This is a genomic window from Bacillus sp. DTU_2020_1000418_1_SI_GHA_SEK_038, assembly GCF_032341175.1.
In the GTDB taxonomy this organism is placed as follows: Bacteria; Bacillota; Bacilli; order Bacillales; family Cytobacillaceae; genus Cytobacillus.
Genome location: NZ_CP135435.1, coordinates 3,114,266 through 3,229,608 on the forward strand (window position 1 = coordinate 3,114,266; position 115,343 = coordinate 3,229,608).

Annotated in this window: 115 protein-coding genes, 1 other RNA gene, 1 pseudogene and 1 other annotated feature (2 of these 118 running past the window's edge); of the genes and pseudogenes, 19 read left to right on the top strand and 98 right to left on the bottom strand. The window is 38.4% G+C overall.

All coding sequences use genetic code 11. The features are described from left to right. From era to rpsU, 13 genes are all read right to left on the bottom strand, one after another. On the bottom strand, positions 1–714 hold the 5' portion of the coding sequence (gene era, locus RRV45_RS15625) for a GTPase Era (protein WP_315665619.1). Its footprint begins 201 nt before the window's first position; the window shows 714 of its 915 coding nt (coding positions 1–714); it begins with the start codon at positions 712–714; the stop codon falls past the left edge of the window. After that, a complete protein-coding gene (locus tag RRV45_RS15630) occupies positions 707–1,105 on the bottom strand; it encodes a cytidine deaminase (RefSeq protein WP_315665620.1) in 399 nt (132 codons plus the stop codon). The genes era and RRV45_RS15630 overlap by 8 nt, the downstream gene beginning before the upstream one ends. Before the next feature lie 288 nt (positions 1,106–1,393). Next, positions 1,394–1,774, bottom strand: coding sequence for a diacylglycerol kinase family protein (locus tag RRV45_RS15635; RefSeq protein ID WP_315665621.1), 381 nt, complete (start codon positions 1,772–1,774; stop codon positions 1,394–1,396). Then, complete coding sequence (ybeY, locus tag RRV45_RS15640) at positions 1,752–2,222, bottom strand: rRNA maturation RNase YbeY (RefSeq protein ID WP_315665622.1); 471 nt, start codon at positions 2,220–2,222, stop codon at positions 1,752–1,754. Before ybeY ends, RRV45_RS15635 begins: the two co-directional genes overlap by 23 nt. Further along, positions 2,219–4,411 carry an HD family phosphohydrolase gene (locus tag RRV45_RS15645; protein WP_315665623.1) on the bottom strand — a complete coding sequence of 731 codons (2,193 nt, stop codon included), beginning with the start codon at positions 4,409–4,411 and terminating at the stop codon, positions 2,219–2,221. The genes ybeY and RRV45_RS15645 overlap by 4 nt, the downstream gene beginning before the upstream one ends. Positions 4,412–4,604: 193 nt before the next feature. After that, positions 4,605–5,567, bottom strand: a complete 963-nt coding sequence (locus tag RRV45_RS15650; protein WP_315665624.1) for a PhoH family protein — start codon at positions 5,565–5,567, stop codon at positions 4,605–4,607. Then, positions 5,564–6,760, bottom strand: coding sequence for a sporulation protein YqfD (yqfD, locus tag RRV45_RS15655; protein WP_315665625.1), 1,197 nt, complete (start codon positions 6,758–6,760; stop codon positions 5,564–5,566). The genes RRV45_RS15650 and yqfD overlap by 4 nt, the downstream gene beginning before the upstream one ends. A gap of 113 nt (positions 6,761–6,873) precedes the next feature. Next, entirely contained in the window at positions 6,874–7,158 is a 285-nt protein-coding gene (yqfC, locus tag RRV45_RS15660) for a sporulation protein YqfC (protein WP_315665626.1), read from the bottom strand. Positions 7,159–7,231: 73 nt separating this feature from the next. Continuing rightward, a complete protein-coding gene (locus RRV45_RS15665; protein ID WP_315665627.1) occupies positions 7,232–7,735 on the bottom strand; it encodes a hypothetical protein in 504 nt (167 codons plus the stop codon). Between the two features lie 43 nt (positions 7,736–7,778). Beyond that, positions 7,779–8,774, bottom strand: a complete 996-nt coding sequence (gene floA / locus RRV45_RS15670) for a flotillin-like protein FloA (RefSeq protein ID WP_315665628.1) — start codon at positions 8,772–8,774, stop codon at positions 7,779–7,781. A gap of 2 nt (positions 8,775–8,776) precedes the next feature. Continuing rightward, positions 8,777–10,066 carry an NfeD family protein gene (locus RRV45_RS15675; RefSeq protein WP_315669053.1) on the bottom strand — a complete coding sequence of 430 codons (1,290 nt, stop codon included), beginning with the start codon at positions 10,064–10,066 and terminating at the stop codon, positions 8,777–8,779. Between the two features lie 216 nt (positions 10,067–10,282). Further along, positions 10,283–10,726, bottom strand: coding sequence for a GatB/YqeY domain-containing protein (locus RRV45_RS15680; protein ID WP_066293309.1), 444 nt, complete (start codon positions 10,724–10,726; stop codon positions 10,283–10,285). Positions 10,727–10,741: 15 nt separating this feature from the next. Then, positions 10,742–10,915 carry a 30S ribosomal protein S21 gene (rpsU, locus tag RRV45_RS15685; protein ID WP_066293305.1) on the bottom strand — a complete coding sequence of 58 codons (174 nt, stop codon included), beginning with the start codon at positions 10,913–10,915 and terminating at the stop codon, positions 10,742–10,744. A 312-nt stretch (positions 10,916–11,227) separates the two neighbouring features. Between rpsU and RRV45_RS15690 the strand changes: the two genes are divergently transcribed. Then, positions 11,228–12,148 carry a Na/Pi symporter gene (locus RRV45_RS15690; protein ID WP_315665629.1) on the top strand — a complete coding sequence of 307 codons (921 nt, stop codon included), beginning with the start codon at positions 11,228–11,230 and terminating at the stop codon, positions 12,146–12,148. 70 nt (positions 12,149–12,218) lie between these two features. Here RRV45_RS15690 and deoC read toward each other — a convergent pair whose 3' ends face one another. From deoC to gpr, 14 genes are all read right to left on the bottom strand, one after another. Further along, a complete protein-coding gene (deoC, locus tag RRV45_RS15695; RefSeq protein WP_315665630.1) occupies positions 12,219–12,890 on the bottom strand; it encodes a deoxyribose-phosphate aldolase in 672 nt (223 codons plus the stop codon). A gap of 176 nt (positions 12,891–13,066) precedes the next feature. Next, positions 13,067–14,413 carry a tRNA (N(6)-L-threonylcarbamoyladenosine(37)-C(2))-methylthiotransferase MtaB gene (gene mtaB, locus RRV45_RS15700; protein ID WP_315665631.1) on the bottom strand — a complete coding sequence of 449 codons (1,347 nt, stop codon included), beginning with the start codon at positions 14,411–14,413 and terminating at the stop codon, positions 13,067–13,069. 7 nt (positions 14,414–14,420) lie between these two features. After that, positions 14,421–15,176 (bottom strand): 16S rRNA (uracil(1498)-N(3))-methyltransferase, encoded by a 756-nt coding sequence (locus RRV45_RS15705; RefSeq protein WP_315669054.1) that lies wholly within the window; start codon positions 15,174–15,176, stop codon positions 14,421–14,423. A gap of 101 nt (positions 15,177–15,277) precedes the next feature. Further along, positions 15,278–16,216, bottom strand: a complete 939-nt coding sequence (gene prmA, locus RRV45_RS15710) for a 50S ribosomal protein L11 methyltransferase (RefSeq protein ID WP_315665632.1) — start codon at positions 16,214–16,216, stop codon at positions 15,278–15,280. A 17-nt stretch (positions 16,217–16,233) separates the two neighbouring features. After that, entirely contained in the window at positions 16,234–16,383 is a 150-nt protein-coding gene (locus RRV45_RS15715) for a hypothetical protein (protein WP_315665633.1), read from the bottom strand. 42 nt (positions 16,384–16,425) lie between these two features. Beyond that, positions 16,426–17,547 (bottom strand): molecular chaperone DnaJ, encoded by a 1,122-nt coding sequence (gene dnaJ, locus RRV45_RS15720; RefSeq protein WP_315665634.1) that lies wholly within the window; start codon positions 17,545–17,547, stop codon positions 16,426–16,428. A gap of 303 nt (positions 17,548–17,850) precedes the next feature. After that, a complete protein-coding gene (gene dnaK, locus RRV45_RS15725) occupies positions 17,851–19,683 on the bottom strand; it encodes a molecular chaperone DnaK (protein ID WP_315665635.1) in 1,833 nt (610 codons plus the stop codon). 27 nt (positions 19,684–19,710) lie between these two features. Continuing rightward, on the bottom strand, positions 19,711–20,313 hold the full coding sequence (gene grpE / locus RRV45_RS15730) for a nucleotide exchange factor GrpE (RefSeq protein WP_315665636.1): 603 nt from the start codon (positions 20,311–20,313) through the stop codon (positions 19,711–19,713). Positions 20,314–20,409: 96 nt separating this feature from the next. Then, positions 20,410–21,441, bottom strand: coding sequence for a heat-inducible transcriptional repressor HrcA (gene hrcA / locus RRV45_RS15735; protein ID WP_315665637.1), 1,032 nt, complete (start codon positions 21,439–21,441; stop codon positions 20,410–20,412). Between the two features lie 100 nt (positions 21,442–21,541). Beyond that, the gene (hemW, locus tag RRV45_RS15740; protein ID WP_315665638.1) at positions 21,542–22,675 is read right to left on the bottom strand and encodes a radical SAM family heme chaperone HemW; all 1,134 of its coding nucleotides are present in this window, start codon (positions 22,673–22,675) and stop codon (positions 21,542–21,544) included. A gap of 99 nt (positions 22,676–22,774) precedes the next feature. Beyond that, the gene (lepA, locus tag RRV45_RS15745; protein WP_410489301.1) at positions 22,775–24,610 is read right to left on the bottom strand and encodes a translation elongation factor 4; all 1,836 of its coding nucleotides are present in this window, start codon (positions 24,608–24,610) and stop codon (positions 22,775–22,777) included. A 229-nt stretch (positions 24,611–24,839) separates the two neighbouring features. Next, positions 24,840–25,184: a DUF3679 domain-containing protein gene (locus tag RRV45_RS15750; RefSeq protein WP_315665639.1), complete on the bottom strand. Its 345-nt coding sequence runs from the start codon at positions 25,182–25,184 to the stop codon at positions 24,840–24,842. A gap of 19 nt (positions 25,185–25,203) precedes the next feature. Beyond that, positions 25,204–26,409 (bottom strand): stage II sporulation protein P, encoded by a 1,206-nt coding sequence (gene spoIIP, locus RRV45_RS15755; RefSeq protein WP_315665640.1) that lies wholly within the window; start codon positions 26,407–26,409, stop codon positions 25,204–25,206. A 68-nt stretch (positions 26,410–26,477) separates the two neighbouring features. Continuing rightward, positions 26,478–27,602: a GPR endopeptidase gene (gene gpr, locus RRV45_RS15760; RefSeq protein ID WP_315665641.1), complete on the bottom strand. Its 1,125-nt coding sequence runs from the start codon at positions 27,600–27,602 to the stop codon at positions 26,478–26,480. Positions 27,603–27,843: 241 nt separating this feature from the next. On the opposite strand from gpr, the gene rpsT reads away from it, so the two are divergent. Further along, positions 27,844–28,110, top strand: a complete 267-nt coding sequence (gene rpsT, locus RRV45_RS15765) for a 30S ribosomal protein S20 (RefSeq protein WP_315665642.1) — start codon at positions 27,844–27,846, stop codon at positions 28,108–28,110. A 68-nt stretch (positions 28,111–28,178) separates the two neighbouring features. Here rpsT and holA read toward each other — a convergent pair whose 3' ends face one another. Further along, entirely contained in the window at positions 28,179–29,204 is a 1,026-nt protein-coding gene (holA, locus tag RRV45_RS15770; RefSeq protein ID WP_315665643.1) for a DNA polymerase III subunit delta, read from the bottom strand. 344 nt (positions 29,205–29,548) lie between these two features. Here holA and RRV45_RS15775 point away from each other — a divergent pair, with 344 nt between their 5' ends. Continuing rightward, positions 29,549–29,683: a YqzM family protein gene (locus RRV45_RS15775; RefSeq protein ID WP_315665644.1), complete on the top strand. Its 135-nt coding sequence runs from the start codon at positions 29,549–29,551 to the stop codon at positions 29,681–29,683. A 75-nt stretch (positions 29,684–29,758) separates the two neighbouring features. Here RRV45_RS15775 and RRV45_RS15780 read toward each other — a convergent pair whose 3' ends face one another. The 3 genes from RRV45_RS15780 to RRV45_RS15790 all read right to left on the bottom strand — a co-directional run bounded on the left by RRV45_RS15780 (position 29,759) and on the right by RRV45_RS15790 (position 33,408). Then, entirely contained in the window at positions 29,759–32,086 is a 2,328-nt protein-coding gene (locus tag RRV45_RS15780; RefSeq protein ID WP_315665645.1) for a DNA internalization-related competence protein ComEC/Rec2, read from the bottom strand. A gap of 173 nt (positions 32,087–32,259) precedes the next feature. Beyond that, the gene (locus RRV45_RS15785; RefSeq protein WP_315665646.1) at positions 32,260–32,688 is read right to left on the bottom strand and encodes a deoxycytidylate deaminase; all 429 of its coding nucleotides are present in this window, start codon (positions 32,686–32,688) and stop codon (positions 32,260–32,262) included. A 96-nt stretch (positions 32,689–32,784) separates the two neighbouring features. Then, entirely contained in the window at positions 32,785–33,408 is a 624-nt protein-coding gene (locus RRV45_RS15790; protein ID WP_315669057.1) for a helix-hairpin-helix domain-containing protein, read from the bottom strand. Between the two features lie 96 nt (positions 33,409–33,504). On the opposite strand from RRV45_RS15790, the gene comER reads away from it, so the two are divergent. Further along, positions 33,505–34,332, top strand: a complete 828-nt coding sequence (comER, locus tag RRV45_RS15795; RefSeq protein ID WP_315665647.1) for a late competence protein ComER — start codon at positions 33,505–33,507, stop codon at positions 34,330–34,332. An 84-nt stretch (positions 34,333–34,416) separates the two neighbouring features. Here comER and RRV45_RS15800 read toward each other — a convergent pair whose 3' ends face one another. The 8 genes from RRV45_RS15800 to RRV45_RS15835 are packed head-to-tail and all read right to left on the bottom strand — an operon-like array spanning position 34,417 to position 39,485. Beyond that, a complete protein-coding gene (locus tag RRV45_RS15800) occupies positions 34,417–35,172 on the bottom strand; it encodes a class I SAM-dependent DNA methyltransferase (protein ID WP_315665648.1) in 756 nt (251 codons plus the stop codon). Next, positions 35,169–35,525 carry a ribosome silencing factor gene (gene rsfS, locus RRV45_RS15805; RefSeq protein ID WP_315665649.1) on the bottom strand — a complete coding sequence of 119 codons (357 nt, stop codon included), beginning with the start codon at positions 35,523–35,525 and terminating at the stop codon, positions 35,169–35,171. The genes RRV45_RS15800 and rsfS overlap by 4 nt, the downstream gene beginning before the upstream one ends. Then, positions 35,526–36,098 (bottom strand): bis(5'-nucleosyl)-tetraphosphatase (symmetrical) YqeK, encoded by a 573-nt coding sequence (gene yqeK, locus RRV45_RS15810; protein WP_315665650.1) that lies wholly within the window; start codon positions 36,096–36,098, stop codon positions 35,526–35,528. It abuts the gene before it with no gap. Then, positions 36,088–36,657, bottom strand: a complete 570-nt coding sequence (locus RRV45_RS15815) for a nicotinate-nucleotide adenylyltransferase (RefSeq protein WP_315665651.1) — start codon at positions 36,655–36,657, stop codon at positions 36,088–36,090. Before RRV45_RS15815 ends, yqeK begins: the two co-directional genes overlap by 11 nt. Before the next feature lie 45 nt (positions 36,658–36,702). Further along, positions 36,703–36,993, bottom strand: coding sequence for a ribosome assembly RNA-binding protein YhbY (gene yhbY / locus RRV45_RS15820; RefSeq protein ID WP_315665652.1), 291 nt, complete (start codon positions 36,991–36,993; stop codon positions 36,703–36,705). A 4-nt stretch (positions 36,994–36,997) separates the two neighbouring features. After that, positions 36,998–37,828 (bottom strand): shikimate dehydrogenase, encoded by an 831-nt coding sequence (gene aroE / locus RRV45_RS15825; protein WP_315665653.1) that lies wholly within the window; start codon positions 37,826–37,828, stop codon positions 36,998–37,000. Positions 37,829–37,862: 34 nt separating this feature from the next. Then, entirely contained in the window at positions 37,863–38,966 is a 1,104-nt protein-coding gene (gene yqeH / locus RRV45_RS15830) for a ribosome biogenesis GTPase YqeH (protein WP_315665654.1), read from the bottom strand. A gap of 3 nt (positions 38,967–38,969) precedes the next feature. Next, the gene (locus RRV45_RS15835) at positions 38,970–39,485 is read right to left on the bottom strand and encodes a YqeG family HAD IIIA-type phosphatase (protein ID WP_315665655.1); all 516 of its coding nucleotides are present in this window, start codon (positions 39,483–39,485) and stop codon (positions 38,970–38,972) included. Between the two features lie 374 nt (positions 39,486–39,859). Between RRV45_RS15835 and RRV45_RS15840 the strand changes: the two genes are divergently transcribed. Continuing rightward, positions 39,860–40,000 carry a sporulation histidine kinase inhibitor Sda gene (locus RRV45_RS15840; protein WP_082677165.1) on the top strand — a complete coding sequence of 47 codons (141 nt, stop codon included), beginning with the start codon at positions 39,860–39,862 and terminating at the stop codon, positions 39,998–40,000. A gap of 98 nt (positions 40,001–40,098) precedes the next feature. On the opposite strand, the gene RRV45_RS15845 is transcribed toward RRV45_RS15840, so the two are convergent. Then, entirely contained in the window at positions 40,099–40,899 is an 801-nt protein-coding gene (locus RRV45_RS15845; RefSeq protein ID WP_315665656.1) for a phosphatidylserine decarboxylase, read from the bottom strand. Between the two features lie 154 nt (positions 40,900–41,053). Here RRV45_RS15845 and pssA point away from each other — a divergent pair, with 154 nt between their 5' ends. Continuing rightward, entirely contained in the window at positions 41,054–41,593 is a 540-nt protein-coding gene (pssA, locus tag RRV45_RS15850) for a CDP-diacylglycerol--serine O-phosphatidyltransferase (protein ID WP_315665657.1), read from the top strand. A 125-nt stretch (positions 41,594–41,718) separates the two neighbouring features. On the opposite strand, the gene RRV45_RS15855 is transcribed toward pssA, so the two are convergent. The 4 genes from RRV45_RS15855 to RRV45_RS15870 form a co-directional block, all read right to left on the bottom strand. Beyond that, on the bottom strand, positions 41,719–43,275 hold the full coding sequence (locus RRV45_RS15855; RefSeq protein ID WP_315665658.1) for a glutathione ABC transporter substrate-binding protein: 1,557 nt from the start codon (positions 43,273–43,275) through the stop codon (positions 41,719–41,721). Positions 43,276–43,296: 21 nt separating this feature from the next. Then, complete coding sequence (locus RRV45_RS15860) at positions 43,297–44,781, bottom strand: chlorohydrolase family protein (RefSeq protein ID WP_315665659.1); 1,485 nt, start codon at positions 44,779–44,781, stop codon at positions 43,297–43,299. Further along, positions 44,778–46,250, bottom strand: a complete 1,473-nt coding sequence (locus RRV45_RS15865; protein ID WP_315669058.1) for an amidohydrolase family protein — start codon at positions 46,248–46,250, stop codon at positions 44,778–44,780. The genes RRV45_RS15860 and RRV45_RS15865 overlap by 4 nt, the downstream gene beginning before the upstream one ends. 1,208 nt (positions 46,251–47,458) lie before the next feature. Next, positions 47,459–49,258, bottom strand: a complete 1,800-nt coding sequence (locus RRV45_RS15870) for a M3 family oligoendopeptidase (RefSeq protein ID WP_315665660.1) — start codon at positions 49,256–49,258, stop codon at positions 47,459–47,461. A gap of 249 nt (positions 49,259–49,507) precedes the next feature. Here RRV45_RS15870 and RRV45_RS15875 point away from each other — a divergent pair, with 249 nt between their 5' ends. After that, positions 49,508–50,479: a F510_1955 family glycosylhydrolase gene (locus tag RRV45_RS15875; protein ID WP_315665661.1), complete on the top strand. Its 972-nt coding sequence runs from the start codon at positions 49,508–49,510 to the stop codon at positions 50,477–50,479. A gap of 63 nt (positions 50,480–50,542) precedes the next feature. Here RRV45_RS15875 and sigK read toward each other — a convergent pair whose 3' ends face one another. After that, on the bottom strand, positions 50,543–51,268 hold the full coding sequence (gene sigK / locus RRV45_RS15880) for an RNA polymerase sporulation sigma factor SigK (protein WP_066293162.1): 726 nt from the start codon (positions 51,266–51,268) through the stop codon (positions 50,543–50,545). A gap of 281 nt (positions 51,269–51,549) precedes the next feature. On the opposite strand from sigK, the gene RRV45_RS15885 reads away from it, so the two are divergent. From RRV45_RS15885 to RRV45_RS15895, 3 genes are all read left to right on the top strand, one after another. Continuing rightward, positions 51,550–52,023, top strand: a complete 474-nt coding sequence (locus RRV45_RS15885; protein WP_315665662.1) for a hypothetical protein — start codon at positions 51,550–51,552, stop codon at positions 52,021–52,023. Positions 52,024–52,090: 67 nt separating this feature from the next. Next, positions 52,091–52,648 (top strand): hypothetical protein, encoded by a 558-nt coding sequence (locus RRV45_RS15890; RefSeq protein WP_315665663.1) that lies wholly within the window; start codon positions 52,091–52,093, stop codon positions 52,646–52,648. A gap of 45 nt (positions 52,649–52,693) precedes the next feature. Further along, positions 52,694–53,368 carry a DUF2642 domain-containing protein gene (locus RRV45_RS15895; protein WP_315665664.1) on the top strand — a complete coding sequence of 225 codons (675 nt, stop codon included), beginning with the start codon at positions 52,694–52,696 and terminating at the stop codon, positions 53,366–53,368. A 484-nt stretch (positions 53,369–53,852) separates the two neighbouring features. Here RRV45_RS15895 and RRV45_RS15900 read toward each other — a convergent pair whose 3' ends face one another. Beyond that, complete coding sequence (locus RRV45_RS15900; RefSeq protein ID WP_315665665.1) at positions 53,853–53,993, bottom strand: YrzI family small protein; 141 nt, start codon at positions 53,991–53,993, stop codon at positions 53,853–53,855. A 332-nt stretch (positions 53,994–54,325) separates the two neighbouring features. Beyond that, the gene (gene mtnN / locus RRV45_RS15905) at positions 54,326–55,021 is read right to left on the bottom strand and encodes a 5'-methylthioadenosine/S-adenosylhomocysteine nucleosidase (protein ID WP_315665666.1); all 696 of its coding nucleotides are present in this window, start codon (positions 55,019–55,021) and stop codon (positions 54,326–54,328) included. Between the two features lie 160 nt (positions 55,022–55,181). Here mtnN and RRV45_RS15910 point away from each other — a divergent pair, with 160 nt between their 5' ends. Then, positions 55,182–55,388 carry a YrzA family protein gene (locus RRV45_RS15910; RefSeq protein ID WP_410489302.1) on the top strand — a complete coding sequence of 69 codons (207 nt, stop codon included), beginning with the start codon at positions 55,182–55,184 and terminating at the stop codon, positions 55,386–55,388. 35 nt (positions 55,389–55,423) lie between these two features. Here the strand turns inward: RRV45_RS15910 and RRV45_RS15915 are convergent, their stop codons facing one another. The 24 genes from RRV45_RS15915 to RRV45_RS16030 all read right to left on the bottom strand — a co-directional run bounded on the left by RRV45_RS15915 (position 55,424) and on the right by RRV45_RS16030 (position 78,580). Continuing rightward, on the bottom strand, positions 55,424–56,149 hold the full coding sequence (locus RRV45_RS15915; RefSeq protein ID WP_315665668.1) for a YrrS family protein: 726 nt from the start codon (positions 56,147–56,149) through the stop codon (positions 55,424–55,426). Between the two features lie 98 nt (positions 56,150–56,247). After that, complete coding sequence (locus tag RRV45_RS15920) at positions 56,248–58,023, bottom strand: peptidoglycan D,D-transpeptidase FtsI family protein (protein ID WP_315665669.1); 1,776 nt, start codon at positions 58,021–58,023, stop codon at positions 56,248–56,250. Positions 58,024–58,080: 57 nt separating this feature from the next. Beyond that, on the bottom strand, positions 58,081–58,557 hold the full coding sequence (greA, locus tag RRV45_RS15925; protein WP_315665670.1) for a transcription elongation factor GreA: 477 nt from the start codon (positions 58,555–58,557) through the stop codon (positions 58,081–58,083). Positions 58,558–58,798: 241 nt separating this feature from the next. Next, complete coding sequence (gene udk, locus RRV45_RS15930; RefSeq protein ID WP_315665671.1) at positions 58,799–59,434, bottom strand: uridine kinase; 636 nt, start codon at positions 59,432–59,434, stop codon at positions 58,799–58,801. A 5-nt stretch (positions 59,435–59,439) separates the two neighbouring features. After that, entirely contained in the window at positions 59,440–60,708 is a 1,269-nt protein-coding gene (locus tag RRV45_RS15935; RefSeq protein ID WP_315669059.1) for a peptidase U32 family protein, read from the bottom strand. A 20-nt stretch (positions 60,709–60,728) separates the two neighbouring features. Next, the gene (locus RRV45_RS15940; protein ID WP_315669060.1) at positions 60,729–61,658 is read right to left on the bottom strand and encodes a peptidase U32 family protein; all 930 of its coding nucleotides are present in this window, start codon (positions 61,656–61,658) and stop codon (positions 60,729–60,731) included. Positions 61,659–61,664: 6 nt separating this feature from the next. Further along, positions 61,665–62,303: an O-methyltransferase gene (locus RRV45_RS15945; RefSeq protein WP_315665672.1), complete on the bottom strand. Its 639-nt coding sequence runs from the start codon at positions 62,301–62,303 to the stop codon at positions 61,665–61,667. 228 nt (positions 62,304–62,531) lie between these two features. Further along, complete coding sequence (gene mltG, locus RRV45_RS15950; RefSeq protein WP_410489303.1) at positions 62,532–63,671, bottom strand: endolytic transglycosylase MltG; 1,140 nt, start codon at positions 63,669–63,671, stop codon at positions 62,532–62,534. A 96-nt stretch (positions 63,672–63,767) separates the two neighbouring features. After that, complete coding sequence (locus RRV45_RS15955; protein WP_315665674.1) at positions 63,768–64,064, bottom strand: DUF1292 domain-containing protein; 297 nt, start codon at positions 64,062–64,064, stop codon at positions 63,768–63,770. Between the two features lie 5 nt (positions 64,065–64,069). Next, positions 64,070–64,495, bottom strand: coding sequence for a Holliday junction resolvase RuvX (gene ruvX / locus RRV45_RS15960; protein ID WP_315665675.1), 426 nt, complete (start codon positions 64,493–64,495; stop codon positions 64,070–64,072). 3 nt (positions 64,496–64,498) lie between these two features. Next, positions 64,499–64,765, bottom strand: coding sequence for an IreB family regulatory phosphoprotein (locus RRV45_RS15965; RefSeq protein ID WP_066293092.1), 267 nt, complete (start codon positions 64,763–64,765; stop codon positions 64,499–64,501). Positions 64,766–64,950: 185 nt separating this feature from the next. Next, positions 64,951–67,584 carry an alanine--tRNA ligase gene (alaS, locus tag RRV45_RS15970; protein ID WP_315665676.1) on the bottom strand — a complete coding sequence of 878 codons (2,634 nt, stop codon included), beginning with the start codon at positions 67,582–67,584 and terminating at the stop codon, positions 64,951–64,953. A 571-nt stretch (positions 67,585–68,155) separates the two neighbouring features. Beyond that, on the bottom strand, positions 68,156–69,238 hold the full coding sequence (locus tag RRV45_RS15975; RefSeq protein WP_315665677.1) for an AI-2E family transporter: 1,083 nt from the start codon (positions 69,236–69,238) through the stop codon (positions 68,156–68,158). 104 nt (positions 69,239–69,342) lie between these two features. Continuing rightward, positions 69,343–70,284, bottom strand: coding sequence for a c-type cytochrome (locus tag RRV45_RS15980; RefSeq protein ID WP_315665678.1), 942 nt, complete (start codon positions 70,282–70,284; stop codon positions 69,343–69,345). Between the two features lie 104 nt (positions 70,285–70,388). Beyond that, positions 70,389–70,514, bottom strand: a complete 126-nt coding sequence (locus RRV45_RS15985) for a YrzQ family protein (protein ID WP_315669061.1) — start codon at positions 70,512–70,514, stop codon at positions 70,389–70,391. A gap of 89 nt (positions 70,515–70,603) precedes the next feature. After that, the gene (locus RRV45_RS15990; RefSeq protein WP_315665679.1) at positions 70,604–70,795 is read right to left on the bottom strand and encodes a hypothetical protein; all 192 of its coding nucleotides are present in this window, start codon (positions 70,793–70,795) and stop codon (positions 70,604–70,606) included. 12 nt (positions 70,796–70,807) lie between these two features. Beyond that, entirely contained in the window at positions 70,808–71,281 is a 474-nt protein-coding gene (locus tag RRV45_RS15995) for a PRC-barrel domain-containing protein (RefSeq protein ID WP_315665680.1), read from the bottom strand. Positions 71,282–71,387: 106 nt separating this feature from the next. Next, on the bottom strand, positions 71,388–71,552 hold the full coding sequence (locus tag RRV45_RS16000; protein ID WP_315665681.1) for a hypothetical protein: 165 nt from the start codon (positions 71,550–71,552) through the stop codon (positions 71,388–71,390). A 67-nt stretch (positions 71,553–71,619) separates the two neighbouring features. Beyond that, positions 71,620–74,043, bottom strand: a complete 2,424-nt coding sequence (locus RRV45_RS16005) for an SF1B family DNA helicase RecD2 (RefSeq protein WP_315665682.1) — start codon at positions 74,041–74,043, stop codon at positions 71,620–71,622. Positions 74,044–74,076: 33 nt separating this feature from the next. Further along, positions 74,077–74,736: a tetratricopeptide repeat protein gene (locus RRV45_RS16010; protein ID WP_315665683.1), complete on the bottom strand. Its 660-nt coding sequence runs from the start codon at positions 74,734–74,736 to the stop codon at positions 74,077–74,079. A gap of 127 nt (positions 74,737–74,863) precedes the next feature. Continuing rightward, positions 74,864–75,979: a tRNA 2-thiouridine(34) synthase MnmA gene (gene mnmA / locus RRV45_RS16015; RefSeq protein ID WP_315665684.1), complete on the bottom strand. Its 1,116-nt coding sequence runs from the start codon at positions 75,977–75,979 to the stop codon at positions 74,864–74,866. Between the two features lie 31 nt (positions 75,980–76,010). After that, positions 76,011–77,153, bottom strand: a complete 1,143-nt coding sequence (locus tag RRV45_RS16020; protein ID WP_315665685.1) for a cysteine desulfurase family protein — start codon at positions 77,151–77,153, stop codon at positions 76,011–76,013. 333 nt (positions 77,154–77,486) lie between these two features. Next, the gene (gene cymR, locus RRV45_RS16025) at positions 77,487–77,906 is read right to left on the bottom strand and encodes a cysteine metabolism transcriptional regulator CymR (protein ID WP_315665686.1); all 420 of its coding nucleotides are present in this window, start codon (positions 77,904–77,906) and stop codon (positions 77,487–77,489) included. Further along, positions 77,906–78,580, bottom strand: coding sequence for a YczE/YyaS/YitT family protein (locus tag RRV45_RS16030; protein WP_315669063.1), 675 nt, complete (start codon positions 78,578–78,580; stop codon positions 77,906–77,908). Before RRV45_RS16030 ends, cymR begins: the two co-directional genes overlap by 1 nt. Before the next feature lie 301 nt (positions 78,581–78,881). Here RRV45_RS16030 and RRV45_RS16035 point away from each other — a divergent pair, with 301 nt between their 5' ends. Next, a complete protein-coding gene (locus RRV45_RS16035) occupies positions 78,882–80,141 on the top strand; it encodes a replication-associated recombination protein A (protein WP_315669064.1) in 1,260 nt (419 codons plus the stop codon). Between the two features lie 48 nt (positions 80,142–80,189). Here RRV45_RS16035 and RRV45_RS16040 read toward each other — a convergent pair whose 3' ends face one another. From RRV45_RS16040 to RRV45_RS16060, 5 genes are read right to left on the bottom strand one after another with little or no spacing between them, the layout of a single operon-like run. After that, positions 80,190–81,149, bottom strand: coding sequence for an ABC transporter permease (locus RRV45_RS16040; RefSeq protein ID WP_315665687.1), 960 nt, complete (start codon positions 81,147–81,149; stop codon positions 80,190–80,192). A gap of 2 nt (positions 81,150–81,151) precedes the next feature. After that, a complete protein-coding gene (locus RRV45_RS16045; RefSeq protein WP_315665688.1) occupies positions 81,152–82,066 on the bottom strand; it encodes an ABC transporter ATP-binding protein in 915 nt (304 codons plus the stop codon). Beyond that, positions 82,067–82,771 (bottom strand): ABC transporter ATP-binding protein, encoded by a 705-nt coding sequence (locus RRV45_RS16050; protein WP_315665689.1) that lies wholly within the window; start codon positions 82,769–82,771, stop codon positions 82,067–82,069. Positions 82,772–82,773: 2 nt separating this feature from the next. Then, the gene (locus tag RRV45_RS16055; protein ID WP_315665690.1) at positions 82,774–83,148 is read right to left on the bottom strand and encodes a GntR family transcriptional regulator; all 375 of its coding nucleotides are present in this window, start codon (positions 83,146–83,148) and stop codon (positions 82,774–82,776) included. Between the two features lie 4 nt (positions 83,149–83,152). Then, the gene (locus RRV45_RS16060; protein WP_315665691.1) at positions 83,153–83,941 is read right to left on the bottom strand and encodes a hypothetical protein; all 789 of its coding nucleotides are present in this window, start codon (positions 83,939–83,941) and stop codon (positions 83,153–83,155) included. Positions 83,942–84,136: 195 nt separating this feature from the next. On the opposite strand from RRV45_RS16060, the gene RRV45_RS16065 reads away from it, so the two are divergent. Continuing rightward, on the top strand, positions 84,137–84,661 hold the full coding sequence (locus RRV45_RS16065) for a Myb-like DNA-binding domain-containing protein (RefSeq protein WP_315665692.1): 525 nt from the start codon (positions 84,137–84,139) through the stop codon (positions 84,659–84,661). Between the two features lie 39 nt (positions 84,662–84,700). Here RRV45_RS16065 and RRV45_RS16070 read toward each other — a convergent pair whose 3' ends face one another. Continuing rightward, positions 84,701–85,471 (bottom strand): tRNA threonylcarbamoyladenosine dehydratase, encoded by a 771-nt coding sequence (locus tag RRV45_RS16070; RefSeq protein WP_315665693.1) that lies wholly within the window; start codon positions 85,469–85,471, stop codon positions 84,701–84,703. A gap of 232 nt (positions 85,472–85,703) precedes the next feature. On the opposite strand from RRV45_RS16070, the gene RRV45_RS16075 reads away from it, so the two are divergent. Next, the gene (locus RRV45_RS16075; RefSeq protein ID WP_315665694.1) at positions 85,704–86,699 is read left to right on the top strand and encodes an NAD(P)H-dependent flavin oxidoreductase; all 996 of its coding nucleotides are present in this window, start codon (positions 85,704–85,706) and stop codon (positions 86,697–86,699) included. Between the two features lie 277 nt (positions 86,700–86,976). On the opposite strand, the gene ssrS is transcribed toward RRV45_RS16075, so the two are convergent. From ssrS to RRV45_RS16095, 4 genes are all read right to left on the bottom strand, one after another. Next, positions 86,977–87,166, bottom strand: a non-coding RNA gene (ssrS, locus tag RRV45_RS16080) — 6S RNA. A gap of 66 nt (positions 87,167–87,232) precedes the next feature. Then, positions 87,233–89,002 (bottom strand): aspartate--tRNA ligase, encoded by a 1,770-nt coding sequence (gene aspS / locus RRV45_RS16085; RefSeq protein WP_315665695.1) that lies wholly within the window; start codon positions 89,000–89,002, stop codon positions 87,233–87,235. Between the two features lie 12 nt (positions 89,003–89,014). Beyond that, the gene (gene hisS / locus RRV45_RS16090) at positions 89,015–90,292 is read right to left on the bottom strand and encodes a histidine--tRNA ligase (RefSeq protein ID WP_315665696.1); all 1,278 of its coding nucleotides are present in this window, start codon (positions 90,290–90,292) and stop codon (positions 89,015–89,017) included. 78 nt (positions 90,293–90,370) lie between these two features. Then, positions 90,371–90,616: a binding site (T-box leader), on the bottom strand. A gap of 62 nt (positions 90,617–90,678) precedes the next feature. Continuing rightward, positions 90,679–90,855 (bottom strand): hypothetical protein, encoded by a 177-nt coding sequence (locus tag RRV45_RS16095; protein WP_315665697.1) that lies wholly within the window; start codon positions 90,853–90,855, stop codon positions 90,679–90,681. Positions 90,856–91,166: 311 nt separating this feature from the next. On the opposite strand from RRV45_RS16095, the gene RRV45_RS16100 reads away from it, so the two are divergent. Next, the gene (locus RRV45_RS16100; RefSeq protein ID WP_315665698.1) at positions 91,167–92,942 is read left to right on the top strand and encodes an SH3 domain-containing protein; all 1,776 of its coding nucleotides are present in this window, start codon (positions 91,167–91,169) and stop codon (positions 92,940–92,942) included. Positions 92,943–93,094: 152 nt separating this feature from the next. Here RRV45_RS16100 and dtd read toward each other — a convergent pair whose 3' ends face one another. The 7 genes from dtd to RRV45_RS16135 form a co-directional block, all read right to left on the bottom strand. Then, entirely contained in the window at positions 93,095–93,535 is a 441-nt protein-coding gene (gene dtd / locus RRV45_RS16105) for a D-aminoacyl-tRNA deacylase (RefSeq protein ID WP_315665699.1), read from the bottom strand. Positions 93,536–93,547: 12 nt separating this feature from the next. Next, a complete protein-coding gene (locus tag RRV45_RS16110; RefSeq protein ID WP_315665700.1) occupies positions 93,548–95,743 on the bottom strand; it encodes a RelA/SpoT family protein in 2,196 nt (731 codons plus the stop codon). Positions 95,744–95,999: 256 nt separating this feature from the next. Then, the gene (locus RRV45_RS16115) at positions 96,000–96,512 is read right to left on the bottom strand and encodes an adenine phosphoribosyltransferase (RefSeq protein WP_315665701.1); all 513 of its coding nucleotides are present in this window, start codon (positions 96,510–96,512) and stop codon (positions 96,000–96,002) included. Further along, positions 96,503–98,869, bottom strand: coding sequence for a single-stranded-DNA-specific exonuclease RecJ (gene recJ / locus RRV45_RS16120; protein WP_315665702.1), 2,367 nt, complete (start codon positions 98,867–98,869; stop codon positions 96,503–96,505). Before recJ ends, RRV45_RS16115 begins: the two co-directional genes overlap by 10 nt. Before the next feature lie 92 nt (positions 98,870–98,961). Further along, on the bottom strand, positions 98,962–99,864 hold the full coding sequence (locus RRV45_RS16125; protein ID WP_315665703.1) for a cation diffusion facilitator family transporter: 903 nt from the start codon (positions 99,862–99,864) through the stop codon (positions 98,962–98,964). Positions 99,865–99,978: 114 nt separating this feature from the next. Next, complete coding sequence (gene secDF, locus RRV45_RS16130; RefSeq protein ID WP_315665704.1) at positions 99,979–102,246, bottom strand: protein translocase subunit SecDF; 2,268 nt, start codon at positions 102,244–102,246, stop codon at positions 99,979–99,981. A 337-nt stretch (positions 102,247–102,583) separates the two neighbouring features. Continuing rightward, positions 102,584–102,880, bottom strand: a complete 297-nt coding sequence (locus tag RRV45_RS16135) for a post-transcriptional regulator (protein WP_315665705.1) — start codon at positions 102,878–102,880, stop codon at positions 102,584–102,586. Positions 102,881–103,000: 120 nt separating this feature from the next. Here RRV45_RS16135 and spoVB point away from each other — a divergent pair, with 120 nt between their 5' ends. Continuing rightward, positions 103,001–104,563 carry a stage V sporulation protein B gene (gene spoVB / locus RRV45_RS16140; protein WP_315665706.1) on the top strand — a complete coding sequence of 521 codons (1,563 nt, stop codon included), beginning with the start codon at positions 103,001–103,003 and terminating at the stop codon, positions 104,561–104,563. A 25-nt stretch (positions 104,564–104,588) separates the two neighbouring features. Here spoVB and RRV45_RS16145 read toward each other — a convergent pair whose 3' ends face one another. Further along, positions 104,589–105,239 (bottom strand): DUF421 domain-containing protein, encoded by a 651-nt coding sequence (locus tag RRV45_RS16145; RefSeq protein ID WP_315665707.1) that lies wholly within the window; start codon positions 105,237–105,239, stop codon positions 104,589–104,591. Positions 105,240–105,470: 231 nt separating this feature from the next. Between RRV45_RS16145 and RRV45_RS16150 the strand changes: the two genes are divergently transcribed. Next, on the top strand, positions 105,471–105,833 hold the full coding sequence (locus tag RRV45_RS16150; RefSeq protein ID WP_315669065.1) for a TIGR04086 family membrane protein: 363 nt from the start codon (positions 105,471–105,473) through the stop codon (positions 105,831–105,833). Between the two features lie 41 nt (positions 105,834–105,874). On the opposite strand, the gene yajC is transcribed toward RRV45_RS16150, so the two are convergent. The 6 genes from yajC to RRV45_RS16180 form a co-directional block, all read right to left on the bottom strand. Next, complete coding sequence (yajC, locus tag RRV45_RS16155; RefSeq protein WP_315665708.1) at positions 105,875–106,162, bottom strand: preprotein translocase subunit YajC; 288 nt, start codon at positions 106,160–106,162, stop codon at positions 105,875–105,877. 75 nt (positions 106,163–106,237) lie between these two features. Then, complete coding sequence (tgt, locus tag RRV45_RS16160) at positions 106,238–107,377, bottom strand: tRNA guanosine(34) transglycosylase Tgt (RefSeq protein WP_315665709.1); 1,140 nt, start codon at positions 107,375–107,377, stop codon at positions 106,238–106,240. A gap of 48 nt (positions 107,378–107,425) precedes the next feature. Further along, the gene (queA, locus tag RRV45_RS16165; RefSeq protein WP_315665710.1) at positions 107,426–108,454 is read right to left on the bottom strand and encodes a tRNA preQ1(34) S-adenosylmethionine ribosyltransferase-isomerase QueA; all 1,029 of its coding nucleotides are present in this window, start codon (positions 108,452–108,454) and stop codon (positions 107,426–107,428) included. Between the two features lie 99 nt (positions 108,455–108,553). After that, the gene (gene ruvB, locus RRV45_RS16170) at positions 108,554–109,555 is read right to left on the bottom strand and encodes a Holliday junction branch migration DNA helicase RuvB (RefSeq protein WP_315665711.1); all 1,002 of its coding nucleotides are present in this window, start codon (positions 109,553–109,555) and stop codon (positions 108,554–108,556) included. Between the two features lie 38 nt (positions 109,556–109,593). Continuing rightward, positions 109,594–110,205 carry a Holliday junction branch migration protein RuvA gene (gene ruvA / locus RRV45_RS16175; RefSeq protein WP_315665712.1) on the bottom strand — a complete coding sequence of 204 codons (612 nt, stop codon included), beginning with the start codon at positions 110,203–110,205 and terminating at the stop codon, positions 109,594–109,596. Between the two features lie 153 nt (positions 110,206–110,358). Then, complete coding sequence (locus RRV45_RS16180) at positions 110,359–110,895, bottom strand: intercompartmental signaling factor BofC (protein WP_315665713.1); 537 nt, start codon at positions 110,893–110,895, stop codon at positions 110,359–110,361. A 283-nt stretch (positions 110,896–111,178) separates the two neighbouring features. Here RRV45_RS16180 and RRV45_RS16185 point away from each other — a divergent pair. Both RRV45_RS16185 and aroD read left to right on the top strand, forming a co-directional pair. Further along, positions 111,179–111,634 (top strand): annotated as a pseudogene (locus RRV45_RS16185) (shikimate kinase); the annotation flags it as partial. Next, on the top strand, positions 111,632–112,414 hold the full coding sequence (gene aroD, locus RRV45_RS16190) for a type I 3-dehydroquinate dehydratase (RefSeq protein ID WP_315669066.1): 783 nt from the start codon (positions 111,632–111,634) through the stop codon (positions 112,412–112,414). The pseudogene RRV45_RS16185 and the gene aroD, both read left to right, overlap by 3 nt. Positions 112,415–112,565: 151 nt before the next feature. Here aroD and RRV45_RS16195 read toward each other — a convergent pair whose 3' ends face one another. From RRV45_RS16195 to safA, 3 genes are all read right to left on the bottom strand, one after another. Beyond that, the gene (locus RRV45_RS16195) at positions 112,566–113,228 is read right to left on the bottom strand and encodes a YhcN/YlaJ family sporulation lipoprotein (RefSeq protein ID WP_315665714.1); all 663 of its coding nucleotides are present in this window, start codon (positions 113,226–113,228) and stop codon (positions 112,566–112,568) included. 102 nt (positions 113,229–113,330) lie between these two features. Then, complete coding sequence (locus tag RRV45_RS16200; RefSeq protein ID WP_315665715.1) at positions 113,331–114,305, bottom strand: phosphotransferase; 975 nt, start codon at positions 114,303–114,305, stop codon at positions 113,331–113,333. Then, positions 114,295–115,343, bottom strand: the 3' portion of a protein-coding gene (gene safA, locus RRV45_RS16205; protein ID WP_315665716.1) for a SafA/ExsA family spore coat assembly protein. 850 nt of this gene lie beyond the right edge of the window; only the last 1,049 of its 1,899 coding nucleotides appear in the window; the start codon falls outside the window, past its right edge — the gene reads right to left on this strand; its stop codon occupies positions 114,295–114,297. Before safA ends, RRV45_RS16200 begins: the two co-directional genes overlap by 11 nt.

The following is a 115,343-nucleotide window of genomic DNA, read 5'->3' on the forward strand; positions in this document are numbered from 1 at the left end:
AATAATCGTGGCCATTACATGAACAATGTCCTTTTCATCGCGGCGCTCCATCTTATCAATCAACACGGCAAGTGAATGCGGTATTTCTTCTCTTGTTAAATGAAGAGCTTTCTCTCGAATGAGCTCGGAGACGATAAAGCGTTCAGGATGATCTGTTACTTGATCAGCTGGATAGTATTGTGGTCCTTCTGGAATATACTTTTTAATTTGCCCTAATAAATTTTCAACATTATTTCCTTCAAGTGCTGAAATTGGAATAATTTCACTAAAGGAATATTTTTCTTTATAAGAATCAATAATCGTAATTAATTCATCTGGGTGCACTTGATCAATTTTGTTAATGACTAGGAAAATGGGTGTGCGGATGGATTGAAACTTTTCCAGAATAAATTCTTCGCCACGGCCATAACCCTCAACTGCATTGACCATAAATAAAATAACATCGACTTCTTTTAAAGTATTTTGTGCAACCTTCATCATGAAATCGCCTAATTTATGCTTTGGCTTATGAATACCTGGAGTATCAATAAAAATAAATTGAGCATCATTGGTTGTTAATACTCCTTGAACCTTATTCCTGGTTGTTTGTGGTTTATCACTCATGATGGCAATTTTTTGGCCGATCACTCGATTTAAAAAAGTTGATTTTCCGACATTTGGTCTTCCAATAATAGAAATAAATCCCGATTTATGTCCCTGTTCAGTATTATTCATTCAAATCCTCCGGTGAAAAAGCTCCTGGTAGTAGTTGTTCGATCGTTATCTCAAGAATATCTCCTTTTAGGTTCGTTAAATACACTTGCATATCTTTTGGGCATAATTCTGCAATTACTTGCCGGCATGCACCGCAAGGAGAACATGGACGGTCTGTGTCAGCTATAACAGCCAATGCTTTGAAATTTCTATCTCCTTCAGAGTAGGCTTTGAAAATAGCCGTTCTTTCCGCACAATTACACATGCTATATGCTGCATTTTCAATATTGCAGCCATGGTATACTTTTCCTTCTGACGTTAAGAGCGCCGCACCGACTTTAAACTTTGAATATGGGACATATGCTCTTTCCCTTGCAACTTTTGCTTCTTCAATTAATTTTTCAACTTGCACTAAATAGTCTTCCTTTCGTTTTGAAAGATGTTACTTCTTTTATTTTACCTCAAATTGTAATCAAAATCACTGTTTGTAGCAAAAACGTAATATAAAAAATTGAATTTTCTAAAAATAGGCGGGTAAATAGTTTGTACCGCACTGTCATTTTATCAAAACGAATAGAGTATTTTCAAATATCGCTTGGTTAATTGTTACAATTGCTTGTTTTTTACCCTAGAAAAACCTAACTAAACCTCAACGTTTTCATTATTTTAACGAAAAAACTGCCCTCCTGAAAGGACAGTTCTATATAAGATTGGCTAATTTCGGGAGAAAAATAATCAATCCGATTATGACTGAGATAACAGCAAAAATTAATACAGCCCCTGCTGCTATATCCTTTGCTGCCTTTGCCAGCGGATGGTAGTCTTCAGTCACAAGATCCACTACTCTTTCAATCGAGGAATTCAACAATTCCAGTGACAGCATACCCCCAATAGCTAAGAGGATGAAAAGCCACTCAATATAGGAAATAGATAACACTAATCCCATTAAGATAACGATAATCGATACAAGCAGGTGGATTTTCAAATTTCTTTCCTGCTTGAAAGCCTCATTAATACCTGATATTGCATAGCGAAATGAATATATTAACCGATTCTTTTTATCTCTGGAGGCCGAATTCATCTAAAATATCCTTCTGCCTTGAAAACATTACTTTTTCATCTTCGGGCGTTTCATGGTCATACCCGAGTAAATGAAGGAAGCCGTGAACAGCCAAAAAACCGATTTCTCTCATAAAAGAATGCCCGTATTCTTCGGCCTGCTCATGTGCTCTTGAAACGGAAATAATGATGTCTCCTAACACCCTTGGCATATCAAGACCTATAAGCTCCATTTCTCCCTCTCCCATTTCCTCCATGGCAAAAGATATGACATCTGTGACACTGTCTTTCTGACGATATTCCTTATTAATTTCCCTTATCTTGTCATTACTAACAAACGTAAGAGATACTTCGCTTTCTTCTTCAATTTTTTCAAACTTTGCTGCATAATTTAGCAGCTTTTCAATATAGGAGATTTGCTCTTCTGTAAGCTCATTTGTTTCATCTAAAAAGTCGATAATTAAACTCATGCCTGTTTCACCTTCTGCTTTGTCATTTCTGGATATTCAATTCGAGAGTGGAAAATACCGTTTAATGTTTCACAAAAAGAGTTTGCAACGATTTCCAATTCTTTTAACGTTAAATCACACTCATTAAGCTGGCCATCCTGAAGACGGTCGGCAATAATATTTCTAACGAGGCCTTCTATTTGTTCAGGGGTAGGGTGGGACATAGAACGGACAGCAGCCTCAACACTGTCTGCAATTCCAATAATAGCAGCCTCTTTCGTTTGGGCTTTTGGACCTGGATATCGATAGTCTTCCTCTCTCACCTCAAGCCCATTTTGATTCGCCTTATGATAAAAATATTTTAAGAGTGTCGTCCCATGATGCTGTTCTGCAATATCAACAATTTCCTTTGGCATTTTGTGCTTTCTAAGCATTTCCGCCCCGTCAGTTGCATGGGCTATGATAATATTTTTACTTGTTTGCGGCGGAAGCCGATCATGCGGATTTTCAATATTCATTTGATTTTCAATAAAGAACTGCGGCCTTTTTGTTTTGCCAATGTCATGATAATAACAGCCAACCCGTGCAAGCAGCCCATTTGCCCCAATGGCTTCACAAGCAGATTCCGACAAATTAGCTACCATGACGCTATGGTGATAGGTGCCTGGTGCCTCAGTTAAGATTTTTCTAAGAAGAGGATGATTCGGGCTTGTCAGTTCAATTAATCTCATTGTAGAGAGAATGCCAAATCCAGCTTCAAAAAAAGGAAGTAAGCCAATGGCCAACACGGAAGACAAAATACCTGAAAGCGCCCCAATAATCAGATAAAAGCCATATTCCAGCCCATCATATTGCCCGTTCCTAAGAAAGATAAGGGAAAAAATCACAGCCACATTCACACCTGCCACAAACATGCCCGCTTGTAAAATTCGTGACCGATTTTTTTGTTTCGTTAAAAATATAATTCCAGCAAGTCCGCTGCATGTAATATAGATACTAGATGATACATGGAAGGTCCCTGTTACGCCTTCATTAAAAATAATACTTCCGCAAATGGCCATAATGATCGTAAATAATACAGCCATTCGTTCATTAATTAAGTTTCGGATTAAAATAGCACCCATGGCAGCCGGAAAAATAAAGCTGATTTCTGAATACTTGAGTTCTGGAAAAAAACTGATTCCCTTCATCATTAGTATAGATAATGCAAAAATTAAGCTAAATAATAGTAGGTAACTTTGCTTTAACTCTGATTGGAGCTTTAATTCATTAAAATAAAAATACAGAGCAGCAAGAGTAATAAAAATAATTAAGCCAAGGCCAACAAAAGGCTGAATGGAATTATTGTTATCAAGCAAGCCGATCAGATCTAGCTGCCTATAAATATCGCGGCTGATTAAATGCTGTTCTTCTACAATAATTTGTCCTTGAAGAATTTTTACAGGCTCAACAGTCTCTACAGCCTGCTGACGCATTTCATCCGTTGCAGTAGGATCGTAAAATTCATTCTGGTAAACAGCATATCTTCCCAATTCAATTGCTGCTGCTTTTAAACCAGAATTTAAGCTTGTAAACTTTAGCTCCTCCTCCAAACGCTTCTTTGCATTTTCCACTTCATCCGCCGGGATTCTCTTACTCATTACATTATTTATAGCGGTTACCGTGACATCTCTGGCAATTGAAAGCTCGCCTCTAGTTACCTGCAATAAAGAAAGGAGGGTCTGATCAGATATTTCCTTTGTTATATCTTCAGTCAGCTTCTCCTTCATAATGGCTAATTTATCAGATGGTGTTGGTTCAGGAAAAACGATTGGCTCACCTTCAGATTCACTAGAGCTATCAGCTGCCTTTTGTTTCTTTTCCCGGTCATCTTCTATCTCATCATTAACCTCAGTAGCAGAATCAAATATAGATGTGATTAAATCCATGCGATTTTGGGCAATTTCCTTCTTTACTACATATACGTCCGGAACTTTATCAGCTTCTTCTTTTTTCCTTTTTTCTGTTAAGACTTTATCTTCAATCGTGATAGGAGATCTGATTGTTTGCTCAGCAACAGAAAATAGTCCTAGGTCCAATTTTTCTGGTTTTACATTACTGAACATGGCAAGGAACATCACAATTCCAAGAAAAACAAATAGAAGAACTCTAAAAAATGTCATTTCTAACAAATTTTTTATTTTCGTCAAATATTGCTGCAGTTTTTCCAAGTTCAACCCCTCCTATCTTGGTATTTTAACTGACCAGATAAGTGATTCTGCTATGCGTTTCAATTATGTATTTATGTAAAATGATAACAGTTTTTCAAACAAGTTTCACCTTTCTTAAAAAACTTCTGAAAAAGTCATGATGCTTCACTTAACAAATACAGCAAAAGAAAACCGCAGGGTAATCCCAACGGTTTCAATTCTCGTGCTGACCATATGCATGAATAATTTTTGCTACTAGAGGATGACGGACTACATCACTTTCTTCAAGATGTACAAACGCAATCCCCTTCACACCTTTTAGAATGTCTTCCCCTACAATTAATCCTGATTTCGCTCCTTTTGGAAGATCTACCTGTGTTTTATCACCAGTGATCACCATCTTCGAGCCAAAGCCAAGGCGGGTTAAAAACATTTTCATCTGAGCATGGGTTGTATTTTGGGCTTCATCAAGGATGACGAAAGCATCGTCTAGCGTACGGCCCCTCATATAGGCTAAGGGTGCAATTTCAATCGTCCCTCTTTCAATTAATCTTTCTGTATGTTCAGCACCAAAAATATCATGAAGGGCATCATATAATGGTCTAAGGTACGGATCAACTTTTTCCTTTAAGTCGCCAGGCAGAAATCCAAGACTTTCCCCTGCTTCAACAGCTGGACGGGTTAAAATAATTTTTTTGACCCGCCCGTTCTTCAATGCATTTACTGCCATAACAACCGCTAAATATGTTTTTCCTGTTCCTGCTGGCCCTATTCCAAAAACAAGATCATTCGTGCGAATGGATCGAATGTACTGGCTTTGACCAATCGTTTTTACTCGAATAGACTTCCCCTTCGCATTTCTAATAATTTCTTCATCATATAAATCGCTAAAATAATCTAAAGTGCCTTTTTTCGCCATTTGAATGCCATACATAACATCTCTCTGGCTAATATTGATTCCTTTTCTAATAACCTGCAGCAGTTCAGAAAGTAATTTTCCAACCATTTCAACTTGTTCCATTTCACCGGAAACAAAAACATTTTCTCCCCGTGTAACGATGGATACAGTCAATTCTTGCTCAATCATTTTAATGTTAGCGTCCGAATTCCCAAGCAAGCTTATTGCTTCATTCGGATTTTCAAGTTGGACATTCATGGTCTTCAAGTCTTCAGTCATTCCGTATCTCCTTGAATAATTGGTTGCGCTTCTGCTATATTCTCAATAATTTGGAAATGTATTGATATAGTTACTTTACCATTCTCTACCGACTTGTGTAAAACTTTTTCCCCTTTAATTTTAGCATTATCAGATAGATGATTTTTTATATCATTTCTCGCTTGAATTTTTGCAACTTCAAAAGCTTCTTCATTTGAGAATATTTGTGTTACTTGTTCACTTTCCCTTATTGTTTTATTAATATAGGATATCGGAAGTTCCCATTTTAAAAAGTTGATTTTCTTTTCATTTAACTCTATTTTGGATTTTTTATATTCTACCTTACCAAAGCCCCATATTGGAATTTCATATTTTCCAACCTTTATTATATGCTTTTGTATTTCATTTCCGTTTAATACTTGCAGAGTATTTTTCAATGGAATTGTAGCCTTTGTTGTGTACCAAGTTTCCCCAAGGATCTCTCCTTTTGCTGGAACAGTCTCGGTTTTTTGCCCATCCTCTCCAATAATTCCTGAAACAAGGAGCTGGCCTGGGTTTACATGATCATTGACACTTACTTTTGGCTGACCTTCTTCAACGAACATGTCAACAATGATTGCCTTCTTTTTTGCCACTAAATGTCTTGGACTTAAATATTCCGGTTTATTTGGCTCAGTTTTTTCCACAACCTGCAGATGGTAGGTTGTCCCTTTTAATTCCACACCAACCCAAGTAATTTCCTCAATACTATCTGTCAGTTTCCTCTGAATGGCTTCAACATTTTCTAAGAAAAACTGCACTTTCCCGCGTTTTACACCTATTTGATTTAACTCTTTTCGTATTTTGTATTCAGTTGCAGGGTCAGCTCCCTTTATCTCTATTCCCCAAACCATATTTGATAAAATCATAATGACTAATAAAAATACTGGGGCTCCAATGACAAATCCAATATTTTTTAACATACGCTTAAAGATAAATGGGAAGCCTGTCCGTTGTAAAAACTCAATTTTGCAATCACTATTCCGAACTAAACTTCTTAATTTCTTCACATCATTCAGCTTCATTTTAAAGGTTACTGCTTCTGTTCCATGCCTTCTCACCTGCCAGACAAGAATACCACTCCGTGTAAGAGTATTAATAAAACGCTCGATGCCCTTACCTTTAGTTTTTACAGTAATAATCCCTCCAAAAAATTCGATCCACAGATTTTTCATTGCCTTCCCCCTGATTTCTGTTTATCACGATAATATTTGCCGTACTTTATGCCCTTTTCGTATTAAGTTCTTACAGAAGGCTGCCAGAGATCCTTCTGTAAGGACATTCTTGATTACTCACTTATATATGTGACCTGATCAATTTTTCCCTCCAGCAGAATTTCCTCTGGAAGAATCGTTTTTATGACAAAGGCTTTCCCTTTTATTAACAGCTGACCTTGCTTAAGAAGAAGCCTTAATTCCTTATCTGAAAAGGCAAGCAATCCACGGTGGTTCTCAATATATATATGGATTTGTCCGATCATCGTAATGCGGGGTAAATCCATCATGACATCTTGAGGAAGCTCCATATTTTTTGTCATCCATTTTCGGACGAATTGTCCCCACTTTTTTGCCATAAAAAAAGAACCCCCCTTCATCTCATATGTATGAGATGGAGAGGGGTTCTAGCACATATTTTTCAACTATGAATTAAGATAATTTATTGTTTTTGACTGATTTATGAGGATTTAAAGCCCTCGGAGGCCCAAGAATTTCTGACCAAATAACGCCATCGATAAGTTGTTTTTTGCTAGGAGATAAGGACGGCTTGTTTTCTTTTATTGTATTTGCATTTTGGCGGGATGCCGGTGTTTGAGAAACTGTCTTTATAAGCTCCGCTTGTTTCTTAGCTATTTCCTGCTGTTCCTTAAGTGCAGTTAGCCTTTCTTCAGCAAGCATCTGCCTTTCTAAAGCTTCCATTTCCTGCTTTCGTGCTTGTTCAGCCTGCTGTCTTTGCTGCTCTTCAATTGTTCTTGGATCCAATTGAGGAATACGTTCCTGCATTTGTTTAAACACTTCTGCTGGCGATGGCTTCACTTGTTGTCCGCTGCCTTTTTTCTGCTGTTGCTGATTCCCTCTGTTTTTCATAAAAAAGGAAATAATATAGCCAATTATCACGATAATAAAAATTGGGTTTTCAAAAATAAATTCCAAGAGGGGGCCCCCTCCCTTCTATTTATTGAAAGTGAGCTTCTATTTATCTTTGACCGCCGTCTTTGTGATCATCATTAATCCGTCCAATTGAATCTCTCATATCTGTATCAGCAGAGATATTCTTGATATTCATATAGTCCATAACACCGATATTTCCTGAACGAAGCGCTTCAGCCATGGCAAGCGGAACTTGGGCTTCAGCTTCTACAACCTTCGCCTTCATTTCTTCAACCTTTGCCTTCATTTCCTGCTCTGAAGCGACAGCCATTGCACGACGTTCTTCTGCTTTAGCTTGGGCAATCTTTTTATCTGCTTCAGCCTGCTCAGTTTGTAAATGGGCTCCAATGTTTTTACCGATATCGACATCAGCAATATCAATCGACAGGATTTCAAAGGCTGTACCCGAATCCAAACCTTTGGCAAGGACTGTTCTAGAAATCATATCTGGATTTTCAAGAACTTTCTTATGATTTTCTGATGAACCGATAGTTGATACGATCCCCTCACCAACACGGGCAACAATTGTTTCTTCACCTGCACCCCCGACAAGACGGTCAATATTCGCTCTAACGGTAATTCTCGCTTTTGCCTTTACCTCAATTCCATCCATAGCAACACCTGCAATGAAAGGTGTTTCAATTACATTCGGATTAACGCTCATTTGTACAGCTTCAAGCACGTCGCGGCCAGCTAGATCAATTGCTGCACTACGCTCAAACTGCAATTCAATATTTGCTCGATGTGCGGCAATTAGTGCATTCACAACACGATCGACATTTCCGCCAGCTAAATAATGGCTTTCCAGCTGATTTGTCGTTACACCTAGACCTGCTTTGTGTGCTTTAATTAAGGGGTTGATGACCCTGCTTGGAATAACCCTGCGGAGCCTCATCCCAACTAATGTAAAGATGCTGACTCTTACTCCTGCTGCCAAAGCTGAAATCCACAGCATAACAGGAACAAATGTGAATAAAATACCTAATAGAATAATGGCAAGAACGGCTGCCAATAAGATAAAAATCGTACCAGTTCCCAGCATTCCTATTCCTCCTCTTTTTCTTTCTTATTCTGATCAGTTACCTCTCTTACTACTATACGAGAACCCTCGGCTTTTACAACCCTGACTCTCGCATCTTTAAGAATAAACGCTCCTTCACTGACGACATCGATTCTTTCATCATCAATCACAACAGTGCCTGATGGTCGAAGTGCTGTCAGTGCGTAGCCTTCTAATCCAATTAGCTCTAACCGGCTTTTATTGGAAACATAGCCCTCTTCCGTTTTTGTTGCATCGGTTAAGATGATTTTTTTGAAAAATTTCATTTTTTTACCAAGCACCTTTACCATTATAATAGACGCTAAAATAGATATGCTTATAGCAATTAATAAGGAAATCCCCATGTGAACGACATTATCCGAAGCTAAAAATAGACTTCCAAGAATCGCTGCCAGGCCGAGAATTCCTGCCACTCCGCCTGGGAGAAAGAACTCCGCGATGATTAGCCCAATTCCGACAACAAAGAGGATAAGTGTTTCATATCCGGCAAGCCCTGCAACTAAATGTCCATAGAAAAACATTAGTAATGCAGACAATCCCATAAATCCGGGAAGCCCGAAGCCGGGGGAATACAATTCTAGGATTAGTCCCAAACTTCCAATAGATAATAATATCGGTATTACAACAGGATGGGTAATAAATCTCGCTATTTTTTCTGCAAAGCTTTCTTCTACTGTTTTGACCTCCGCATCAGAAAGACCAAGATAATCGAGAAGTTCATTCAAATTATTGAAAGTCCCTTCAGAATACTTTACTTCCAATGCCTTTTCAGCACCTAATGTGAGTAACTTTCCTTTTGGAGCCCCTACTTCGGGAAGATTGATAGACTCATCTGCCATTGCTAACGCATAAATTGGGTTTCTGTTACTCTGCTTTGCAGCCTCCTCCATTGCAGCAAACCAATAGGATTCAGCCTTCTTCCCAGCAGCATTTCCCTGTTGATCAATAATGGCCGCTGATCCCATTGTAGAACCTGGCACCATATAGATCTCATCTGTATTTAGCGCAATATAAGCACCTGCCGATAAAGCCTGTTTGTTCACAAATGAAATCGTCTTCACTTCTGTTGATGTTAATAACTTCCCAATTTTCCCAGCAGCATCCACTGCCCCTCCAGGAGTATCCATTTCAAAAATAATCGCAGATGCCTTGTCTTCTTCAGCTAAATGAACAGCTCTGTTCAAATAAGCAAATAAACCTTTTTCTACTGTTTCTTGAATCGGAACGACATAGACAATTTCATTATCAGCATTTCCTTTAAATGGGATAATCATTAGGATAAAAGCAAAAAGGAATGAAAAAATGATGAATATCCTTCTTAATTTCAAAGTTCTTCCCTCCCTCCAATCAATGCATCTAGTTCTTTTACGTATTCAACTAAAAAAAGTTTCATACTAGACTGATTTTTTATGTATATTTCGTCACTTTACTGACTATTAAAAAAGACCGAAAGCGAATGCTCACGGTCTTTTATACAAAGGTTTTGTTTTTTATGAAAGGTGTTGTTGTACAAGTTTATTTACAAGTGCTCCATCTGCTTTGCCTTTTACTTTCGGCATAATGGCAGCCATTACCTTACCCATCTCAGCTTTAGATTTTGCACCTATTTCAGCAACCGTTTCTTGTACGATCTTTGAAACCTCATCTTCAGAGAGCTGTTTAGGCATATATAGTTCGACATACTGAAGTTCAGTATGAATTTTTTCAACAAGATCTTCACGACCTGCTTTTTCAAATTCATGGAGGGAATCCTTGCGTTGTTTAACTTCGCGAGAAAGGACAGTAAGCTCTTGATCTTCGGATAAGTCTTGTCCATGCTTAATTGCTTCATTCTGCAAGGATGCTTTAATCATCCGAATAACAGTTAGCTTATCTTTTTCTTTGTTCCTCATCGCTTGTTTCATATCCTCATTTAAACGTTCGAGAAGACTCATAATGGACACCCTCTCTTAATACTTACGTTTTCTTGCAGCCTCAGACTTTTTCTTACGTTTAATACTAGGCTTTTCGTAGAATTCGCGCTTTCTTGCTTCTTGTATAGTACCAGACTTAGATACAGTACGTTTAAAGCGACGAAGAGCATCTTCAAGCGATTCGTTTTTACGAACGACGGTTTTAGACATTCTCTTTCCCTCCCTCCGAGCACAACACACTTACACCAACATGGATTTTTTCCATGTACTTTGCAATTATAATATATCAGTGAATCAAGGTCAACAGTTAATAGCCCCTTCAGAAGTGTTTTTCACAACGGAAATCAACAACTGCATCGCTGTGATGGATAAACCATAAATTTTCTTGCTATTTTCGACATGAACCTACATAGGAGCTGTTGACGAACCTAGTTATTTTAAGAGAGTTCGGATATAAAAAAATGATTAAAAGGCATGTCCTAGGCCTAGTTGCCATACATATAGGGATAGGGGGTGGGAGACTTGACGCAAGCTTTTCTTTTTATTTTATTCATTGGAGTTTTTATATACGGAATGACATTGCTGCGATCAGGTCTTTATAATTTATCTGGAGATTCTTTAAAAAATGTATTGACTAAATTGACGGCTTCTCCTTGGAAGGGGCTATTAGCTGGTATAGGAATAACTTGTATATTGCAGAGCAGTTCAGCAGTGATGATTATTACAATCGGACTCATTTCTGCAAGGCTTCTTTCATTTCCTCAGTCGATCGGAATTATTTTAGGAACGAATATCGGAACAACGGTTACGACTGAATTAATTACATTTGATATTGAATCTTTCCTTATTCCTTTTGCTTTTTTAGGTGCTGTATTATTTTTGTTTGGAAAAAGAAATGTAAGGAATATTGGATTAATCTTACTTGGTATATCTGCAGTTTTTTCAGCGATGGGGGGCTTTGAATACTTAGCAGGCCCATTAAGATCCATTGATTTTGTTAATCAGCTATTGCTTCAATTAAAAGAAAGCTACCTTTTAAGTATTCTAGCGGGAACAATAATCACAGCCATAATCCAGTCAAGTACTGCAACGACTGGAATTATAATGGGTTTTCTTTCTGGCGGAGCTTTTGGCCTAGATACAGGAATCGCAATCATGCTGGGTTCTAATATCGGAACATGTGTTGATGCATTTTTAGCATCCATTGGCGGGGGCAGAGAGGCAAGACTTTGTGCATATGCACATATTTGGCTAAATGTAATTGGCGTCATTGTTTTTTATCCATTTATCGGTTGGCTTACTTCCTTCGGTGTTCAGCTAGCATCAGCTCCCGATGTTCAACTTGCGCATATCGGAGTTCTATTTAACGTCATCTCGTCACTAATGGTACTTCCATTCGCTACTCAATTTGGGAAATTAATCATAAAAATACATGATCGATAGCACGAGCGGGAAGACTGCTCAATCGTGCGAATGAAATTTAATTAAAAAAATGCCGGTAATCCCGGCATTTTTAATAGTCTGAATCGCTCGTTAACCCGTTAACGATGGCTGCACCAGAGCTTGCTCCGATTCTTGTTGCTCCTGCTTCAATCATCTTTTTCGCATCCTCTGCACTTCTTACACCGCCAGAAGCTTTTACTCCAATGTTTGGACCGACTGTTTTTCTCATAAGAGCAATGTCTTCAGCAGTTGCACCGCCGGTTGAGAAGCCAGTTGATGTTTTTACAAAGTCTGCCCCAGCTTTAACTGACAATTCACATGCTCTAATCTTTTCTTCTTCTGAAAGTAAGCAAGTTTCAATTATCACCTTTGTTAGAGCACTTCCCTTTGCTGCATCCACGACAGCACGGATATCTCTTTCTACTAATTCGATATCTCCGCCTTTTAATGCTCCGATATTGATTACCATATCTACTTCAGTTGCACCATTCTCAATTGCGTTTTTCGTTTCAAATGACTTTGTTTCAGACGTTGAAGCACCTAAAGGAAAGCCTATAACGGTGCAAACCTTTACTTCTGTACCTGATAATAACTCGCTCGCAAGCTTCACCCATCCTGGATTTACGCAAACCGAAGCGAAATTATATTCCTTTGCCTCTGTACAAAGCTTTACAATTTGCTCCTTTGTTGCATCTGCTTTCAATAATGTATGGTCAATCATTTTTGCGACATTATACTCCATCTCGATAACTTCCTTTCTCACAATAGAGTTGTACGTACCTCTCACATCATAACATGCTTAATTGAAAATATCGAGTTTATTACAAGTATTTTGTAAACGCCTTGATAATTCCTCATTTACGTATTGTGTCCAAAGAAAAAGGAACCACCAACTTTGGTAATTCCTTTTTTTGTATATTACACTGCCGCTTCTTCGCAATCTTCCTCTAGAACACGGACAAACTGACCTTCATTATATGGATAGCCAGCTTTTGTTATTTTTACTTTTACAATTTGGCCGACCATATCTTCAGTTGCTTTGAACACTATTTTTAGATAATTATCTGTATAGCCAACATATAGACCGTGATCTTCCTGATCCTTGAACTCTTCCTCAGGAATTACTTCGAGGACCTCCCCCTCAAATTGAGAAGCATATTCCTTTGCAAGCTGATCAGATAAGGAAATTAATCGGTGGACACGTTCGTTTTTTACTTCTTCGTCTATTTGATCTTCCATTCTAGCTGCAGGTGTTCCGGTTCGTTTTGAATAAGGGAAAACATGAAGCTCAGAAAATTTATGTTCCTTAATAAAATTATAGGTTTCCATAAATTCCTCTTCTGTTTCACCTGGGAAGCCGACAATAACATCTGAAGTAACCGCTAAACCTGGTAAAGCTTCCTTTAAGCGATCTAAACGCTCACCGAAAAACTCCATCGTATACTTTCTGCGCATTCTCTTTAGAACAGTATTTGACCCTGACTGCAGAGGAATATGAAGATGCCTTACAATCATACTTGACCCATTGATCACTTCAATAACCTCATCTGTGATTTGGCTTGCTTCAATGGAAGAAATCCTAATACGCTTTAGGCCCTTTACTTGAGCTTCTAAATCTCGCAGAAGCATGGCCAAATTGTAATCCTTCATATCCTCGCCATAGCCGCCAGTATGAATGCCTGTAAGGACAATCTCCTTATAACCAGCATCCACTAATTGCTGTGCTTGGCGAATAACCTCCTGTGGATCTCTTGATCTCATCAATCCGCGTGCCCATGGAATGATACAGAATGTACAGAAGTTATTGCAGCCTTCTTGAATTTTAAGGGAAGCACGTGTACGATCCGTAAAAGCAGGTACATCTAACTCTTCATAAACACGGCTCTTCATGATATTGCCTACTCCATTGATCGGCTGGCGCTCCTCTTTATATTGGTTAATATAATCTAGCATTTTCACACGATCCTGGGTTCCGACAACAATATCCACGCCAGGAATCGCCATAATTTCCGCAGGAGAGGTCTGTGCATAACAGCCAGTGACACAAATAACAGCATCCGGATTTTTCCGGATCGCTCTGCGGATGACTTGACGGCTCTTCTTATCGCCCGTATTCGTTACCGTACAAGTATTGATTACGTAAACGTCAGAAATGGATTCAAAATCAACACGTTCGTATCCAGTATCTTTAAATAATTGCCAAATGGCCTCTGTTTCATAATGGTTCACTTTACAGCCAAGTGTATGAAATGCAACTGTAGGCATATTTTTTTCACTCCATTAATTCAAAATGATAAGAAACGGCCGATAATGTGTAAAGCGGCGCTGTTTCCGTCCTTAAGATTCGTGGGCCTAATCCGCATGATTGGAAAGCGTTATCCTTTAACAATGTGACTTCCTGTTCGGTTAAACCGCCTTCAGGTCCAAATACAATCATGAGAGACTGACCTTGTTTCATTTTTGCCAAGGTATTAGATAATACGGATGACTCTCCTTGCCTTGCCACTTCCTCATAAGCGATCAATTTATAGTCATAATTCTCACTATTTTTTATAATGGATTTAATATTTTGAGGACTTAATACTTCAGGAAGACTAGTCCGATGGGACTGTTCGGCTGCCTCTTTCGCAATCTTTTGCCACCGTTCAACCTTCTTTATACCCTTTTTCTCATCCCATTTTACTACTGAGCGTGCTGAAATAAAAGGGATAAACCGATTAGCACCTAGCTCTGTTCCCTTTTGGATAATCCATTCCAGCTTATCCCCTTTAGGCAGTCCGCTCACAATTGTTACATCAATTGGCAGTTCGGAGGCAGAGAACCCCTCATCCCATTTTACAACTTCTGCAACCACTTTTTCATCGGTAATTTCTACAATTAAGCAAACAGCACTTTTTTTTAGGGGATCTACACAAATTAAATGATCGCCTTCCTTCATTCTCATTACGCGGACAATATGATGATAATCGTCCTCTTGGATAGTAAAACGGTTTTCAACTGCAGATTGATTGACAAAATAACGCTGCAAAATGGACACCCTCTTTTCCGCCTATTCTACGATCTAACGTATAAAAAGAGGGAACATATAGAAGGTCCCCCCTTTTCTAAAATGAATTCTAATTTTATGTGCTAGCTTCTTCTCCCGATAATAGCAACCCAATCTTCCATTTGAATCGTTTCTTCGATTTGGAATCCTGCTGAAAGCATTGCATCCTTCACTTCTTGTTTTTTCTGCAGAATAATCCCAGATGCAATAAAGAAGCCGTCTTTTTTAACGACAGATGCAACATCATCAGTAAATCTGAGGATGATTTCTGCCAATATATTAGCTACTACTATATCTACCTTACCGGTGATTCCATCAAGTAGATTATTTTGTGCAACATTTACGATGTTATGAACTTTATTCAGTTCAATATTTTCCCGGGCAGAGTTCACGGCAACCTCATCGAGATCAAGTGCTGTTACTTTTTCAGCACCAAGCATGGCAGCAGCAATGCTTAGTACACCTGAACCAGTACCAACATCGATTATGTTGTCTCCCGTATTTACCGTTCTTTCTAACGCTTGAATACACATGACAGTTGTTGGGTGAGTACCTGTACCAAATGCCATCCCTGGATCAAGCTCAATGATTAATTCATCACTGGAAACAGGGGTGTATTTTTCCCAGCTCGGAACAATGGTAAACCTTTCAGAAATCTTCACTGGATGGTAATATTTCTTCCAGGCTGTTGCCCATTCCTCTTCATTAACCTCGCTGATGCTAATATCATTTTTGCCAATATCAATATTATATAAAAGAAGATTATTAATTTCTTCTTTAATTCCATCAATCGTTTCTGCAAGAAAACTATTTACAGGCAAATAAGCTTTGACGACAACCCCTTCTTCAGGATAGTCTAATGGATTGAGCTGGTAGATTTCACCGAATTGATCTTTTCTTTCTTTCACAAGCTCAGATGGATCTTCAATGACAACTCCGCTTGCTCCTGCTTCATGCAGAATATTAGAAATTGGTTCGACTGCCTCATTTGTCGTATGAATACTGATCTCTGACCATTTCAATGTTTCCAACTCCATTCCTAATCAAATCCGCCAGGGCGGATTTGCGCCCAGATTTTTATCGGGCAGAGCCCGATAATTTCCTTTAAAAAATCTGAGGCATCCGCCGGAGGCTTAACTTTATTCAGCAATAGTTTCGCCCCTAACTGAACTAGTATTCTTTTTTTCATTTCACCCCCACTTATAAAAGTGGAGATTTCTGCTGAATAAAGTTAATCGCCCTTAAATGCTCGCTTTACTTTATCAAAAAAGCTTTCTTCATGTTCGCCTTGTGGAACTTGACCGCTTATTTCTGCAAATTCATGCAGCAATTGTTTTTGTTTTTCCGATAGCTTTGTAGGAGTAACAATACGGACAATAATATGCTGATCTCCTTTTCCATACCCTCTAACATTTTGAATCCCTTTTTCCTTTAAGCGGAACTTTGTCCCTGTTTGTGTGCCAGCTGGGACTTTTAATTTTATCTTTCCATAAAGGGTAGGTACCTCTACCTCATCCCCTAGAGCTGCTTGGACAAATGTGATTGGCATTTCACAATAAACATCATCCCCATCACGTTCAAAGAATTCATGAGAGCGAACATGGAAAACAACATATAAATCGCCAGAAGGTCCACCATTTACTCCCGGTTCTCCTTGGCCTGATACCCTTAGCTGTTGGCCGTCATCAATCCCTGCTGGAATTTTCACCGCAATTTTCTTGCGCTTTTTTACTTTTCCATCCCCGCCGCAAGTAGAACATTTATGCTTGATCTGCTTACCAGTACCGTTACACTGATGGCATGTTCTTCGGTTAACAATTTTGCCAAATGGTGTATTTTGCTCCATATTAATTTGTCCAGAACCATGACAATGTCCGCAAGTGTCGGGCTTTGTACCTGGTTTTGCACCTGATCCGTTACAAGTTTCACAAGTTTCTTCACGAGGGATCTCAATTTCCGTTTCCTTGCCAAAAACTGCGTCCTCAAAAGATAAAGTCATTGTGTACTGTAAATCGGCACCTTGACGCGGCGCGTTTGGATCTCGTCTGCGTGATCCGCCGCCGCCGAAGAAAGTACTGAAAATGTCTTCAAAGCCGCCGAATCCTTCAAAACCACCGCCACCAAAGCCTTGGTTAGGATCAGTATGGCCAAATTGATCGTAATGAGCGCGTTTTTGGTCATCACTTAAAACTTCATAAGCTTCTGCAACTTCTTTGAATTTCTCGTCTGCACCTGGTTCTTTATTAATATCAGGATGATATTGTTTGGATAGCTTACGATAAGCCTTTTTTAATTCATCCTTGGATGCCCCTTTACTGACACCAAGGACTTCATAGTAATCCCTTTTACTCATTGATTACCACTCCCCGAGTCTTTTCACATAAAGATTATTTTAACATTTTCTATTCAAAAATAAAAGTCAAAGTCAAGAAAGACCTGACTTTGACCTAGAAAAGCGGAAGCGCCTTCGGAACAATCAAAGGACAATTGTTCCTGCGATGTTTACTCGCGGAAGATTTCCTTTGTGCCCAGGGGCGACAAGCATAAGACGAGACGTCAAGAAGGTTGTAGTTTAACCTTATTGACGGATTGGCTTATGACCTCGAGCCCCTAGGCGCTGAAGCTAGACAGTTCCCCATATACATTAAACTTGGACTTATTTATCGTCTTTAACCTCTTCGAATTCTGCGTCAACTACGTTGTCATCGCTGCTTTTACCATCTTGGCCCTCGGCACCTTGCGCTCCTTGAGCTTGCTTAGCAGCTTCTTCATAAAGCTTCATTGTCAATGCTTGAACGATTTCTTGTAAAGCATCTTTCTTCGCTTTAATTTCTTCTAAATCATTCTTTTCAATGGCAGCTTTTAAAGCATCTTTTGCTTCATTTGCTTTTGCCACTTCAGCTTCATCCACTTTACCTTCAAGATCCTTCATTGTTTTTTCAGTAGTGAAAACAAGCTGATCTGCTTCATTGCGAAGTTCTACTTCTTCCTTACGCTTCTTGTCTGCTTCTGCATTCTCTTCAGCTTCTCTAACCATTTTTTCGATTTCTTCATCGGATAGACCAGTAGATGATTTAATCGTAATCGCTTGTTCTTTATTTGTGCCTAGATCTTTTGCACGAACATTAACAATACCGTTTTTATCGATATCAAAAGAAACTTCGATTTGCGGAATTCCTCTTGGTGCAGGAGGAATATCACCTAACTGGAAGCGGCCTAAAGTTTTATTGTCTGCAGACATTGGACGCTCACCTTGAAGAACATGAATATCAACAGCAGACTGATTATCAGCAGCGGTTGAGAACACTTGTGATTTAGATGTTGGGATTGTTGTGTTGCGGTCAATTAGCTTTGTAAACACACCACCCATTGTTTCGATACCAAGTGAAAGCGGTGTAACGTCTAATAGAACGACATCCTTAACATCACCAGAAATTACTCCACCCTGGATCGCAGCACCCATTGCTACTACTTCATCAGGGTTAACACCTTTATGAGGATCCTTACCTGTTTCTTTCTTGATCGCTTCTTGAACGGCAGGAATACGAGTTGAACCACCAACAAGAATAACCTTATCGATTTCAGAAGGTGAAAGTCCTGCATCTTTTAATGCTTGACGAGTAGGGCCCATAGTTCTTTCAACTAAATCAGCTGTAAGCTCATCAAATTTAGCTCTTGATAATGTTACCTCAAGGTGTAGAGGACCTGCTTCACCTGCTGTAATGAACGGCAGAGAAATTTGAGTGGAAGTCACTCCAGATAAATCCTTTTTCGCTTTTTCAGCTGCATCCTTTAAACGTTGAGTAGCCATTTTGTCTTTTGAAAGGTCAATAGCATTTTCTTTTTTGAATTCCTGAACTAAATAATCGATAATTGCTTGGTCAAAATCATCGCCGCCAAGACGGTTATCACCAGCAGTTGCTTTTACATCGAATACACCGTCTCCAAGTTCAAGAATGGAAACGTCAAATGTTCCTCCACCAAGGTCAAATACGAGAATTGTTTGATCTTCATCTGTCTTGTCCATACCATAAGCTAAAGCAGCCGCTGTAGGCTCATTAATAATACGTTCAACTTCAAGACCAGCAATTGTTCCCGCATCTTTTGTAGCTTGGCGTTCAGCATCGTTAAAATATGCTGGAACTGTAACAACCGCTTTCGTTACTTTTTCACCAAGATACTCTTCAGCATATGATTTTAAGTGTTGAAGAATAATAGCTGAAATTTCTTGAGGAGTATACTGTTTTCCTTCAGCTTCTACCTTAAAATCTGTTCCCATATGACGCTTTACTGACATAATTGTATTTGGATTTGTAATCGCTTGACGTTTTGCAACTTCCCCAACTTGACGTTCCCCATTCTTAAAAGAAACGACAGAAGGTGTTGTGCGGTTACCCTCTGGATTTGGAATAACTTTTGCCTCTCCGCCTTCTAAAACGGAAACACATGAGTTTGTAGTACCTAAATCGATTCCAATGATTTTGCTCATGTTTCTTACCTCCCGAAAATATGTAACTTATGAGTTTACTTTTACCATAGCCGGACGGATGACTCTGTCCTTTAAAATATAGCCTTTTTGGAATTCCTCAACTACAATATTTGACCCATAGCCTTCCATCTCTACTTGCATAACTGCTTGATGGACTTGAGGATCAAATTCCTTCCCAACAGCTTCAATCTGTTCTGCTCCTTCATTTTTCAGAGCCTCCAGTAAACTGCGATAAACCATTTCCATTCCTTGAAGAACGGATTTCACTTGTTCATTATCAGATTCCATTTGCAGCGCTCTTTCAAAATTATCGATAGCAGGCAGCAAATCAGAAATTAATTTTTGAGCTCTATATTTTTCAGACGATTCAAGATCTAATCTTGCTCTCCGTCTGGAATTATCAAAATCGGCTTGAAGACGATAGTAACGGTTTTCCATGTCAGCCAGTTTAGCCTCTAACTCAACCGTTTTTTCCTGCGCTTTCACAAGTTGTTCTTCTAAAGAAAGCTCGTTCACTGCTTCTGTTTCATCAGAATGGGCTGCAGTTTCCGTTTCAGGAATTTCAGTCTCCTCAGCTTGATCAGAGTTTTGGATTGATTCTTCTTCTAAAATATTTTTTTCATCTGCCAATTTATTCACCTCCCTTTAAGTAACAATAGGTCAACACAAGGAAAGGGATGGGTCCCTGTGGCACAGAGGTCCCGCCCTTAGTCAATATTTCCTGCGTCAATCGGTTTGATACAGCTTCGTCAATACTGCTGAAAGGTCAGTACTAATATAGTCTAACAAACTAATGACACGTGAATATTCCATCCTTGTTGGGCCTAATATGGCAATGGTCCCTAGCTGTTCAGCACCAATTGAATAGGATGCTGTAATTAAACTGCAATTCTCCATAGCTGTATTATTATTTTCTTTGCCAATTTTGACATTTATGCCTGACTTATTTTTTCGAATTAATTCATAAATGCTATCTTCGTGTTCAATCATATCCATTAAATTTTTTATTTTTTCAATGTCATGAAATTCAGGCTGACTAAGCATATTAGATTTCCCGCCGAAGAACAGCTTTTCGTGAGCAGGGATCTTTAGAGTATCAGCAATAGAATGCAGAATATAATCATAATTACTAATATGCTGCCTTAGAAGAATAGCAACTTCTTTATAAATCTTTTCATTCAAGCTTTCAATTGGGGCTCCGGTTAAACGATCATTCAAAATATTGACCAGCTTTTCAAGATCGCCAGAATCCATTGTTTCAGGAAGATGAAACATTCGATTCTCGACATGACCAGAATCAGTGACGATAATAGCAATGGCCGTCTGATTATTTAAAGGAACAATTTGTATTCTCTTTAATTTATTATCTTTAACAGCAGGACCTAACACAATTGAAGTATAGTTAGTCAGCTCTGATAATATTTTAGCTGACCTTTGTACAATCTTTTCAAGTTCAAAAATTCTTTCAGCAAAAACGGACTTTAACTTATGAATATCCTGCTGATTTAGTTTTTGAGGAGAAAGCAAGTGATCCACATAATAACGATACCCTTTTTCAGAAGGAATTCTTCCGGATGAGGTATGTGTTTTTTCAATAAACCCCAGCTCTTCTAAATCAGACATCTCGTTACGAATTGTCGCAGAACTAAATGTAATTTTGTCCTTTTTCGACAAACTTCTCGAACCGACTGGCTGCGCAGACTGAATAAAATCATCAACAATAACCTGAAAGATCAATAATTGGCGATCCGTCAACACAATTATCACCTCTGTTAGCACTCTTTAGTTGTGAGTGCTAATTCTATTAATAAATTATCAAATCAATGGTTTGGTGTCAATAAAAACGAAATGTGATTTTTCACCTTAAAAAGAACTGAAAAACTTCATTTCCAAGGTAGCGTCCTTTTTGGGATAATTGAATTTGATTTTCAGTAACAATGATCCATTCACGAGCAATTAGCTCTTTCAATTCGGCTTCAAATAATTCGACAGGATTTTCACCAAATTTCTCGATAAAGCGAGAAATTGCTACGCCTGATGTTTTTCTTAATCCTAAAAACATTTCTTCTTCTATCTGCTCTGTCCGTGTAACTCGATTTTCTTCAAAAATAGGCAACTTCCCCATCTTCAATGAGTCCATATATTTTTTTAATGGTCCATGATTAGAAACACGCTTGCCATTAACATACCCATGTGATCCAGCACCAAATCCGTAATACCATTCATTATTCCAATAAGTTAGATTATGCTTGCTCTCGAATCCTGGTTTAGAGAAGTTACTGATTTCATATTGTTTGAAACCATTTTTATCCATCTCTTCCATTAATATTTTAAACATTTCTGTTTCTGCATCTTCCCCTGGAGATTGGAGCTTTCCTTTTCTCATCAAGTTATAAAATACGGTTTTAGGTTCGATAATCAGAGAATAACCAGAATAATGGTCAATATCTAACGTAAACGAAGTATCTAGCGTTTCTCTGAAATCTGATACTGTTTGTCCAGGCAAGCTATAAATTAGGTCAATGCTAATATTTTCGAAGCCTATTTTTTTTGCAGCTTCAACAGATTGAAAAACATCCTTTGCTCGATGCACCCTGCCAATTTTCTTAAGCAGTTCTTCATTAAAAGTTTGTACTCCGAAGCTAATCCTATTAACTCCTGCTTCGTAAAGAATACAAAGTTTTTCTTCTGAGAGATCTCCGGGGTTTGCCTCAAACGTAAACTCCGTTTGTTCGTTGTATGGCAGGCGGTCTCTTATGATGCGGCAAAGCTTATCAAGCTGCTGCTCATTTAATGCAGTTGGAGTTCCTCCTCCGACAAAAATGGAATTTAATTGGTCAGCAGGTGATTTAATTAATTGTAGCTCCATTTCTTTATTTAACGAATTAAGATACTCATCAACAGGCTGCCCTTCGAGAAACACTTTATTAAAATCACAATAGTGGCAAATATGCTCACAAAAAGGGATATGAATATAGGCTGCTTTTATCATTATTAACACACCCTTATTTTTTATTTCATTAAAAAAGAGGCCGGAGCTGCTTTTATTTTGACAGCATTTCCAACCTCCTTTTTATAGGATCTATCTGTTTTACTTCTTCTTGTTGGTGTCGTCCATTTTCAAGACAGCCATGAAAGCTTCCTGAGGAACTTCTACTGATCCTACTTGCTTCATGCGTTTCTTTCCTTCTTTTTGCTTTTCCAACAGTTTCCGCTTACGGGAAATGTCTCCACCATAACACTTCGCTAATACATTTTTACCCATTGACTTAATGGTTGAACGAGCAACAATCTTCTGGCCAATTGCCGCTTGAACTGGAACCTCGAATTGCTGGCGTGGAATAAGCTCCTTCAGTTTTTCTACGATTACTTTCCCACGGTCATATGAGAAATCTTTATGGACAATAAAGCTCAATGCGTCAACTTTTTCTCCGTTTAAAAGGATATCCATTTTAACAAGCTTGGATGGCTTATAGCCAATTAACTCATAGTCAAAGGAAGCATATCCTTTTGTATTTGATTTAAGCTGATCGAAGAAATCATAAACAATTTCTGATAATGGAATTTCATAAGTAATATTGACACGAGTCTCATCCATATACTGCATATTAATAAAGATTCCGCGTTTTTCTTGGCAAAGCTCCATAATCGCTCCCACATAGTCATTTGGCGCCATCATGGTTGCTTTTACATATGGCTCCTCAACGCGTTCAATTTTTTGCGGATCTGGCATTTTGGATGGGTTATCAATTTTAATATTGGAGCCATCTGTCAAAATGACATCATATATTACACTTGGTGCTGTAGTAATTAAATCGATTTTGAATTCACGCTCGATACGCTCTTGGATAATCTCCATATGAAGGAGTCCTAAAAATCCGCAACGGAAGCCGAACCCGAGAGCCTGCGATGTTTCGGGCTCGAATTGTAAAGCCGAGTCATTAAGTTCAAGTTTCTCCAAAGCTTCACGAAGATCATTAAATTTCGCACTGTCGATTGGATATAATCCGCAAAAAACCATCGGATTCAATTTTCGGTATCCAGGAAGAGGCTCGGTTGCGCCATTTTTTGCATTTGTAATAGTATCACCCACACGAGTATCGCCTACATTTTTAATAGAGGCGGTTAAAAACCCTACATCCCCAACAGTCAGCTCTTCACGGACTTGTGCTTTTGGTGAAAAGACACCAACTTCAACTACATCGAATTCCTTGCCAGTTGCCATCATTTTAATTTTGTCCCCAGCTTTTACTGTTCCTTCGACTACTCTGATATAAGCTACAACTCCACGGTAAGCATCGAATAACGAGTCAAAAATAAGTGCTTTTAGAGGGGCGTCCGGATCTCCTGTTGGTGCAGGAACCTTTTCTACGATCTGTTCTAAAATGTCCTCAATACCGATACCAGCTTTAGCGGAAGCAAGAACAGCCTCAGAAGCATCAAGACCGATTACTTCCTCTATTTCATTCCTTACACGCTCTGGGTCAGCACTAGGAAGGTCTATTTTATTAATGACAGGCACAATTTCTAAATCATTATCAATTGCTAAATACACGTTTGCTAGTGTCTGTGCTTCAATCCCTTGTGCAGCATCGACAACTAGAATGGCACCCTCACATGCAGCCAAACTGCGGGAAACTTCATAAGTGAAGTCGACGTGCCCTGGTGTATCGATTAAATGAAAGGTGTAAGTTTCTCCATCTTTCGCTTTATATTGTAATTGAACTGAATTTAGCTTTATTGTAATGCCTCGTTCTCTTTCTAAATCCATAGAATCTAGCAGCTGATCCTTCATTTCTCTTGACGTTAAAGTATTCGTCTTTTCTAATATTCGGTCAGCTAAAGTGGATTTTCCATGATCGATATGAGCGATAATAGAAAAATTCCGTATCTTTGATTGTCTATTAAGTCTATCTTCTCTGTTCATTATTTCACTCCTACATAGAAAAGCGCATGCGCTCTTTGCGCCAGTGTAAATCATCCAATTAAAAATATCTTCCTTTTAACGCACAAAATATGCACTATTTTTAGATTATAGCAGTCCGTTTATGAAGATTCAATGCCAGTGGCTGATTAATATACGATGAAACAAAAAATAAGTTTCACTTCGGATCTATTCTAGTATAAACAAAAACGGCCGCATCGCTGCAGCCGCATCATTTTTCTCTTATTAAATCAGTTATGAAATGCACCATCGTTTCAGTCATAGTGGAAATGCCTTCTGATAGCTTCTTTCCCATTGTGGAAAAAAAGTTATAGGCTTTCATTTCCTCCAACTTTGCTTTTTTCTGTTCGAGATCATGGCTAGAAACATCATTGCCTAATATAGATGCTTGCAGCCCTCCCTCTTCATTATCATGGAAAGTGAATGCCCCTTTGAAATTCGCATCATTGTAGCCCTTCATCTTCATTATCCCTTCACTAGCCTCCTGCATGCCGAATAAAACAACTAGAAACATAAGTGTTGTAAGGAAAAGGGTCTTTAACATAAACCATTTCATAACCGATCACCTATCTATTTTATTTCTTTTCTGACTGTTCTTGTACAGGATTACTAACACTTTCCGCCTGCCAATAAAATTCACTAAACACGTCTGCCAGTGCTTCAGCAGAACGATTTAACTCTTCAAATGTGTTATCAACACCTCCAAATTCAATTAGTATTGCATTTTCTGATAAATCCTGATTATATATTCCGTTATTGCCTGATCCTTGCTGCGGCAGAAGTCCTCTGCTTAATCCTTTGTATTTTTCCTCAAGTCTTTTATGCAATTCATTGGCTAAACGTGCATTTTTTTCATAATTCGGATGCTCAGTTCCTATCACAAAAGCTAGCTTTGCATATGGTTTTCCGTTAATCTCTTTAGTTGTATCCTCTTTTCTGTGGGAATCTCGATGAATATCGATGAAATAAGTCAAATTTCGGTCACTTTTTGTTGCTGCTTGAACAACTGTTCTTGATTCCTGATATGATCGCCAATAATCCCATCCTTTTTCATTCAGATTTGCTTGGATATTTGCTTTTTCAACAGTTGTTCCAATTCCTTTACTCTCCAATTCTTCCTTTAGTTTATCGCCAATTTTAGTGACATTTAATTCGGAATGATGTGCCAAATTGGGATTAGTTACACCCTTTAAATACGGAAGGAAGGATTCCGTATTATGGGAAAAATATAAATAAACAACTTTTCTATCTCCTGTTGTGTTAATTGGAGGTTCTGCTGCTTTTTCTCCGCTTGGCTTTTCTAAATCCTCGATATTCTGAAGTGTAGCTTGCTGTTCTGCCCTAAGAAGATCAATGGGCGGGGCGGATTCAAATGGCATATTTGTATAATTTGTGCCTTCACCCGCGACCAAAATTTCCTTGTCATAAATAGAAAAATAGGGTAATTCCCTTCCCAGTAAACTTCTTGGATCATCTAAATTGATATTAGTAGAAAGTTTAAATAACATGTTCATGAAGGTTGTCGAGCCTATTCGCTCGTCCAAGCTTTGCATAAAATGATGGTTCTCCCAACCAAGGAAATGATAGAGCATTTCTCCTGTTATTTTATTTGCAGCCGTATTTACTGATGATGAACTGATTCTATATTCGGGCTTTAACACAGTTAAAACACCGCTAAGTGAAAAAATCATAAATAGAAACAGAAGAAAACCGATAAATATTTTTAGTAAGCTTGTCCCTTGTATAAACACAGCAATTCCGTTCGTTTTAATAGGTTTCATTCTTCCACCTCTCTTTGCAAGTCTAGTAATTCATATGACTTCGCTAGAGAGGATAGAACAGAAAATATTTACCTTGTATAAAAACCTGCATTTTCTTGGTCGACATTTTGATGTAATGCAGCATTTAGCCCATTTGCAAGAAGATTTGCCATGTCTTCAATAAAAATATCTACTTCTTTCGGAGTTACCATTAGATTATGTCCAATCGGAGAGAGAACTTCATAAATTAGTTTTCTTTTTTCCTCATCAGGAAGCGTTCCAATCATGCCTAGGAAAGTTTTTCTATGCTGTTCCTCAGGCATATCTTCCTCAGTCAGCTTTCTTCGTTCGCCAAAGCTCATTCCTGCGGGAGCTAACGCTCTTGAAGGTCTGTCTCCCTCTTTCAGTTCCTTTCCAAAATGTTTAAGTATAAAGTCGATCGTATCACTTGTAATAGATACAGCGTCAACAACTGTTGGCACACCAATAGCAATGACAGGGATACCTAATGTTTCCTGGCTAATTTCCTTCCGCTTATTTCCAACGCCCGAGCCAGGATGAATGCCTGTATCTGAAATTTGAATAGTTGAATTGACTCTTTCTAATGACCGTGAAGCGAGTGCATCAATGACAATCACAAAATCCGGTTTCGTTTTATTAACAATTCCAAAGATGATATCGCTTGTTTCTATACCTGTTAGCCCCATAACTCCAGGAGCAATAGCACTTACAGGACGATAGCCCTCTTCAACACTTTCAGGCTGTAATTGATAGAGATGCCGTGTAACAAGCAGGTTTTCACAAACTTTCGGTCCAAGTGCATCTGGTGTTACATTCCAATTTCCCAATCCGACAACTAAGCAGGCCGCATCTTCCTTAATACCATTCTGCTTGAAAAACTGAGCGAGCTCTGAGGCAAATATTTTTACCACTTTTTTCTGCATCGGTGTATCTTGCTGGCGAATTCCTATTGCCTCTAATGTTAAATATTTCCCTTCTTTTTTCCCTAAAGACTTTGCTCCTTCTTTTGTCACTTCAACATACGATACTCTAATATCATCCTCTTCTTTTTCTTTAATAATAACCCCTTCAATTTGGGAAAGATTTTCTTCCTCTTGAATATGTTTTTGGCGATCTGCTATGACCATTTCTCGTGCTTCAATAGCTAAATCCGTTCTGACCGAATATTTACTTAAATCTAGTGACTCTTCCATTTGAATCCCCCTCGCAACTTTACTATAAGTTTGACTATTTACTATCTTTTCCTTTTCTTAGCAAAAACATTCAGTAAAACTGCCATTCTAAGTTGTGCGAAAATATGAAAAACTAGTGGAGAGTATTGCAAAAGTCCAGCGTATTTGATAAAATATCACTTGTTCTTAATATTAAATTGTTAATGAATGTGTAAGTCGAGTTTTTATATAATCTCGATGCTGCCCTCAGGAGGTGAATGGAATGCCAAATATTAAATCTGCTATTAAGCGTGTGAAAACAAACGCTTCTAAAAACGCTCAAAACGCTACTGTTAAATCTGCTATGCGTACAGCTGTTAAGAAGGTTGATGCTGCTATCGTTCTAAACGATGCTGCTGCTGCAAAAGAAAGTTTCGTTGATGCTGCTCGTAAATTAGACAAAGCTGCTTCTAAAGGTCTTATCCACAAAAACGCTGCTGCTCGTAAAAAGTCTCGTTTAATGAAAAAAATGAACACTTTAAACGCGTAAGCTTGCTATGGCTATCTTCCTAAAGATAGCCTTTTATTATGCAAAAAAAAACGACCACTCGGGTCGCTTTAATTTGGTTTACTATTTAGGCGAAACAGAAACATTTCTATTAGCAATTCTTTATTCATACCGCCTGTCTTCATCTGATAATCAGCATCTGCTAATAATTTTATGATATTAGCTAGCTCTTTTTCCTCATAGGCTTGAGCCTGTCCTGCAGCTAGCTTTACGCGAAAAGGATGAACTTTTAAAGCTCCCGCTATCTGCTGCTGTCCATAACCTCTTTTAGCCAGCTCCTTTACTTGATAAATAAGTCTAAATTGACCAGTAATAACAGATAAAATTTTGATCGGCTCTTCGTTTTGCTTAAGAAGATCATAAAAGATTCGTAAAGCCTCATCAATTTTCCGGTGCACAATCTTATCAACAAGTGTAAAGATATTTTGCTCTAAAGAACGCGAAACTAATTTATCGACTATTTGCAGATCTATTCGGTTTCCAGCACCTGAATATATAGCAAGCTTATCAATTTCACTCGTAAGTAAAAACAAATTGGTACCTGCAATAGTTAGCATGTATTCAACAGCTTCATCTTCTATTTCCACACCATTATAAGAAGCACGTTTTCTGATCCAGCCTTTCAACTCTGCTTCATTCAGCTTCTTGGCCTCCAATACTGCGGCACTTCGTTTTAATTCCTTCGTAAGCTTTTTCCGTTCATCTAATTTTTCGTAAGGAGCGATAAAAACAACAATGGAATAGGGGGAAGGTGCTTTTAAATAAGCCTCAAGCTTTGCTAAATTATGCTCAACTTTTTCTTTCGTTTTCTCCGATGTGAGAAAAACAGGATTATGTAAAAAAATTAATCTTTTTTCGCCCATAAAAGGGAGTGTTTCCGCATCTTCAAGTGCAGCATCAATTGGCGTTTCTTCTAAATCATAGGAAGAAAGGTTAAAATCCATGTCTTCCTCAGTTAGGATATTAGAAATTAATAACTGCTTTGTTTCATTAATTAGAAATGTTTCCGCTCCGTATAATAGAAAAATAGGAGAAAGATTTTTTGCTTTAATTTGCTTCCATAATTCAAAAACCACTGTCTTTCTCTCCGTTCTCATTGGGATATCTTTATCCTAATGAACCTTGTCCATTTTGACAAGTAACAAAACGTATACAATTGCAATGCTGCAAATAATTCTAATGGCAAAAAGGAATTGGCACGATCCGAACACAGTGCCAATTCCTTCATCTATAATGAACGTCGGAACATGAGGCCTAGGATACTCAAGCCACGACGGTGCATCAATACATTCATTATTGTGACCATTCAACTTTAACTTATTTGTGACAACTCTTGTCACGAGAGGAAATGCTGTTAGAGGAAAGCTAGATTTTTTTTTCTCTTTAGCTTATACTATATAGGAAATAGGAGGGGTAGACTGTGAATGAATTTGAAAAAGACGTCCAGTATAAACGCAATGATGCTATTGACTCTGGAGTAGGATTTATCGTATCTTTCGGTTTCTTTGCAACGTTATTTATTATTGCAACAGTCGTTAAAGTAGTAGGATCTTAATGACTACATAAGTAAGAAATGTTGGAGGCCGCAAACAGCAGCCTCTTTTTCGATTCCTGATTTATTTACTACATATTATGGCATCTGCGTAGAAAAGGTTCCTAGGTCTCCTTTAAAATAATAAGTAACGGCTCCATTTAGATCTGTCCGTAATACTTTAATTGTTCTCTCATCTAATCTATTTAGTACTTCTTTATTTGGATGGCCGTAACGATTATTCCTGCCAGCAGAAATAATGGCAAGCCTTGGTTCTAGTCGATTTAAGAACGAACTGGAAGTAGATGATTTACTGCCGTGGTGTCCAACTTTTAATACATCGATATCTAAGTTATGATAACGGCTAATTAATTTTTCTTCCCCGCTCTCCTCCAAATCCCCTGTAAACAGCCATGTTAGCCCTCCAATTTTTGTAAACAAAACGATGGAACCGTTATTTCTTTCTGATTCCATTCCCTGTTGGGGAGATAATACTTGAAACTTAAATTGACCTACCGTCCAGCTATCACCCGCTTTTGTAAAATAGTAAGGAATTTTATTGTTTTTAGCCTTTAATAGGATTACTCTTTCAAGCTCTGAAAGCTCCTCACTTTTAGGTAAAATAATATTCTTCACTTTCATTTCCTCAATTACTGCTGCGGCTCCCCCTATATGATCTGTATCCCCATGTGTTAAAATGAGCCTATGGATCGTAATAATTCCCTTGCTTTTTAAATATGGCACGACCACATCCTTACCCACCTCATACTGATTCTTTTTGAGCTTCCATTCCTCTTTATTAAACCTTAGATTACCTCCAGTATCGATCAAATAATTCCCTTTACCGTACGGAAGCCTTATGAAAATACAATCTCCCTGGCCAACATCAATAAAGGTAATCTCCCCATATGGGGATAGTAAATTTATTGAACCATGCAGAAATAGAATAAGAACCGGCAGAATTAGAATTGTCAGAGATTTTTTTATCCCTCTCATCCTCTCCCATAAGGAAAAGCTGCAGGGGAATATGATCATATATAGGAGCAAAATGATGAAATTAGGTCTACCTAAAGTAAGCGTTGAAAATGGCAATTGTGCAAGCCGTCCTGCAATAATATCCATCCAGTAAATAATGGTATTCAAAAAATCCACGAGAAAATTTATATTTCCCCCAAATAATAGATGTAAGAGGAAGATGGTAAATATGGCAGGCAAAATGAATAATGAAAATAGTGGAACAAACAGAATATTAGCTAGTACAGAGATGAATGAAACCTCAAAAAAATAGTAAAACATGATTGGGGCAGCCGCTAGCTGGCATATGAAAGAAGTGGCAAATAATAATGAAATCGGATTAGAAAAGCGTTTTAAGATAATAGGTGCGGATAATATAAGGGATAAGCTTACGCCAAAGGATAACTGAAACCCAACATTATAAATAATATAAGGGGAGATAAAGGTGTACAAGATAAAGACGATCCCTATCACATCAATGGTTAAAAGCGAAAAATTTCTACCCCATTTTTGCAAAGCTAAGAAAATGATCATCATAAAAACAGCACGAATGACAGAAGGGGAAGCACCTGTAATTATGGCGTAGCAGGGCAGGAAAATTAGCAGGGCTGACGTCATTTTCTCTTTTGATATCCCTGCACGAATGCCGAGAAAATAGATCATCCCTACGAGCATTCCAACATGAAGACCCGAAATGGCTAATAAGTGAACGATCCCTAGCTTTTGATAAGCGGTAAGGACGTCTTCCTCAATATAATTTCGATCTCCAAAAAGTAAAGCAATGGCCAATGGCGCCGTTTCCTTTGGAAAATAATTGTGTATATATTCAATCCCATTTTCTCTAAGAATCTGAAAAAAAGATATGGGGTTTTTTTTCTGAGGCATACATTTGGAGGGTATTAAGGTATCTGCTTTTAAAATCCAATAAGTGTGGTTTCTGTAAAGATATTCTTTATAGTCAAAAGCATTTTGGTTGGTTGAGGAAAATGGTTCATCTAATGAGCCTTTAACTGAACAAGCCATACCTGTTTTTAATCTTTTCTGTATTTCAGATTTTTCTTGTACAGTTTTTATTTTATATGTAAGAACAAGTCTTTCATTATGCCTTAATTCTTTGGCTGCCGCAGTAAATGAGTCCCCATCTACCTTTAAATTTTCCTGCAGGTAAACAACAAAATTAGTTTCATCAAGTGAGAGTCGACTGAAATTTGTTCTTCTTTCAAGGTTTTCACTTCGTACAAAAAAAATGATAAAAATAAAACCGATTGCTGCGAGCTGCCTCTTTGAAAATTTTTTAATTTTATAAAGAAATATTAACAAAAAAAATAGTGTTATAAAGATAGAACCATTAATAAAGCTTGTTAATATTCCCAGCAACGAGGCAACGGTGAAATAAATCCATTTGCCCTTCATTACAATAATCTCCTTTATTCATTTTGTATCATTAATCATTCGCTAAGCGATTATAAGAGACTATCCTATAAGGTGCCTCACCCCACAATAATACCAACATCTAGAGCATGTTACACTAATTTGAACTAGACATTGTATCGTGGTGCCTGGCACCTTTGCTTGAGGAGCTTCTTTTATTTCGATACTTCCTCCTTAGGAAGATGGACCACCTCAACATTTTTCAAAAAATATTCGTTATATTTATTAGGATAGGCGTGACGATAAACAATTTTACTAATCCCGGATTGGGCTATTGTCTTTGCACAATTTTCACATGGCTCATGGGTCACATAGGCGGTAGCCCCTTTTAATAAACTTCTATCTGCATGCAGAACCGCATTAAGCTCAGAATGCAGAGTGCGAATACATCTTCCCTGATCATTTATCAAGCAGCCAATATCTTCGCAATGGTCATGCCCATGAATAGACCCATTGTAGCCAGTTGATAAAATATGCTTATCTTTAACAATGACACAGCCCACATGCAATCTTGGGCAGGTCGAACGGGATCCCACCTCAGTTGCAATATCTAAAAAATATTCATCCCAGCTTTTTCTTTCCACTTTCCTTACCCCTTACAATAAATTTTTTTCGGTCTTGCAAAGAATTTCTTATATGCCAAGTTTAAGCCTCATGTCAAAATGGGTCAATATCGGTATCTATTTTACTTTAATACTATCCCTTAGTTTTTCAAATGTTTTTTCCCCAATTCCACTAATCGATTTTAGATCTTCAATAGCTTTAAATGGACCATTTGTCTCACGAAACTCAATAATAGCTGCGGCTTTGGCAGGCCCGACTCCTGTCAAGGTTTGTAATTCTGCTTCATTTGCTGTATTTAAATTAACCTTCCCATCGTTTTTTATTTGACCTGTTCCTTGAGGTCCTCCCCCTGTAACAATCGCAGAATCTTCCTCAGATTCCTCACCAATTTTCGGAACATAGATCACCATTTCATCCTCAACCCGCATGGCAAAGTTAATTTTTGCTTCGTCCGCAGATTGTATTAACCCACCAGCTTTATTAATGATGTCGATGACACGGTCATTAATTTGGGCTTCATAAACACCAGGCTTTCCTACCGCTCCCTTTACATCCACAAAAAAAGGTTCATTGGTTATACTCTCGTCCGGGGTTTCAGCTGCTTTTTGCTCGCTTACGAGGAATAGTTCCTCATCATTAAATAGTACACTTTGATCCTCCTCTGGCTGATATATAAAATAAAAGGCTGCAATACAAGCAGCTAAACCTGTAATAATGTAAATTTTGTGCTCTTTAATCATGTGTAACAACTATATCACCCTTTCATATTTAGCATATTCTATTAAGGAATTTCATAATGTATAGGAGAAAGCTCGCTTGTGAAGGAGGGAAGAACTTTGAAAATTGGAATGATAGGTACAGGTAATATGGGGAGAATTTTGGCAGAAGCTTTAATTGACGGGAAGGCTATTTCTCCTTCTTCCATAACAATAACCAATCGAACTTTAACAAAAGCTTTGGAAATTAAGGAGAATTATCCAGAAATACAGGTAGCAGCAAATGGGAAGGATGTGGCGGAATATTCCTCACTCATCTTTATTTGTGTTAAGCCTCATGATGTTCACAACGTCATTAAAGATATAACCCCCTTCCTAACGAAAGAAAAATGCATTGTTTCCATCACGAGTCCAATTAGCGTTGAGCAGCTGGAAAATATCGCACCATGTTCCGTTGCTAGAGTCATCCCAAGTATTACAAATCGTGCTCTATCAGGTGTTTCTTTATTATCATTTGGAGAAAACTGCCAAGATGAGTGGAAATCAATGATTAAAAAGATGTTTGGCGATATTTCCCGAATTGTTGAAATCGAAGAAAATATCACAAGAGTGGCATCTGACATTGTTAGCTGCGGACCAGCATTTTTCAGCTACTTAACACAAAGGTTTATTATGGCAGCAGTAAATGAAACAGAGATTGACCAGGAAACCGCTACAACACTTGCTGAAAATATGTTAATTGGTATGGGAGATCTAATGAAAAAGGGGTACTATACTTTGCCAACGCTGCAAGAAAAGGTTTGTGTAAAGGGCGGCATCACAGGGGAAGGAATCAAGGTGCTCGAAAAAGAATTAGGTGATATGTTTGAAAAGGTATTCCAGGCTACACATGCAAAGTTCGACGAGGATATTAAACAAGTAAAAGAACACTACTCTCTTAATATTTAAGAATTCTTCATTTGCATAAAAAATCCTCCCCAGTAGGGAATATTTTTTTAAAAAAAGCCAGCAATTCACTGCTGGCTCTTTTTACTATTTTCTTGAGGTTTTTCTGCAAATAAAAAAGATTCGTTCTGATTGATCTTGTGGAGGGGCATTTTCAAAATCAGCAGTAACTTCCAGGAGCTCAAAGCCAGTTTCCTGAAGCCACTTCTCATAAACATCAATAGGATAAGTCCTCTGAAAATGGAGTTCATCATAGCGGGCATACATATCTGTCTTTTTGTCTAAAACAAAAAAACTTAGGTCATGCTCTATGCTGTAAGGGTATTCCCCTTCAAAGCAATGCCAAATATAGCTTATCTCTTCATCATTTACAGCAAACGTTTGATCCATAAAGATTTCCTGGATTTTATAAAGGGAATGTACATCGAAGATAAATAGACCATCATTGGACAAATGCCGATAAACTTGTTGGAATGTTGATTGTACGTCTTTTTCTTCCCGTAAATAATTTATCGAATCACAGAAAATGCCAATAATATCGAAACTGCCTAATCCATCAAGTTCAGCCATATTTTGATGAAAAAATTCCATTGCAAACCCATTATCAGCAGCCTTATCCTGCGCGACTGTCAACATCTCCTCTGATAGATCCACGCCAGTTACTTGAAATCCTATCTTAGAAAGCCTCACAGAGAGCTCGGCCGTGCCACAGGCTAGATCAAGGAGCTTTTTCCCACTTATCTCGTATTTCTTAGCCTTCTCTAATACTAATTCTGCCCATTTATCATAAGGGACATCATTCATGAGCTGATCATAAAGATAGGCAAACTTTCCATAACTCATTGATTTAGTTCGCTTTGCACATTTTCAATAGGTGCATCGCCCCATAAGCGTTCCAAATTATAATAGCCTCTTTCATCACGGTGGAAAATATGTGCAACAACATCCCCTAAATCTACGAGGATCCATCTCGCTTCATCAAAACCTTCTACTCTTTTAACTGTATATTCCTTTTCCTCTGCCTTTTCCTTCATTTCCCTTGCAATTGCTTGCACTTGCTTATCAGAATTCCCATGGCAGATAATAAAGTAGTCAGCAATCAATGAAATACCCTTCATATTTAAAACAATAATATCCTCGGCTCTTTTATCATCAGCAGCCTTAACAGCAGTTAATAGCAAATCCTTTTCGTTCATTCAATCAATCCTCCCTGACCTCATAATTAAGTCATTATATGTGTTAAATGTAGCTGGAAAAACCGGCTGACCTCTTTTCATTAAAAAAAAGATGGTATTCTGAATAGATTTTATTAATGCTCTATCCAAGCTTAACTTTGCCATTTCACGAACTTCATCAACCCCGGGAAAATGTCTTCCAGGCTCGATATAATCAGCCAAATAAATAACTTTTTCGAGTATGCTCATGTTTTTTCTTCCAGAAGTATGATATCTTATTGCATCTAAAATTTCCACATCATCTATTCCAACTTCTTTTTGTACAAGAAAAGCCCCAACTGGTGCATGCCAAAGTTCACTATTGTATAGAAGAAGCTCTTGCGGCATTCCTTCATCTAAAATAATTTGTTGCATTTCCTCTTTTGGCCGGAATTTAGCATAATCATGGAAAATAGCAGCAAGCTCTGCTTTTTTTACATTGGCACCATATCTTTCAGCCAAGACCAAGGCCGTTTCCATTACCCCAATTGTATGGTGGTAACGATGATCAGTTAGCTGTCTCTTAACTATTTCTAATGCAGACTCACGATCCATATAATTGATTCTCCTTAATATAATTCATGACAGAATCGGGAACGAGATATCGAATCGTCTTATTTTCCAACAAACGAGTTCGAATTTGGCTGGATGAAATTTCTATATCCGGAACCTCTGCATATAATATTGGATAATTGCTTTTATTACTATAGGATGGTCTATTTACGCCAATAAATTGAACTATCTTCACCAACTCATCAATATTTCGCCATTTTGGCAAATACTCAACCATATCAGCACCAATAATAAAATAAAATTGCTTATCAGGATGTTTCTCAGTAAGTACTTTCATGGTTTCATATGTATAAGAGGGACCTAATCTTTCAAGCTCTAATCGTTCTATTTTAAAATTAGGGTGCCCACTAATCGCAAGCTTCAGTAAATTTTCCCTATCTCCAGTTTTTATGGCATTCGTTTTTGTTTTATGGGGAGGCTCCTGATTCGGCATAAACCAAATTTCATCTAATTCAAAAGTATTTAGCACTTCATTTGCAATAATTAAATGGCCAAGATGAGGCGGATCAAAAGTCCCTCCGAGTATGCCGATCCTTTTCATGCGAATTCCTCCCAATAATCTTTCATGCATGCTTAATAAAAAGAATTAAGGTAAATTTATTTGCTTATTTTCTCGTGATTCTTTATAAAGCACGATTGTACTTCCAATAATTTGAACAAGCTCTGCTCTCGTTCCTTTTACTAATTGTTCAGCAACCGTGTCCTTATCCTCTTCACAGTTTTGCAAAACGGAAATTTTCATCAATTCCCGTGCTTCAAGAGCATCTTCTACTTGTTTAATCATATTTTCATTTACTCCACCCTTACCAACTTGAAAAATCGGATTTAGGTGATGTGCCTTCGAACGCAAGAAGCGTTTTTGTTTTCCTGTTAACATTTTGTTATCCTCCTAGTTGTGAAAGAACGATATCTCTCATACGATTCGTATCTGGAAAAGTGCCTGTCCATTTTTCAAATGCAAGGGCTCCTTGGTACACAAACATATTTAAGCCATTTTGAATTGATGCACCTTTGTTTTTTGCTTCCTTTAGAAATATTGTCTCTAATGGATTATAGATGATATCACTTGCTAAAGCTCCTTCTTTCAGGTTATGTAAAGAAAGCGGCAAATCTTGAATTTTAGGTGCCATTCCTGCAGGTGTTGTCTGAATGACTAGGTCATATAACTCAAGATTTTCTTCCGCATTTCTAATATCATACACATCAGAATTCACATAATATGGACATTCATTCTTAATAATCGCAGCTTTTGATACGGTCCGATTGCAAATATCCAATTTTTCCGCACCAGCCGCCGCTATTGTGAAGTATATAGCTCTCGCCGCACCGCCAGCACCAATAACTAGTACTTTTTTATCCTTCAAATTTGGCATTTCCTCTTGCAATCCTTTAACATAGCCGCTTCCATCAGTATTATAGCCAATTAGTTTGCCTTCCAGATTCACCACTGTATTAACTGCTCCAATTGATTGTGCGAGTGGATCTAATTCGTCAAGCAACGGAATAATCGTTTCCTTATGTGGAACAGTGACATTAAATCCCGAAATTCCTATAGCTTTTAACCCCTTTATGGCATCTGCTAAATCTTCTCTCTTTACATGAAGAGGCTGGTAATGAGCATCTATTCCATAAGCCTGAAATAAATCATTATGCATGGCAGGTGACATGGAATGGGCAATCGGATCTCCTATAACCGCAAAAAACTTTTTCACCAATTTTCTCCCCTTTAAATACGATTGCCGAAATTTATATTAAAGATTTTCTTAATAAGGCATGAACACCCTTCGGAACATAAGCAGCTACCTTTGCACCTGGTTCATTAACTGTAATCCAGCCAAGTCCTGAAAAAACAATATCTGTTTTTCCTTCTTTGATAGTAAATTCATGTTTAACGAGTTCGGGGAAGGTATCCATTTGTTCCTTCCTTGGCGGCGTTAACATTTCACCAGCATGGTTTTTGTATAATTCGTCTGCATTTTCAAGCTTTGTCCTATGCAGGTTTAGTTCATTAGAAAAATGGCAAACAAAGGATTTCCGGCCGCCCGACTTATAGTCAAACCGAGCTAAACCTCCAATAAAGAGGGTTTGTCCTTCATTCAGCTGAAAGACTGTCGGTTTTATTTCTTTTTTCGGGGTTATGATTTTTAAATCACGCTTATCAACATAATGAGCCATTTGGTGATGATTAATAATTCCCGGTGTATCAACAAGTGCTTTCCCATCAGATAAAGGGATTTCAATGATATCAAGGGTTGTACCTGGAAAATGTGAGGTAGTAATCACATCACCTTCTCCTGTTACCTCTTTTAAAATTCGATTAATAAATGTTGATTTCCCAACATTCGTACAACCAACTACATAGACATCTTTACCCTTCCTATATTCATCTACCGCTTCAGCCACCTCAGAAATATTCTTCCCTTTAGCAGCACTTACTAGAAAAACATCTTCAGGCTTAAGGCCTAGTTCCTTTGCTTCTTGCTTCATCCAATTGATTAACTTATTATGTTTAACCGATTTTGGCAGCAAATCAACTTTATTCCCAACTAGCAGGATTTTATTTTTTCCGACAAACCTATGCAGTCCAGGCAGCCAGCTTCCGTTAAAGTCAAATATATCAACGATTTTCACAATCAAAGAATCACTTTTACCTAGTTCATTTAAGATTTTAAGAAAATCATCATCTGTTAAATCAACGTCCTGCACTTCATTATAATGTTTTAAGCGGAAACAGCGCTGACAAATAATCGCTTCCTTTTCCAGTGCCGAATGAGGTGCATAACCAATTGTGGCTGGATCTTCAGTTTGAATCTTCACACCGCAGCCTATACAAATATATTGTTCACTCACAAATTAATCCTCCCACTGAATCATGCCTTTTTTCTTAAACCAATTTAAGATTAATCTCTCCACTTTACGATTGAACCGTGTAATAAAACCATCAGTCTGCGCAACTGGTACAACAAGAATAGTCCGGAATCCGCTTCGGTTGCCGCCTAAAACATCTGTTAATAATTGATCGCCAATAACCACAGTTTCCTCTTTCTTCAGACCCATTTCTAGTAATGCTCTATTAAAAGCCCGTCCTAAAGGTTTTCTAGCTAATGGGATAAAGGGGATATTAAGCGGCTCAGAAAAGGATCTGACCCGATTATCATTATTATTCGATACAATCGTAATCATGACATTGCTATTTTTCATTTCTTCAAACCATTTTATTAATTTTGGAGTAGCATTTGGTCGATCCCATTCGACAAGAGTGTTGTCTAAATCGGTAATAATTCCTTTAACCCCATATTCCTTCAGCCTTTCAGGGGTAATTTCAAAGATACTTCGAACATGCTGATCCGGTAAAAATTGCTTCAACACGATATATAACACCTCTATTTATTTCTTTATTATAAAACGAAAGGAAAAGGCTATAATTTGTACTCATCATAAACAATTTTATTCGCCCTTTCAAACATAGGCTTAATATGAGCAAATCAAGAAATTTTTCGACATTTTTTTCTTTAATTATTTCTGTGGATAACTTTATTCACATTAAGCACACTCATTTATATGATCTTCCACCTTTTACTAACAACTTAACCACAGGTTATCCACTAATTATTGTGGATAACAGAACGGTTGTTCTAAGGAAAAAAGTTTGCTAGAGTATGATTACAACATTAAATCTTACATTATATGTATGAAATCAATTATATAGAATTATTAATTAAAATTAATGGAGGTGAATGGACATGCGAAAGCTGTCAGACGAACTATTAATCGAATCCTATTATAAAGCAATTGAGTTAAAGTTAAGCTCAGATTTTATTAACCTAATAAAGACGGAAATTCACCGACGTTCATTATCACACAAAATTAGAGTTTCATCCTAATAATAGACTACTTTTTAGTGGGGGTCGTGGCTTAGTAAATTCACCAAATATATACTGGCCCCCGCAGAGCACTTTCTTTCTCTTCCCAAACGTTATTTCTACTGTGTGATGTTCTTGTCATGATTAATATGGCCAACCCGCTCACCCACTTTTATGTCATATGGTGTTTTAATCGTTGACAGGGGCGTGAAACTGTTTTTTTCGAATAAAAGGACAACTGTTGAGCCGAAGGAGAAATAAGCCATTTCATCTCCCTTTGCTATTTCTTCACCATTATGTATCACTTCTATTGAATTCACAAACATGGCCCCCACCTTTACAATTGAAAGCTTGCCTTTCACATGTTCTACTTCAGTAATGGTCCGATAATTTTTTGAAAGTGCAGCTTTTCCATATTTTAAACCATATTTATTAACTGGGTAGGATTTCTGACCTAATGTCCATTGGTCAAGGATACGGCCAGTAACCGGACTATGTATCCGATGATAATGACTAGGGCTTAAATAGAAGATCATATAGAAACCATCCGTATATTTATCCAGCTTTTCATCATTCCCCATCATCTCGCTAATGGAATAATCCTTTTCTTTAACTGTAATAATATGTCCCGGCTTAATAAGGCCAATGTCTTCAATGACGGCATCAACAGGGCTGACAATGGAATAGGAATCTTGATCAACATGACGTACTCCTTCTTTAAGTGACCTCGTAAAGAAATCGTGCAAAGTAGGATATTCCGCTAATGTTTTCTCCATTTCATCCTGGTTAATTTGATATACCTTACAAAAAGATGGGACGAACAGGCGGCTTGCATTGGAACGAGCAAATCTTTTTATAAGCCCTGAAGTCAATTTGCCGTTTGTAAGCTCAATAAAAAGCCGATAAAGCGATTGTTTCATTCTTTCACCCCCAATATACTCTTTACGGTCAGTACTAAAAAGATTAAAATTAAATATTATTAAATAAGGACAGTAACGTGCTTACTTTTATATCTAAAGCACTTAGGACGACAACTAGACATATGATATCTTACGTAAAAAAGGAGTGTGGTAAATGTTTTTAAATGATATTTTGGATCAAACCATTAAAAAACTAAAAGCACAAACTGCAAATGTTATCACTTTAGCGAATTTATCATTAGGCGGATTTGCCATTATTTTTGCCTTAAAAGGTAATTTAAATTTAAGCTTGCTGCTCATTTTTGTAGCAGCACTTGCTGACCGGTTCGATGGAATGATTGCTAGAAAGCTTCAAATTGAATCGGAGTTAGGGAAGCAATTAGATTCCATGAGTGATATTATATCATTTGGAGTTGCTCCTGCACTATTAATATATCAAGGAATTTTATTTGAATTCGGAGCCCCCGGTTCATTTTTCACTATTTTCTATATTGGCTGTGGAGCTTTTCGACTTGCAAGATTTAATATAAGTGAAAATAATGGCTACTTTACAGGGCTTCCGATTACAGCTGCAGGCTGTCTAATTACATTGAGCTATCTACTAATTCCTTATATTCCAGCGCCTTTCTTCATATTTATATCGATTATTCTCTCCTTATTAATGGTCAGCCCGTTTAAATTGAAAAAATTATAAAGAAAAGCTGATAGGATTAATTCCTATCAGCCTGATAATATTTCCAAAATGGTAAGAACGAATAAAAATCTGACTCAAAAGGTTCGTTTATCACCGAACTATTGAGTCAGTTTTTTGTTTACCACTTATTCAAAGAAAAAGAAACCAATTGAATTCATCCAGACTTGATTAACTCCCTTTGCAGTAACAGCTAAATGCTCAAGTGTTCTCATTGGAATAAGCGGGGCTTCTTCTAACTCGATTTCTTGCAGCTTCGCATATAATTCCATACGTTTTTCTTCATTCGATTCTTTCCGCGCGTCTTCTATTAGCTTATCGACTTCAGGATTTTTGTAGAAAGAGAAGTTACCGACAGGTCCTGCTGAAGAACTATGAAATACGTTGTATTGATTGTAATCGGCATCGCCCGTTGCATTCCCCCATCCGCCGATATACATCTCAGAATCCCCTTTTGATAGTGTTTCTAGATAAACACCGTACTCTAACACTTTAATCTCTAATTCTACACCAATACCTTTTAGTTGAGATTGAATAACTTCTGCTAAATTAATTCGTTCTTTTCTATCATCAGTTACAATTGTTGTTTTAAATCCTTCTGGAAGTCCCGCTTCTTTTAATAGGCTTTTTGCTTTAGTTACATCATACGGAAAATCTGTTAATCTATCATGAAAACCGATTACCTTTGGAGCTAATGCTGATGCTACTCTAGACCCGACATTATTGTACACACCCTTAATTATAGCATCCTTTTCAATAGCATGTGCGATTGCTTGACGCACTTTCACATTAGTAAATGGCTCCTTTTCAACATTAAATCCAATGTATTCAACTCCAAATCCCTCCGCACGAAGAACGGACATGGAATCAGAAGCTTCAACACGCTCAATTTCTGTTGTTGGAAGCTGATCAGCTACATGTGCTTCACCTGCTTCGACCATTGCAAACCGCGTTGCTTCCTCAGGAACTACTTTATACGTAAGTTTTTCAAAAGAAGGTTTTGTTCCCCAATATTGTTCGTTGCGAAGAAGCACCATTTCTTGACCAGTTTTCCAGGATTCGAATTTGAAAGGTCCTGTCCCTACAGCATGGACTGACAAGTCAACTGTTCCTTCTGTAAAGGCTTTAGGACTGATCATTGAACCTTCACTACTAGCAAGCACCGACAATAGTGCAGAGAATGGATTTTTTAAATGAAAAACAACCGTGTATTCATCTTTTGCATCAACCTCCTTCAGCATTGAAAAGACAACTGCTCTCGGGGAAGCTGTTTTATCGTCAAGAAGGCGAGCAAAAACCTGCTTTACAGCTTCTGCATCAAAGTCACTTCCATCATGAAACTTTACATCTTTACGCAATTTAAATTCCCAAGTTAAATCATCGATTTGTTTCCATTCCTCTGCTAGAGCTGGGATGTAATTCATTTCTTTATCCCTAGCCACTAGACTTTCGTAAACTTTCCCATATACATAGTTAGCAGTTGGGTTGCTTGAAATAAAATGAGGATCAATGTTACCTGCATCCGCTTTACGAGCTACAATTAATTCATTAACATTAGCCTCTTTCTTTTCAGATTTTTTTTCACCATCAACTTTTTCCTTGGTAGTTGAGCAACCTGCAAGACCAAGAAACAATATAAATATTAATCCAATTAACACGTAAAACTTTTGTCCTCTTTTATACATACTAATTACCCTCCTCATCTCCTATTTTTCTGATATAATATGCTCTTTGACTTTTTTCAAGGCTGGCGTAAAAAGTTTCTCTGGCCCTAGTTTCTGGTAGTCCCTCTCAATATAACTTGACTTTAGTTTATTAAAGTACTTCTTTCCTTTAATCTTCAATTCTTCAAAGTCAATTCCCGAAATTTTCCTGTCTTTCATAACGATTCTTCCGTTAATGATTGACATCTTCACATCACTTCCAGAAGCAGCTAAACACATTGACCGAAACGGGTCATCAATGTTGCCAATGTGGAAGCCTGTAATATCAACGATGATAATATCTGCCTTTGCGCCAGGTGATAAACGTCCTAAATCAGGACGGCCTAGAAAATTAGCCCCACCAATCGTGGCTGCTCTGAAAATATCTGCATAAGTAGATCCTTCCACTCTTTTTGATGTAACACGTGATAGAATTGCTGCCGTACGGATATTTTGAAAGAAGTCTGGCGGAAATGCGTCAGTACCTAGTGCAAGAGGGATCCCCATCCTCAAATATTCTGAAAATGAATCCATTGCAATGCCATGCCTTCCTAATACAAGAGGACAATGGATAACGGTTGTTCCTGTTTCAAGTAAAAGCTTCATATCACTATCGTATTTTTCTTCCTCTCCAGCATACTCAGCAGTATAGAAAGCGTGTGGTATTGCAGTGTTCATACCAAGAAAGCCGATGTCATACAAATAGCGTATTGGTGTCTTTTTATATCGGCTTACAATCTCTTTATATTCGAATTCACCTTGTGCGGCATGAAGGCGTACAGGACAATTTAATTCTTCACTATATTTTTTAGTTTGAACAAGAATTTCTTTTGTTTGAGTTTCAATTCTTTCAGGTGCGAGCATACCTCTTACCAGTCCGTTGTACGCCCCATCAAATTGTCGAATAAATTCAACTGCCCGCTCTAAACCAGCCCAACCTTCATCCTCTCGAAACTCTACACTTACCTCACCATCTGGTGACACAACCCTAATACCGGCTTGGTAGCTTGGCCCTAAATACACACGTAAACCTAACCTGCCTGCATGATGAGCTGCTGCCTCAATTTCTTCAAAAGTTTCTGCCCATCTTTTGTAAAATACTGATGTAATCGGCATTGCGGTTGTAACACCGTTTAGTATCAGCTGAGAATAAGCATAGAGTGACTTAAATGCCTCCTCTTCCTTTGACATAAACTCTTTTGGTCCGGAATCGTAATACTCTTTTGACCACAGTAGGTTTTTCCGCTTCTCTTCTTCTTGCTCTATGTGAATGGAGTCGTGATCAATGTCACCAAGCGCATCTAAATCAATAAACCCTGGGCTTATAATCGCTTCCCCTACATCGATTGTTTCATCAACTTGACCGCTATAACCTTTTCCTACATACAGTATTGTGTCGTTTTCATATACAATTTCTCCATTGGAAATTAAGATATGATCATTGTCTTCATAGGCAATTACGTATTTTCCTTTTAATTTTATCTTCATAATATTTTCACTTCCATTTTCTTTTCAAACTCTTCCTTATCAAAACGTTTTTCATCCAAATATGCCCTTGCATGTCCCCAAAAATAAGAAGACGGTTCCATATATGGTTCCATACCAGCCCTTTTGATTGTCTCCATCGCCTCCATATTTGCTTCATCCAATACTCGCTTCTCATCAACCGTTGTTACGACCCGATTTTCCATTACTACATTTCCATCAACTATTACAGTGTCAACATCATTCGCCACTGCTTGATAAACAAGACGGTGAACATGCATGAAAGCCGGGGTTAAGTGTGGCTGGTTAAAATTAACAGTAATCACGTCTGCCTTTTTTCCTGTTTCAAGCGACCCAATTTCATCATCCCAACCTAAACACTTCGCCGCATCAATGGTCACCATTTCCAGAAGCTTTCCAGGTGGTAAATAATAATAATCTCGAAGAGCAGCTTGTTGAATCAGCTGCATACGTCTCATAGCTTGAAACATATCAAATGGGCTGAGTGGAGATGTTCCGTCTGTAGTAATCGCAACTGTCGTACCCATTTCAATCAATTCAGTTACAGGTGTTCGGGCAATAATTGAGCCAAACCCAGGCGAAGCGCTAACATTTGTACCTGTTTCTGCAAGAATTTTCGTCTCATCGAATGATAGACCCCGACAATGCTGTAAGTGAACATCTGGGCCAAAAAGTGAAAACTCTTTTTCTTTAGCGGCTAAGTGAATCATACCGCCAAATGCATCAGAATGAATACGGGTATTATATTTTGTCGCGATTGAACGAATAAGGCGAGCCTGCATTTTATCATGATCGGATAATCGATGAAGTGATTCAAGTGGTGTAGGTCCAGAAGGATTTACTGATGTGACAATGACATACGGTGTAATGAAAGCCCTTGTTCGATCATTATTAGAGTGATGCAGCGCTTCAATGACTGCCTCTGCTCCTTTTATCGCCTGTTCATAAGTAACATCCTCGACAATTCTCTTTCCGTCTTTCCAACGACTGAACGGCTGAGGCCATGGTGGGTTAGCCGGTCCAGTACAAACAATCTCTCTAATTCCAGTTTCTGCATATGCCTTCGCATGGTTGATAGAAAAAATAGGGTCATCTGAACGAGGGACAGAGCCCATTACCGAAACACCTGTTGTCACTCCACTTTTTAACCGTTCTAGAGCTGATAGCTTTCCTTCGTAATACCAAAATTCATCCGTCACAAAGTGCTTGTAAGCTGTCGTTATTATTGGCATCCAGTCCCCAATATTGTCTGCAGCAATTGTTTTGAAAAGCGAATGACCTCCGTGGCCATGTGCGTCAATAAAGCCTGGCATGATAACCTGGCCTTTACAGTCAATCACTTTCTTTGCAACATATTTCTCATATAATGCTTCCGTTCGGTCAACATCTATGATTCTGCCTTTTTCAATCGCTACACCACCATCTTGGAGCAACCGTCTTTTTTTATCCATTGTTACTACAAAGCCATTAATTAAAAGTAAATCAATCAAAAATTAGCCCTCCTTTTGAATATTCGAACCTACCCTTGGTGTATCTCCTCTAACTCATTATTTTTCACAATAATTCCTTGATGGATGAAAGCTTTAACAGCGTCCTTCTTGCTACTGCTTGAGCGGAGCAGGTAGCATCTAAAAGAACTATATTTGCTGCACCGCCGACTTTTGGTCATACTTTTTCTTCAAGGTCATTTAACGTGTAACTCTACCTGATACATAGCCCCAAATTCGATTAAAGGTGTATTCATCTATTAATCTAAAGCGCTCTCCAAGAATACTTAATATCTCAATTGTGTTACCTGATCCGAACGGTGACCAATAATCGGTTAAGCAATCATATCCAACAGAAACTTGGAAAGCATGTGATTTAGAATATGTACAGGATTTGTAGGCCAGTTGATTGGTATCGTGGCTGTACCATCAATCCCAGCTTCGACCAATATATCAATCATCGGTTTTTAATCTAGCTGTTCTAAATCAGCTAGTGCAATCCCGTGGCTGATTGTTATCTGACATTCATTCTTAGCAGCTTTTCATCGATTCAGCTAAAGTATAGAATGTAATTGGATCTAATTTTTTGGATCGTGAAGGTGAATACCCTGGCCTGTTTCTGATTTAACTGCAATTTCCAACATTATTTCTAGGGATTTTTTAATGTTACGGTCAACAGAGGCTGGGTCTAGCCCCTATAATAATAGCTCCAGATTTCATTGCCTCTCTAATTTATGTGAGTTACTCCACTTTGCATCAATCCATGTTGGGGAAATGCTTTTTCCTTCATATTCAAAATCCTGTTTCTACTCGTGCCTGTTAAATAATTAATGCACTCATTTTATCCCTCCTTTGTTTAGATTAGAAAATAGAACGTAAACTTTTGTTTTATATTCAACTTGCCAATTTATATTATAAAGAAAATCTTTAGAAGTTTTTTTAAATAAATTTACTTCTTTTTAAAATATTTTGACTATTTTGAACATTGTTTTTACTTTTTTACAATTTATTATTGATTAATACGGACAAGGAAGGTTATCTAATCACACACTATTTAAGGAGGTATTACAATTATTGAAATTCAATCCTCAGCTTCCACTGTCTAGCCTAGGGTTTTCGTTTCCATAATAAAAGCCACACCTTCATTTTATTTAGGGTGCGGCCTTTTTTTTCTATTTTCTTTCAGTTAAAGCTAGAAATTCCTCAATATCATCCACACAAAGCTGAACCGCTTTTTCCCAAAACTCATGTGTGGATAAATCTGCATTTAAATGCTTCTTCGCTAAATCCTCTACTCTCATTGATGCTGTGTCTTTCAATAACGCAATATATTTTTCTTCATATTCCTTCCCTTCCTCTAATGCGCGGGCATAAATGCCAAGTGAGAAAAGATATCCAAAGGTATAAGGGAAATTATAAAATGGGACACCTGTAATATAGAAATGTAGCTTAGAAGCCCAAAATGTTGGATGATACTCCCCAAGCGAATAACCATACGCTTCCTTCTGTGCTTCCTCCATTAACTCATTTAATCTCTCTGTACTAACTGTTCCATTTTTGCGCTCCTCATAGAAACGGGTCTCGAATAAGAAGCGTGCATGGATATTCATTAATAATGCGACTGTTCTTTGAATTTTATCTTCGAGGAGAGCAATTTTTTCCTGTTCCGATTGTGCATTCTTAACCGCTGCATCGGAAACAATCATCTCAGCTAGTGTTGATGCCGTCTCTGCCACATTCATGGCGTAATGACGGTTTAACAAGTGTAAATCCCTCATTGCATAAGTATGAAATCCATGTCCGAGCTCATGTGCCAATGTGGAGATATTTGAAGGTGTTCCAGAGTACGTCATAAATATCCTTGACTGGCTGCTTTCAGGGAAATATGTATGAAATCCTCCTGGAGATTTTCCAGGCCTATCCTCCGCTTCAATCCAATTTTCTTCAAACGCCATCTTGGCAAACGAAGTCATTTCTTCCCCGAATTGCGAGAAGTGATCTAAAATAAACTCAGCCCCTTCTTGATAAGAAACTTTCGATTCTGTATTATTTATTGGAGCATCTAGGTCATACCAGCATAATTTTTCAACTCCGAGCAATTCGGCCTTTCTGTTTAGGAACTTCACAAGAGGTTCTTTATTTTTTGAAATAACATCCCACATCGTATCAAGTGTTTCTTTGCTCATTCTATTAATAGCTAAAGGCTCTTTTAATACATCGTCCCATCCGCGCTGCTTGTAAACATTCAGTCTAAAGCCTGCTAAATGGTTTAAAGCTTTTGATAAATAATCTGTTTGTTCCTGCCAGGCCAATTCCCACTTTTCAAATATATTTTTCCGGATGTCTCTGTCCGGACTAGAAAATTTATTAGCTGCTTGCCCAACGGACAGAAGTTTTTCTTCTCCGTCCTCTTGAAAAGGAATTTTTATTTTCCCTACAATTAAGTCATAAAGCTGGCTCCAGCTATGGTAGCCATCAACCCCAAGGGCATTTATCAGGCTTTCTTCCTCTTTAGATAATTTCTCTGATGCTGTCTCGCGCCGTTCGGTTAGGACAAAAGACAATTCGCTGAGTCCATTCTCCTGCATCAATTCCTCCCAAACGGCTGAGTCGTAGCTCGTTAATTTTTCATCAAATACGGTTAAAGCGTTTTGAAAGCTTGCACTTAGCCCAGTGATTTTCGCCCGATGTTCACTCGCTTTCTTATCACTTGTATTTTGTGCTTGCAGACAACTGACAAATGCTCCAGCTTCACGGAGCTTCTTAGTGGTAATTTGAAAGTTTTCTATTATGTTAATTAATGATGTGTTATCTGATATTGAATTAGTTGGTTCCCATGTATGTACTTGTAAGCCAAATTCCTTAATTTTCTCTTCTGTTGTATGTAAATGTTGTGTAAAATCCTCTGAAGAGCTGCCGCCATTAAAGAAGACATCTAAATCCCAAATAGTTGAATAGGTTGTCGCTGTCATTCTTTTTCCCCCTTATCATTCAATAATTTTATTATAGGTTAACTTTTCTAAAATTTCTATTAATTAAAACACTTAGATCAGCATAAAAAATGAGGGGAATCAAACCCCTCATTTTAGATAAAAGTTGTAGGCAATCATTTATCAAATTTCCAAAATCGGGACGAATCTTTTGCTTATCTAATATAATATCCGTTAATATTGGAAGGGATTTATCTCTTATCTTATTAATTTGCAGTTGGAGTGAACGACATGACCATTTCGATAAGAATAAAAAAACATTTAACATTTTTAGCATTTGGATTTGCTATCGTTGCATCCGGTTGTTCAGCCGATGAACAGAAACATCCTTTAAAAAAAGAAGAACCTGTTGTATCTGGCACCTTCGAGTTAAAAAAAGCAGCGCCTCAGCGTTTAGAGCAGATTTATGGGTTAGGATATCCGGGAAACGATACAGGACTTTATATTGCCTCTCATGAAGGTTTAAAAGTATATTCTAATGGCGGATGGTTGGAAGGAACCTCCCAAAAACATGAATATATGGGATTCCAGGCAACAGAGGATGGATTTATGGCGAGCGGCCACCCTGAAAAAGGATCTGATCTTAAAGATCCCCTTGGTTTAGTATACAGTCAGGATAAAGGAGCAACTCTTGAAAACCTCGCCTTCTACAGTGAGAGTAATTTTTATTTTTTATCGGTAAGCTATAATGGAAAAGTTATTTATATCATTAATCAGGAAAAAAACTCACAAATTGAGCCTGGGGTATTTATATCTAAAAATGAGGGAAAAACGTGGGAGCAGGTTCAACTAAATGGACTAGATGCAGACACACTAGGAATGATTGCTGCCCATCCAACGAATAACAGCTTAATGGCGATGTCAACGAAAAGTGGAATATTTTTTTCTAATGATCAAGGGAAGAATATGAATAAATTTACTGATCCTATCATGTCAACTGCCTTGGCCTTTTCAGAAGACAACCTATATTATTCATCTGTTGAAAATAATAAGGTCCTTTTTTATAAAATGAACATCCATACATTGGAAGCTGAGCAAATTAGTATACCATTTTTAAGCTATGATAACCCGATTACGTTTATTTCTGTTAATTATAAAGATCAAAACACTCTTTCATTTGCTACTTATTTAAATGATGTTTATGAATCATCTGATGGGGGTCAGAATTGGAAATTAGTTCTAAAGAACGGCAGAATTGAATAAGACGAAAAAAGCACAATCAATAGCATTAAATCTAAAAATGCTAGTGATTGTGCTTTCCCATATTTATTGGCTGTTTTTTCGTTTCTCCTTTTCCTTTTCTGCGCGATAAAATTCATGAAACATTTTCATTAAAGCTCTTTTTTCAATCCTTGACACATAGCTTCTGGATATGCCTAATTCCTTGGCAATTTCCCTTTGCGTTTTTTCTTTTTGCAGGTCTAAGCCAAAACGGCCCACAATTACTTCCTTTTCTCTATCATCTAAAACCCCTATATATTCCTTTACCTTTTCAAGCTCCATATTTAATTGGATTGTATTTATGACATCCTCTGAATCAGATTTCAGTACATCAATCAATGATATCTCATTTCCTTCTTTATCTTGCCCAATGGGATCATGAAGAGAGACATCCTTTTTTGTCTTTTTTAAAGCACGTAAATGCATTAAGATTTCATTCTCTATACACCTCGCCGCATAGGTGGCAAGCTTCGTGCCTTTCCCCTCTGAATAGCTTTCTATGGCTTTAATTAACCCGATTGTACCAATAGAGATTAAATCCTCAGAATCTTCTCCAGTATTTTCGAATTTCTTGACAATATGAGCTACGAGCCTTAAATTATGCTCGATTAGCATGTTTCGAGCATGTGTGTCGCCAGCAGCCATCAACCGCAAATACTTTTTTTCATCAGCAGCCGATAGCGGTTGAGGAAAAGCATTATTTTTTACATATGAAACGAGAAACACAATCTCTTTCACTAAATAGCCAAGCGCTGTTAAAATTCCTGACATTATTTCCACCCCCGCTTTCAAACACTTTAGCCTTAACTAATTCCTATGTGCAAAAAGAGTTGTTTTTGTCTGTCCACCTCATTTATTTTCCTCGGAAATATTTCCACAGCCTTTTTCGTAGGCTCTCATTCTTTTCAGACCTGATTCTTTTAAATAGCCTAATTATTCCTTGCCTATTTACACCTAATATAGTAAAAACAGGCGTTTTCAATAGTACATTGTCCTCCCGTGATACATATATATGCAGTGAATAAGCTTATAAATCCTAAGGAGGAGTAGTAATGAGTAAGGACATGATGGAGTCTTTAGTAAATAAAGTCATTAAGATAAACAGGGGGGGACCAGAAACTGGCTCTGGAACTCTACTTGGTGTTAAAGATGACTACCTAATTTTATTAAGTGAAAATGATGGAGTTGTATACTTCAAGAATCAACACATTAAAAGTTTAACCGAAAGTCCAAAGAAAGGACAAAATAGCAAAAACGGACAAAACTACAATTTCGATCAAATTAACAACTTAGAATATATGGCTCCAGATACTTTTGAAGAGCTATTGGAAGACTTAAGGTATCAATGGGTAACCATTAATCGAGGGGGACCAGAAAAAGTAGAAGGCATGCTTCATGATACGAACGGAGAGTTTGTCGCTCTTTTCTGTAATGAAGAACTTCTGCGTCTATCTATGTATCATATTCGAAGCATTAGCTACGGTGTAAATGTAGAAGAAGAAGAAAGTAATAATGATGAAAGCTAGGGAAACCTTCTAGCATCATTATTACTTTAAAGCATCATAAAAATATATTAAAAGGAGCTCAAAGAAAATGGAATTCGGTCAGCATTTAACTTCATTAGTTGGGAATGAAATTAATATCTTGTTAAGCGATGGAAATTCAATCGAAGGTGTTTTAGCGGCAATAAAAAACGATTATTTTGTAATTGAAACTGATAAAAATATTATTTACCATAATATAAAAAATATGAAGGGATTTACAAAGAGTACTAAAAACTCAAAGAACTCAAAAAGCCAAAAGAAAAAGAAATTAAAAACAACATTTGTAACAGACTATTCCTCTGAAGGGATGACATTAAGGGAAGTTCTTGAAAATCACCAATCTAAATGGATTTCTATTGACACCGATGGCAATCAAAACAACAAGCAAGGGTATACTGGCTTCCTTGCTGAGATTGGGGATGACTATATCATCTTAGTCGGAAAAGACGCACAGGTTTATTTAAATATATCTCACATAAACACTATTGTAAAAGCTACCGAGTCTAATACGCAATCCAATAATAACAACCAAAATTCTAATGACAACAACAATAGTGGAACGAGTGTTATGGATTTTGAATCTATTTTTGGTGGATCACGCAGCTAAGGATGAAAATTATTCCTGCTATGAAAAAGAAAGGAGGGATAATACTTGAAAAACATTTTAAAAAAATTAGTGGGTGAAAAAGTCAAATTACAGCTTCCTGGTAAAAAGATCATTGCAGGAATGGTAATCGAGATAGGGAGTGATGTATTGGTATTGTTCGATGGGAAGGATTATCTTTACCTTCCCATCGTTCATATTCAAAAAATAACAAAATTGGAGCCTAAAGAGGATGATATTCCCCCTCCGAGCGGAACACCAAATATTGAGCACGATGAAGAACTTTCTTTAAGAAAAGTACTCACACTTGGGAAAGGTATGTTTACCGAAATTTACATTACCGGTAATCAGCCAATCCCAGGTTTTATTTCAAGCATAATGAATAATTATTTTGTCTTTTATTCACCCGTTTATAAAACAATGCTCATATCTCTCAATCATCTAAAATGGCTTATCCCTTATACAGCTAATCAAAGACCGTACAGTTTAACTAACCAGCAGCTGCCGTTGCAACCGGTTAACATTTCACTCGCAAGAACGTTAGAGGTCCAGATCGAAAAGATGGTCAATGAGCTAGTCATTCTAAATATAGGTGAAAACTCCAATCTCATAGGTAAATTAAATAGCTTACAAAATAATTTTATCGAGCTCATCACCGCGAGAGAGGAGCTCATATATTTAAATATGCATGATATCAAAACCATCCATTTCACCAATATGTGACACCCCTTAAAACAGCTTTATTCGCTTTTAAGGTTCTCCCCAGAATCAAGAATAAAGGATTAACCATCACGTGGTTAATCCTTTTTAGTGTTTATTCAAAGCCAACTTCATCCACACTTACTTCAGAAAAAATAATGCAGCCAATTACAGAGCAAAGAACTGCTGCCATCACAATTGTGAACATGCTTTTGCACCCCTTTTGAATACTCTTATTTAATATAAAATTAACACATTTAAGCCCGTCAATTTCAGGGTAGGTGTGAACATTTTGTTAAATAAGAAAAAGGGAAAGCCATGTTAATTACTTTTGCGTTTCTTTTTTCGAAATGGAAGTGTTAATAGCAGAACATGTAAATACAAGCTCAGATCTCCTCCCAACTTACAGCTAGGTGGTATCATTCTCCACCCATAAAATTGCTTGACGTCCTTGCATAAGAAAAATCATTATTATTACCACCTTTCTCTTCAATCTCGTTAACTAAAATTAAAATGTGCGATACATTGTATACTGACGATCCCGATTTTCTTCTTGAATTTTATGAATCATTTCATTATGCATAATTTCTTCCATTGATAGCTTACGTTTTTTGATCGTAATCGTTAGAAAAAAGATATTTAGTGTCATATATATCACCTCCCCTGATACAACAAAAAACCGCAAAGAGACATTCCCTGCGGCAAAAGGCACAAAAAAGCCACAAGGAAACGATTCTCCCTGCGGCTTGGATGTATATTGTTAATAATTAAGCAATCCATTCCTCGTAGGTCGAATTCGTAATGTATTTAATTTGAAGTGCTTTTGCATTTCCAGTAGCCATGATCATTTCATTCGACCTCCTTTTTTAGGAAATTTTTTACTTACAAAGGTAATTATATCCATTCATACGGCACTTGTAAACCTTTTTATTTCATAAACTTGAAAAAACATTAAAATAGGCAGTTAACAATAACGAGCTTTTATTTCAACGCACTTACGATTTTCATAACCAAATCTGCTGAATGTAATGCCGCCTTTTCTAAATACTGTTCAAATGATACATCAGATTCCTTACCAGCAATATCGGATAAAGATCTTATGATCACAAAAGGTGTTTCAAATTGATAGGATACTTGGGCGATAGCAGCCGCCTCCATTTCTACAGCCTGGAGATCGGAAAACTTTCCACGTATATATTCAACTCTAACGGGATCATTCATGAATGAATCTCCAGTTGCGATTAGGCCTCTTACAACTTGAATATCTTTAATTTCGCTTGCACATTTCTCAGCAATTTGCACTAATTTTCTATCAGCTTCAAAGGCTGCCGGCAGCTGTGGCACCTGTCCGTATTCGTATCCAAAAGCAGTAACATCTACATCATGATGCCTTACCTCTGAAGATATTACTACATCTCCTACATTTAAATCGGGATTTAAGCCCCCAGCAGATCCGGTATTAATGATAAGGTCAGGATTAAACCTTTCTAGAAGGATTGCTGTTGATAATGCCGCATTAACTTTACCAATACCAGAACGGAGAAGAATTACCTCAACACCATCCATTGTTCCAGTTGTATACTCGCACCCTGCGATTACAACCTGACTTTTACCCTCTATTTTTTCACGCAATAATGCTACTTCTTCTTCCATTGCTCCAATAATACCAACTTTCATTCTTTTAGACCTCTTTCTTGAGTTAGTTTATCTTTATACATGTTCTCAATTTACCATTCTCAAATAATCCAATCAACTGAAATCTCATATTGACTTCCTCTATCTAATATTCTGGGTTAAAATACATTACAGATGAATGATAAAAAAGGAGATCATAAAGGTGAACTTTCAGCTTGATTTAATTGAAGACAAAATTGAATTTTTCGAAGCCCATGACTTAAAATCGCTTGAAAAAAAAATCAGTATTCAAATTGAGCATAATAAAGCAATTCTACTTCAAGTTCATCATGTTTCACACCAGATGAATATGGACGAAAACGGAAAAACCTTTTATTCGGCAGTCGTTCATTTTAAAGCAAAAAAATGAGGAAGGCTAATACGCCCTCCTCGCTTGATTAAAGATTATTGGTTTTCTATTTTATTAAGTTCTTCTACTTTTTCAGGTTTCCAGCCTTGACCATCAACCCATTTGATATAGACACGATACTTTTTCTGTTGGTCTTTGGAAGAAATCGTGCCAACCGATTTATTATGTCCATTATTCCCTAAAAACCATACCGTCATATTATCCTTCTCTACCCCTGTAGCATATGATATTGCTTGCAGCATTTCTGCCCAATCAACTGAATCCGCATCATAAACAGATGTGTGTTCACCAGACTGAGATGTTCCAATTGGCTGCCAGCTAGGATTTTCAATAGTCTTTATTACATTCTCTTCTTCCCCGCCAGGAGTAACAACAGCATCCTCTTCACTTGCAGGAGCAATTTCCTGTTTCTCAGGCTTGCTATCAGACTCCTTTTCAGAAGTGTCGACTGTTTCTTCATCTGCTGAAGAAGAATCTTCTTGAGTAGTATTATTTTCACTTTGACCGTCATTTTCATTTTCTGCTTCAGCACGTTCATCTTCCGCTGTTTCATTTTCCTTTTCAGTGTCTATCACATCAGTCTCTGACTTCTTTCCAGCCGTTTCTTCTGAATTTCCTCCTAGAAAAATCTTTGCGGACACAACAATAATTAATAATATTACAAAGCCAATCAACAGGTTTAGGATTAAATTTGTTTTTCTTCTTTTTCCCCTGATATCTGAGCGGGATCTTTGACTAGGTGAGCTATATTTTCTTTTCAAAAAAATCTCCTCCCCATTTACTTTTGTTCGTTTGAAAGATCATTGAGTGAAGTAATATTATTATTCAAACATGAAAAAATAAATTTGTCTATTATGGACTATTCAGTACCACTTCTATTCTGTTCAATTTCATAAACCCCTTTAACAATGTCGGCAAATAATGCATTTACACCCCCCGTATCTGCAGTCACCCCTAAATTAACTGTCACAAGAGCATATTTAGGCTTATTGTAAGGAAAATACCCAGCAAACCACTTATTATAAAGAGGCTTATTTCCATCGGTTCTGCCGGTCTCTCCAGTACCTGATTTCCCCGCCACCTCGTATGGAAGATTTTGAAACCACCTTCCGGTTCCGTTCTCATTCATGACAACCTCCCTTAATAGCTTTTGCAGCTTCATGGCAGTATAAGGAGAGATTGGCTCTCCATCTAGTTTTTGTTTCTTAAAATCTAATAAAGATGTTTGATTCTTATATTCAACCTTTGATGCTACCCTCACCATCTCTTTTTGCCCGCCTCTTGCAATAGTTGCCATCATATTTGCAACGGCTAGAGGAGTTCCTCTCACCTCATGCTGTCCGATACCCGTAAGACCTACATAATTTACGTCTTTCTTTTCATCCTCAGTAAGGAAGATTCTCCCCTTGTCTTCCTCCTGCAGCTGTTTGAAATCATGGAAATGATAAATATCCCCTGTCCAGCCGACCGGTCCTGTTAAGCTAAGTTTTTTTGCATAGTTTTCAATTATATTAGGATCAATATCCTTTAATTCCTTAGCTAAAGTTGCAAACGTATTATTACAGCTTCTTGCAAAGCTATTTGTCAAATCAAGCATGCCATATTGAAATTGCAAATCTGGTTCTCCGTTAATTTTCTTGCTGCAGTCAAAGGTTCGAGAGGGACTTGTAAGATTATGGTCGATGGCGGCCGCTGCAATAACAGTCTTAAATATAGAACCCATTATCTGCTGTTCTAGTATTACATTTTCTGCTCCGCCAGCTAATTTATTGAAGGGGTCCTTTCGATTAAGTGATGGCCTTGAGACCATAGCAGCAACTGAGTTTGTTTCTATATCTAACAGGACAATACCACCTTTTTTCACCCCGTGCTGATCTGCAAGCTTTTCTGCCATGGCCTGTAAATGTGGATCAATCGTTGTCCTTATATTTACAGGGTAAAATGGATTAGCCGGCTCAACATATTTAACGTTAATCCCAAATAGGGGGCCTCCAGTAGCGTCAACATGAAAGACTAACTTAGATTTCCCGTCTGGTAAAAGAAATTCATCGAAGCTTTTTTCCATACCTGTTAATCCAATCATAGTTGTTGAAGAAAGCTCTTTGTCTGGATAACGCTTCCGCAATACTCCTTCATTTTCGCCAGTGATGCCAATTAGATGTTCTGCAGGATTATCTGTTAAATGATACTTTTTCTCTACTGCAAATACACCTGGAATTTTTAAGTTATTAATGCTTTCTACTTGATCTTCTGTTAATAAGAATGGCTTAGGGTCTCCATATGCAAAAGGTATCTTTGCCTTTTCTACTGCATGGCGGAGCCCATATTGGGATACACCCATAATTGCAGCTACCTTTTCAATTTCCCAATCCATTTTCTTTAAAAAGGGAAATAAAATGAGAACTGGAAGTCTTTGGTGTGTAATAGGGCTTCCGTCCTTGTAGAGAAAATTTCCCCTTCCAGTGTCAAGCACCATTTCCTGTGACCGCTGACTTACACTAGCTTCAAGCAGATTGATTTGCCTTTTTGTGAAATTTTCTGTTGACACCAATTGAAGCTGGACTAATCTGCCAAGTAAAACAGAAAACATCAGTAAACAAATACAAAGCCAGCCTATCGCTCTTTTTCTCCACATAAAAAAACACCTCGTCAAAAGTTTTGACGAGGTTTCTGCTTTTCAAACTATTATTTTTTACTTAATTTCTACAATTCGTACATCCATTTCTCCACCAGGAGTTTGAACTTTAACTTCATCTCCAACCTTTTTGCCAAGTAAACTTTTGGCAATTGGAGAGTCATTGGAGATTTTACCATCAAATGGGTCTGCCTCTGCACTGCCGACAATCGTATAAGTTTCTTCCTCACCATCTGGAAGTTCAATAAATGTAACTGAGCTGCCCAATGATACGGCATCTGAGCTCATTTCACTTTCAGAAATGATCTTTGCATTACGAATCATATTTTCAATTGTTGTAATTCGTCCTTCAACAAAAGCTTGCTCTTCTTTCGCTGAATCATATTCAGAGTTCTCGGATAAATCACCGAAGCTGCGTGCTATCTTAATGCGTTCAACAACCTCTTTACGCTTAACAGATTTTAAATATTCCAATTCTTGTTCAAGCTTTTCTTTTCCAGCTTGTGTCATAGGGAAAACCTTTTCAATTGCCAAAACCTTCACTCCTTCAATTTTTCACAACCCTGATAGAATTGCGTTCTTTCTGTATTTTATGTACACACCTTGCCCAATTTCTTAGCACAAAGTGTATTTTGCAAGATACTGCTGTGCAATGTAGTCCTATGAATGGCTTTGCAGCCTATCTTGCTAATTAATATAGGAGCGCGACCTTTTCTAGGGCGCGCCATGTTTGTCCATTAAAGGGACACCTTATTATATTTTCTATGCTATTGTGTCACAAAAATGACTTTTGTTCAAGAATTGTTTGAATTTTTGTTACCATTAAATCAATGGCTACATGATTTTGTCCGCCTTCAGGAATGATAATATCTGCATACCGTTTAGTCGGCTCAACAAATTGATTATGCATGGGTCTGACAACATTGATATATTGATCAATGACTGACTCCATAGATCTTCCGCGTTCTTTAATATCTCTGAACAAACGGCGGATTATGCGTACATCAGCATCCGTATCTACAAAAAGTTTAATATCCATTAGATTCCGCAGGCGCTCGTCCTCTAAAACAAGAATGCCTTCAAGAATAATAACATCCTTAGGCTCTACTTCAATTACCTTCTCAGATCTGCTATGAATGGTATAATCGTAAACCGGCTTATGAATGGACTCATATTGCAGCAGTCTATGAATATGCTCGATCAGTAAATCATTATCAAAAGCAAGCGGATGATCATAATTCGTTTTTAAACGTTCTTCAAAAGGTAAATGTGCTTGGTCTTTATAATAGTAATCCTGTTCCAACATTAAGATTGAGTGTCCATTAAAGCGTTCATAAATTGATTTTGCTACACTTGTTTTTCCGGAGCCAGAGCCGCCGGCAACACCGATAACAACTGGTTTGCGAGTCATGATGATTAAAGCTCCTTTCGCATCATGTTGTTAGGGTAAACCGGTTTATCTAGCTTAAATTGCACGATTTGCATCGGATGACGGGCAGCGTCAAGCTCATTTCCTTTTTCATCCCATACTTTATCGATCACATGAGTGAAGCTTTCGATTTCAGGTCCAAAAAACTCAACTTCCTGGCCAGGCTTGAAGTGATTACGCTGCTGCAATGTTACGATTTGCGTTTCTGGATTATAGTCTAATACTAAGCCAACGAAATCAGAATTCGTCTTTTTGCTATGATTTCCAAACATTTGCTCCTTATACCCAGGAACTCCCTCAAAAAATGCTGGAGCGGTTTCACGATTTGCACACTTAGCCAGCTCATCAAGCCATTCCTGCTTAATTTTGAAGTTTTCCGGGTCAGCACAATAAGCATCGATTACTTTACGGTATACGCTAACAACTGTAGCGATATAATGAATTGATTTCATCCTTCCTTCAATTTTCAAGCTATCAATGCCAAGCTCGATCATTTGCGGAATAGATTGAATTAAATTTAAATCCTTTGGACTCATCGCAAAAGGAGCATCGCCTTCTTTAAAGAACGAAACTTCATTTTCGCCTTCTAATTGATAAAGATCATAGTCCCAGCGGCATGATTGGCAGCATCCGCCACGATTTGAATCACGAGCCGTCATATGGTTACTTAGTGTGCATCTGCCTGAATAAGCAATACACATGGCGCCATGAACAAACGTCTCAATTTCAATATCAACTTTTTCCTTCATTTCACGAATTTCTTCCGCACTCGTTTCACGGGCAAGAACGACCCGCTCTAAGCCTTCTTCCTTCCAGAACTGAACAGCCTTCCAGTTAGATAAGGATTGCTGTGTGCTTAAATGAACTTCAATTTCCGGTGCAACTCTGCGGCATGTTTCAATAATAAGTGGATCTGCCACAATAATTCCCGCCACTCCTGCTTTACTTAAGCCACGAAGGTAGTCATCAAGCCCATCGATATTTTCATTATGTGCATAAATATTTGTTGTCACATAAATTTTTGCTCCATACTTTTTGGCGAATTCAACGCCTTCCTTCATTTCTTCAAATGTAAAGTTGTCTGCATTTGAACGTAAGCCGTATTCCTGTCCGCCGATAAATACAGCATCGGCGCCATAATGAACGGCAATTTTCAACTTTTCTAAGTTACCAGCTGGAGCAAGCAATTCAGGTTTCTTTACGATCACCCGTTTGCCATTCACAATCTGGGAAATTTTATCTTTCACCGCTGCCATCATACAGCTCCCCTTTCAAATTAGTAAACAGTTTCCTTAAAGAAAAATCCTGTGTCCAATGGTCGATTCCCAGGCTGGATTTCTTCAACGGCATTTAATAATTCATCCTTTATATCATCATATTGATCCGGATCTTCCACACACAGATCAATAGCTTTTCGATATAGCTTTGTTACTTCAAGAATATATTCCGAACTTTTAAGGATCCCATCAATTTTAAAAGAATCGATCCCTGCTTCAATCATTTCCTGAAGCTCATCGATTATACAAATATCATTTGGACTCATAATATGGGTACCATTTTCATCTTCAAAAATCGGGTATTTATTTTCCCTCTCCTTGTCGTGAAGAAACATATTATGCTCCTGCTTACGGTTTTCGACTTCCATCACTTTACCTTGGTACTCATAATAATTGCCAAGAAGAGAACGCTTTGATTGGAACATGGCTGTCATTCCATGTACTTGTACTTCAATCTCTACTTCCGCATGCTCTTTAATTTCAATGATGGCATCCATGTTTATTTCTCGGGCCAAAACAGCACGTTTCGAGCCCTTTCTGCCCCAATAATTACATGTATACCAGTTAGTTCCAGTCGTTTCAGTGCTCCAGTGAAGCTTCATATTTGGCGCAGCTTCACGAGCAGCCATTAGCACTGCAGGATCTCCGTATATAATTGCATCAGCATTTACATCCTGTAAAAACTTTATATATTGGGGAAGCTCGTCCACTTTTTCATTATGAAAAAGGGCATTCATTGCTACATAAACTTTTTTTCCTTTTTCATGTGCAAGCTCAATTGCTTTCTTTACATCATCTCTTAAAAATTCACCAGCAAGGCGTAATCCATAGCGCTGCTCTCCGATTACAAAAGCATCTGCTCCCGCCTCAGCCAAAGGGATAATATCTTCCACACTTTTTGGTGTGACTAATAATTCCGGCTTTGCCATCATTTCTCACCTCATTTTTGTTATCGCAACCCCGTCACCTACAGGCAGGATGACCGTATAGTAATCAGGATGATTCATTAACCATACGTTAAAGTCATTTATTTTCTTTACGAGAGTCCGAATTCGTTTATTTTCAATTTCGGTCTCAGTAACAAGCCCTTTAAAAAGAACATTGTCTGTAATAATCATCCCATCTTTACTAACATACTGGGAGTATATTTCAAAAAACTTCCTGTATTGGCCCTTTGCCGCATCGATAAAAATAGCATCAAATGGAGCATGCTCTTTAATGATTGATTCCACTTCTAGAGCATCCCCTTTAACAATGTGGATCTGAGCTTCTTTTCCTGCCTCTTGTATATATTTCTCTGCGAGCAGATAGCGCTCAGCATCTCTTTCAATCGTAACAATTTCACAGGAAGGAATTGCATAAGCCATTCGAAGAGCAGAATAGCCTATGGCTGTACCGACTTCCAAAATCGACTTAGGCTTTTGGATCCGAAGAAGCTGAAGCAATGCTTCAATACCAGCTAACTCCATAATAGGTACGCCATGATCCTTGGCATATTGCTCCATTTCCTCAAAAAACTTTGGCCTTGAAGGAATAATTCCCTCTATATATACATGCAGCTTATCGTCTTTCAAGCTGCCATCACCTCAATGCAATAGTTTTGCTCAATTAACAGAAAAAAATAGCGTTCACAACCAATAAGGATTTATCGGCCATTTACCCAAATCCTTGCTTAGCTGTGATTTACGCTACTTTAGAGCTTATTAAACACTTGTACTATTTTAACATAAATACGAAAAGAATGCTAATAATCAAGTATTACCAAGCCAAATTAGAGAAGCGCCCTGTTCAAGCGCGCAAAATTATTTATTCGTAATATGCTGTGCCTTTTTCCTATTATGCTCATCCAGTGTTTTTGAAAACAGCACTTCTCCAGTCGAAGTTGCTAGGAAGTATAAGAAATCTGATTCGGCTGGTGCTAATGCTGCCTCAATGGAAATGACACCAGCATTTGCGATTGGTCCTGGCGTAAGACCGGGATATTTATACGTATTATAAGGCGAGTCCACCTCTAAATCCTTATAAAGAACCCTATCCTTATGTTCACCTTGTGCATAAAGGACAGTTGGGTCTGTTTGCAATGGCATCCCTGTCTCCATTCTATTATAGAAAACACTAGCAATCTGATCTCTATCTACTCTTTCAGTGGCCTCTTCTTCAATTAAAGATGCCATTGTCAATAATTGATGGACTGAAAGATTTTGGGCCTCCATCTCTGGCCGGTATTCCGTTAAAATTGCCGCTGTTTTATCCAGCATAACTCCAATAATTTCTTCTATAGTAGGATCTTCTTTATAAAAAGGGTAGGTAGCCGGAAATAAATAACCTTCTAATGGATACATGATATCTTCATATAGTATGTCATCCGTTAAGACATGTGGATATTTAGCCATCATGGAATTAATAAATTTTTGATCGTTTAGCTTTTGAAATACTTCATCAGCATCCTTGTTTGTTTTCTCAGCGATAATACCTGCAATTTGTTTGAGCTGCTTTCCTTCAGGTATTGTAATTTTAAACACAACTTCTTCAACTATTTTTCCTGTTTTTAAACTTCCAATTATTTCATGCATCGCCATCGATGGCTTTAGGCTATATTCACCAGCCATAAAACCAGTTTCATTTTTTAATTTGACATAATATTTGAATACACGGGCATCCTTAATAATCCCGTTTTTTTCAAGAATCTTGCCGATGCTTGTTGTCGATGACCCAATTGGAATTTCTATCTTCTTCTCTTTATTATTTTCAGGATTAACTGGCTCCAAGGCTGATTTTATATATAAGTAACCCCCGCCAACAACTGCGCCAACCACTATGATTAATATGATTGAAATGACAAAAACAATTCTTCTTACTAATTTGGCTTCACTTTGGCGTTCAATCATTTTTTGACGGATGATTTCCTTTTTCTCACTATTCTCTTCTTTCGTCACAAACATCCCCTCCTTTACTCGGTTTATTATACTATATTTTCTTTTTATAGTCGCAATAAAATACATAAAGCTGGCCATTGGCCAGCTTTATGTATTTTATTATTATTTACCTTCTTTTTCTTCCTCTTCATCAAGGAATGTATTAAGCATTTCCTCAATTAAATCCCATTCTTCATCTGTTTCAATTGGCATTAATTCGCCGTCTTGGTTATCTTCACTTGGCATAAAAGCAGAAGCGTGAATTTCAATTTCTTCTTCATCATCTTCATCTGCACCAATTGGATAATAAAGGACATAAGACTTTCCAAATTCCTCAGAATCAAATGTAAATAGCACTTCACATAGCTGCTCGTTTCCTTCTTCATCTACTACAGTAATATTGTTTTCTCCGTGGTTCATTCTGTTCACCTCATCGTATTTTGACTATCTATATAGCCTTGTAAAATCATGACGGCTGCCATTTTATCAATGACCTTTTTCCGCTTTTTACGGCTGACATCCGCCTCTAGAAGAACTCTTTCAGCTGCCATTGTTGTCAGTCGCTCGTCCCATAATATTACAGGCAGCTGGAATCGTTTTTCTAGTTCAGAAGCATAAAATTGACTTGCTTCTCCGCGTGGGCCAATCGTACCATTCATATTCTTTGGCAAGCCGACAACAATTTTACTTACTTCATTTTCTTTAATAATCTTTCCAATTTGCTCGAAACCAAACTCTTTTTTCTCTTCATTAATTTTTAAAGTTTCTAAGCCCTGAGCAGTCCAGCCTAGTGCATCACTAAGCGCAATGCCGACCGTTTTTGAGCCGACATCCAATCCCATTGTCCGCATATATTATCCCTTTCGCTGCTGTTTTAAATATGATTTAACTAACTCTTCAATGATCTCGTCACGTTCGAGCTTGCGAATAATATTGCGTGCATCCTTATGGCGGGGAATGTAAGCAGGATCCCCCGATAACAAATAACCAACAATTTGGTTAATAGGGTTATACCCTTTATCTTGAAGAGCTTCATACACTTGCAAAAGTACTTGATTAACATCATGTTCCATGGGCTCTTCAGGAAAATTGAATCTCATCGTATTATCAAATGAGCTCATTTCTTACACCTCGCTTTTTTGGGAAGGAAGCTCTAATCATAAAGCTTTCCTTTATATAAAACTTTCTTGTACTTGCAGATCATTGTCAAAGTTTGTCATTAGGTCAGTTTAACAATTCCTAGTAATATCCATTTATTGAACATTTTCGACAGGTTACCTTCATTTTACACTACTTTGTAAAGATATCAAAAGGATTTAACCCATTCTTCAACAAAATTCAATGCACTTTCAAGCTTTTCTGGGTCTTTACCGCCTGCCTGTGCCATATCTGGGCGTCCGCCGCCTCCACCGCCGCAGCGTGTTGCCACTTCTTTAATAATTTTTCCGGCCTGATATCCCTTTTCAATTAAATCCTTCGTTACCCCAGCAATTAAATTAACTTTATCATCATTTACACTGCCTAAGACAACGATTGCGGACCCAAGCTTATTCTTTAAATCGTCCGCCATATTACGCAGATTATTCATGTCAGAAGCTGCAACCTTAGCAGCTAATACAGTCACTCCATTAATCTCTTTAGCTTTCGATACGAGGCTTCCAGCTTCAATATTGCCCAATTTCGCAGCTAATGATTCATTTTCTCTTTGCAGCTGCTTCATTTCAGTTAATAAGCCTTCAATTCTTCCAGCTAAATCTTTCGGGTTGGCTTTTAATTTACCTGCAGCTTCCTTTAAAATACTTATTTGATCATTTAACAATTGGTATGCGGCTTCACCTGTTACAGCTTCAATTCTGCGTGTACCGGCGCCAATACCGCTTTCAGATTGGATTTTGAAGAGCCCGATGACAGATGTGTTAGAAACATGGCATCCACCGCAAAGCTCTAGACTATAGTCGCCAACTTGAACAACACGTACAACCTTGCCATACTTTTCACCGAATAATGCCATAGCTCCCATCGCTTTAGCCTCTTCGATGTCTTTATAATCAATTTCTAATTCCAAACTGCGCCAAATTTTTTCATTCACAATGTTTTCAATTTTCTCAAGCTCTTCAGCAGTAATCTGCCCGAAGTGTGAGAAGTCAAAGCGCAAACGGTCAGGTTCTACTAATGATCCTGCCTGGTTAACATGATTTCCAAGAACATCCTTTAACGCCTGGTGCAGAAGATGAGTAGCAGTATGGTTCTTAATGATCTTGGAACGTGATGCTTCATTGACAATTGCATGAACTCGATCATTTAATTTCAATGTTCCCGTTTCTACTATTGCCTTATGAAGATTTTGGCCATTTGGCGCTTTTTGAACATCTTTAATAACTACTTTTAAGCCATCAGCTTTTAATATACCGCTGTCAGCGATTTGTCCGCCGCTCTCTGCATAGAAAGGCGTAACGTCCATAATGAGCTGAACTTCTTCCCCCATTTGTGCTTCGTTAAAAAGCTGTCCGTCCTTAACTATCGCAACAATTTGAGAATGGGACTCTAGGTTATCATAGCCAGTAAATTGACTTTCAACCTTAATGTCTCCTAATACCCCGCCTTGAACCTGCATGGAATCAACGTCCTGTCTAGCTGCTCTAGCTCGTTCACGCTGGCGGTTCATTTCTAGTTCAAAACCATCATGGTCAACCTTCATGCCTGCTTCTTCCGCATATTCCTCTGTTAACTCAACAGGGAAGCCGTACGTATCATATAAGCGGAAGATATCCTCACCTTGGATCAGATGGCTGCCTTTTTCTTTTTCCTTTTTAATAACAGCTGATAAAATCGTCAATCCCTCATGAAGAGTTTCATGGAAACGTTCCTCTTCATTTTTAATTACTTTTTGGATAAATTCCTCTTTTTCTTTTACTTGCGGGTAGAAGTCCTGCATAATCTCCCCAACGACTGGGACTAGCTCAAACATAAAAGGACGATTAATATTGATTTGTTTCGCATAACGGACGGCTCTGCGAAGCAAGCGGCGCAATACATATCCACGGCCTTCGTTTGATGGAAGCGCTCCATCTCCAACTGCAAATGCAACAGTCCGAATATGGTCGGCAATTACTTTAAAAGCAACATCCGTTTCCTTGTTCTTGCCATATTTTTCTCCAGAAATTTCTTCTGTTCCTCGGATGATTGGCATGAAAAGGTCTGTATCAAAGTTTGTTCGGACATTTTGAACAACGGATGCCATCCGTTCAAGCCCCATCCCCGTATCAATATTTTTCTTTGGAAGCGGAGTATAAGTGCCGTCTGGATTATGGTTAAATTCTGAGAAAACAAGATTCCAAACCTCTAGATATCTTTCATTTTCTCCGCCAGGGTATAATTCAGGGTCATTTAAGTCATTGCCATACTCAGGTCCACGATCATAAAAGATTTCAGTATTCGGTCCACTTGGGCCCTCACCAATATCCCAGAAGTTCCCTTCTAAGCGAATGATTCTTTCTTCCGGAACACCAATTTGCTTTCTCCAAATATCAAATGCTTCCTCATCTTCCGGATGGATCGTGACAGATAATTTTTCAGCTTCAAAGCCAATCCACTTTTCATCGGTAAGAAACTCCCAAGCCCATTCGATCGCTTCCTCTTTGAAATAGTCGCCAATTGAGAAATTCCCAAGCATTTCAAAAAAAGTATGATGGCGAGCTGTTTTGCCTACATTTTCAATATCATTCGTACGAATAGATTTTTGAGCGTTTGTAATTCTTGGATTTTCCGGAATCACACGGCCATCAAAATATTTCTTTAATGTAGCAACCCCGCTATTAATCCATAGCAATGATGGATCTTCATGCGGTACTAAGGGAGCACTCGGTTCAATAGAATGGCCTTTTTCCTTGAAAAACTCCAAAAATAGACGGCGAATGTCAGAACCTGATAATTGTTTCATGATTATTCCTCCTAAAATGTTATTAAGTGTTGATATATCAGCGACTTTTTCGGTTTATCGGCATCTTAGCAAATATATCGGCGACTTTCTCAATATATCAGCGACTTCGCAAATATATCAGCGACTTTCTCAATATATCAGCGACTTTGCAAATATATCGGCGACTTTCCCAATATATCAGCGACTTTCCCTTTTTGCTATTTTCCCAAGTGTTTTTCTACGCAAAAAAGCCCTCATCCCTGTACAGGGACGAGAGCTTGGTCTCGTGGTACCACCCTGATTCAGAAGGCAGTCAATCAATAACCTTCATCTCTCAGATCCTTAACGCGGAATAAACGGCAGGTATTAGCTGCACTCGGGATTAGCATTCTGTTATCCTTCATCTAGGAATTCTTCCAGCCAAGGAATTCCCTTTCTTACGCGAAAAGCGGGAGCGCCTTGGTCAACCCCGACAATCCTCTTCGCTCAGATGGTCTATAACATACTCGTTCCTTCTTCGTGTTTTCTAGCTTTAACTTTTCTAATATAGTCGCATTATAACGATTTAAAATCATGTTTGTCAACATTTCCTTCAAGAACGTGAAAATTTCGAGTTTGGCCCTTTAATAAAATGTGATCTAGCATGGACAAGACTTACTTTTATAACAGCCAAAACAGGCACAGCAATGATTAAGCCGATGACACCTCCTGCTTCTCCTCCCGCAAGTAAGGCAAACATAATGACTAGCGGATGCATGTCTAAGCTTTTTCCTACGATCAATGGAGATAGAATGTTTCCTTCGATAAATTGCAGAACAAACACAATAATAACTGAAATAATCACCATTTTTATAGAAATAGCGAAAGCAATTATGACTGCTGGAATGGCGCCGACAAATGCACCGAAATAGGGGATAACGTTTGTTAATCCAATGATCAAGCCGAGCAGTAATGGATATTTCATCCCAACAAGCCAAAAGAGCAATGAAGAAATGCCACCAATAGCCACACAGACAATGATCTGTCCTCTTATATAGCCACCAAGGGACTTATCAATATCCCGCAAAAATAATATACCTTCCTGTCTCCACTTTCTAGGTGTTAAATACCACACTGTCCGCTTCATTAAATCATAATCCTTTATCATATAAAATGATATAAACGGTATAAGGGCAATAATTATAGAATAATTAAATATATTTATCAGGATATTAACACTTTTCGAAAGCATATTATCTAAAGCAGATTCGATAGCGAGAATTCCTTCATCAATTCTTGCTTGAATACCTTCAGGCCATGATGAAGTTTTTTCCTGGATTATTTCAATCCATCCGCGATATTGATTTGCAAATTGCGGCGCATTTTCCGATAAATCTTCTAATTGATGGATGAAGGCTGGTATCCCTTTATAAAGGGCCAACCCAAGTCCCCCGAAAAATAAAATATATATGCCGAAAACTGCAATCCCTTTATGGAGACCGCTATTATTAAGCTTTTCAACAATTGGGTGAAGCAAATAGGATATAAAAGCAGCAATAATGAATGGAATAAGCACAGCAAAAATAACCTTTAGGATAGGCAGCCATAGCTCCTGCAGCCTTAAAAAAACAAATATTACAATAAAAAGAAGAAGGAGAAAGCCTAAGCGGTAATACCATTTTAACCGAATATCCACGTTCACCCTCCTTAATCATTATTATTATTAAAATTTTTGTTATTATTCATACACGAATAGAAAAGTCCCAAGTGAATTTTCAGTTGGGACTACAAAATGAATTATTATTTTTTCGTTTCTCCTTCTGGCCCCTGCGGAACTTCTTCCTTTACCTTTTTAGCTTTCGTTTCATATGCTGCATCTTCTGGTGCATCACCGTTTGGCCAATCATTTTCTTTTCCTGGGAAGTCTGGGCGTTCATGTGATAAGATGTAGGCTGCTAAATCTGCCGCCTGCTGATCAGTAAGCTCCCCTTGTTTAATGCCTCCCATTTCCCCAATAGGCATGTTTCGTTTAATATATCCAGCTGCTGTTCGAATTCTAGCCATACCTGCTCCTATATTAAATGAGTTTTCACCCCAAAGGGCAGGTCCTGAGTTTGCTCCCGTGCCTTCACCATTTTCACCATGGCAGGTCATACACGATTTTTTGTAAAGTGCTTCACCATTTGCAACATTAGGTTCTGGCAGCTCTTCAATAATATTTTTTGTAATCCACGTTCTTTCTTCAACCCTTGTAGGGACATCTCTAGAAATATAAGTAAGATAAGATACCATTGCCCGCATGTCCTCACTATCCAATGGAAGCGGTTTTCCATTTAAACTTCGCCTAAAGCAGCCATTTATCCGGTCTTCTATTGATACTACTTTTCCTGCACGTGCATTATATTGCGGATATACAGCAGTCACTCCAATAAATGGTGAGCTTGTATCAAGTCCTGCATTCCCGTGGCAGCTTGAACAGGAAAGCTGGTTGCCAACGTAATCATCTAATAATACATGAGTTTCGTTCATTAGATCATAGCCTCTTTTGACAGCTTTGCTAAACGGATCATTCTTATCCTTTAAATCCTCCATATTTGTTTCAGTATATCCAAGCTGTTTATCTTTCATATTGGTGGAAGCATCACCACTATCCTTTTTACCCTCAATATTAGTACATGCAGCACTAATAGCCATAAGTGCAACAACTAGAAATAGAAAGATTATCCAGTTTCTTTTAATCATTTTATTATCACGCCTTTTCGTTTTCTTTTTATTATTGAATTAAGTTTTATTTTTATTCTCCGATCAAAAAGGACTAACGCAGTTATTTGCGTTAGTCCTTTTTATCAAAATAAAGTTTTTGTTATTCTTCTTTGCAGCTTTCTTCGTTGACGACCTGACATTAAGTTGTTTCTTTGAACAAGATTATAGGCAGCCATTCCAGCACCGAATGCCACGGCTGAAGTTAACATTTTATTCAATCCAATCACCTCGTTACAATATTTTGTTTATTTAGTTAAACATTCGTTTGCAACGATGGGTCCCCGAATATCCTGCATTTTCAGGAAAGATAACGGCGTTCTTCTTCTTCAAACAGGTCATCAAGTGAACTCAACGTTCCATCCTCTTCTACCTGATGAGTATTAATTACACCTTTAGTAATGGTAAGCTCAATAAAGCAGCCCCAGCAATAATATTGACTGATTCCAATTTTTCCAATATCTTTACTTTGGCAATTAGGACATTTTAACATGGAGCAGACACCTCACTCTTTAACATTAACGATGATGGCGTCCTTTCCAATAGCAGGGGGAGCCTCGGTTTTAACCACGCGTTTTCCTTCCAGCATGTCTGAAAAAAAGCCATCCGATAGTTCATACCCTACAATTGTCCCCACTTCTTCTTGAAAATATACATCCTCCAATAACCCTAGCCGTTCCCCTTCTCTTGTCATCATCATTTTCCCTGTAAGCCGGTTATGGCTATCGAAGGTATATTCGTCCATATTCTTTATTGGCTCAAGAACCTGTTGGGTTTCAACCATCACTCCATCCCATCCAAATGATGAAACATTCTTCACTTCAAGCAGAAGAGATTTTTTTAAAAGAGCGCCCTTTCGGATAATTAAGCCTGTAACGACCCCACCACTTGAAATGCTCAAATCAAATACTTCTCCAATTTTTGTTCCACTTTTTATTTCTATTACTGGGAGTCCTTTTAATAGTGAAAATGTCCGCAAAAGATGTCCCACCCTTCCGGAACATTTATAGTTTGCGTTTTCTTTCATCTAAAAATAAGGTGATTCAGTTACCAATCTCCCCATTAAAATCATATATGAAGGATTGTTATTTTTTGTTATATCTTGGCTTATTAAACCTCTCATTTCGTTCCCCGGCATCTGAAAGCTCTTCAGAAAATTCAACTTGTTTATTTCTAGACAGCTTAGACGATTTAATTTCTACCGCAGTCATATTATTATTCGCTGCCGCTTCCTCATTCCATTTGCCCAATTAAATTCCCTCCCTTGAACTATAAAAGAAGCTAAGAAAAGAACAGTCGTTATACACTGTTCTTCCCTTAGCTTCTTTCGGTTTCCATAAAATCATACGGCGTGATATTTTCCATGCCTATTAATGGATCAATTTTCATTAGCATTTCAAAAATTGGAAGTTCTTCCTTATCTTCAGCTTTCTCTTCATGTATGACGTCCGATATGGCCTCAATTAGCCTTTTCGTTAATGTAGTCAGCCTAGAGAGTTCATCCGCCCTTTCTACCCCAAGCCTTAAAGCTTCTTCTTCCCCGCATAAAATTAGAAATTGTTTACTGCGTGTAATAGCTGTATACAGCAAATTTCTTCGGAGCATGCGATAATAACTCTTCACAACGGGCAGAATCACAATCGGAAACTCACTTCCCTGGGATTTATGGACAGAACAGCAATAAGCAAGGGTAATTTGATTTAAGTCCTGGCGTGTGTAAGTCACTTCCGTTCCATCAAAGGACACAATAATCATATCCTGCTTTTCCGTATTTTCTTTTGCATAGAATATAGAAACGATTTCACCCATATCCCCATTAAAAACATGACTTTCAGGCTGATTGACAAGCTGAAGAACCTTATCGCCAATTCGGTATTTAACATCCCCAAACGCGAGCTCTTTTCGACTTCCGTCAGGATTAGGATTGAAAATCTCCTGAAGAATCTCATTCAGCTTATCAATACCTGCTGGACCTCTATACATCGGGGCTAAAACCTGAATGTCCTTCGCTGTATATCCCTTCTTCTTTGCATTTAAAACAATTTTTTCAACGACCGCTGAAATTTGGCCTGGACTGCATTGAAAAAAAGATCTGTCCGCTTGCTGCGCCGTCACGTTTACCGGAAGCTTTCCTTTTTTCATTTCATGGGCAAGCTCTATTATCGATGATCCCTCCGCTTGCCTGTAAATGTCTGTTAACCGAACAGTAGGAATTCTCTCAGACTGCAGCAAATCTTTTAGAACCTGGCCTGGCCCTACTGATGGAAGCTGATCCTCATCCCCAACTAAGATCACTTGCAAATTTTCCGGGAGCGCTTTAAATAGCTGATTGGCCAGCCAAATATCAACCATGGAGGTTTCATCAACAATTAAGATTTTTCCTTGCAATAAATTTTCTTCATTACGATCGAATGCCTCTGTTCCATTCCACCCTAGAAGCCTGTGAATAGTGACCGCGGGCAGGCCTGTGGATTCCGCCATCCTCTTAGCCGCTCTTCCAGTTGGTGCGGCTAACAGGAATGGAAAAGGCTCCTCCTTCTTGTAATCCTTAGGATTTAACGAACAGCCATGCAGTTCCGCGTATAATTCAACAATCCCTTTAATTACCGTTGTCTTCCCTGTACCTGGACCGCCAGTTAGTATCAGCATTGGAGACATAAGCGACGTTTGGATTGCCTCTTTCTGTGTCGGCGCATATTGAACCTTTAAACGTTCTTCTAATTTTCCAAGCGCCAGAAGAAACTCTGATTCCGGGAATTGTTCATTAAATTGAGTTTGGTTCAAAATTCGTTTGATATTTGTAACAAGGCCCTTTTCTGAAAAATAAAGTGAAGGCAAATATAATCTTTGCTCCTCGACCATGATTTTTCCCTCTTCCTGGAGCTTTATAACCTCATTAGAAATATCATTAAATTGGATTTCATCACGCTGATTTTCCTCTAAAAGTCTTTTCGCGCTTTGAAGAAGCTCTCTCGCTTCCATGTATACATGGCCAGCCTGCATGCTTTCCATTTCTAATATGTAAAGGCTTGCTGCTCTTATTCTTGCTGGATGATTGCCCGATATTCCAAGCTTATATCCCAGCTCATCTGCCCTGCCAAATCCAATTCCCTCAATATCCTCTACGAGCTTATAAGGATTATTCTGGACTGTTTCGATCGTCTGCTCTTTGTAAAATTGGTAGATCCTCATTGAGAGCTGAGGTCCAAATCCATATTCATTTAAAGCAATCATGGCCTGCTCAATGCCTTGATGCTGCATCAATGTATCGTATAAAGACTTTGCTTTTTCAGGAGCCAGTTTTGGAATTCCGTCAAGAAGGGAAGGCTCATTAAGAATTTTGGTTATAGCATTTTCCCCTAGTATTTCAACGATATTTTCGGCTGTTTTTTTACCAATACCTTTAAATAACTCACTTGAAAGGTAATTAACAACGCCTTGTTTGGTCTGGGGGATATCCTTGCGATAATGGCTAGCATGAAGCTGGACTCCAAATTTAGGGTGTTCCTTCAAATCTCCGTAAAAAATATAAGTTTCCTGCTCATGCATTTTCGGAAAATAACCTGTAATGACAGCTTCTTTATCTTCATAATGATGATTTGTTTCATCCACACGAATCCGTAAAACCGTATATAAATTTTGTTCATTATGAAAAATGGTTACAAGATGCCGGCCTTTCATGTATTTCTTTTCTTTTTCAGAAAATAAATCTAAAGTCCCCTGTGAGCCCTGCTTATCCATTACTGTGCCTCCTTCCCTTCATTCTTCAATCTCCTATTGTTCTGTTCCTTTTTCAATCAATTTTTTACCGTATCCCGCCAATAAATGGTCTGGCTGAATTTCTAGTGCTTTTTCAAAATATTGCAGTGCTTTCTCTTCATCTTCCTTGAAGCCAAATGCTACACCTAAATTATAATAAGCATCTGCATGGTCTGGATCGATATGAATACATTTCTCCAGCTGAATAATCGATTCATCAATAAAGCTTTCTTGAGCCAAGCATAAGCCGTATTGAAAAAATGCTTCAGAATCATTTTCATTTAATTCTGTACTTCTTTGTAAATATGGCAAAGCTAATTTTCCTTGTTCCAGAGCTATTAAAGATAGGCCAAGCATAAAATAATTATCACCGGACTCCATTCCCTTTTTCATCGCGGTTTCAAACATTTTCTTTGCCTCTTGAAAATTTTGAAGATCGTAAAGCAAGTTTCCTGCACTATAATAGGCCGCAGTTGCATTCTCATCAAGCTCAATAGCTTTTTCATAAAACTTTAATGCTTTTTCCGTTTCTCCTACGACTGATAAAACATTGCCAAAATTTATATAAGACGTTGGATCTTGAGGCTTTTCCTCAATGGCTTCCATAAATACAGTTGCCGCCTCTTCCCATTTTCCTTCTTCCATATATTGAATACCTAATTGGTTTTTATCCATCTTAAATTCACTCCATTTCATTTAGAAGTATAGCATATTCTTCAATGTTTCAAACGAGAAAAAAGGGCTCTTTCGACTCTGTTTTAACAGAACCGAAAGAGCCCCCATGCATTATGTTCAAACTAGTTTATCCGACATAATCAAGTCGCTTTCCGTCTTTATATACTTCATCAATCGTTCCGCCGCCTAGGCACTCATCACCATGATAAAAAACTACTGCCTGTCCAGGAGTAATCGCTCTAATCGGTTCATTAAAAATGACTCTTACTTTGTCATCTCCAAGCAGCTCAACAGTTACTTCGTTATCAGGCTGACGGTACCTAAATTTGGCTGTACATTTAAAGGTTTTCGGCATTTCTTTGCCCGACACCCAGCCAATATTTACGGCTGTAATCGAATGTGAGTAAAGCTTCTCATTGTGGAAGCCTTGGCCGACAATCAGAACATTTCTCTTCAAGTCCTTCCCAATCGCAAACCAGGGCTCACCCGCTCCGCCGATGCCTAATCCATGCCGCTGGCCAATTGTATAATACATCAGACCATCATGTTTCCCCATTACTTTGCCATCGAAAGTTTCCATATTACCAGGCTGAGCTGGTAAATAGCTTCCAAGGAATTCCTTGAAATTTCGTTCGCCAATAAAGCAAATTCCTGTACTATCCTTCTTTGTCGCTGTAGCAAGATTTGCCTCAATAGCAATCTCCCTGACTTTAGACTTTTCAATATCGCCAATCGGGAACATGACTTTTTCTAGCTGATCTTGTTCTAGTTGGTTTAGGAAATACGTTTGGTCCTTATTCTCATCAATGCCACGGAGCATTTTATATTCTCCATCTCGGAATTCGACTCTCGCATAATGCCCTGTTGCCAAGTAATCCGCCCCGAGCTTCATCGCATGCTCAAGAAAAGCTTTAAATTTAATTTCTTTATTGCACATGACATCTGGGTTCGGAGTTCGGCCAGCCTTATACTCATCAAGAAAATAGGTGAATACCTTATCCCAATACTGCTTTTCGAAGTTTACAGCATAATAAGGAATCCCAATTTGATTGCAGACGCGAATGACATCATTATAGTCCTCTGTTGCTGTACAAACACCAAACTCATCGGTATCATCCCAGTTTTTCATAAAAATACCGATGACATCGTACCCTTGTTGTTTTAATAACAAGGCCGCAACTGATGAGTCTACACCACCCGACATCCCAATGACTACCCTTGTGTCCTTAGGCTCTTTTTTCATGTGAATTTCACCACGTTTCTTTAGAAAGTTTCTATGTTGTTAATCGTTTAACGATTTTACTTGTTTCTTCGGCAGCCTTTTCAATCTGTTCTAAAGTATTGAATAGGCCGAAACTAAACCGAATCGAATTTTGAACACGCCCGTCATCCTTGCCAAACATGGCAACTAGAACATGAGACGGATCAATTGAGCCTGCAGTACATGCCGAGCCGCTAGATGCAGCTATACCTGCTAGATCAAGGTTCACAAGCATGGCTTCAACATTCGTTCCGGGAAAGCTTAAGTTTAAAACATGAGGCAAAGAAAAATCAAGCGATCCGTTTTGCCTAAATTCTATATTGTTTTCGGAAAGCTTTTTGATAAAAGCAGCTTTAAACTGAAGATAAGCCTCTCGCTTCGTATCCATCTCCTGCTGAGAGATCCGGACAGCCTCCAAAAATCCGGCAATAGACGGCACATTTTCAGTGCCTGCGCGTCTTTTTCTTTCCTGCTCCCCGCCAAATACCCGCGATGCAAGCTTAATATCTGTCTTTGCATACAAAAATCCAATCCCTTTTGGGCCATTCATCTTATGAGCAGAAACGGACATTAAATCAATTCCGTATTCCTTGACATCAATTTTTTCAATACCGTATGCCTGAACTGCATCTGTATGGAATATCGCAGGATGTTCTTTTAAGATTTGGCCAATTTCCTTTATTGGCTGTATCGTTCCAACCTCATTATTGCCGTACATAATCGTTACAAGAATCGTATCATCTCTTAAGGCGTTCTCGAGATCGTCTAATGATATTCTACCTTCTTGGTCAACTGGTAAATAAGTAATTTCAAAGCCCCGCTTTTCCAATTGTTCACAAGTATGGAGGACAGCGTGATGTTCAATTTGAGTTGTTATGATATGCTTTCCTTTATGCTGATAGGAATTGGCAACTCCAAAAATCGCATGGTTGTCCGCTTCTGTCCCTCCACTAGTAAAGATCAATTCATTCGCTTGTGCACCAATACTTTTTGCAATTTTTGTCCGGGCCTCATCAATAATATGGCGGGCACCTCGGCCAAAAGAATGAATGCTGGAAGGATTGCCAAATTCAGCATTCATCACTTCCATCATTTTATCAATCACTTTTGGATGCATAGGAGATGTTGCTGCATGATCAACGTAAATCCGCTCCACATATTTCACCTTCTTAATAGTCTACTCTTTAGCTATATCCGAGACTTTTCGTATATAACCGCTGCGTTCGCAAATAAATCCGCTGCGTTCGCAAATAAACCTGCTGCTTGCGCAAATAAATCTGCCGTGTTTGCAAATAAATCTGCTGCGTTCGCAAATAAATCTGCTGCGTTCGCAAATAAACCTGCCGCGTTCGCAAATAAACCTGCTGCGTTCGCAAATAAACCTGCTGCGTTCGCAAATAAACCTGCTGCGTTCGCAAATAAATCCGCTGCGTTCGCAAATAAATCCGCTGCGTTCGCAAATAAACCTGCCGCTTTCGCTAATTAGCTGTTAAATATAAAACATATAGCCGTCTGTATCTCCATCATCTTTATAATTAGCTAAATCCTCAAGTGTTGTATTGTCCAGCACATCTTTTACTGCATCACGTATTCTCATCCAAAGATGTTTCTTCGCTGGCTCCTCGTCTTCAATCCCTTCCACAGGGCTAATTGGACCTTCCAAGACGCGAATAATGTCTCCTGATGTTATATTGCCGGGAAGATCTCCTAAAATATAACCGCCATAAGCTCCGCGGATGCTCTTGACTAAGCCCGCATTCCGTAAAGGAGCAATGAGCTGTTCCAAGTAATGCTCAGAAAGATCATTTGTCTGGGCAATTGATTTTAAAGAAATAGGACCCTCTCCATGCTTCTTCGCTAATTCCATCATAATAGTTAAACCGTAGCGGCCTTTTGTCGATATTTTCATTAACTTACACCTCTATCTTTTTCATTTAAAACTGGCACTTTATTTTTCGCTTTCATTTTAGCTAAGAACCGGTCAGTCATATTCTGGCATTGCGGCAAAGCAATACCTGCTATCGGACCGATCGAAATTCCAATAATAATTGTTCCCCAGAAAACAGGTCCTCCGAGCTGCCAGCCGATCAAAAGCACGGCGATTTCCATGCAAAGTCTAATATGTGCAACTTTCCAGCCTGTTTTTGATGTTAAGGCAATCATGAGGCTATCCCTTGGCCCCGCTCCAAATTGTGCCGAAATATAAATACCCATGCCGTAGCAGCAAGTAATAATTCCGAAAATAAACATTATGATTTTCCCTGTAAGTGAAGATGGGGTTTGCATAAAGGGAAGCATTAAATAAAAATCCATAAATAAACCAAATAAAACCATATTTAAAAAAGCACCCATTTTTGGGAACTCCTTCAGAATAACAGATGATAAAGCCAAAATAACGAACCCGACAATAATGGACCAGCTTCCAATTGTAAGCCCGAATTGATAATATAAGCCTACATGAAAGATATCCCATGGTGTTGCACCTAAATCAGCAAGAATTAACAGCACAGCCCCAAGAGTCATGACAAGCAGCCCCACTATAAAAACAATGAATCTTGACCCAATTTGACCCCTTTTTATCATATTCACCTGTCCATTTCTCCCCATTAGTAAAGCTTATTCTTAGTATATAGATAGACTTTTGTTATTATAGCATATTTAGAGGTGATAAATCATTTTGTCATTCCTATTATTATGGTATGTTTAATAATATTGTACCTTTAATCAAACTCGCCTCAGCGAAATTGCGCCCAGATTTTTATCGAGCATGCTCGATAGATTTCCCCTAAAAATATGAGGCATCCGCCGGAGGCTTTAACTTCATTTAGTCGAAGTTTTTATTTCGGCTGAATGCATTAGAAGTTTTGGAGTGATGAAATTGAATATTAAGCCATTAGCATTCCGAATGAGACCGCGAACGATCGAAGAAATCATTGGGCAGGAGCATCTTGTAGCCCAAGGGAAAATTATTAATCGAATGGTTAGAGCTAAACAGCTAAGCTCGATGATTTTATATGGACCTCCTGGGATAGGCAAAACGTCCATTGCTAGCGCAATTGCCGGTAGCACCCGCTTCGCCTTTCGCAACTTAAATGCTGTTACAAATAATAAAAAAGATATGGAAATCGTTGCCGCCGAAGCAAAAATGTCCGGCAAAGTCATCCTTCTCCTTGATGAAGTACACAGATTAGATAAAGGGAAGCAAGATTTCCTCCTTCCCTATTTAGAGAATGGGATGATTACGTTAATTGGCGCAACAACAAGCAACCCTTATCATGCCATTAATCCTGCGATCCGCAGCCGCTGTCAAATTTTTGAATTAAAGCCTTTATCAGTTAAAAATATTAAAGAGGCATTGCTCCGAGCAATCGAGGATAAGGAGCGAGGATTAGGAGAAAAACAAGTTCAAGTAACAGAAGAGGCACTTACTCATTTCTCCACTGCCTCAAATGGAGATGTTAGAAGCTCGTTAAATGCTTTAGAGCTGGCTGTTTTATCAACTGAACCTAATAGCGAAAACATCATACAAATTGATTTAGCAGCAGCAGAAGAATGCATGCAGCGAAAAAGCTTAACCCATGACAAAGATGGAGATGCCCATTATGATGTTCTCTCTGCATTCCAAAAATCGATCCGGGGAAGCGATGTCAATGCCGCTTTGCACTATTTAGGAAGATTAATTGAAGCAGGGGATTTGCAAAGCATCAGCAGACGTTTACTAGTAATCGCCTATGAAGATATCGGACTTGCTTCTCCCCAGGCAGGGGCTCGAACACTTGCAGCGATTGAAACGGCCGAACGGGTAGGCTTTCCTGAGGGAAGAATACCTCTTGCAAATGCAGTTATCGAGCTTTGCTTATCACCAAAATCGAACTCAGCAATTATGGCAATAGATACAGCCCTTGCCGATATTAGAAAAGGAATCAGCGGCGAAATCCCAGATCACCTTAAGGATGCTCATTATCAAGGGGCTAAGGAACTTGGCAGAGGAATTGATTATAAATACCCCCACGATTATGAGGGCGGCTGGGTTAAGCAGCAATACCTGCCGAATAATATTAAAAATAAACTATACTACCAGCCGAAGAAGACAGGTAAATTCGAGCAAGCTTTATCAGCTATTTATTCAAATCTGCAAAAATAAAGGCACAGAAGAAATCAGCTTTGACAACGATTTCTTCCGTGCTATTCTTTAAGCGGCTACGTCTCTTTTCTTAAATACATAGAAAGCGACTGCTTGAAATAAAGCGAAATATAAAACTAACATTGTCACTGAGAAACCTAATGACATACCTTCTACCATTGGAGATCCCTCAAAATATTGCAGCAAATCAGTGTTTGCAAATAATAAATATTTTGCCCATTCGTATTTCATCGAAATCAATCTAGTCACCTGTCCCCCCATGAATAAAAGGAATAAGGACAAGCCAATTGCAAGTGAACTACTTCTGAATGCTGCTGAAATCATAAATGCCATTGTAGCAAGCATTAGCATATTGATTGATTTAAGACTGTAATAATTGAGTAAATGAACAAACATACTTTGTTCAGTAACCGCCCCGTTAAAATATTTTAAATAAGGAGTCGGATGTTCAGGCATGCCAAAAAGGATTGCCCCTAGTCCACCAGAATAAACAAATAGGAGAGCAAGCATAAATAAGCCAAACAGGAGAACTGTTAAATACTTTGACAGCAAAATTTTCCCCCTTTTAATGGGACGAATTAATAACAGCTTAATGGTTCCCCAATTAAATTCACTTGCGACAATTCCTGCTGCAATAATGATCGTAAATAATCCAACAAATTCGATCGTCTGTGAAGCATCATTAACAAATCCCCATATCGAATAATCCACATTTGGAGAAATATCATGGTCGATTCGATACGTATTTAGCGCTATTTCTCTTTCATAATGCTCCTTCATTTCTCTTGGTGCAGAACTGCCCATTTCTTCTAGCTGCTTTTCATAACTGTCATTCTGAACTTGAAGCCCTCTTTTCCATTCTGTGTTATCTGGTACAGCTCCTTTAGATTCCTGATATTTAATAAAACCGCCAGCTATCGTTGTAACTAAAAGGAGAATTCCAATCATCACATACGTCCCAGGCCGCTTAAATATTTTCATCCATTCATTTTGGATCAGTCTAAACATTCTCAATTCACCTCCGTGGATGTCACTTCTAGGAATCGGTCTTCTAATGTTTTTGTCATCTCTTTTATTCCATAAATTTGTATTTCACTTTTAACAAGCTCTTTCACTATAACTGGAACTACCTCTCTTTTTAATGGAACTGCAATGCCATTCTCAGTCAATTTCACCTGCAATTCAGAGAATAGCTCCCCTATTATAGAACTCGCTTTCTCCTTTTTATCCACTTCCATCTCATAAACCTTTTCATTCCCTTGAACAAAATCGCTAATCAGCTGAACATCAATGAGCTTTCCGTATTGAATGATGCCAATACGGTCACACATCATTTCCATTTCCGATAAAAGGTGGCTTGATACGATAACTGCCATATCCCTTTCTCGTGCTAGCATTCTTAGATGATCCCTAATTTCCCTAATTCCGGCCGGGTCTAACCCATTGGTCGGCTCGTCCAGTATCAATACTTTAGGATCATGTAAAAGGCATTGTGCCAGTCCTAATCTTTGTCTCATACCGAGGGAATAAGTTTTCACCTTATCATGGATTCTGTCTGTCAAACCGACAAGCTCTACAGTCTCATTAATTTTCTCCTTCGATACTCCCTTAGACATTCTTGCATAATGAATAAGGTTCTGATAGCCGCTCATAAATTTATACATTTCAGGGTTCTCAACAATAGCACCTACATGGGTAATGGCTTTTTCAAAATCTGCATTGATACTGTGGCCAAGGATTTTGATATCACCAGATGTCATCCCAATTAACCCCACTATCATCCGAATCGTGGTTGTCTTTCCGGCACCATTAGGTCCAAGAAAACCAAACACTTCCCCTTTATTAACATTAAAGCTCAGAGAATCAATGATTGTTCTTCCATTAATGATTTTTGTTACGTTTTGAATCTCTACAGTAGCGCTCATTTATTCTCCCCTCGATTCTTTAAATGTCCTTTTCATCCATTCGATAATGGAAATACCTTCTGTTTCTCTAAGCTCTTCAACATGGTGGCGGCCAATTAATTTCCCATTTTGCATGGCTAACACTTCATCTAGCAGGGGCTCAATTTCATCAATCTCATGTGTTGCAATAATGACGATTTGGTTTTCAAAATCAATATAGGAAAGCAAGCTTTTTACGATAGAATCCCTCACCATTGGATCTAGCCCAGAAAATGGTTCATCTAATAGCAACACAGATGATTCCCTTGCTAAGGCTAGCACGAGCTTTAAACGTCCGCGGTTTCCTTTTGACAGTTGCTTAATTTTTTTATTCGGATCCAAGTTCATAAATTGAACTAATTCTTTCGCCCGTTCCATTCGAAAATCCGCAAACTGTGAAGCATGGAAGTTGATCATATCCTTTACTTTAAAAGGCTGATAGAACATATCAAGCTCTGACAGATAGGCTACACTTGCAGCTATTCTTCGATCAGATGCTTTCCCATTCACAATTACCTTCCCAGTTGATGGGAGTACAAGACCAGCGATCATCTTTAAGGTTGTAGATTTTCCGCTTCCGTTCGGACCAAGCAGCCCATATATTTTCCCGCTTTCAAGTGTGAACGTGACATCATCCAAACCTATTTCTCTTCCGTACTTTTTCGTGACATGCTGAAATTCAATCATCTTTAACCCTCTCGCTTTCCTTTAATATAAAATTGTAAGCCAGAGACCATTTCTTCTTCCGAAAAGCCAAGCTCTTTCATGTTATTAAAAAATGCTTCAATAATATCCATCTGCAGCTTCGCCTTTAAGTCCTTAATTTGGTTGGTGTTTTCAGTCACAAATGTCCCTTGCCCGCGTTTCGTTTCCACGATTTCCATCCTTTCTAACTCACTATAGGTTCGTTGAATTGTATTTGGATTGACTCCAGTTTGAATCGCCATTTCACGGACAGAAGGGAGTTTGTTTCCAGGCAATAATTCTCCTCTCGCGATTTGCTGATTTATTTTATCAACGATCTGTATATATATCGGCTTTGATGCTTGGAATTCCTCTCCCATTACACTACACCTCCACTTTCCTCTCTAATAGCCAAACTGCAATGAGGAAAACAACTGCGGCTACAGCTGTATAAATAATTCCGTTCATAATTGATATTTCAGCTGTATCTACTAATCCTGCTGATGCTGAACTTTTTCCTGTTTCAAACTTTAACGTTTTCATAGGTTCTAACTTGATTACACCTATATTTATAAGTTTTTTATAAAACGGCAGATTTTGAATATAATTACTAGCTGCAGTTAATACAACCCATAATCCGATTATGATTGGCCAACGAAATGTATTAAGTGAAGGAATTCCTTTTAGTGAGTGATAGAACGCCCAGTAAAATAACACCCATATTCCTAAATAGATAGAGCTTAAAGCAAGTGCGATTCCAATTAAGCTGATATTAGGCAACGGTTCACCAGCAAAATGATTAAAGCTTTCTGCATGCATGGAATGATTTACTTGCCAATCTGTAATAAATAACGCAATCGAAAACGAAACAAGGAAATAAACAAATCCCGCTGATAGCTTTGCTAGGAACAGCTTTGCACCATGATTAGGATTGTGCAGCCATAGCTGTGAATGTCCTTCAATATTCAGTGAATTTATCAAGTATGCTGGCAAATATAATACATGGCCAACGAGGATCATGATGGAAATGATCGGAAAAATGACAAATTCTTTAAAGTAATGCATCAACCCTAACCCTGCAATAAAAGAGAAAAATAATATCCCGATTCCTACCATAAACCAGCTTTTAGTTAATTTAATTTCTTTTATAAATAAGCCTTTAAATGCTAACATTGTTCTCCCTCCTGCATGAATGTTATAGTGTATTAGTTAAATAGTACACTGGTACATACGGGGAAGTCAATACAATTTACTTTTTTTAGAAAAATTAGGAGTGATTATTTATTCGGTTACATTCCCACTGAATATTTTCTTTTTTGAAAGGTGAGGATAAAACGTATATTTCAATTTTTGCAAAGGAGCGAAAAAATGAAGGCGCGAAAAGGTTTATGGACAGAAGAAGAAGATCATTTGCTGATGGAAATTGTAGAGGAGTATGTTTCAAACGGGGATTCTAGGGCTTCAGCGTTTAAAAAAGCCAGCATAGAATTAGGGAGATCGGAGGCAGCCTGTAAATCAAGATGGAATTCAGTTTTAAAAGATAAAGCCGAAAAAAGCATTAAAGCCCCTAAAGAACCCTTCGAAAATAAAGAACTTGAATCTTCGCAAATTCATTTGCCTGAAAAAAATGAGCCTATCAATAGTTTGGATCAAGCAATTAGCTTTCTTAAAAATTATTCTGCTGAGTTACCAGAAGCCGAACTAATAGATGAAAATAACCGCCTTCAGGAAGATAATAATCGTCTTAATGCTAAAAATAAATCACTAATGAAAACACTTGTTGAGAAGCAGGAACTATTTGAGATGGAAAGAGAAAAATATGAAAACGTCTTAAAAATATTACAACAAGCAGACTGCCTGTTAAAGAAAGAGCCTATTAGGATGATTCATTAAAAACATAAAAAAAAAGCCCAGCAAAGCTGGACTGAATAATTAGTAATTCTCATTCTTAACTCGATTCACTTTAATATCCTTTAACAGTTCTCTAACAACATAGCTAGCCATAACTAAACCAGCGACTGACGGGACGAAAGCATTAGAAGAAGGCGGCATTTTTGCCTTACGAATAACAGCATCGTCTTTTCCAACTTCCTTTCTTACATCCTCACGAATAACAATTGGGCTTTCATCTGAAAACACAACTGGAATTCCCTTGCGAATTCCTTCTTTTCTTAATCGGGTGCGAATGACTTTTGCGATTGGATCTGTATGCGTTTTAGAAATATCTGCAATTTGGAATCGGGTTGGATCCATCTTATTGGCAGCACCCATGCTTGAAATCATCGGGATATTTCTCTTTAAACATTCTTTCATTAAATGAATTTTATAAGAAATCGTATCTGATGCATCGATGACAAAATCAAGGCCATACTCGAAAAACTGCTCGTACGTTTCCTCGGTATAAAACATTTTCAACGCAATTACTTCACATTCTGGGTTAATGTCCTTGATCCGCTCTTTCATTAAATCAACCTTTGGCTGACCAACAGTGGAAAGCAAGGCAATAATTTGCCGATTTACATTTGTAATATCAACATCGTCTTTATCAACTAATACTAATCGCCCAACACCAGACCGGGCTAACGCTTCTGCAGCGAAGGTCCCTACACCGCCAACCCCTAGAACAGCAACTGTGCTGTTTTTCATGATGTCTAACCCTTCTTTACCGATAGCAAGTTCATTTCTTGAAAATTGATGCAACATATATTCTCAGCTCCATAACACTTTCAAAATTAATAACCACGTAATAATTGGTCCTACTTTTGTTTTTCCCGATATTGAATATACCATACTTTTTAAGAAAAATAAGTATCTCCATTGGAATAAAATGATTTATTTTTTTACCATTTGCAAATAAAAATTTAACATCAACTATTAGTACCTAGTAATATAAATCACATCTTTTATTTAATTATCATGTTACTCTAAAAATTGCATGAACCTAATCATTCTAAAACAATCGAAATGGGGTTTTATATTGAACTTACCACAATTAAAAATTGGCCATATGGAACCAAAAGTTCCCATTCTTCAAGGAGGTATGGGAGTTGGTATATCACTAAGCGGGCTCGCTTCAGCTGTAGCAAATGCAGGCGGGATTGGCATAATATCAGGAACTGGGATTTCAACAGATGAACTGAAATTTCATATTAAAAGGGCAAAGGAAAAGATTATTGGACAAGGCTATATTGGCGTCAATGTATTATTTGCGATGAATGATTTTGCCGAAAAAATGAAAGCTGCCATAGAGGAAAAGGTCGATTTTATTATTTCCGGTGCTGGTATTTCACGCGATATGTATTCCTGGGGGAAAGAGAGTGGAATTCCGGTAATTTCCATTGTTTCTACAGCTAAGCTAGCAAGACTTTCTGAAAGATTAGGAGCTTCTGCAGTTGTTGTTGAAGGATGTGAAGCAGGCGGACACTTAGGAACGGATCGCCCTTTATTTGAAATCCTTCCAGAAGTAGTTGAAGCGGTTAACATTCCAGTCATTGCAGCTGGTGGAATACTAACCGGAGAAGATGTAGCAAAAGCGATTCAAATGGGTGCTTCAGGTGTACAAATGGGTACAAGGTTTGTTGCCAGTGAGGAATGTGACGCTCCATTTGCCTTTAAAGAAAAATATGTGAATGCGAAAAAAGAAGATACAATTCTTGTTAAAACAACAGTTGGTCTGCAAGGGAGAGCAATAAAGAACAAATTCACCGATTTAATTTCTGGTACGGGAAAATTAAAAATCGATAAATGCCATGATTGCTTAAAAAACTGCTCCTACCGCTTTTGCACTCTAGATTCACTTCTGAAATCTGTAGGCGGCGATGTAGAAAACGGCCTCGTATTCGCGGGTGCAAGAGTTTCTGAAATTAAGCAAATATTGCCCGTTCACACAATCATACAAAACATTACTGATGAATATTTAGCTGTTAAATAAATCCTTCAAGCCTGTCAATCTGCAGGCTTTTTTTGCTGTATTAAAAAAATTATAAAGCTTTATTATTCTTTAAGAAGTATCTGATGCCCGTTGCTTGCAATTTCCCGCTACGGCGGGCATCTGATTGAGCGACTGATGACCGGTCGGGGCTATTTTCACCTTCGATGGGCACCTGATTGAGCGTCTAAATGACCTTGTTAGGCATTTTTTCAGTCCAACAAAAACAAAAAAACCTATTCCTTTAATGTGGAATAGATTTTGTATTCATATGTAAGGAAAGAGTCCCAATCGTGCCGTCGCTTAGATGCCTTCGTTTTGAACCCGCACAAAGCAGGTGGGTGTCCTGTTTCTGCTTATGTAAGTCCTCATTCCATGAGGCATTTACGCCGCTATAGAAAACTCTGGACTCCCGAAGGATAGATGTTCGGTCAAAATGTCAGGTTACACAACGAACACATCAGGACTCTTTAAAGATTAATAGTATTTTATCATATTCACTATGCTCTTTCAAGCGAGCAAATATAGGTCAATGTTCATTTTTTTACGTTCAATGCAAGGTGCAAATCATTTAATTGCGCTGCACTCACTTCTCCAGGAGCATTTGTTAACAGACAGCTTGCACTTGCTGTTTTCGGGAATGCAATTGTGTCACGAAGATTAGATCTTCCTGCCAGCAGCATAACTAATCTGTCTAAGCCTAAAGCAATACCGCCATGAGGAGGCGTGCCGTATTCAAATGCTTCCATTAAGAAACCAAATTGCTCATTTGCTTCCTCTTGCGTAAAGCCAAGGACATTAAACATTTTTTCCTGTACAGCTCTTTCAAAAATACGAAGGGAGCCGCCGCCAAGCTCATAACCGTTTAATACAAGGTCATAGGCTTGAGCTCTAACATTGGATGGATCCGTATCAAGCAGTTCCAAATCCTCTCTAAATGGCATTGTGAACGGATGATGTGCCGCAAAATAACGGCCTGCCTCTTCATCATATTCTAATAATGGCCAATCTGTAATCCAAAGGAAGTTAAACTTGCTTTGATCGATCAGTCCAAGCTCTTTACCAAGCTTTAAACGAAGAGCTCCAAGTGCATCAGCCACAACGTTTTTCTTGTCTGCTACAAATAATAATAAATCTCCCGTTTCAATAGACAAAGTGGCAGTCATTGCCTTTTGTTCATCCTCGGATATGAATTTAGCAATCGGGCCCTTTAATCCGTCCTCTTCTGCCTTTAACCAAGCAAGACCTTTTGCCCCATAAACAGCTGCAAATTCAGTTAACGCGTCAATATCTTTTCTTGAATATTTGCTGCCGCCATTTTTCACATTAATTGCCTTTACTTGACCGCCGGATGATACGGCTCCTGCAAATACTTTAAAGCTGGAGTCCTTCACAATCTCCGATAAATCTGTTAATTCCAAGCCAAAACGAGTATCAGGCTTATCAGAGCCAAAGCGATCCATCGCCTCCTGATACGTCATCCGATGGAATGGAAGTTGGATATCTAGCCCCTTTACTTCCTTCATGACCTTTTTCATCATGTTTTCCATTAGGCCAATTATTTCATCCTGGCTCATAAAGCTCATTTCCATATCGACCTGCGTAAATTCAGGCTGACGGTCCGCACGCAAATCCTCATCACGGAAACAGCGGGCAATTTGATAATATCTTTCTAAGCCGCCAACCATTAACAGCTGTTTAAAAATTTGCGGAGATTGCGGCAATGCATAGAACTCACCTGGATGTACACGGCTTGGAACTAAATAGTCACGGGCACCTTCTGGCGTACTTTTCGTTAAAATCGGTGTTTCGATATCAAGGAAGCCTTCACCGTCTAGAAAATCCCTCATCGCTTTCGTAACTTGATAACGCATTTTTAAAGTTTCGAACATAGCCGGCCTTCTCAAATCAAGGTACCGATATTTTAAACGAACATCCTCGGAAACATCTGTTTTATCATCAACCATGAATGGGGGAGTTTTAGCTTCATTTAAGATCGAAATCTTTTTAACTAGTACTTCAATACGACCAGTCGCAATATTTTCATTGATTGTGCCTTCTCCGCGAGCGATGACTTCTCCTTCTATATCAAGCACATATTCATTTCTTACTTTTTCCGCGATAGCAAGTGCCTCTTGTGAAACCTCCGGGTTAAAAACAATTTGGATAATGCCAGTACGGTCGCGCAAATCGATGAAGATTAATCCTCCTAAATCACGGCGCTTTTGTACCCAACCTTTTAATATAACCTTTTCGCCAATGGCGGCTTCTGTCACTTCTCCGCAGTAGTACGTTCTCCCAAACATTCTTTATTCCTCCTATTTTCTAGCTAGCTCTGTGAATTTTTCCACAAATGTATCCAGTTCCATTTCTGTCTGGTCACCAGTTTCCATAGATTTTAGGGTGATTTTATTAGCTTTCAGTTCGTCCTCCCCTAAAATTGCCACATATTTGGCATTGGATCTGTCCGCCGCTTTAAACTGTGTTTTTATTTTTCTATTTAAATAATCTCTCTCTGCTGAAAAGCCAGCAAGGCGAAGCCTATGCAGTAATCCAACTGTATAGTCCTTTGCTTCTTCTCCTAGCGAAACTAGATAGCAATCAATTTCCTCTTTAATAGGCAGCTTAATTTGTTCAGCCTCTAGGGCAGCGATAAAACGCTCAATGCTCATCGCAAAACCGATTCCCGGCGCCTCAGGACCACCAATTTCTTCGGTCAGGCCATTATACCTTCCACCTCCACAAAGTGTCGTGATGGCTCCAAACCCTTCTGCATTGCTCATTATTTCAAAGGCTGTATGGTTATAGTAATCAAGTCCACGAACTAGATTTGGGTCAACTTCAAAAGCTATATCTAGGTCAGTTAAGTACTGCTGTACTTTATCAAAATAATTCTTGGATTCGTCATTTAAGTAATCGATAATTGATGGAGCTGCTTTCATTAGCTCATGGTCTCTATCTTGTTTACAGTCAAGAATTCGCATTGGATTTTTCTCTAGTCTGCTCCGGCAATCTGAACAAAACTCGCTAATTCTTGGTTTAAAGTGGTTTATTAAAGCTTCACGATGTGCAGTTCGGCTTTCTTTATCACCAAGACTATTAATAATGAGCTTTATCTTTTCCAATCCAAGTTCTTTATAAAGGGACATAGCTAAGGCGATAACCTCTGCATCTATTGCAGGGTCATTGCTTCCAATGGCCTCAATGCCAAATTGAACAAATTGGCGGTACCGTCCTGCCTGTGGGCGCTCATAGCGGAACATAGGCCCCATATAATAAAGCTTTACAGGCTGAGTTGCGTCCCCAAACATTTTATTTTCAACAAAGGAACGAACCACTGCTGCAGTTCCTTCTGGTCTAAGTGTTAAGCTGCGTTCTCCGCGGTCTTCAAACGTGTACATTTCCTTTTGAACAATATCGGTTGTATCCCCAACACTGCGCAAAAATAACTCTGTATGCTCAAATATCGGGGTTCTGATTTCGCGATATTGAAACTTCTCACAAAGTTCTCTAGCTTTTTCCTCAATTAACTGCCATTTTTCGATTTCACCTGGGAGAATATCTTGCGTTCCCCGCGGTATTTGGATTGATGTCATGTCTTAATCCTCCTTATTCCAAAGATAAGTAGTTTTTTCTAAAAAAAATAAAAAAGCCCCCGCCTCCTTGTATACAATACAAGGGACGAGAGCTTATAATTTCCCGTGGTGCCACCCTAATTGAAGACGTCTTAAAAAAACGTGCTTCCTCTTTTACAGTTAACGCCTGTGAACGTTCAACTCCTAATAAAGGGATTGCCTCTTTCAGAGAGAAACCTACGAAGTGTTCTTTCATTAAATCATCATGCAGAAATGCTTTCAGCCTATGACATTTCTTCTCTTTTCATGTGGAGCTTAACTACTATTCTTCATCAACAGTTTTTATTCATATATCCTAATATTTATATAATCATACGTATCATAAATAATAATGTCAATAGTGTTCCTTAAGATCTTTCTAAATGTTTCTTTAACTTACGTACATCTTTTACAGAAAGTCCAAATTCTGAAGCCAATTCTACCATATTGGAGCTTTGCTCTTTTTGAATAAAGTCATGAAAGTCTACACCGAAAAGCTGATTTTCCCCTAACTGGGCAGACATACCCTTTTCACCAAACCTCATTTTTATCACCCTTATACGATTAGTCCTCCTTATTCTCTCCATAATCATTAAAAATGTTTCCAATTTGCAAAAATAAAAAGCAAGAATTTTATGAGAGGAAATTCGCATTAGGGAGCGAATTAGTAATGGGGACTAAAAAAGACATTACATTGGGAACAATTTGAAGCCGCAGTTCCTAATGAAATCTGATCTATTTAACAAGTAACGATGAAATTTACTTGACTGTGCCCCGTATTTTTGTTTTTCTTGAAGATGAAGAATCTGCCAGATTTATGAATAAAAGTGTTTGATTTAATGAAAGGAGGCTGCTGATGCTCAGAAAGAAACATATTTTATCGTTGCTCTGCCTGATTCTTTTCATAGGATTGGCAACTCCCCAGTCTGTGGCCGTAGCAGCTGGACAGTTAGTCAAGGTTGGAACTGACAATCTAAACATTAGGAAAGGACCTGGACTAAGCTATCCTATTGTTGCAAAAGCGAAAAAAGGTGAGCAGTATTCATTGCTTTCCGAGAATAAGGATTGGATTGAAATCCAGGTAGGTAACGGCGTTAAAGGCTGGGTAGCAAATTGGCTTGTTACAAAGGTTAACAATACCCCAAGCAATATTTCTTCGGAAATTCTTGAAAAGAACAAGACAGCGATTATTTCCTCTGATGGCCTGCGAATCAGAAAAGGCCCAGGGACAAGCTTTCCAGTGATTGGAACGGTTAATAAAGGAGAAGCATACACAGTTCAGAGTAAAGAAGGGAGTTGGGTAAATCTTCAAACTCCTTTTGGCAATGGCTGGGTCTCCAGTGACTTTATCCAAATCCAATCTAGCAGTAATGGTACTAGTGTAGAAGGAAAATTGAATGGCAGAATAACCGTGAATTCCTTAAATGTCAGGAGCTCACCTTCACTTAATAGTTCAATTATTGGAAAATTAAGTTCAGGAGACAATGTAAAGATATTATCTCAAACAAGTGAATGGACCGAAATCTCCTTTTCTGGGACGAAGGCATGGGTAAGCAGCCAATATATTCAACTGGACAAAGCCACTGCCACTAGCCCGGCTCCCGAAAAACAGCAAAATGAAGCGGTAAGCTCAGGTAAAACTGGCAAGGTAACGGCAACATCGTTAATTGTTAGAGATACTGCCTCTTTAAGCGGGAAGGCAATCGGCTCTGTAAAACAAAACCAAAGCTATCAAATTATCGAGGAAGCCAATAATTGGGCAAAAATCGAGTATAAAAAGGGATTATTTGGCTGGGTGGCTAGCTGGTATTTGGACAAGTCAGAACCTGCTCTGCCTACTAAAAATGAGCAAAAAGTGAAGGATAGCTCACTTTCAATTATCCATGATGGATCTAACATTAGAAAAAATCCAAACACTCAATCGGAAGTCGTACATAGGGCCAATCAAGGAGATATATTTGATATTGTGAGTATCCATAATGATTGGTATGAAATCCGTCTCCCTAATGGGGAAAGCGGATACATTGCCGGATGGATTGTTTCAGTAAATGGCTCAGTACCGATAATAGAGAAACCAGGATCAGAATTACACTTGAAGAATAAAAAAATTGTGATTGATCCTGGCCATGGTGGAAGAGACAATGGAACAACAGGAGCAAGAGGGACGCTTGAAAAATCATTAACGTTGCAAACAGCTCAAAGCTTATATGAAAAATTGACAGCTACAGGGGCTATTGTCATTTTGACTCGGAATAATGATACATATATCCCATTATCATCACGGGTGTATACATCACATTATCATAATGCTGATGCTTTTATCAGTATTCATTATGATAGTATGTTAGACCGGAGTGTTCATGGAATGACCACTTATTATTATCATTCCTATCAAAAGAATTTAGCTGCTAATGTTCACTCCTCTATTGCGTCTAAAACAAATCTTAAGGACCGCGGCTATCGTTTCGGTGATTATTATGTGTTAAGAGAGAATAAGCGCAATGCTATACTGTTAGAACTAGGTTACCTTAGCAACCCAACCGAAGAAATACTTGTATCTTCCAGTCAATTTCAAGATACAGTGACGACCGGAATTTACCAGGGACTAGCTAGATTTTTTAAAGATAACTAGGTTTTTATTGACAAAAGGTCAGACTAATTCATACATAAGTATGAACTGTCTGACCTTTTTCATTGACTTGCACAGGATGTGCTGACATCGGCGTTCGCCACAGGACGTGGCGGCCTTTAGTCGATGTTCCTTTGCTAGCTCCTACCCTATTCTCATTTGCTATCAACAATAAGTGTGACTGGGCCATCATTGATTAATTCCACATCCATCATGGCGCCAAATTCACCTGTTGCAACCTTTAAGCCTTTTTCCCGAAGATAGGCATTAAAGAATTCATATATATTCAAGGCGTGTTCTGGTCTGGACGCGTCCATAAAGTTAGGCCTGCGCCCTTTTCGGCAATCACCATATAAGGTGAATTGGGAAACTGATAAAATTTCTCCGCCTTTATCTAAAATCGATAAATTCATTTTTCCGCTTTCGTCTTCAAAAACACGCAGATTGGCAATTTTATCAGCTAAAAAGGCAGCATCCTTCTCAACATCGTCATGGGTTACACCCACTAAGAGGACAAAGCCTTTTGGAATACTCCCAATTATTTCACCATTTACCTTAACGCTTGCTTCCTTGCTTCGCTGTACTACAACTCGCATAACAAATACTCCTTAATTCATGATCCTGCGAACCGCATAAACATCAGGAATTTGTTTAATACGTTCAACAACCTTCTGTAAGTGGTTAACATTTTGAATAGCAATCGTCATATTAATTGTTGCCGCTTTATTTCGGTCAGATCGGCCTGATACAGCTGAAATATTTGTTTTTGATTCATTCACAGCCTGCAATACTTCATTTAGTAACCCTCGCCTGTCAAAGCCGGTAATTTCGATTTCAACACTGTATTCCTTCCGGTCATTTAAGTCTGTTTCCCATTCAACTGGAATAAGTCTTTCTTTTGCTTCATCATTGACGATATTGGTGCAATCAGCCCTGTGTACAGAAACTCCGCGTCCTTTCGTGATAAAGCCCACAATTTCATCTCCTGGTACTGGGTTACAACATCGTGAAAGCCGAATGAGCAAATTATCAATACCGGAAACACGAACGCCAGATTCACGTTTTTTAGTAGACGGGAATGATCTTAACTCGGAAACAGCATTTGTAATATCAGCCTCTTGTTCCTTATCACGCTTTCTGCGAAGCTTTTCCGTTAATCGGTTAGCCACTTGAAGAGCCGTTACACCGTTATAGCCTACGGCCGCGTACATGTCTTCCTCATTCATGAAATTAAACTTTTCTGCTACACGTTTAATATTTTCAGCTGTAAGAATTTCTTTCAGATCGAAATCCATATTGCGGATTTCTTTTTCAATTTGCTCTTTGCCCTTTTCAACATTCTCGTCTCTTCTTTGTTTCTTAAAGAATTGACGAATTTTATTTTTGGCTTGTGAGGTTTGAGCTAGTTTTAGCCAATCCTTGCTTGGGCCATATGAGTGCTTGGAGGTTAAAATTTCAATGATATCGCCGGTTTTCAGCTTATAATCGAGTGTCACCATTTTCCCGCTTATTTTCGCACCAATTGTTTTATTCCCAATCTCGGAGTGAATTCGGTACGCAAAGTCAATGGGAACAGAACCAGACGGAAGCTCGATAACATCACCCTTTGGCGTAAAAACGAACACCATATCAGAAAATAAATCAATTTTTAAAGATTCCATAAATTCTTCTGCGTCATTAGAGCTGTCTTGAAACTCTAGAATTTCACGGAACCATGTTAGCTTGTCTTCAATTGACAATCTATCATTGACCTTTTTTCCTTCCTTATACGCCCAGTGAGCGGCAATCCCGAATTCAGAGATTCGGTGCATTTCGAATGTACGAATTTGCACTTCTAATGGATCACCTTTTGGACCGATGACTGTCGTATGAAGGGATTGGTACATGTTTTGCTTTGGCATGGCAATATAATCTTTAAAGCGGCCAGGCATCGGCTTCCAGCATGTGTGGATAATACCGAGCACAGCATAGCAATCTTTAATACTATTCACAACAATTCTGACAGCAAGCAAATCATAAATTTCGTTAAATTGTTTGTTTTGCAAAGCCATTTTACGATAAATGCTATAAATATGCTTAGGTCTGCCAGAAATATCTGATCGAATGGATACTTCATTCATTCGGCTGCGCATTTCTTCGATAACATCTTCGAGGTATTGCTCCCGCTCAGCCCGTTTCTTCTTCATAAGATTCACAATTCGATAATATTGCTGTGGATTTAAATATCTTAGAGCAGTGTCCTCAAGCTCCCATTTAATTTTTGAAATTCCCAGACGATGGGCAAGAGGGGCAAAAATTTCTAATGTTTCATTAGATATTCGGCGCTGCTTTTCAGCAGGTAAATGCTTAAGTGTACGCATATTATGAAGTCTATCTGCCAGCTTTATTAAAATGACACGAATATCCTGTGCCATTGCCACAAACATTTTCCGATGGTTTTCTGCCTGCTGCTCTTCTTTCGATTTATATTTAATTTTCCCAAGCTTTGTTACACCGTCAACAAGCATGGCCACTTCCTCATTAAAGGCTGCCTTAATGTCAGCTAGTGTAACATCTGTATCCTCTACAACATCATGAAGAAAACCGGCTGCAACCGTAGATGGATCCATTTCTAAATCGGCCAAAATGCCTGCTACTTGAATGGGATGGATGATATAAGGCTCACCCGATTTTCTATATTGTTCACGATGGGCATGTCTTGCATATTCATATGCCTTTTCAACGAGTGCCACATGCTCATCATTTAAATATACTTTCGTTCTGTCGATGACTTGTTCAGCGGTCAGAACATGATCGTTCGCCATGGGATCACCTTTTATTATTAATTTTCATTTGTCGATTTGTCATTTTCCGTTTAAAACTGTCATAACAAAATTAGAATGATTGCTACTATTATCGAAAAAAAAAGTGAATATGTAAAGGGATACCGATTATTTTCCTGAAAAATAAAAAATTTGTCGAATTTTGTTATTTTTCCCGTAGCTAAAAACCTGACTATTTATAAGCATATTTGATCGCTCATAATAAAAAGAGCGCCATCGATCAGCGCTCCCGTCTAAATTAATATTCCATTAAAGTTAAAATATCATATTTTCCAAGCTTATCTCGCCCATTTAAATATGACAATTCAATTAAGAAAGCTATTCCAGCTACAATTCCGCCAAGCTGCTCCACTAATTTAATAGTCGCTTCAATTGTTCCGCCAGTTGCAAGTAAGTCATCTGTAATTAGAACTCTTTGGCCTGGCTTGATGGCATCTTTATGGATGGTCAGAACATCCTTCCCATATTCTAAGCCATATTCCACCTTAATCGTCTCACGAGGAAGCTTCCCTTCCTTCCTAACCGGAGCAAAACCGACTCCAAGTGAATAAGCAACAGGGCAGCCGATAATAAATCCACGCGCCTCTGGACCTACGACTAAATCAATTTGCTTTTTTTGTGCATATTCGACGATTTTGTCTGTGGCATATTTATAGGCTTCACCATTATCCATTAATGTCGTAATATCCTTAAATTGAATACCTGGCTTAGGCCAGTCCTGGACGATTGTAATATACTGTTTTAAGTCCATTCTTTTACTTCCTCCTCAATTTTCACAGAACCTTGAATGACTGAATCGAAATAGCTTTTTAACTGCTGATAAGTTGAATATAGCAATTCACTTTCGATCGCGTACTGTTTACGTCTCTGCTCATAAATGTGCGAATCAGTTAAATCACGTTTTTGCGAAGTCGTATTAACGGAAATGTTTCCATTGTTTATTTTAACAAAATCTAATTCTAAAAACACTTGTGACATGAAGTCAATTGATTCTTTGCTCCATCCTTTATGCTTAGCAATATTGTCCCGATACTCCTGAAGGCTGAATGGACCCTTTTTCAATATTAAGGCATAGAACCATTTAAAATGATCCCTTTTCGGAAGTGTGCTAAAAAAGGCACTCTCTTCTTTATAGAAATGAGCATATACCCTTGAAGGATTTTTCCCAGAAAATAATTTGGACAGAAAATCCTTTGAGGGTGGAAGGTCCGTTAGAATTACATTTTCTTGATTAATATTTAATGCCGCTGCTTCATCATATGAACTTACTGTTATCATATTCTCATTGATATATGTTGGAAACTTCATAGCATTTTCTTTATTAAAAACAATCCATTTAGATTGCTCTTTAGGAATCAAATCTATTAATTGTTCAAACCGTTTAATTCCCCTAATGTCAAATAGCTGCCAATCTTGAATGGCGGCATCCTGAAGGAAAATTTGCGGCTTTCGTATATTATTCCACTCATTGATCGAAAGCTCCCCAATAACGGAAATTTTAGAATAAGGAGAAATATGCTCATATAATTCTCCCAGCCCGAATCCAACGCCATCAAGTGTACTGCCTTCACTCTCAATTGTTATTTTTAAATGATTCTGATCTGAGCCGATCTTTCTCATATTTGAAATGCTAGCGTCCTTAATTAAGATCTTTGGCTTCGGATTATCCATGCCAAATGGAGCTAACATTTGCATTTCCTCTAAAGCAGTCAAATGAATCTCTGACATATTTACTGTCCCATCCAACGTAGTAACTGGAATAAAGTCCTCATCTGTTAATTGTTCCTTTGCTGCTAAATTGAGTCTTTTCCTAAGCTCATCAACATGATCCAATTTCAATGTCATACCCGCAGCCATCGGATGCCCGCCGAAATGAGGTAAAATATCTCGGCATTCAGATAGGTTTTTAAATAAATCAAATCCAAAAATACTTCGAGCAGAGCCTTTTGCTATGCCCTTTTCTCTATCAAAGCTTAAACAAATGACTGGACGGTAGAATCTTTCTACCAGCTTTGAAGCGACAATTCCGACTACACCTGCATTCCAGCCCTCTTCACCAATGACAAGCACTGCATTTTCATCAATTGGGTAATTTTCTTCAACTAGCCGTATTGCTTCTTCAGAAATTTTGCTAACAAGTGCTTGCCTTTCCTTGTTCATTTGTTCTATTTCCTCAGCTATCGCTTCAGCTTCAAAAATATCCTCAGTTAGCAGTAAATCAACAGCTGGGTCTGCGCTATCCAATCTCCCAGCAGCATTTAATCGTGGCGCGATCAGGAACCCTACCGTTTCTTCTGTTACAGAGCCTGGGTCTACCTTGTTTTGTTTTAATAAGGCTGTTAAACCAACATTATTAGTAGACCTAAGCCTGTTCAAGCCTCGTTTTACAATTAAGCGATTCTCTCCTTTTAAGGAGACTAAATCTGCAATTGTTCCGATAGCCGCTATTTCCAGCAGATGTTCCGGCAGTTTCCCGTACAGTGCATGAGCTAATTTAAATGCAACCCCAACACCTGCAAGCTCACGAAATGGATAGTGGCTCCCTTCAATCTTTGGGTGGATGATAGCCAATGCTTTAGGCAATTCTGCCCCTGGTTCATGGTGATCTGTAATAATTAAATCCAGTCCAAACTCAGCAGCGGCAGCCGCTTCCTTTACTGCAGCTATTCCCGTATCAACCGTAATAATCAGTTTGATTCCTATTTCCGCGGCATATTGAAAGGCTGGGATGTTTGGTCCGTATCCTTCTGTAAACCGGTTTGGTATGTAGAATTCGACATTGGCGCCTAATTCCCGAAGGACTTTCATCATAACGGTCGTGCTTGTCACACCATCTGCATCATAATCTCCAAAGATTAGTATCGGTTCTTCATTATCTATCGCCTTTTTTATCCGTGATACAGCAATTTCCATATCAGCCAATAAAAAAGGATCATGAAATTCTGAGTTTTGATCAAATAGAAAACTTTGTGCTAATTCTGGTGATTCTATTCCTCTATTTACTAGCAATGAAGCAAGGAGAGGAGTAATATTTAATTGTTGAACGAGAAGGCTTTGCTTTTCTTCATCTGATTTCCGCACAATCCAGCGAGTTTTTGATTGTAACATTTGTTCACCCCTCAACTTTTTAATTATACAAGAGGGCCCTATGTGTTTCAATGCGAAGTCTTGAAAAAAAGAAAAACAGCGAAGCACGCTGTTTAATTTTGATCATCTTCATTATGGGGATTGATATGAACAAACACATTGTGAACATTGTTCATTTTTAATAATTTTTCCTTTACTTCCTTTCCAACCCGGTGACCCTCTTCAACCGTCATTTTTGGATCAACCGAAATTTTCAAATCTATGATCACATAATGTCCATGTTCTCTTGCATGAAGCTGATTAATTTTCTTAACTTCCCGAACACTTTCCACTGCCTCTCTTAATTCAAGTGTATCCTCTTCATGCAGCACATGATCTAGGGTGTTATGAATGGACTCTTTCCCAAGTGACCACGCCATTTGGATGACCATGAGAGAAACGATCACCCCAGCAACAGGATCCGCATATTCCAGCCAATCAATGCCAAGCTTCCCACCGATGATCGCAGCGCCAATACCTGCCAGCGCAGCAAGAGATGAATAAACATCTGAGCGATGCTCATAGGCGTTGACAATTAATGCATCACTATTCAGTTCAACACCCAGCTTGTACTTATAGCGGAACAAAGCTTCCTTAACAATAATCGAGAAAATAACCGCAACAATGGCTATAGTTTTTGGTGCTTCTATTGGTTTAAAAAAAGCTGTAACAGACGACTTGCCAATTTCAAATCCGACAAACAATAGCAAAACAGCAACAATAATGGCAGAGATAGATTCTGCCTTCCCATGCCCATATGGATGATCTTCATCTGGAGGCTGCTTTGCTGCCTTTAAGCCTAAATAGACGGCTAATGATCCAGCAATATCTGAGGCAGAATGAACAGCATCAGCAATTAAGGCACGGCTCCCTGCATAGACGCCGATTCCCCATTTAACAAGTGCAAGGACAATGTTAATCACGATGCCAAGCATGGCTGCAAATTCGGCCTTTTTAAAACGATCCTGATTACCCAATGTGAAACTTCCTTCCTCAAATGAACTTATTGTTAGTTTATCCTATTTTCGATGATTATGAACGAAAATAAAGAAATGCCTCAGAGGACCCTAGGCCCCTGAGGCATTTCTTAATTAAACTTGAGGTTCATCACTTATTTTGCGCTTTTCTTTAACTGTTTTAATGACGCCCTTTTCCTTTAATTCCTTCGCCTTCCAATCAACCCATAGCTGAGCAGCTAGGAAAATGGAAGAGTAGACACCTGCAACAGTTCCAACTAGTAAGGCAATAGAGAAGTTGCGGATTGATTCACTTCCAAAGATGAGCAAGCCAAGGATCGCAATAATAACGGTTAGAACCGTATTAATCGAACGGCCCATAACTTGGCGTAACGCTGTATTCACAACATCGTGAATATCTTCCACTGATTTCAGGCGTTTTTTCTTTTGCATGTTTTCACGCATCCGGTCAAACGTAACGATGGTGTCATTTATGGAATAACCAATAACTGTTAACACAGCAGCAATAAAGGTAATATCCACTTCTAATCGTGTGATGCTAAAGAAAGTAACAATTAAAAATGCATCGTGCAAAAGTGAAACAACTGCTGGAACAGCCATTTTCATCTCAAAGCGAATGGTGACATAAATAATAATCCCTATGGATGCAATCGCTAGTGCGATCATTCCGTTTTTTGCTAATTCTTTACCGACAGTCGGTGAAACGGTGCTGACACTTGGATCTGCTCCAAATTCATTATGGAAGTGTGCCTTTAAGTCAGCAATTTCATCCTTTGTTAGTACCCCTTTTAAACGAGCAACTCCGATTTCTTTGTTATTCCCTGAAATGACAATATCATCAGTCTCAATGTTCATTTTTGCCAATTCTGCTTTAACTTCCGATTTAGTTATAGAATCATTTGATAAAATCTCAATCCTTGTACCACTTGAGAAATCAATCCCTAAATTTAATCCGAATACACTAATGGCAATAATACCTAGAGCCATAAGCACTGCAGATAAGCCATAGAATCTTTTACGATTTTTTACAAAATCAAATTTATCAAACTTGGTTTTTAAATCAAGGGTATCAAGATTTTCCGCGATATCATGGATATCACTTTTCTTCACACCAAACCAGCTTGGCCTTTTATTAAATAAGTTACTGTTTACCCATAAACCAAGGAATAATCTTGATCCATAAACCGCTGTGAGGAAACTGACAAGTATGCTAATGATAAGCATAGTGGCAAACCCTTTAATAGAGCTTGTCCCATAGACGAATAATACGCAAGCAACTAAAATAGTCGTAATATTAGCATCAAAAATCGCCGCAAATGAATTTCGGCTCCCGGCCTGGAATGCTGACTTGACCGTTCTTCCGACTTTCATCTCTTCTCTTATTCTTTCGTACGTTAAAATGTTGGCATCTACTGCCATACCGACTCCCAAAACAAGGGCGGCTATACTTGGCAGTGTCAAAACAGCGTTCATCCAATCAAAAATTAACAAAATTAAATAAATGTATACAGACAATGTAACTGTCGCGATAAATCCAGGGAAGCGATAGTATACAATCATAAACAGATAAATGATAGCAATCCCAATAATTCCGCCAAGCACTGTTTTTTCTAATGCCTGTTCACCGAACTGTGCACCAACAGAGGTTGAGTACACTTCAGTCAGCTTAACAGGTAAAGAACCCGCATTAAGCAGGTCTGCTAAAGTAGTCGCTTCTTCTATTGTAAAGCTTCCGACAATGGAAACTGTGTCTTGGTTGAATACTTGGCTTACTGCAGGAGCTGAAAGATAGCTTGGATTAGGCTTTCCTGCCTCAGCTTGGAATGAATCTTTTCCTTCTTCAAAATCAAGCCAAATAACTAATAAATTATTAGGCTGACCCATATTGACAATTTGCTGAGTTACATCTCTAAATGTACTTGCGCTTTTAAGCTTAATAGACACACTAGGCTGTCCATTTTCGTCAAAGGTCTGCTTAGCTCCATTTTCAGCTAAATCAGATCCGTCCATTAGCTTTACATCATGAATATCACGAAACGATAAATTTGCTTCAGTAGATAATATTTCACGTGCCTTATTTTGATCTGTTACTCCGGCAAGCTGAACACGAATTCGGTTATCTCCTTCAACTTGAATATTCGGTTCACTTACCCCTAATACGTTAACCCGCTTATCCAATGCTTTAGCCGTGCTGGCTAAAACTGTTTTATCAATCTTTTGCCCTTCTTCAATTGGCGTAACTTCATATAATACTTCAAATCCGCCTTGAAGGTCTAATCCTAGCTTAATATCTTTTAAAATGTTATTAGTTGTTGTACCCATTAAACTTCCAATTAATAAAACAATCAGAAAGAAGGCAACAATGCGTCCGCGCTTAACCATTATGAAAATGTCCTCCTTAAATAAAAGCCAAAAAAGGCTTACAGCATCAACATACATAAATATACCTATCTCATCACTTAAATATCGATGATTCGACTAGAATTCCATTTATCATTATGAAACAGTTTGCAAAAGCTGTCAATTATTCGAAAAGCGGAAGCGCCTTCGGAACAATCAAAGAGCAATTGTTCCTGCGATGATTATTCACAGAAGCCTTCCTTTGTGTCCAGGGGCGACAAGCATAAGACGAGCAAGTGAGAAGGTTGTACTTTAACCTTCTTGCTGGATTGGCTTATGACCTCGAGCCCCTAGGCGCTGCAGCTAGACAATTAAAAAATTATTTTAAAAGCTTGCGAAGCTCTTCTTCATCATCAAATGCGAAGTCTGCCTCTTTAAAAGCTTCGACCGTAGCATAATTGAAATACTCGCCAACCTTTACGGATAGAATATCTTGAACAATTTCAGAGATCCTCTTATTTTCATCCGCTTTTCGCCACTTCTTTCTCTTTAGAAAATTCCAAAGCTCCTGTTCAGACACTTGTCCATACCCTAATAGAGCAAACTCCTCTTGCTTACTTTGCAGCGCAGGTTTCAATTTATATCGAAGATGATCATATGTATGGCTGATTTCCATAACAGCCGCCTCCTTAATCAAATTAAAGGAATTTTAAACTTGCTTGTCATGCTTTGTCCACTTCTATGCATATAGTTAATTGTATATGATAACACCTATTTTGAGAAGGCAGGGAGCCCAATGTCGAAGTTTTTAAAGGGAACAATGATTTTACTGGCAGCTGGACTTGTTACCCGGGTGCTTGGGTTTATTAACCGGATTGTTATCGCAAGATTTATCGGAGAAGAAGGCGTAGGTTTATATATGATGGCTTTCCCAACCTTAATTCTTGCCGTTACTATAACACAGCTTGGTTTACCTGTAGCCATATCCAAAAATGTGGCGGAGGCAGAGGCTAGAGGGGATAAAGCCAAGGTTAAGAAAATATTAGTTGTATCATTAGCAACTACTATTTCTCTTTCAGCCATTTTTACGCCAGCATTGATTTTCTTAGCTCCTCAACTATCTGAAACGTTATTTACCGATTCACGCACATATCTCCCGTTGTTGGCCATTGCACCAATCGTTCCAATCATTGCCGTCTCTTCAGTCATAAGAGGGTATTTTCAAGGCCGGCAAAATATGAAGCCTGCAGCTATTTCACAAATGCTTGAGCAGATCGTAAGAATTACTTTAATTGCAGCGATGACGAGAGCGTTTCTTCCATATGGGATTGAATATGCTGCGGCCGGTGCCATGCTTGCTTCAGTAATTGGTGAATTAGCTTCACTAATCTATTTACTAACCACCTTTAAAATAAAAAAGAAATTCAGGGTCCGGAAGCATTTCTTTAAATCTGTTAAAACAGGAAAAAGCACCTTTAATGATTTAATGAGCATTGCCCTCCCAACTACAGGAAGCAGAATGATTGGTTCTTTGGCGTGGTTTTTTGAACCTATCGTTGTTTCTCATAGTCTTGCCATTGCAGGGGTGGCTGCTATCGCTGCAACGAAGCAGTATGGGGCGCTCACTGGCTTTGCTTTGCCGCTATTGTTGCTCCCATCATTTATTACTCACTCCCTGTCAACTGCTCTAGTTCCAGCCATTAGTGAAGCCAATTCAAGAAACCAACATCATGTTATCGAATACCGGCTGCAGCAGGCACTTCGCCTAACCTTTTTAACAGGCGGATTGGCAGTTGTTATTTTATTCGTACTTTCAGATGAATTGATGAAGGTCATGTATGGATCAAATAGCGGGGCTCAATTTATCAAGCTGATGGCTCCATTTTTCATTTTTTATTATTATCAGGGTCCGCTTCAGGCCACCCTTCAGGCACTAAATTTAGCAAGGGCAGCGATGATTAATAGCTTAATTGGAGCAATAATCAAAACTGCGGTCATCTTTATCCTCGCTAGTCAGCCTTCATTCGGAATAAACGGCGTAGCAATGGGGATTCTTGTTGGATTCGTGCTTGTGACACTGCTGCACTTCGCAACTGTGTTAAAAGCCATTTCTTTTACATTCTATGTACGCGACTACTTGAAAACCTTTTTAGTCATGGGGCTTTCAGGATGGTGTGGATTTTGGCTGCTGAAGAATTTTAACTCACAATTTTCTCTCGCCATTCAAGTACTTCTCATTACATTCATTATCACGATGATTTATTTAATTCTTACTCTCTTGCTTGGGCTAGTAAAAAAGGATGAAGTAAGCCGTATACCTTGGATTGGCAAATCCTTTTCAAGATTTGTCTTTAAATAGAAAGTAAGAGACCACTTGGCGTCTCTTACTTTTTTTCATCCTTTAAATCAATGTAAAACTGACCATTTTCATAACTGCAAAAGGAGATTTTTTGGATTTCTGTGTATCCCCTTTTTCTGAGCTGCTGACGTAACCAAAAATTTGTCTGATTGATACTTTCTAAACTAGATTCCTGAATGATTCCATCTAGGATCAATGGAACAGTCAAATTTCCTGTTTTCTTTTTTTCCTTTTTTAATACAGATAGTTCTCCTGTTGTTTCCAATACGGCAAATTCTACATCGGTAATATTTCGAATATCCTTCCCTCTTAATTGCAGAAGCAGATCATCAAAGTTATAACGGTGCTTTTTCATCGCTTCCTCATCGATCTTGCCTTTATTAATAATAATGGTTGGCTTTCCATCAACAAGGTCACGAAATTTCTTGCTCTTTAAAGTCAAAAAGCCAAGTGTGATTTGGATACACATTAACACTAACATAGGGAGAACATTTGGCAGGAGAGGGGACGATGGGTTTTCTATTGCCAATACTGCCATTTCAGCCAACATGATCGTCACTACAAAATCTATCATGCTCAGCTGTCCAAGTTCCTTTTTACCCATGATTCTAAATACTGCCAAAATGAGGGCGTACAAAAAAATGGTCCGTAAAATGATCATGGAATAATCCAGCACTTTTCATTCCCCCTTAAATGACATTCTTTTTTATTATGAGCAAGAAATACTTATTCATGTGACAAATCATTTCCAATTTATGCAAAAGCATTTTCTTAATTAAGAATTCGATTCTATTTTTTCTCTGAGTGAATATGCTTGTACTAGCAGTATTCTTGTACCAATCTGCGAATTAAATAAAAAAGAAGGGAGAGGGGCAATATAGAAGAATCAAGAAATTTCGGCGGTGCTATCCTTTATGGAATTATTGCAGTTTTTTTGCTTGCCATTTTTAGCAGCGTATTATTCTCACTATTATTAAGATTTTCATCTCTTCAGGAGTCATCATTACAATTTGTGATTACGGCAATTTCCTTCGTTTCTCTGTTTATTGGAGGATTCATTTCAGGAGGCAAAGGTAAGCAAAAAGGCTGGCTGTTAGGGGGATTAACAGGGCTTATTTATTCCATCATCATTTTTCTCTTTCAGTATTTAGGACTTGACAGTGTTTTTGATATCGAGCAAATTATTTATCATACATGTTACATGCTGACAGCGATGATGGGCGGCATATTGGGTGTTAATATGTCAAATAAGACTACGAGAAATGCGTAATAAAAAAAGAAGCGGAATAATAAAATCCCGCTTCTTTTTTATTAAGATTTTGCCAGCATGTCTCCGCCAGCTGATTCTGTTACTTCGCGAATCGCAGCACGATCGTATGTAAGACGGCTTCCGTCACCACATTTAATGACTACTTTTCCTTCATCAATTGCATCGACAAAGCCATGTAGACCCCCGATTGTTACAATCTTATCTCCCTTTTTCAGGCCGCTTTGCATTGTTTGAACCGCCTTTTGGCGCTTCTGCTGCGGACGAATAAGCAAGAAATAAAATAAAACAAACATTAACAATAATGGTCCAACAGTACCTAACATTTCCATCTAAATTCCCTCCTTCCTATAAAAGAATATTTTCCCCAAAAAGTCATGGTTTGTCCATCTTTTTGAATATACAAATTAGAAATTTTTCGCATTTGGCTTATTAAAACCGTATTTTTCGAAAAACTCTTCTCTAAAGTCACCAAGTCGATCTTCTCTGATCGCTTGTCTGACCCCTTCCATCAATTTTAGCAGAAAATATAGATTATGGTAAGTTGTAAGTCGAATTCCGAAAGTTTCATCACAGCGAATTAAATGCCGGATATAGGCACGGCTGTAATTTCGGCATGTATAGCAATCGCAATGCTCATCTATTGGACCGTAATCTCTTGCAAATTTTGCGTTTTTAACAACTAAACGCCCTTCACTCGTCATCAAGGTGCCGTTTCTCGCTATCCTAGTTGGAAGCACACAATCAAACATGTCGATGCCGCGAATGGCGCCATCAATTAATGAGTCTGGTGACCCTACCCCCATTAAATATCTTGGCTTATCAGATGGGAGCAATGGAGTTGTAAATTCAAGCACGCGATTCATTATATCCTTTGGCTCACCAACTGATAATCCACCAACAGCATAGCCTGGGAAATCAAGTGAAACTAAGTCCTTTGCACTTTGCTTCCTCAGTTCTTCATATTCACCGCCTTGAACAATACCGAAAAGGCCTTGGTCACTTGGTCGTTTATGCGCCTGTAAGCAGCGCTCAGCCCACCTAGAAGTTCTTTCTACTGACTTCTTCATGTATTCGAAAGTAGCCGGGAATGGGGGACATTCGTCAAAAGCCATCATAATGTCTGAGCCTAGTGAATTTTGGATCTCCATTGCTTTTTCCGGTGATAAAAAGAGCTTATCTCCATTTAAATGATTGCGAAAATGGACCCCTTCCTCTTCAATCTTTCGGAATTCGCTTAGGCTAAATACTTGGAAACCGCCTGAATCGGTTAAAATAGCTCGGTCCCAGTTCATAAATTTATGCAGTCCGCCAGCTTCCTCCACGATCTCCTGACCCGGACGAAGCCATAGGTGGTATGTATTACTTAAGATAATTCCCGCTCCCATTTCTTTTAAGTCTTCTGGGGACATTGTCTTTACGGTTGCAAGCGTACCAACGGGCATGAAGACAGGGGTTTCAAAGGAGCCATGCGGCGTATGAACCCGTCCAAGACGCGCACCCGTTTGTTTACATGTTTTAATTAATTCATAACGAATTGCTGTCAATTCAGTTTTCTCCTTCCATGATTAAACCATTTTGGTACAACCACTTTTTCATAGAATTAGCATGGCGTCTCCAAAGCTGAAGAATCGATATTTTTCCTCCACAGCTTTATGGTAGGCATGCAATACATTTTCTCTGCCAGCTAGGGCACTAACTAGCATGATAAGCGTAGATTTAGGCAAATGAAAGTTTGTAATCATCCCGTCAATTCCCTTAAATTCATAGCCTGGATAAATAAATATATCTGTCCAGCCGCTCCCCTCTTCAAAACGGCCATTATGTTTTGAAGCAATTGTTTCAAGAGTTCTTGTAGAGGTTGTCCCGACTGTAATAATTCTGCCGCCGTTTTCACGAACCTTATTTAAGAGATTCGCCGTTCCCTCTGTTACTTGATAAAGCTCTGCATGCATATCATGCTCGCCAATTTCCTCAACACTGACGGGCCTAAAGGTGCCAAGACCAACATGGAGAGTAATAAAAGCAATATGTACACCGATGTTTTTTATTTCCTCTAATAATTCCTCTGTAAAATGCAGCCCTGCAGTAGGTGCTGCTGCAGATCCTCTTTCACGTGCAAAAACGGTCTGATACCGTTCCCGATCCTCTAATTGCTCCTTTATGTACGGAGGAAGCGGCATCTCGCCTAATTGATCGAGCACCTCATAGAAAATGCCTTCATAATGGAATTCAAGGGTTCTACCTCCATGATCAGAACTTCCAACACAAACAGCCGAGAGAAGTCCATTTCCAAATTCAATTCTTGTTCCCTCTTTGATTCGTTTTGCAGGCTTAACAAGCGTTTCCCATACATCGCCATCCTGCTGTTTCAATAGAAGTACCTCAATTTTTGCACCAGTTCCCTCTTTTTCACCTAAAAGTCTTGCTGGGAGGACCCTTGTATCATTTAGGACAAGACAGTCCCCGGCTTTTAGATACTCTTTTAAATGTTTAAATGTATCATGTGTGAGAACACCTGTCGATTTATCAAGCACCATTAATCTGCTGCTTGTCCTCTCGATAAGAGGAGTCTGTGCAATAAGTTCCTCAGGTAAATGAAAATCAAATAAGTCTACCTTCATGCTGACACCAACTTTAATATTATTCTGCTTTTCTCTGGGACAAGTGACAGGGTCACTGTCCTCCTATGTGGGATAAGGGAACAGTTCCCCATGTCCAGCTTAATCTCCAGGCACCTCCATTTGTAAATGCCGATAAACTAAGTCTGTGACGATCCGTCCTCGCGGTGTCCGCTGCAGAAACCCAATTTGCAATAAGTATGGTTCATATACATCTTCGATTGTAAGTGATTCCTCACCGATCGTTGCAGCAATCGTTTCTAATCCAACAGGGCCTCCACGGAACTTTTCAATAATCCCTCTTAATAATTTATGGTCAATATGATCAAGACCTAAACGGTCAACCTGAAGAAGCTCCAAAGCTTCATTCGCTTGGGCCTCATCAATCACGCCGTTCCCTTTAACTTGGGCAAAATCCCTCACCCTTCTTAACAGTCTGTTGGCAATTCGTGGAGTACCTCTGGATCTCCTCGCAATTTCCGCTGCTGCTAAAGGATCAATCTCTGTATCTAAGACTTCCGCTGTCCTAGTGACAATCTCCCGAAGCTGGTCTTCATTATAGTATTCCAATCTGCTAAGCACCCCGAAGCGGTCCCGCAAAGGTGCTGAAATAGAACCCGCCCTTGTTGTAGCACCCACTAAAGTAAAAGGAGGAAGATCAAGCCTAACAGATCTTGCACTTGGACCCTTTCCAATAACAATATCGAGGCAGAAGTCCTCCATTGCAGGGTATAATACCTCTTCAATCGTCCTTGGCAACCGGTGAATTTCGTCAATAAATAACACATCCCCAGGCTCAAGTGCTGTAAGAATGGCGGCTAGATCTCCTGGCCTTTCTATAGCCGGTCCAGCTGTCGTGCGGATATTCACACCCATTTCATTAGCAATAATGGAGGCCAGGGTCGTTTTCCCAAGGCCTGGCGGACCATAAAGTAAAACATGGTCAAGAGTTTCCTGCCTGAGCTTAGCAGCTTTGATGAAAATCTCTAGGTTTTCCTTTACCTTATCCTGACCGATATATTGCTTTAAATTCTGGGGACGCAAGCTTTGTTCAAATGAAAGATCCTGCAAATCAGCCTCACTTGATATTATACGTTCTTCCATATCATCACCACAATTTCACTCAATTAATTACTAAGCTATTATTTTAACAGCCTTTGCAGCGCCATTTTTATGTATTGGTCTGTTGTTAGTTTTTCTTTTTTTAATTCAGGAGATATTTTGTTAATCTCCTTTTCCGAATATCCAAGTGCCTTTAATGCAAGGATTGCTTCATCAAACTCTGGGAAATGCTCGTTCATTGCAGTATGTAATTTCTCCTGTGAAAATAAATCTGGAAAAAAGTCAGGTACAATATTTTGCAATTTCCCTTTAAGATCCAGGATCATTTGTCTTGCTGTTTTTTTACCGACTCCCGGGAATTTCACAAGGAATGCTTCATCCTCATTTTCAATTGCCTGAACAACTTGTTCCGGTTCCCCAGATGCTAGAATAGCCAAAGCACCCTTTGGTCCAATTCCTGTAACATCTAATAGTTTAATAAACAGCGTTTTCTCTTCTCTCGAATGAAAACCGTATAATGCAATGACATCCTGTCTTACATGATGGTAAGTGAATACCTTAGCCTCCTGTCCTAAATCCTTTGAAAAACTAAATGGATTTGGGGTAGAGATTTGGTAACCTATCCCGTTATTCTCGATGACAACAAACTCGGGTCCAATATAGTCAACCCGCCCTTTAATAAATTCATACAATGCCTTTCGCTCCTCTGTTTTGCTGTACATCATTGTATCATACTTTACATATATTCGTAGAGGAAATGACGGCAAAAGCCCAAGGCCCAAACATGTAAATTGTCTTCCACAAAAAAAGTGACAGCCACTAAAAAAGCAGCTGTCACTGTCTATTTAATTCGCTTGTTTTTCTACTTTGGAGTAAAATTTAAAGGTTTCCAGCACTTCAACAAACTGTTCCTTCGTTTTTATCGGGATTCCTTTTTTTAATTCCTCACACTTTTTACTTTCAAGCCTGCCTAAGTCGATCTGAAAAAAGGACTGGATGATATTTGACTTATGCGGCCTTCCATTAAAGATCGTTAAAACCCCTTTATCTGTAATGCCAAAATATCCGTTCGCTTTCAGTAATGGAGAAATGTCATCTATATACTTGCGAAAAATCATCTTCTCTTCTTCCATATCTATAAGCTGCCATTCGTCATATTTTGCCCAAAATTCTTCCATGGACCAAATTGTTTCAGTAAGTAATTCCTGGCTTGCCTCTCCATCCAAATACATACGCTCTAACACGACCGTTATATGCAGTGGTTCATCCAAAGTTGCAAAGTTGTTATTCTCCCTATTATCCTCTGCTAAACCATTAATAGGGGCATACTGAAACAAAATTAGAGTAGCAAAGCAAAGGGCTATGGACCAATTGGTTCTCATATTTGATCACCTCATTTTAAATACGGTGCCTAGATTTTTATTTTGTACCATTAATATTGTGACCATATTTTTCTACCTTATCCGGTTATATTTGACAATTTTTTTTAATAAACAGTGAATTATTCATAACCAAAGAATATAAGAAAAAAACTAAATATTTTAACTATGATTAGCATGAAAGAAGCTCTATAATGAGGAAAAGTTATATTTACTAGGGGGATCATATATTTTGTTAAGTAGAGATATTCCTATGAGGGAAAAAAGCATTGTTTTTATTGGATTTATGGGAGTAGGAAAAACCACGATCGGAAATCTAGTTGCCGAAAGGCTTGGACGGAAATTTATTGATACAGATGAAGAAATAGAAAAAGAATTTCAAATGCCTATTTCCCAGGTTTTTAGTCAGCTTGGTGAGAAGCAGTTTAGAGAGAAGGAAAAAACTCTCATTACAAAATTGAGCCAAGAAGGGTCACAAATCTTATCTCTTGGGGGAGGCGCTTTTCTTCAGGAAGAGATTAGAGAAGCCTGTTTAGCGAATTGTATTGTTATTTATATTCATTTGCCTTGGGAAAGCTGGAAGGAAAGAATTCCTTTAATTATTGATAGCCGGCCTGTACTACAAGGTAAAACATTAGAAGAAATCCAAGAGCTTTTTCAAAAAAGACAAGAAATTTATTCACATTACCATTACAAGTTTGAAACTGAAAATCTAGAGGCAGAAGATGTTTCTGACCGAATTGTAAAAGTATTACTTAATAACAAAGGATTAGCGGTTAAGAATATTGTGATTGGCGATGGCCGTCCGAAAATATGCGTCCCAATTATCGGAGAAACAATAAGTCAAATCAAAGAAGAGGCAGAGTTTTTAAAAACAATCCATGCAGATTTAGTAGAATGGCGAGCCGACTTTTTCGAAAATGTTGAGGACATAAACCAAGTTAAATTGGCTTTAGAAGTAATTCATGGAGAATTAGCTTCCATCCCAATTATTTTTACTTTTAGGAGTGCAAAGGAAGGAGGCGAAAAAGACATTAGCCTTGACTACTATACAGAATTAAATAAAGCAGTCATCAAAACAGGCTTAGTGGATATTATTGATGTAGAGTTGTTCAGTGATGAGGATCTCGTTAAAGAGGTTGTTCATACCGCACACACTAATCATGTTTTCGTCATCATTTCTAATCATGACTTTGAAAAAACTCCTCCTAAGGATGAAATAATTAAACGCCTCCGTAAAGCGCAGGAGCTTGGCGGTGATCTTCCCAAAATCGCTGTCATGCCTACAACTGCAGCTGATGTTTTAACATTATTAGAAGCCACACTTACAATGAATGAACATTATGCTGACCGTCCTATCATTACGATGTCGATGGCAGATAAAGGGATAATAAGCCGTTTATCAGGAGGAATTTTTGGTTCCAGCATAACATTCGGTTCTGCGAAAAAAGCATCTGCACCCGGACAAATAGCTGCTGCCGAATTACGGGGGATTTTAAACCTTCTTTACTGGAATAAGTAAAGTTAGGAGCAAAGCTTTGCTTTGCTCCTAATTTCAAATCACAATGGTTTCTGGACAGATTACTGCAATTTCACATAAACCTGTCCAAAATACTAAGGTTTTTGGACGGATTTCAGCGTTTTCGCAAAAACCTGTCCAAATAACCGAATTTTCATCGTTTTTTCAGCGCATTAAAGATGTTTTGAGTATCTAAATTAATTTGATCCCTTGGACCGCCTTGCCGCAGGTCATTGTCGATGACTTTTATATGATTAAAGGTCGATGGGTCTGTTGCAATATAGGCAGTTTTTCCATTTAAATATGGACTAACTGCTTGGCGGATTTTTGCTATTGTTTCTTGTTTTCGATCGTTGTCAGCAAGATTGACAGCAATTAGAACATCATTTCCCCTTACAAGTGATTCAACGTCCCTCACATTATTTACATGGGCAGCCTGATTAATTTGATTGATGAACTTTCCATCATAGCCTTCATAGTAAGAAGAACGCGGCTTTCGTTCGTTATTGCCTAAATGCCCATGGTAATTGGCATCATTCCGGCTGAAACCGTTATTTTGCAGTCGCTGGTAATTTCGGTCCCGATTATTGAAGGTTTGGTCCATCATTTCAGTAACGGGTCCATCATTATCCACTTCATCCAGAATTCGGGCATTTCCTCCGCCATTTCGCTGATTATCACTTGAATAATAGCCTATAGGCTGAACGTTATTATTGTTTCGATCTTGGACAGCTGTTTCATTATCATTTATGCCGCATCCAGCTAAACTAATGGACATGATCGCGGCAACAGGCAGTGAAAGTAGCTTTTTATTCAAGCGAACAACCCCCTCGCTAATATAAAAGCATGAGCTAATGCTCATTAATAGGGTGGCAGTTTTGACTTACTTTCATTCTGTCCAGTTACGTCCAATTAACACTCATTCAACCTTAGATTGCAATTCCTTGAAAAAATTTTGCCTCTCTTTAAATTGACCAACTGTTATATTCAGCAATTGTTGAATTTTCTCCTGCTGTACATGCGACCTTTCTCTTATCGCACGATTCCATTCCCTGAATATGTCCGTTGGATACCCAAGTCCATATAGAAATCCCTTTTCAAGTATAAACGGGTGCATGATCTTAAAACCAGCCAGATCCTTGAATGACCAGTCTAGGTAAGGCAATATCCTATTGGCATATTGAAGATAGTCGGAATGTGAATGTCCTAGGCTAATTAAATCAAAGTCAATCAGATGTAATTCACCGTTGTTTGCTCGCAAAAAATTATGGTGGGCGACATCTCCATGCAGAATAACCTTTTTCCCGCTTAGGAAGAAGTTTTGCTCTGCCTGAATTCCTTTTAAGGACCAGTCTGCCCAAACAAGTAATTCATTAATGATTTCTTTTTGCACATAATACTTTATGATCGGCAGATTATTTAAAAATATAGCTGATCTTTCGTTCCATTTAGCTAATTGATTAAAATGGGAGAGTCCCCGTTCAAATTTTTTTGCCAGACTTTTTGTTGCTGAGTGAAAATCGTTTAATAAGCTTAAACCTTCCAGTTGATCTTTCAGTTGATGAAATGTAAATGGAAAATCCGAAGGCTGGATATATTCTAGACAACTATAAAAGCTACCTTCAAAATGTAATGGCGGATACTTCGCCAATTGATAAAAGGAATATGTTTTTAAAAATCCTTCACCTTTCAGTACCCTTAAAAAATCTTCCTGTTGCTTTAGTCGTGAAAAACTAGAAAATCCCTTTAATATAAAATCCATATCCGGTGACTTAACATAAAAAACCTTTTTTCTAATTGGTTTAATATCTTCAATTGTAATCGTAAGCTGATTTTGTAAATAGGAGAAGAGACGATTAATAAATAAATCGTCTCCTCCGTGATTAATCTTCATAATCGCTGCTCTCTTCAAAGCTCCGAGGCATCCCGAAAGCGTGACCTCCCATTGGTCCCTGTCCATATGGACTCATATATGGATTCATTTGTCCAGGCATTGGATAGCCCATTTGCGGGTAACCCGTTTGCTGTCCATATGGAGTACCGTACATAGGAGCTGCTCCCATGTCATACATTCCAGGTGATCCATAGCCTGGATTATAGGCCCCCTGAAACATTTGTGGAGCTCCGCTGCCGCAGCCACAATCTTCCTTTACTCCTTGTACAGGCATCATCGACATTTTGCTTTGAGTCGGCATTACCGGCATCTGACTTTGAGTTGGCATCATCGGCATTTGAGCTTCTGTTGGCATTAGTGGCATTTGGCTTTGAATTGGCATTAGTGGCATTTGGCTTTGAATTGGCATCATTGGCATTTGACTTTGAGTTGGCATCATTGGCATTTGACTTTGAGTTGGCATCATCGGCATTTGGCTTTGAGTTGGCATCATCGGCATCTGGGCCATTTCAGGAGATTCCTCCATCACTCCTTGTACTTGGGGCATTACTCCCATTTGCGGATAACCATACGGCATTTGCCCATATGGCATCGGACCGCAAAAACCGGATCCAGGCATGACTGGAGATATTGGAATCATTTGTGCTGGATAAGGAGGGCATGGCGCCTGTGGATAACCATAGGCTGGCTGCATAGCTGGTGCCGTAAATGTTGGCTGAAGCGGCAACTGTTGCTGCCCCATTTCTTCTACACCCATTACTGGTGCTGGCATTTGAGCTCCTTGTACTTGAGTATAGGCTGGATTCATGTGTGGCATTTGATGCATCGGCATGAATGAAGATGATTCCTCAAAACCAGGGCTTTCCACACCTGCTAATCCGTAATGCGGCATTTGATGCATCGGCATTGCTGGTGCCTGATACATAGGCATAGTTGCTGCCCCCTGAACTTGCGGGTAACCCATAGCATGAGGATATCCACCTGGAAACCCAGCGCCAGGCATTACTTGAGAAACAGGATAAAAACTTTGTGGTTGAT

What these genes read in the sequence shown, in the direction of transcription:
- RRV45_RS16200 (WP_315665715.1), bottom strand. Translation starts at nt 114,305, where the DNA reads ATGAAGATTAATCACGGAGGAGACGATTTATTTATTAATCGTCTCTTC.
- RRV45_RS15870 (WP_315665660.1), bottom strand. Translation starts at nt 49,258, where the DNA reads ATGACAGCGACAACCTATTCAACTATTTGGGATTTAGATGTCTTCTTT.
- RRV45_RS15955 (WP_315665674.1), bottom strand. Translation starts at nt 64,064, where the DNA reads ATGAACCACGGAGAAAACAATATTACTGTAGTAGATGAAGAAGGAAAC.
- mnmA (WP_315665684.1), bottom strand. Translation starts at nt 75,979, where the DNA reads ATGAAAAAAGAGCCTAAGGACACAAGGGTAGTCATTGGGATGTCGGGT.
- RRV45_RS15855 (WP_315665658.1), bottom strand. Translation starts at nt 43,275, where the DNA reads ATGTATAAAAGAGGACAAAAGTTTTACGTGTTAATTGGATTAATATTT.
- spoVB (WP_315665706.1), top strand. Translation starts at nt 103,001, where the DNA reads ATGTCGAAGTTTTTAAAGGGAACAATGATTTTACTGGCAGCTGGACTT.
- RRV45_RS15875 (WP_315665661.1), top strand. Translation starts at nt 49,508, where the DNA reads ATGACCATTTCGATAAGAATAAAAAAACATTTAACATTTTTAGCATTT.
- cymR (WP_315665686.1), bottom strand. Translation starts at nt 77,906, where the DNA reads ATGAAAATATCGACAAAAGGCCGCTACGGTTTAACTATTATGATGGAA.
- RRV45_RS15650 (WP_315665624.1), bottom strand. Translation starts at nt 5,567, where the DNA reads ATGACTGAAGACTTGAAGACCATGAATGTCCAACTTGAAAATCCGAAT.
- RRV45_RS15675 (WP_315669053.1), bottom strand. Translation starts at nt 10,066, where the DNA reads ATGATTATCCCATTTAAAGGAAATGCTGATAATGAAATTGTCTATGTC.
- RRV45_RS15885 (WP_315665662.1), top strand. Translation starts at nt 51,550, where the DNA reads ATGAGTAAGGACATGATGGAGTCTTTAGTAAATAAAGTCATTAAGATA.
- RRV45_RS15920 (WP_315665669.1), bottom strand. Translation starts at nt 58,023, where the DNA reads ATGTGGAGAAAAAGAGCGATAGGCTGGCTTTGTATTTGTTTACTGATG.
- RRV45_RS15965 (WP_066293092.1), bottom strand. Translation starts at nt 64,765, where the DNA reads ATGAGCTCATTTGATAATACGATGAGATTCAATTTTCCTGAAGAGCCC.
- rpsT (WP_315665642.1), top strand. Translation starts at nt 27,844, where the DNA reads ATGCCAAATATTAAATCTGCTATTAAGCGTGTGAAAACAAACGCTTCT.
- deoC (WP_315665630.1), bottom strand. Translation starts at nt 12,890, where the DNA reads ATGGAGTATAATGTCGCAAAAATGATTGACCATACATTATTGAAAGCA.
- RRV45_RS16180 (WP_315665713.1), bottom strand. Translation starts at nt 110,895, where the DNA reads ATGAGAACCAATTGGTCCATAGCCCTTTGCTTTGCTACTCTAATTTTG.
- hisS (WP_315665696.1), bottom strand. Translation starts at nt 90,292, where the DNA reads ATGACATCAATCCAAATACCGCGGGGAACGCAAGATATTCTCCCAGGT.
- RRV45_RS16045 (WP_315665688.1), bottom strand. Translation starts at nt 82,066, where the DNA reads ATGAGCGCTACTGTAGAGATTCAAAACGTAACAAAAATCATTAATGGA.
- queA (WP_315665710.1), bottom strand. Translation starts at nt 108,454, where the DNA reads ATGAAGGTAGACTTATTTGATTTTCATTTACCTGAGGAACTTATTGCA.
- RRV45_RS15865 (WP_315669058.1), bottom strand. Translation starts at nt 46,250, where the DNA reads ATGGATAAAAAAAGACGGTTGCTCCAAGATGGTGGTGTAGCGATTGAA.
- secDF (WP_315665704.1), bottom strand. Translation starts at nt 102,246, where the DNA reads ATGGTTAAGCGCGGACGCATTGTTGCCTTCTTTCTGATTGTTTTATTA.
- mtaB (WP_315665631.1), bottom strand. Translation starts at nt 14,413, where the DNA reads ATGCCTACAGTTGCATTTCATACACTTGGCTGTAAAGTGAACCATTAT.
- RRV45_RS16050 (WP_315665689.1), bottom strand. Translation starts at nt 82,771, where the DNA reads ATGATTGAATTTCAGCATGTCACGAAAAAGTACGGAAGAGAAATAGGT.
- gpr (WP_315665641.1), bottom strand. Translation starts at nt 27,602, where the DNA reads ATGGAAGAGTCACTAGATTTAAGTAAATATTCGGTCAGAACGGATTTA.
- RRV45_RS15990 (WP_315665679.1), bottom strand. Translation starts at nt 70,795, where the DNA reads ATGTTAAAATGTCCTAATTGCCAAAGTAAAGATATTGGAAAAATTGGA.
- rsfS (WP_315665649.1), bottom strand. Translation starts at nt 35,525, where the DNA reads ATGAACGAAAAGGATTTGCTATTAACTGCTGTTAAGGCTGCTGATGAT.
- RRV45_RS15890 (WP_315665663.1), top strand. Translation starts at nt 52,091, where the DNA reads ATGGAATTCGGTCAGCATTTAACTTCATTAGTTGGGAATGAAATTAAT.
- RRV45_RS16135 (WP_315665705.1), bottom strand. Translation starts at nt 102,880, where the DNA reads ATGGAAATCAGCCATACATATGATCATCTTCGATATAAATTGAAACCT.
- dnaJ (WP_315665634.1), bottom strand. Translation starts at nt 17,547, where the DNA reads ATGAGTAAAAGGGATTACTATGAAGTCCTTGGTGTCAGTAAAGGGGCA.
- RRV45_RS15985 (WP_315669061.1), bottom strand. Translation starts at nt 70,514, where the DNA reads ATGTTAACTTCAGCCGTGGCATTCGGTGCTGGAATGGCTGCCTATAAT.
- RRV45_RS15680 (WP_066293309.1), bottom strand. Translation starts at nt 10,726, where the DNA reads ATGAGTCTTCTCGAACGTTTAAATGAGGATATGAAACAAGCGATGAGG.
- alaS (WP_315665676.1), bottom strand. Translation starts at nt 67,584, where the DNA reads ATGAAACAATTATCAGGTTCTGACATTCGCCGTCTATTTTTGGAGTTT.
- yqfD (WP_315665625.1), bottom strand. Translation starts at nt 6,760, where the DNA reads ATGAAAAATCTGTGGATCGAATTTTTTGGAGGGATTATTACTGTAAAA.
- RRV45_RS15940 (WP_315669060.1), bottom strand. Translation starts at nt 61,658, where the DNA reads ATGGCAAAGCCGGAATTATTAGTCACACCAAAAAGTGTGGAAGATATT.
- dtd (WP_315665699.1), bottom strand. Translation starts at nt 93,535, where the DNA reads ATGCGAGTTGTAGTACAGCGAAGCAAGGAAGCAAGCGTTAAGGTAAAT.
- RRV45_RS16075 (WP_315665694.1), top strand. Translation starts at nt 85,704, where the DNA reads ATGAACCTAATCATTCTAAAACAATCGAAATGGGGTTTTATATTGAAC.
- RRV45_RS16115 (WP_315665701.1), bottom strand. Translation starts at nt 96,512, where the DNA reads ATGGACTTAAAACAGTATATTACAATCGTCCAGGACTGGCCTAAGCCA.
- RRV45_RS16070 (WP_315665693.1), bottom strand. Translation starts at nt 85,471, where the DNA reads ATGTTGCATCAATTTTCAAGAAATGAACTTGCTATCGGTAAAGAAGGG.
- RRV45_RS15845 (WP_315665656.1), bottom strand. Translation starts at nt 40,899, where the DNA reads ATGAAACAATCGCTTTATCGGCTTTTTATTGAGCTTACAAACGGCAAA.
- sigK (WP_066293162.1), bottom strand. Translation starts at nt 51,268, where the DNA reads ATGTCAGGAATTTTAACAGCGCTTGGCTATTTAGTGAAAGAGATTGTG.
- dnaK (WP_315665635.1), bottom strand. Translation starts at nt 19,683, where the DNA reads ATGAGCAAAATCATTGGAATCGATTTAGGTACTACAAACTCATGTGTT.
- RRV45_RS15780 (WP_315665645.1), bottom strand. Translation starts at nt 32,086, where the DNA reads ATGAAGGGCAAATGGATTTATTTCACCGTTGCCTCGTTGCTGGGAATA.
- RRV45_RS16110 (WP_315665700.1), bottom strand. Translation starts at nt 95,743, where the DNA reads ATGGCGAACGATCATGTTCTGACCGCTGAACAAGTCATCGACAGAACG.
- yajC (WP_315665708.1), bottom strand. Translation starts at nt 106,162, where the DNA reads ATGGAAATGTTAGGTACTGTTGGACCATTATTGTTAATGTTTGTTTTA.
- aspS (WP_315665695.1), bottom strand. Translation starts at nt 89,002, where the DNA reads ATGTTTGGGAGAACGTACTACTGCGGAGAAGTGACAGAAGCCGCCATT.
- yhbY (WP_315665652.1), bottom strand. Translation starts at nt 36,993, where the DNA reads ATGTTAACAGGAAAACAAAAACGCTTCTTGCGTTCGAAGGCACATCAC.
- mtnN (WP_315665666.1), bottom strand. Translation starts at nt 55,021, where the DNA reads ATGAAAGTTGGTATTATTGGAGCAATGGAAGAAGAAGTAGCATTATTG.
- rpsU (WP_066293305.1), bottom strand. Translation starts at nt 10,915, where the DNA reads ATGTCTAAAACCGTCGTTCGTAAAAACGAATCGCTTGAAGATGCTCTT.
- RRV45_RS15860 (WP_315665659.1), bottom strand. Translation starts at nt 44,781, where the DNA reads ATGAAGATAAAATTAAAAGGAAAATACGTAATTGCCTATGAAGACAAT.
- RRV45_RS15800 (WP_315665648.1), bottom strand. Translation starts at nt 35,172, where the DNA reads ATGAGTTATGGAAAGTTTGCCTATCTTTATGATCAGCTCATGAATGAT.
- yqeK (WP_315665650.1), bottom strand. Translation starts at nt 36,098, where the DNA reads ATGGATCGTGAGTCTGCATTAGAAATAGTTAAGAGACAGCTAACTGAT.
- RRV45_RS15790 (WP_315669057.1), bottom strand. Translation starts at nt 33,408, where the DNA reads ATGATTAAAGAGCACAAAATTTACATTATTACAGGTTTAGCTGCTTGT.
- RRV45_RS15900 (WP_315665665.1), bottom strand. Translation starts at nt 53,993, where the DNA reads ATGACACTAAATATCTTTTTTCTAACGATTACGATCAAAAAACGTAAG.
- RRV45_RS16055 (WP_315665690.1), bottom strand. Translation starts at nt 83,148, where the DNA reads ATGGGAGAGGAATTCCAAGCATCAAAGCCGATATATATACAGATCGTT.
- RRV45_RS16010 (WP_315665683.1), bottom strand. Translation starts at nt 74,736, where the DNA reads ATGGATAAAAACCAATTAGGTATTCAATATATGGAAGAAGGAAAATGG.
- RRV45_RS16040 (WP_315665687.1), bottom strand. Translation starts at nt 81,149, where the DNA reads ATGTTTAGACTGATCCAAAATGAATGGATGAAAATATTTAAGCGGCCT.
- ybeY (WP_315665622.1), bottom strand. Translation starts at nt 2,222, where the DNA reads ATGAGTTTAATTATCGACTTTTTAGATGAAACAAATGAGCTTACAGAA.
- RRV45_RS15980 (WP_315665678.1), bottom strand. Translation starts at nt 70,284, where the DNA reads ATGATTAAAAGAAACTGGATAATCTTTCTATTTCTAGTTGTTGCACTT.
- ruvX (WP_315665675.1), bottom strand. Translation starts at nt 64,495, where the DNA reads ATGCGGACAATGGGATTGGATGTCGGCTCAAAAACGGTCGGCATTGCG.
- ruvB (WP_315665711.1), bottom strand. Translation starts at nt 109,555, where the DNA reads ATGGAAGAACGTATAATATCAAGTGAGGCTGATTTGCAGGATCTTTCA.
- RRV45_RS15815 (WP_315665651.1), bottom strand. Translation starts at nt 36,657, where the DNA reads ATGAAAAGGATCGGCATACTCGGAGGGACTTTTGATCCGCCTCATCTT.
- pssA (WP_315665657.1), top strand. Translation starts at nt 41,054, where the DNA reads ATGTTTTTAAATGATATTTTGGATCAAACCATTAAAAAACTAAAAGCA.
- udk (WP_315665671.1), bottom strand. Translation starts at nt 59,434, where the DNA reads ATGACTCGCAAACCAGTTGTTATCGGTGTTGCCGGCGGCTCTGGCTCC.
- RRV45_RS16095 (WP_315665697.1), bottom strand. Translation starts at nt 90,855, where the DNA reads ATGAGGTTTGGTGAAAAGGGTATGTCTGCCCAGTTAGGGGAAAATCAG.
- mltG (WP_410489303.1), bottom strand. Translation starts at nt 63,671, where the DNA reads ATGTTTGTGACGAAAGAAGAGAATAGTGAGAAAAAGGAAATCATCCGT.
- spoIIP (WP_315665640.1), bottom strand. Translation starts at nt 26,409, where the DNA reads ATGAAACCTATTAAAACGAACGGAATTGCTGTGTTTATACAAGGGACA.
- RRV45_RS16060 (WP_315665691.1), bottom strand. Translation starts at nt 83,941, where the DNA reads ATGTTAGCATTTAAAGGCTTATTTATAAAAGAAATTAAATTAACTAAA.
- floA (WP_315665628.1), bottom strand. Translation starts at nt 8,774, where the DNA reads ATGCTGGGAACTGGTACGATTTTTATCTTATTGGCAGCCGTTCTTGCC.
- hemW (WP_315665638.1), bottom strand. Translation starts at nt 22,675, where the DNA reads ATGATAAAAGCAGCCTATATTCATATCCCTTTTTGTGAGCATATTTGC.
- RRV45_RS15715 (WP_315665633.1), bottom strand. Translation starts at nt 16,383, where the DNA reads ATGAAAAAAAGAATACTAGTTCAGTTAGGGGCGAAACTATTGCTGAAT.
- RRV45_RS16100 (WP_315665698.1), top strand. Translation starts at nt 91,167, where the DNA reads ATGCTCAGAAAGAAACATATTTTATCGTTGCTCTGCCTGATTCTTTTC.
- lepA (WP_410489301.1), bottom strand. Translation starts at nt 24,610, where the DNA reads ATGAACAGAGAAGATAGACTTAATAGACAATCAAAGATACGGAATTTT.
- recJ (WP_315665702.1), bottom strand. Translation starts at nt 98,869, where the DNA reads ATGTTACAATCAAAAACTCGCTGGATTGTGCGGAAATCAGATGAAGAA.
- RRV45_RS15935 (WP_315669059.1), bottom strand. Translation starts at nt 60,708, where the DNA reads ATGGCAGCGGTGAAAGATAAAATTTCCCAGATTGTGAATGGCAAACGG.
- RRV45_RS16030 (WP_315669063.1), bottom strand. Translation starts at nt 78,580, where the DNA reads ATGATAAAAAGGGGTCAAATTGGGTCAAGATTCATTGTTTTTATAGTG.
- RRV45_RS16065 (WP_315665692.1), top strand. Translation starts at nt 84,137, where the DNA reads ATGAAGGCGCGAAAAGGTTTATGGACAGAAGAAGAAGATCATTTGCTG.
- RRV45_RS16005 (WP_315665682.1), bottom strand. Translation starts at nt 74,043, where the DNA reads ATGGATAAGCAGGGCTCACAGGGGACTTTAGATTTATTTTCTGAAAAA.
- RRV45_RS15635 (WP_315665621.1), bottom strand. Translation starts at nt 1,774, where the DNA reads ATGAATTCGGCCTCCAGAGATAAAAAGAATCGGTTAATATATTCATTT.
- yqfC (WP_315665626.1), bottom strand. Translation starts at nt 7,158, where the DNA reads ATGGCAAAAAAGTGGGGACAATTCGTCCGAAAATGGATGACAAAAAAT.
- RRV45_RS15750 (WP_315665639.1), bottom strand. Translation starts at nt 25,184, where the DNA reads ATGAAATGGTTTATGTTAAAGACCCTTTTCCTTACAACACTTATGTTT.
- RRV45_RS15840 (WP_082677165.1), top strand. Translation starts at nt 39,860, where the DNA reads ATGCGAAAGCTGTCAGACGAACTATTAATCGAATCCTATTATAAAGCA.